Genomic DNA, 111,594 nt, shown 5'->3' with positions numbered 1-111,594 from the left:
AGGGATCGAGCGCGCGATGGCCGACCCGAGCGGCGCCGACCCGCGCTGGCGGGGCAAGGCGATGGGCGAGCTGAGCCGGATGCGCGGCGACGTCCAGGCGGTGCTCGACACGGTCGAGCTGCGCTGGATGGAGGCGAGCGAGACGCTGGAGAGCGCCAACTGAGGGGAGCCTAGATCCTCCCGTGAAAGGGGAGGTGGCGAGGCCGTGTCCCCGGGACACGACCTTGGCCTGCCGGAGGCAGACCGAAGCCCGCGCTGGCAGAGCGCAGCGCTAACGGAGGAGTGCCGCGGCCGGCGCGTGTCGCGCGGCTCGCCAGCGTCGCCACCCCTCCACACGTCCTTCGGGCGCGGTCCCCCTCCACTTGCAAGGGAGGATCTAAGAGGGCCTTGCAGCCGAAGCTTACTCCGACTCGCCCTCGGTCGCTTCCTCCTCGCCCTTTACGCCGCGCTCGAACCACGCCTCGACCGGCCCGGTGAGCTTGATCGTCAGCGGGCGACCGTGGCGATCGACCTTCTTGCCGAGCGCGACACGGATCCAGCCCTCGGAGATGCTGTATTCCTCGACGTCCCGGCGCTCGACGCCCTTGAAGCGGATGCCGACGCCGCGCTGGAGCGCGGCCTGGTCGAAGTGCGGGCTCGACGGGTCGATCGAGAGATGGTCGGGGGGCGTGTCGGTCATGGCGCGGCGCCATGCCGCAGAACGCGCGCGCAGGCCACCAAAAAACGGCGCGGGATCGCTCCCGCGCCGCTCGAAGGGTCAGTAGCCGTAGCCGTAATGACCGGGTGCACGGTAGTAATCGCGATAGTAGCCGCGCGGTTCGTAATAATAGGCCCGCGGCGGCGGCGCATATTCGCGATAATAGACCCGCGGCGGCGGCGCTGGGTAATAGCCGCGGTTATAATAGCCGCGATCGGCATAATAGCCACGATCGTAGCGGTCGTAATAGCGATCGCGATTGTTGCTCGACGCGATCGCCGCGCCCAGCCCCAGCCCGATCACGCCGCCGATCAGCGCTCCCGTCGCGGCGTCACCGCCGCGGTCGCGATGGCGCCAGTAGCGCTGCGCCTCGGCGGGTGCGGCGCTGGTCAGCGCGGTCGCCGCCAAGGCGGTGGCAAGCCCCGCCTTTGTCCACAGTCCCGACATCTCAAGACCTCCTCAACTCGGTTCGCATGGTGGGTCCAACGCAGAATAATGCGAGCCTGTTGCGGGGCTTAGTCGAGTGGGGCTGAACCGGTGCGGAATGTGGCGTTCATCGGCCGTATAAGCGGGCGGGCGCGCGGGCTGCCGGTCGCGCGGAAGAGACGAGGAGCGACACTTAGTCCTCGTGCCGACGCGCCGCCGCAGGCGATGCGCCCGCGTCTCGCCATGCCGAGAAATGGACCGCAACATTTCACGATGCCGACACAATCGCGCCTTAGCGCGAGCCCCGCGGGGGGGGGAAACCGCATGGATCCAGGGGCCGACAGGGAGCCTCGCGCGACGATGGACCGGTGCGCCAACCAGCGCCGCGGCGTCGCCCCATGCCTCTTGCCGCGAACAGACAAGAGGACATCATGCGCTCACCGAAATCGTTCCTGCTCGCCACCGCCGCCACGGGCCTCGTCGCGCTCGCCCAGCCGGCGCTGGCGCAGACCGTGCCCGCCGCCGCGACCGACACCCCCGTCGCGAGCGACACGGGCGAGGGCCTCGGCGAGGTCGTGGTCACCGCGGAGCGCCGCAGCGAGTCGATCCAGCGCGTGCCCGTCTCGGTCGCGGTGGTCAGCGGCGACGACCTGCGCACCTTCCAGTCGGGCGGCGAGGACGCGCTGGCGCTCGCCGGCCGCGTCCCCGGCCTCTACGCCGAGACGACCACCGGGCGCATCTTCCCGCGCTTCTACATTCGGGGTCTCGGCAACATCGACTTTTATCTCGGCGCGTCGCAGCCGGTGTCGATCATCCAGGACGATATCGTGCTCGAGCACGTCGTGCTGAAGTCGAGCCCGGTCTTTGACGTTGCCGATATCGAGGTGCTGCGCGGCCCGCAGGGCTCGCTGTTCGGGCGCAACACCACTGCGGGCATCATCAAGTTCGACACGATCCGCCCGGGCCAGGCATGGAGCAGCCGCTTCAATGCTTCCTACGGCAGCTACAACACGGTTACCTTCGACGGCGGCGTCGGCGGGCCGATCGTGCAGGACAAGATCGCGATTCGCCTCTCCGGCCTGTACCAGCACCGCGACAATTGGGTCGACAACACGTTCACCGGCACCGGAGCGGACGGCACGCGCGGCGGGCGCGATCAGCTCGGCGGCTTCAACGAGCGCGATGCGCGGCTGCAGCTGCTGTTCACGCCCACCGAGGACCTGTCGATCAACGTCTCGGGTCACGCGCGCTCGTACGAAGGCACGTCGACGATCTTCCACCGCGGCGCGCTGCTGCGCGGGCAGAACAACATCAACCGCGAGCCGCGCGACCAGATCGCGCTCGACGAGGCCGACGGCAACCCGCAGGCCTACAAGACCTATGGCGGGTCGGTGAACGCCGCCTGGGATTTCGGCGCGGCGACCCTGACCTCAATCACCGGCTATGAGACCACCTCGGGCTACAGTCGCGGCGACACCGACGGCGGCGCCGCGGCCAATTTCGGTGGCGTCGGCTTCGGCCAGAGCGAGGGCCGCATCCGCGATCTCGATCAGTGGACGCAAGAGCTGCGCCTCGCCAGCAACGGCGACGGCGCGTTCAAGTGGCAGTTCGGCGGCTTCTATTTCGACAGCCGCGACGTCACCGATTTCTACCAGCGCGGCTATTTCCTGCTGCCGACCGCCACCGGCTACAATCCCAACAATTGGGTGCGGCTGCACAACGTCAACACCAGCTGGGCGGTGTTCGGCCAGGCGAGCTACCGCCTCGCCGACCGGCTGACGCTGACCGCCGGCGCACGCTACACCGAGGATGACAAACGCACCGAGCTGGTCCGCTCGGGCCGCAACGCGGCCGGCACCGTTGATACGTTCCCGGCGGGCGCGGCGCGCAGCGTCAAGCTGAGCGGCAAGGAGCCGAGCTGGGACGCGTCCGCGCTATACGAGCTCGACGCCAACAACAGCCTCTACGCACGCGTCGCGCGCGGCTTCCGCGGGCCGACGATCCAGGGGCGCTCGGCGGTGTTCAACACGCCCTTCACCACCGCCGACTCGGAGACGATCATGTCGTACGAGGCGGGGGTCAAGTCGCGGCCGTTCAGCAACCTGCGCTTCAACGCCACCGCCTTCACCTATCGCGTCGACGACATCCAACTCAACGGCAACGACGCCAACGGCAACGGCGTGCTGTTCAACGCCGATCACGCCAATGCTTATGGGGTAGAGGCGGAGCTGGAGTGGCGGCCGATCCGCAACATCACCTTCTCGCTCGGCGGCAGTGCGATCCACACCGAGATCAAGGACAAGCGCGTCTACGCGCAGGTCTGCGCCTTCGGCGGCGTCGTCACCTGCACGGTCGAGGATCCGACGATCACGCGCGCCATCTTCGGCGCGCCCGCGGTGCTCGCGCAGATCGACGGCAACCCGCTGCCCAATGCACCGCGCTGGCAGCTCGACGCCGCGGTCCGTTATGACATCCCGCTGACGAACAACGGCAATCTGTTCGTTTCGAGCGATCTCAACGTGCAGGGCTACACCAATCTGGTGCTCTACAAGACGCGCGAGTTCTACGCCGACGGCAATCTCGAGCTCGGGCTCAAGCTGGGCTACACCACCAGTGACGGGAAGTATGAGATCGCCGCGTTCGCGCGCAATCTTACCGACGAGAAGAACCTCAAGGGCGTGATCGAGAATTACAACGCCGCCGTGTTCAACGAGCCGCGCGTGGTGGGCATCTCACTCGCCGGCCGCTTCAACTGAATATGATGCGGGAGGGGGCGCCGGCTCCCTCCCGGTCTGCACGCTTCGGGTGATCGACGCCCACCCGTGACCGTCACGCCGGCGTAGGCCGGGGTGACAGTATCCCAAGTAACGCCCTCCCCCGCTCCTGTCACAAGGTCGCAACCCAGTCCGGCAGCTCGCCGAGCCGCGCAAGCTGGCGGAAGCGCGGGTGCGCCGCCGGTGCCGCGGCGGCCTCGTGGCTCCACGCCAGCGGCTGGGGAATGTACGCGCCCCAAGCCCCCGCCTCCAGCGCGGGCAGCACGTCCGAGCGCATCGAGTCCCCTGCCATCACCGCGCGTTCGGGCGCGCAGCCGTAGCGGTGGAAGACGCGGACGAATGTGTCGGCGCTCTTGTCGCTGACGATCTCCACGCCGGTGAACAACTGCCCCAATCCAGATGCGGCGAGCTTCACCTCCTGGTGGAGTAGGTCGCCCTTCGTCACCAGCACCAGTCGTGCCGCGGCGGCGAGTCGCTCCAGCGTGTTCGCGACGTCGTCGAGCAACTCGACCGGGTGGTCCAGCAAGGTGCGCCCGATCTCGAGCAGCCGTCGCACGCTCGCGGCCGGCAGCTGATCGCCGGCGAGCTCGAGCGCGGTCTCGATCATCGACAAGGTGAAGCTTTTCGCGCCATAGCCATAGTGCCGCAGGTTGCGCACCTCGATCGCCTCCATCCGCGCGCGCGCCGCCGGCGCCTCGGCATAGGGTGCCACCAGCTCGGCGAAGGCGTGCTCGGCCGCGGCGAAGAAGCGCATGTTGTGCCACAGCGTGTCGTCGGCATCGAGGCACACGAGGTCGATGGTCATGGTCGGTCTCCGCCGCTGCCCTTAAGCGAGCGGGCGTGCCACGTCAGCTGGGATCGTCCGACCGGCCCCGCCCGCGATGGGCGCGGCGCCTGGATCGTGCATCGGGGGTCGCGCGTTAAACCCGCATGACCGAGCACAACGACCGCACCGCCGATCCCGAGCATCGCCGAAAGCCGGCGTTCGACAAAGACGAAGGCCTTTCCGGCCAAGGCTATGCCCGCGATGACGAGGCGCGGCTGGGCGAGCAGATGCCGTCCGGCTCGGTCGCGCCGCGCGCGTCCGCGGTGCACGAGTCCGACCCGGCGGTGCCACCGGACAACGGCCGCCGCGCCTCGTTCGACCCCGTTACGGGTGAGGTACGCGGCAGCGGTGCCGGCGCGGGTGGCGGCAACCCCGGCGAGGATTTCGAGGAGGATCGCACCGGCGGCGACGGTCAGCCGCTCACCGGAAGGGGCGCTGGCCAGCCATAAGGGCATCGGGCGGCCTGATCGCCCCCGCCTCGCCGAGCCGGCAACAGCGTCGCTTCGCAGCGGTGTCAGGCGGCGTCGCGTAGCGCGCCAACCGCGCGCTCCAACGCGTCGTGATCGAGCGTCGCCCACGGACCCGCAAGCGTCTCTTCCAGCGCACCGGCGAGCGCGCCGAGCCGCTCGCGCCCGAACAGACCGGCGGTGCCCGCCATCTTGTGCAGGCCGTCACGGATCGACGCGAGCGCCGCCTCCTCGGGCGGCTCGCCTCGTCCGAGCACGTCGAGCGCGGCGAGCGTCGCGGCGGTGCGCGCGTCGAAGCGGGCGCGCAGTGCGGGACTGATCGCCGCCCGAGGTCGCGCGGCTGACGCGGTCGGCGCAATTGTCCGCGCAAAATGCGCGACGGCAGCGGCGAGTTCGTCCGCGCGGAGCGGCTTGGCGACATGCCCCTGCATTCCCGCGGCGCGGCACGCCGCGACGTCGTCGGCGAAGGCGTTGGCGGTGAGCGCCACCACGGGCAGCGTCGCGGCGTCATGGCCCGCGGCGCGCAGACGCCGCGTCGCTTCGAGGCCGTCCATGACCGGCATCTGCATGTCCATCAGCACCAGCGCGAACGGACGCCCCGCCGCGACGGCCGCCTCCACCGCCGGCAGGACCTCACTGCCGTCCGCGACCAGGGTCGGCTCCAGCCCGATCTGGCGCGCCACCGCCAGCACCAGCGCCTGGTTGATGTCGTGATCCTCCGCGATCAGCACGCGCGCGCGCTGCGCGTCGGGGGCGATCCCGTCGAGCGGCGGTGCGCTCTCCCCATTGTCGGCGATCGCGGCGCGCAACGGCAGATCGAGCGTGAAGGTGGAACCGTCACCGGGCACGCTGGCGACTTTAAGGCCTCCCTCCATCAGCGTCGCCAGTCGGGCGCTGACCGCCAGCCCCAGTCCGGTGCCGCCGTAACGCTGCGCGGTCGTCGCATCCGCCTGCGCGAACTCGGCGAAGATGGCGTCGAGCCGCTCCGGCGCGATGCCGATCCCCGTGTCAGCGACGCTCACGCGCAGCCGGTCGCCCGCTACCTCGGCCGCCAGCGTCACGCCGCCCGTCGCGGTGAACTTGATCGCATTGCCGAGCAGGTTGAGCACGATCTGGCGCAGCCGCAGTGGATCGCCGGTCACGCGTGCGGGCACCGCAGGCGAGAGATGAAGGCGCAGCGTCAGCCCCTTCTGCTCCGCCCCCGCCGTCATCAGCCCGGCGCAGCGGCGGAGCACATGGCGAAGGTCGACCACTTCCTCGCTCAACCGCATTTCGCCGGCCTCCACCTTGGCGAGATCGAGAATGTCGTTGAGCAGGCGCATCATCGCGCGTCCCGAATCCGCCATCAGCTCAAGATAGCGCCGCTGCTCCGCGGTCGGCGCGGTGGCCAGCAGCAGGTCGGTGAAGCCCAGCACGCCGTTCATCGGGGTGCGTATCTCGTGGCTCATGTTGGCCAGGAAACTCGATTTCGCCTGGGTCGCCACCTCCGCGTTCGCGCGCGCCGTGTCGAGCGCGAGTTCCAGCTGCTTGCGCGCCGTGATGTCGCGTACCGCCGCGATCACGCCGCGGGGTGTACCGCCGTCCGCGTCGACGAGCGCGCGCGTGCTCGCCTCCAGCCAGCGCGTCACACCCTCCGCCTCGAAGGTGATCTGGCGGCACGTCACCACCTCGCGGACGCTGTCGCCGGCGAGCAATCGCGCGAAGCTCGCGCGCACCGCGGCGCGATCACGCGTGTCGACGAACCGGTCGAGCGGCTCGCCGATAAGCACTTCCGGCGACACGCCGAAGGTCTCCTGCGCGGAAGGAGACGCATAGAGGCAGATGCCGTCCTGGCCGAAGCGGAGCACCGCGTCGGTCGCGTTGGTGGCGAGCAGTTCCAGTTCCGCCTCGGCGCGCTCGCGCAGCTTGATGTCACGCTCGAGCTGGAGGTTGGCATGTTCCAGCTCGGCCAATTGCCGGCGTCGCTCGCGCAGCACGAAGCCCGCCAGCAGCAGCAGCAACGTGCCGCTCGCGATCGTGCTGGCATAGCCGAGCCGTTCCAGCCGTGCCGCGCGCGCCGCACGCGCCACCAGCAACCGTTGCTCGGAACCGCGCACCTGTTCGAGCGCGGCGACGACGGCGGCGGTGCCGCGCTTGCCCGCGGGAGAGGCGGTGAGCGCGACCGCGCCCGCGACGTCGCCGGCAGCGCGGCGGCGGACCACGTGCGCCATCTCCGCGAAACGCTGCGTCAGTCTCGTCCGCAGCTCGATGACATGTTCATGCTGGACCGGATTGTCGGCCACCATCCGCTCGAGCCGCGCCAAGGCGGGACGCGCACGCGCCACCGCCAGCGCATAGGTGCGGCGCTGCGCCTGATCCCCGGTCATGACATAGCCGCGCCGATTGATCTCGGCGCGCATCGCGTGGATCTGCACCGCGTCGAGCGTCGCGCCCACCTCGAACGTGTGCTGTACCCAGGCGAGCGCGGCGCGACTCTGCGCCCACAGCAGCGCGGCACTGCCGGCGCAGGTCAGCAGCAGGACGAACCCCGCGACGAGCGAGAGACCCGACGTGAGCAGCGTATGGGGTGGACGACGGCGCATCGCATGGCGCTAGCGGAACGTGGTTACCATCCCGCTAGCGACGCCTGAACGAGTTGTTGAGGCCCGCGTGCTAGGCAGGGACGAGGATGAACCGGGTGGAACATCATGCGTCTCTGGTCGACACGACGGATGCCCGAGCGCGCCACCGACTGCGCCGGCCCCGCGGCGCGTGCGCCCCGCGTCAATTGGGAGCTGGTGGCGGAGGAGCTTGACGAGATCGCCGCCGCCGCGGCGGGACTGATCGCCACCCCCGCCGCGCTGGTGACGATCGTCGCCGATCGCCTGTGGGTGGCGGGCCGGTTCAACACCCGATTGCGCAGCCTCGACCAGGACGAATGCATCTGCGCGCACGGGCTTGCCGAGCCGGATCGCGTGCTGTGCATCCCCGATCTGCGCGCCGACGCCCGGTTCGCCCAACTGGCCATCGCGCATGGTCCCGAGGCGATCCGCTTTTACGTCGGGGCGCCGCTCGTCGCCTCGACCGGCTCGGCGTTCGGCATGTTGTGTGCGGTGGACGAGCGCCCGCGCGCGGCGCCATCGCAGGCACATTGCCAGGCGCTCCAGCGGCTGGCACGCGCTGCCACGGCGCGACTGAATGCGGTCGCCGTGCCGTGTAGCGCGACATCGCCAGCCTGAACCCTGCGCCGGTGAGCGCCGCCGGCACCGCCGCGAGCAAGAGCGCTCGCGCGCCCCTCCCCCGCGGTATCGCAGACGCAGGCGGCACGGGCGCTCTGTTTATTTTCGTTGCGCTCACCCGCCGGCGCAGCGCGGCACCGCATCGGCCGTTGTTCCCGGCGATGCAGACTGTTCTTGACCGCGCCGTCCCTGCCGAGGAGCCGCGCGACGTCCCCGCCGCCCCGCCCGTCCTATGGATTGCGCTCAGCCTCGCGGGTCTGATCGGCGTCGTGTTGCTGGCGCTGCTGGTTGGCAGTGGCGCGCCGCTCGCCTGGGACCGCGCAATCATGCTGGTGCTGCGCATGCGCGGTGATCTGGCGCAACCGATCGGTCCGGCATGGCTCCACGCCGCGATGATCGACATCACCGCGCTCGGCAGCGGGACGGTGCTGACGCTCGTGGTGGTTGGCGTCAGCGGGCTGCTGCTGGTGCGCCGCCTGTGGCTTACCGCGGCGCTGGTGGCGACGGCGACGATCAGCGGGTCGGTGATCGCGGCGCAGGCGAAATATTTGGTCGGCCGACCACGCCCGGAGCTGGTCGACCACCTCGTCCAGGTCACCGGGCTGAGCTTCCCGAGCGGGCATGCGACCAACAGCGCGCTGGTGTATCTGACCCTCGCCGGCCTCGTGGCGCAGGTGGCGCATGGGCGCGCGGTACGCAGCTACATCTTCGCCGTGGCGGTCGTGCTGACCGGCCTCATCGGCATCAGCCGCGTCTATCTCGGCGTGCACTGGCCGTCGGACGTGCTGGCGGGCTGGTGCGCCGGCACCGGCTGGGCCGCTCTATGGTGGTGGCTCGGCGCGACGCTGCGGCGCTCGCTGGCGCGATAGCGACCCGCGGCCGGACACCTCCCCGCTCAATCGCCGCCACGATACGACGGGGTTACTCGCCGACGCCCGCGAGCAGCCGTCGCGCCGCGGCGAGGTGCGGCGCGTCGACCATGCGACCGTCGAGCTGGAGCGCGCCAGCGCCAGGATGTGCCGCGAACAGCGCGACGATCCGTCGCGCGGCTGCCAGTTCCGCCTCGCTCGGCGTGAAAGCGGCGTTGATCACCGCCACCTGCGCGGGATGGATCGCCATCATGCCGGTGAAGCCGTCGCGTCGCGCGCGCGCCGCATACGCCGCTAGCCCGTCCAGGTCGCGGAAATCGGGATAGACCGTCTCGATCGCCGCCACGCCGGCAGCGTGCGCGGCGAACAGCGCAAGCGCGCGCACCACCTTGTACGGTTCGGTATAGCTGCCGTCGGGCTCGCGCGATGACAGCGCGCCGATCGCGGCGGGCAGGTCCTCCGCGCCCCAGGTCAGCCCCGCCAGCCCGTCGCCGTCATAGTCGCCGAGCGCGAAGACGGCGCGCGGCGTCTCGGTTGCGATCGGCAGCACGCGATAGGCGCCGGGGAGCGCCGTGCGGAGCGCCGCGACCGAAGCGCGCCCTTCCGCCTTCGGCAGCACGATTCCGGTCAGCGGCGCACCCGACAAGGCGACGACGTCCTCGGCGAAGGCGGCGGTGCCGATCGGGTTGACCCGCACCAGCAGCGCGGGGCCGGCAAGCGCGCGGTCCAGCAGCGCGCGCACCGCGGCCCGCGCCGCCGGCTTGGCGGCAGGCGCGACCGCGTCTTCCAGATCGAGGATCAGCGCGTCGGCACCGAGCGTCAGCGCCTTGTCCATCCGCTCCGGCCGGTCGCCCGGCACGAAGAGGAGCGAGCGTAACGTCACCGCGCGCGTTCGGCGAGCTGGCGCTCCCACGCCAGCGCGTCGCGCACGATGCCCTCGAGATCGTCGCGCCGCGGCGCCCAGTCGATCGTGCGCAGGATCGCGCTGTTGTCGGCGACCAGCTCCGCCGGGTCGCCGGCGCGGCGGCCCTCCATACGGCGCTCGATCGGATGGTTGGTGACGCGGTCGACCGCGTCGAGCACCTCGAGCACCGAGAAGCCACGGCCATAGCCGCAGTTAAGCGTGTGGCTTTCGCCCGGCTGATCGATCAGCAGCTTGAGCGCGGCGACATGCGCTTCGGCGAGATCGCTGACATGGATATAGTCGCGCACGCCGGTGCCGTCGCGCGTGGCAAAATCGGTGCCATAGACCGACACCGCGGCGCGCTTGCCCGTCGCCGCCTCGACCGCGATCTTGATGAGGTGGGTCGCGCCGACGGTGGACTGGCCGCTGCGCCCCTGCGGATCCGCGCCCGCGACGTTGAAATAGCGCAGGCAGCAGTGATTCATCGGATGCGCCGCGGACACGTCCTTGAGCATATATTCGGTCATCAGCTTGGACATGCCGTACGGATTGATCGGCCGCGTCGGATCGCCCTCGCCGATAGGCACCTGATCGGGCGTGCCATAGGTCGCGGCCGTGGACGAGAAGATGAAGTGCGGCACGCCCTCGGCGACCGCGCTCTCGATCAGGCTGCGCGTCGCCGCGGTGTTGTTGCGGTAATATTTGAGCGGGTCGCTGACCGACTCGGGCACCACCACCGAGCCGGCGAAATGCATGATGGCACGCACATTGTGCTCGCGGATCACATCGCGGACGCGCGCTTCCTCGACCGCGACGTTGACGAAGGCGGCGCGCGGATCGACCGCCCAGTCGAACCCGGTGACGAGATTGTCGATGACGACGACGTCATAGCCGGCGTCGAGCAGCGCGAGTACCGCGTGGCTGCCGATATAGCCGGCGCCCCCGGTCACCATCACCTTGCCGTCGAGCGTCGCGTCCTGCGTCAATGCCTGTCTCCCTTGCCGTTGCCGCCGCCTAGCGGCTTCCTACATGACTAGCAAAGGAGACGTTATTCATGACGGACTATGCGACGCTGGCGGGTGGCTGCTTTTGGTGCACCGAGGCGGTGTTCAAGGACGTGATTGGGGTCGAGAGCGTCGAGAGTGGCTATATCGGCGGTCACGTGCCCAACCCCACCTACAGGCAGGTGTGCGGCGGCGATACCGGCCATGCCGAGGCGATCCGCATCGGCTTCGATCCGGCGCAGGTGAGCTATGCCGACCTGCTCGACATCTTCTTCGCGACGCATGATCCGACGCAGCTCAACCGCCAGGGCAACGACGTCGGCACGCAGTATCGCTCGGCGATCTTCCCCGAGACGGTGATGCAGGAGGAGCAGGCCAATCAGGCGATCGCGCGCGCGCAGGAGACGGTGTCAGGCAAGATCGTGACCACGATCGAGGCGTTCGGCGACTGGTATCCGGCGGAGGGCTATCACCAAGATTATTGGGAAACCTCGGGCCGGTCGAACCCCTATTGCATGGCGGTGATCCCGCCCAAGCTGCAAAAGCTGCGCAAGAGCTTCGCCGCCCGCAGCAGGGCGAGCGCGCCGGCGGCGTAAGGGAGCCGCGGACTCTCCGGGATGAGGAGGTCGTGGTGCGCGCGGGCCGCCGATCTGATGGCCGAGCTCCTCTCTCCGTCATCCCGAACTTGTCACGGGATCCACTCTTCCGCGTGAGCAACGCCTTGCGGCTATGCGGAACGCTGGATCCCTGACCATGTGCGGGATGACGAAAAGGGTAGCGGCCGAGCTTCGCGCAGGTGCCGCGGTTGCAGGAACGCGCCGCGTGCGCCTACCGCCGCGCCGCGCGTCGCAGCCGGTCATTGATCGCTACGCCCACGCCAGCCTCGGGCACCGGCGCCACCGCGATCCGCGCGCGCGCGCTCGCGTCGGCGCGGTGGAGCGAGTCGAACAGCCGAGCCGCCGCCTCGACCGGGTCGCCCGCTGCCGACAGCGTGTCGTCGCCCGCCACTGCACCGTAGCCGATGAGCCACTCGTCGACCTCGGCGACCACCGCCTCCAGCCGCAGCGGCTTGCGCGGCGCATAATGCATTGCGAGCTGCCCCGGCGCGCTCACATGCGCGGTGCTGCCCGCCGTCACCGGCAGCACCGCGCTCAGCATCTCCGCGGTGACCGGACCGGGGCGCAGGATTGTCCGACCCACCACGATCGTCGACTCCACCCCGGCTTCGGTCGCGCCGTCGTCGAGGATCAGCGGGATCGCCGCGCCGAGGCTCGCCGCGACATGCTCGGCGCGGGTCGGGCTGATCGCGTTGCTCGCGTTGGCCGAAGGCGCCGCCAGCGGGGCGCCACTCGCCACCAGCAACGCGCGCATCGCGCGATGCGCCGGCACGCGCAGCGCGATCGTATCGAGACCGGCGGTGACGAGCGATGCCACCCCCGCCCCCGCGCGCAGCGGCAGCACCAGCGTCAGCGGCCCCGGCCAGAAGCGCGCCGCCAGCGCCCGCGCGTCGTCGTCGAACACCGCCAGTGCCTCCGCCGCGGCAAGGTCGAGCACATGGACGATCAGCGGGTTGAAACTGGGCCGCCCCTTGGCTGCGTAGATCCGCGCCACCGCGCGCGAATCGCGCGCGTCCGCGGCGAGCCCATAGACCGTCTCGGTCGGCACCGCGACGATCCCGCCGGCACGGATCGCCGCCGCCGCCGCGTCGGTCGCGGCCGTGCCGTAGCGTCGGATCTCGGGGAGTTGAGCGCTCATCGCGGCAGGTATAGCGAGGGCGCACAGGAGAGAGAAATGACCTTCGTGCCCGCTATCGCCGACCAGCGCTTCGTGCTCGACCATGTCGTCAAACTGGACGAGATCACGCGGCACGAGCGCTTTGCCGCCGCCAGCGCGGACACGGTCGAGGCGGTGCTCGAGGGCATCGGCGCCTTCGCCGCAGGCGAGTGGGCGCCGCTCGCCACGCTGGGCGACCGCATCGGCGCACGCTGGACAACGGAGGGCGTGGTGATGCCCGACGGCTTTCGCGACGCCTACCAGGCCTATGTCGACGGCGGCTGGGGCACGATCGGGGTCGACGAGCGCTGGGGCGGCCAGGGCCTGCCCTTTGTCGTCCAGGCAGCGGTGCTGGAGACGCTCGGCACCGCCAACATGGGGTTCGCGCTCGCGCCGATCCTCACGGTCGGCGCGATCGAGGCGCTGGCGCATCACGGCTCGCCCGAGCAGCAGGCGACCTATCTCCCCAAGCTCGCCACCGGCGCGTGGACCGGCACGATGAACCTGACCGAGCCGCAGGCGGGCAGCGACGTCGGCGCGCTGCGCACCACCGCGATGCCGCGCGGCGACGGGACCTATTCGATCACCGGTACCAAGATCTTCATCAGCTTCGGCGACCATGATCTGACCGACAACATCGTCCACCTCGTGCTCGCGCGCACGCCCGATGCGCCGGTCGGCACGCGCGGCATCTCGCTGTTCCTGGTTCCCAAGGTCCGCCTCGATGGCACGCCCAACGACGTGCGTACGGTCTCGATCGAGCATAAGCTCGGGCTGCACGCATCACCCACCTGCGTGCTGTCGTTCGGTGACCAGGGCGACTGTGTCGGCGAGCTGATCGGCCCCGAGTTCGGCGGGATGCGCGCCATGTTCACGATGATGAACAACGCGCGGCTCAACGTCGGCGTGCAGGGCGTGCAGGTCGCCGAGGCAGCGACGCAGAAGGCGGCGGCCTATGCGCGCGACCGGGTCCAGGGCGCGCGCAACGGCGCGCCCACGGCGATCGTCGAGCATGCCGACGTGCGTCGCATGTTGCTGCGGATGAAGGCGCAGACAATGGCGGCGCGCGCGCTCGTCTATCACGCCTGCGGCCAGGTCGATCGCGCGACGCTCGGCGACGCCAAGGCGCGCGAGCGACTCGAGCTTCTGACCCCGCTCGCCAAGGCGCATGCCACCGATATCGGCAACGAAGTCGCCAGCCTGGGCGTGCAGGTCCACGGCGGTATGGGCTATGTCGAGGAGACCGGCGCGGCGCAATTCTTCCGCGACGCGCGGATCACGCCGATCTACGAGGGCACCAACGGCATCCAGGCGGCCGATCTGGTCGGGCGCAAGCTGTCGCTTGCCGATGGCAACGCCTTCGCCGGCCTGATCGCCGACCTGCGTGACGGTTCGTGCCATCGCGCGCTGGTGCGGCTGGTCGATGCCTGCGATATGATCAGGCGGCGTTTGCAGGGCGCGAGCGCGGACGATCGCCAGTCGGCGAGCTATCCCTTCCTGACGATGCTGTCGGTCGCGGTGAGCGGCTGGCTGATGGAGCGTCAGGCCAACGTGCCCGCGGCGGACACGGTGAAGCACGCAGCCTGCGCCTTCTACCTCGATCAGATCGTCCCCGAGGCGCTCGGGCTGGAGGCGGCCGCGAGCGCCAGCGCCGACGTGCTGTACGCCCTTCCTGCGAGCGCGTTCTAGTCTGACCGGGAGCGAACAGGGGGCTTGGCGATGGAAAGCTCCCGTTCCTCGCAATTCACCCTGCCGGGCGCCGGGGTCAGTTGGGAAGGTCCGTGTGAGTCTCCGTATCGTCCCCACCTGGGCCCAGCGTCCGCCGCGGCACGCTCAAGGAAAGGCGCTGCGCTACCGCCGACGTCGCGGACACCTGAGCTCCTGCCAGCCGCTCAATCCCCCGAGGAGCACCCGCCGGCCGGGTTCGGCCCTGCCCCTTCCGGGTACCAGCGCGCCACCTCACGCTCCTCGTCATAATAGCAAACGGCGGCGGCGCGCGCGTCCGGCGACAGCGCCACCGCCCAATTGTGCGGCCCACAATTGTGCGGCTCGCAGCCATAGGACAGCACGCGCCCGTTGACCTCGGCGATCGGCGTCGCGGTGACATCGGTATCGAGCACGCGCGCGCGCACGGTCGCGTCGGGCACCACCGCCGCCACGGCGTCACGAACTGTGGGGTCAGCGAGGAAGCTGCCGCCGCCCTCCACCGCCTCGGTCGGGTAGTGGCCGACGTAGCGCGCCAACGTCTTCGCGGGCGAGGCCACGACACGCGGCGACGGGCTCGGCGACGCGGCGGGATGGGTGTTGGCGGGCTGCTCGGGCTGCTGCTGGCAGGCAGCCAGCGCAACACAGGCGGCAACAGAGATCAGGCGTCGCATCACTGCAACAACGCCTCAGCCGTCGACTCGTTCGAGCAGGTCGGTGGCGTCGAGCCCGAGCAGGTCGATCCGCTCGCGGATGCGCGGCCATTGATGCGCGACGAAATCCTCACGCTCGGCGCGCCGCAGCCGCTCCGCCGCGCCGGCGAGCACGAACATGCCCACGCCGCGCCGCACCTCGACATAGCCGTCGTCCTGGAAGCTCTGATAGGCCTTGGCAACGGTGAGCGGGTTGGCGCCATGCTCCGCCGCAAGCGCGCGCACCGAGGGTAGCTGGTCCCCCGCCGCATAGTCGCCGCGCAGGATCGCCGCTGCGATCGTGCCGCGCAGACGGAGATAGACGGGCGAGTCGTCGCTGCTGAGCGCTGCCATGCTGCTGTAATACACTATAGGACGTGATTGTCGAGCCGTAGCGGCCGCGCTCAATCGTCCTCGGGCTGGAGCAGCGCGACGATCGGCTCCTGCGGATGCGCCGCATCATGGAGCTGGCGCAGACGCTCGAGCTGGTGGCGCGAGGCGGCGATCACCGCCGCGGCGGCGAGCGCGCCGGTCCGGTGGAGCGCGAGGATCGCGGCGTCGTCGAGCGCGTCCAAGGCGCGCTCGTCGATCGTGTAAAGGCCGTCCAGCACATGCTCGCGCGCGTCGGCGTGGCGCAGCACGACGCGGAGCGGACGCAGCAGGCGATGCCGCGCGAGTTCCCCCGCCAGCGCGCGCGCGGCGGCGACATCGTCGACCAAATGGCGCAGCGCGGCGGGTACGTCGGCAAGCAGTGCCGACGGCACGTCACCGTCGAACAACGGCGTGCCGCGCTCGCCGAGCGACGGATCATCACGATCGATCGCGACTCCGCTGCCGTCCTCGACCAGCCGGAACGCGCCGAGCAGCACCGCCTGCGGCATGTAGGTGGCGTGGAAGCCGCCGGATGCTGCAAACAGATTGTCGTCTTCCAGCGCCATCAGCGCGACCAAGCTGAATTGCCCGGTCGCGCCGTCCTTGACGAACGCCAGCGGCATGTCGACGGCGGCGAGCGCAATCTCGCCGCGCCCGAGCTGCGCCAGCTGGCGTCCCCTACCCGCCGCCGCGGGGTCGAAGCGGAGCGTGCCGTGCCGGTGTGGGTCGAGTACGACGATCCGGCTCATACCGCCTGTAGGCCGTGCTCGCGCACCGCGCGCAACAGGTCGCGATGGCGCGGCAGGCGCTGCGTCGCCTCCTGTCGCAGCCGCTCGTTGCGCGCGACGTAGCGGCGCGCCAGCGCGCTCTCGGGCGCGGCGCGGTCCACCGCGGCATAATGCGCGTCGAACTGCATGCCGTGCAGGACATATTGGTAGCTCGGCCAGGAGAAGACCTCACGCGCATGGTCGAAGTCCTGCGGCGCGGGCGGGTGGGTGCGCCACAGCTCCAGCCGCTCCGCCAGCCCGTCGGGCCAGGTGGCGGGGGAGGCATTGTCGCGCCAGAAGTCGGAATCGGTCCGCTTGGTGATCGCGTAGTGGAGCTTGAGGAACTCGATGATGCGCGCCCAATGGTGCGTGAAGGCGGCATTGAACTGGTGCGCGGCGAGCGTCATCGCACCGCGGGTGCGCGGCAGCCGGTCCGCGATCGCGTCCATCGAGGCTTCGATCAGCATCAGCGCGGACGCTTCCAGCGGTTCGATGAAGCCCGCCGATAGTCCGACCGCGACGCAATTGTTCTGCCAGAAGCGCTCGCGATGGCCGCCGTCGATCGTGATGCGGCGGGCGGTGAGCGAGTCCGCAGCGGGGCCGATGTAGCGGCGCAGCGCGGCCTCGGCGGCATCGTCGCTGGTGTGCGCGCTGCTGTAGACATGGCCGACGCCGCGGCGGGTCCACAGCCCGATGTCCCAGATCCACCCCGCCTCCTGCGCGGTGGAGATGGTGTGGCAGGCGATCGGCGCGTCCTCGCTGTCATAGGGCACCTGCATCGCAATGGCGCGATCGGCAAAGAGGACGTCGCCGCAACGGCGGAACGGCACATCGTACACGCCGCCGATCAGCAGCGCGGCGAAGCCGGTGCAATCGACGAACAGGTCGCCTGGGACCGTGGCGCCGTCCGCGAGGACGAGCGCGGAGATGTCGCCATTGTCGGCCTGCTCGACGCGGGCGACGTCGCCGATGACGTGCCGCACGCCGAGCCGCTCGACCGCGTGGCGGTGGAGCAAGGTGGCGAACTTGCCCGCGTCGAGATGGTAAGCGTAATTCGCCTGGCCGACCCACTCGGGCATGGTGATCGCCTTGGGAGCGAGCCCCTCGTCACAGAGCGTGGCCTGAAAATCGACCCAGGTGGCAAAGTTCGCCGCGGCGGGCGCCTCTGCCTGCGCAAGCCAGTGCGGCGCAAGGTCAAGCTCGGTCGCACCCGCGGGCGGATTGAGCGGATGGTAATAGCCCTCGCCGGGTGAATCGTCGGTCCAGCCGGCGAAGCGGGCGCCTTGCTTGAACGCCGCATCGCAGCTCCGCACGAACTCGGTCTCGGAGATGCCGATCTTCGCCAGCGTGTTGCGCATCGTCGGCCAGGTCCCCTCGCCGACCCCGACAGTGGGGATGCGCGCCGACTCGACGAGCGTTACCGCGACCTGGCTGCCGGTGCGCTGCGCCTGCGCGGCGAGCCGGCATGCCGCGATCCACCCGGCCGATCCGCCGCCAACGACCACGACTTGCCGCACCGGCTTTTGATCATGGCTTTGAATGTCAGACATATTTGCCCCGAACCTCTCCGTACGGTGATGTACACCGCCAATGCAATCGATCCCACTTGTATTTGTCGGATATATACGTGACACTTCGCCAACAAGCACTCGCATAACAAGCGTGGCGGTAAAGTGGGGAGGATGACGATGGCGACCAGCTTTCGGCAAGTGGCAGCGCGTACTTTTTTGTTTTCCGGTGGCATGGGATGCGCGATCGGCGCGCTGATCGCCGCAACCCCCGTACTGGCGCAGGACACGGCAGCGACCGCCCCAGCCCCTTCGGCACCGCCCAGCCAAGTCGATAGCAACGGCGGGGCAGACGATATCGTCGTCACCGGCATCCGCGCCAGCATCGCTTCCTCCGCCGCGCAGAAGCGCGATGCGGTCGGCATCCTCGACGCGATCTCGTCGGAAGATCTCGGCAAATTCCCGGACGCCAACGTCGCCGAATCGCTCCAGCGTATCCCCGGCGTCGCGATCGATCGCACCAACGGCGAGGGCGCGCAGGTCAGCGTTCGCGGCCTCGGTCCGGCGTTCAACACCGTGCTGTTCAACGGCCGCAGCTTCGCCAGTGACAATTACAACCGCGCCTTCTCGTTCGACCTGATCCCGGCCGAACTGATCAGCGGCGCGCAGGTCTACAAGACCGCGCAGGCGCCGTTGCAGGGCGGCGGTATCGGGGCGACGATCAACGTGCAGACGCCGCGCCCGCTCGCGCTCAACGGCTTCAAGGCGATCGTCACGGGCAAGGCGCTGTACGAGAAGAATAGCGACAAGTTCACGCCGCAGGGCTTCGGGCTGATCAGCAACACCTTCGCGGACGGCAAGCTCGGCCTGCTCGCTTCGGTCTCGTACCAGCGCCGCATCGCGCAGATCGCCTCGATCAGCAACGACGGCTATCTGCCCAACAGCTCGATCGGGCCGAACAGCGCACCAATCGCGACCGGCGTGTACGCGCCGCGCAACTACAACGTGAACCAGTCACGTGACGATCGTACCCGTCTCGGCGCGACGCTGGTGGCACAATATCAGCCGACCGACGAGCTGACCTTCACGCTCGACGGCCTGTACAACAAATTCAAGAGTGACACGAAGACCCGCGCACTAGGTGCCTGGTTCGAACCGACCAGCTACACCGCCGCCACGATCGACGAGAACCGCACGGTCACCTCGCTCACCACCAATGGCAACGCCGACTTCATCTCCTCGGGCGCGCTGCGGGAGACCACCACTTGGGAGGGCGGCTTCAACGCCGAGTGGAACCCGGCCAACAACTTCAAGATGGTGATCGACGCCGCTTACTCGCGCGCCAAGAACGCGGGCGGCGGCGGCTCCTATTTCACCGTGATCGGCACGGCGACGCCATACTCCTTCACCCAGGCGGAAGGGAACGGCATCCCTACGGTCAACGGCTTCGCGGACGGCGTGCTGACCAATCCGGCGCTGGGCCGCACCCATATCGCCGGGATCAGCGGCAACGACGTCACCGAGAAGGTCCAGGAATATCGCTGGAACAACGAGTGGAAGCCTGCGCTCGGCGTGCTCCAGACGGTGCGGTTCGGCCTGATGAGCACCACCCGCGACAAGAGCAACGTCGCGGTCACCTCCGGCGACGATGTCGGCTGCGTCTATTGCGGCTATCCGACGCTCGCCGATCCTTCGCTGCTGTCGCCGTTCACGGTGAAGGGGCTGGGCGCTCCCAAGGGCTCGGCACCGACCACCTTCCTCACTTATGACGCGTTCCAATATCTCAACTTCCTGACGAGCCCGGCGTCCACCTCGGCGCTCGACGCGAAGTACAATCTGGCGCCGGGCACCACCGCCGCGCGCTATGCCGCCACCAACGGCTATGCAGTGGCGCCGCAGCCCGGCACGCGCGTGAAGGAAACGGTCTGGGCGAGCTACGCCGACGTTGATTTCTCCGGCAATCTCGGCAGCATGCCCTGGCTCGTCAACGTCGGCGCGCGGTATGAATATACCGAGGTGACTTCGTCGGGTAGCCAGCGCCAGCTCGTCGACCTCACGCCGACGCAGGGCAGACCGCCGACTGACCCGACGATCTACGTCGGCGTATTCGCCAGCCCGACTGGTACGCCGGTGTCGAAGAAATCGTCATACAGCAACTTCCTGCCCGCACTGAACGCGCGGCTGAACTTCACGGAGCAGCTCCAGGTCCGCTTCGCCGCCTACCAGACGCTGACTCGCCCGGCGATCGGCGATCTGGCGCCGAGCCTCGACATCGGCACGCTGCGACCCGCGACGCTGACCGCAACCGGTGGCAACCCCGACCTGCGGCCCTACAAGGCGAAGAACCTCGATCTCTCGCTGGAATGGTATCCGACGCGCACCACCACGCTGTCGGCGGCGGTGTTCTACAAAAAGGTGGACGACTTCATCATCCAGCTGTTCGGCGACGAGCTGTTCCCGATCGCCAACGCCGGCAACGCGCAGGGCGTCGGCCTGCCGGTCGGCGGGCTGATTGTCGACGCCAACACCGCGCGCTTCAGCGTGCGCCGGCCGCGCAACGCGCAGTCGCTCGACATCAAGGGGCTGGAGCTCAACCTCGTCCACACGCTCGACTGGCTGCCCGGCGTGTTAAGCGGACTCGGCATCCAGGCCAACGCCACCTTCGTCAGCACCAACCGCGACTTCGACGTCAGCCAGATCGGTCAGTCGTTCGCCGCGGAAGGCATCGGCAATTCGCAGAATGCCACGATCTTCTACGAGAAATATGGCGTCTCGGCGCGGATCGCCTACAACCGCCGCGAGCGCTTCCTGCGCGAACTCGCCGGGGGCGCCGGCAACGAGCCGATCTTCGTGCGCGATTACGGCCAGTTCGACGGCAGCGTCGCGGTGAACGTCACGCCGTTCGCGCAGGTGTTCGTGGAGGGCACCAACCTGTTCAACGCCAAATATTACACGACCGGCCGGTTCGACAACCAGCTGCTGCAATACCAGAACTTCGGCCCGCGCTACGATGCCGGCGTGCGCTTCTCGTTCTGATCGCGGCCACCCGCATCGGTCCTACCCGGGCCGGTGCGGGCGCTGGCCGAGCGCGCGAATGGCGCTTGCCCGGCAACCGCGAATCGGTTAGGCGCGCCTGACCTCTCCGGGCACAGGCCGGAATGCGGGTGTAGCTCAATGGTAGAGCAGAAGCTTCCCAAGCTTACGACGAGGGTTCGATTCCCTTCACCCGCTCCACCGCGACGATCGCGTTTATTCCGCCTTACCAGTCGTTAAGCAGCTGCTGTTAGCATCTCCGCCAACACCAGGGGGGATGTTCACCGTGGCCTCGCAGCCCGCTACCGATCACCGGCGCGATCCGCGCTTCAGCACCGAATGTCGCGCCATGGCGCGCATCGCGGTGTCCATCACGATTCTGGACGTGTCGGCCAATGGGCTGCGCGCGCGCATCTCGCTGCCGCTCGCGATCGGCACGTTGCTCAAGCTGTCGCTGCCGGGGGGCAGCGAGCATCATGCGCGGATCGCCTGGCACGACGACGATGTGTTCGGCTGCGAGTTCATGAAGACGCTCAACTCGCACGAGCTGCGCCATGTTATCGAGGCCAGCGCCAATGCGGCGCCGGTAGCGATCAGCGGCTGAGGTCGCTGCGCGCGACCAGCTGCACCATGCGCGCCGCACGATCGACGATCACGCTACACTCGGGCAGCCGCAGCTCGAACCCTGAAGCCTCGTCCCAGTCCGCGTCGCGCATCGGCGCACCGTCGAGGCGGATCCAGCGCGCGTCGTGGCGCAGCGCTGGGTCGCTCAGCGCCGGCACGGCACGACGTGCGGCCGACAGCGCGGCGACATGATCCTCCAGCGCGATGTCGCGGCCGGTCCAGTCGAGCCACGTCGTCGCATTGTCCTGCGCATAGGCGTTGTTGTTGCCACGCTGGGTGCGGCCGAACTCGTCGCCCGCGGTGAGCATGATCGTGCCGCGCGTGGCGAACAACGTGGCGAGCAGCGCGCGAACGTCGGCGGCGCGACGGGCCAGCACCGCGCCGTCCTGGCTCTCTCCCTCGATACCGTTGTTCCACGCGATCTCTCCACCATGCCCGTCGCGATTTTCCTCGCCGTTGGCGTGGTTGTGGCGCCCGGCGTGCGAGACGAGGTCGGCGAGCGTGAAGCCGTCATGCGCGGCGACGAAGCTGACCCCGCGAGTGTGTTCGGCGCCGAAGACATCACTCGATCCGGACAGGCGCGTCGCCAGCGCGCCCGCGCCGCCGTCGCCACGCCAGAAGCGGCGGACGTCGTCGCGGTAGCGGTCGTTCCACTCCCACCAGCCCGCCGGAAAAGTGCCGAGCTGATAGCCGCCCGGCCCGGTGTCCCACGGCTCGGCGATCATCACGCGGTCGCGCAGCAGCGGGTCGGCGGAGATCTCGGCGAAGATCGGTGCGTCGGCGGCGAAGCCGGGGCCGCGCGCCATCACCGTGGCGAGATCGAAGCGGAAGCCGTCGACTCCCGCCTGCGCGACGAAGTGGCGCAGCGAGTCGCGCACCAGCGCGCGCACCCAGCCTTGCCCGAAGTCGAGCGTGTTGCCGGTGCCGGTGTCATTGATCAGCGTGCCTTCCGGCGCGCGCGCATAAGCGCTGTCGTCGAGCCCGCGCAGCGACAGCGTCGGGCCGAGCCGATCGCTCTCGCCGGTGTGATTGAAGACGAGGTCGAGAATCGTGCCGATCCCCGCCGCGCGCAGCGCCGCAACTGTGTCGCGTAGCTCGCGCACGCCGCCGGGCACCAGCCGCGGATCGAGCGCCATCGGCGCCACCGGGTTATAGCCCCAAGCGTTGCGCAAGCCGAGCGGCGGCAGGTGGCGCTCGTCGATCCAGGCGGTGATCGGCATCAGCTCGACCGCGTCGACCCCGATCTTGCGCAGGTGCGCGATCACCGCTGGGTGCGCCAGCGCCGCGACGGTGCCGCGCTGCGCCGCGGGCACCTCGGGGTGCAGCATGGTGAAGCCGCGGACGTTGACCTCGTAGATCAGCCCGCCCGCGTGCGTGAGCGGCGGCAGCTCGAGCGGCGGCAGCGGCGCGCGCACGATCGCCTTCGGCACCAGCGCGGCGGTGTCGGCCCCCCGCTCGGCCAGTCGCGGGTCATAAGCGAAGTGTCGGTCGAGCTCGGTCGCGTGCGGGTCGACGAGCAGCTTGGCCACGTCGAACGGCGCCTCACCCTCAGCGCGGAAGCCGTAGCGCGCGCCCTGGCCCACGCCTGCGACATGGACGCGCCAGCCCTCCCCGTCGCGCACCATCGCGACACGCTGCTCCCGCTCGCCGTCGAACAGGCACAGCCACAGCGCCGCCGCGGCGGGCGCGCGCACCGCGAAGGTGACGCCGCCCGCCTCGATGACCGCGGTCACGTCACGACGTCGGGGCGCTCGCGGCCGGTGTGCTGGCGGATCGCGGCGAGCTCCTCGGCCGCGGCGACGATGTCGGCGAGCATGTCGCCGGTCTCTGCATCGAGCGAACCGCCCGCGGGCTCGTAGCGCTCGAGGTAGACTCGCAGCGTCGCGCCGCTGGTGCCGGTCCCCGAGAGGCGGAAGACGACGCGGCTGCCGCCCTCGAACAAGACGCGCACGCCCTGGTTGCGGCTGACCGAACCGTCGGTCGGATCCTCATAGGCGAAATCGTCGGCTTCGGCGATCGTCAGCCCGGCGATGCTCGTTCCCGGCAGCGTCGCCAGCTTGCCGCGCAGCTCGCGCATCAGCGTGTCCGCCGCGGCACTGTCGACGCCCTCGTAATCGTGGCGCGCGTAATAGTTGCGGCCGTAGGTGGCCCAATGCTCACGCGCGATCTGGTCGACGCTCTTGCCGGTCGCCGCCAGAATGTTGAGCCACAGCAGCACCGCCCACAGCCCGTCCTTCTCGCGGACATGGTCGCTGCCGGTGCCCGCGCTCTCCTCGCCGCAGATCGTCGCCATGCCGGCGTCGAGCAGGTTGCCGAAGAACTTCCAGCCGGTCGGCGTCTCATAGGCGGGGATGCCGAGCTTCTCGGCGACGCGATCCGCCGCCGCGCTGGTCGGCATCGAGCGCGCGATGCCCTTGAGCCCGCTCTTGTACCCCGGCGCGAGATGCGCGTTGGCGGCGAGCATCGCGAGGCTGTCCGAGGGCGTGACGAAACGGTTGCGTCCGATGATCAGGTTGCGGTCGCCGTCGCCGTCCGAGGCCGCGCCGAAATCGGGCGCGTCGGCCGACATCATCAGCTCGTACAGCTCATGCGCGTGGACGAGGTTGGGGTCGGGATGATGGCCGCCGAAATCCTCCAGCGGAATGCCGTTGCGCACCGTGCCCGGCGCGAAGCCGAGCCGGCGCTCGAGAATCTCGGTGGCGTAGGGCCCGGTCACCGCGCTCATCGCGTCGAACGCCACGGTCAGCCCGGCGGCGCGGATCGCGGCGAAATCGAACAGCTGCTCCATGAGCGCGGCATAGTCCGCGACGGGGTCGATCACCTCGACCGTCATGTCCTCCACCGTGACCTCGCCGAGCGTGTCGAGGTCGACGTCGGCGCTGTCGGCGGCGTGCCACTCGCTGAGTGACAGGGTGCGCGCGTGGATCGCCTCGGTCACCTTCTCGGGCGCGGGGCCGCCGTTCGCGACATTGTACTTGATCCCGAAGTCCTCGTCGGGGCCGCCGGGATTGTGGCTCGCCGACAGCACCAGCCCGCCGAGCGCGCCGCGCTGCCGGATCACGTTCGAGGCGGCGGGGGTCGAGAGGATGCCGCCCTGCCCCACCACCACACGCGCGAAGCCCGCGGCCGCGGCCATGCGGAGCGCCTTCTGGATCACGATCCGGTTGAGGTAGCGGCCGTCGCCGCCGATCACGAGCGTGGCGCCCTGCTTGCCCTCGACCACGTCGAACACCGACTGGATGAAGTTCTCGGCGTAGTTCGGCTGCTCGAACACGCGCACCTTCTTGCGCAGCCCCGAGGTGCCGGGCTTCTGGTCGTCGAACGGGGTGGTGGCGGTGGTGACGATCATGCGGCGAGCAGCTCCCTGTACAATGACGCGTAACGGCGACCGCTCGTCGCCCATGAAAAATCGGCCGCCATGCCGGCGCGCTGGATCTGCTCCCAGCGCTCGGCATCGGCGTAGAGGTCCGTCGCCAATTCGATCGCACCCACCAGTGACTCGTATGTGACGGTATCGAACTGAATACCCGTGGCAACCCCCGCGGCCAGCGCGGCGGCGTTGGCGTGGATCACAGTGTCTGCCAGCCCGCCGGTGCGCGCCACCACGGGGACGCAGCCATAGGCGAGGCCGTAGAGCTGGGTCAGCCCGCACGGCTCGAACCGCGACGGGATCAGGATCGCGTCGCTGCCCGCCTGGAGCAGGTGCGACAACGCCTCGTCATAGCCGAGCCGCACGCCGACCTGGCCAGGGAAGCGCTCGGCGGCGTCGCGAAACGCCTGTTCGAGCCAGGCGTCGCCCGAGCCGAGCAGCGCCAGCCGCGCGCCGCGCTCGATCAGCGCGGGGATCGCGTCGGCGAGCACGTCCATCCCCTTCTGCCACGTCAGCCGGCTGACGACGCAGAAGATCGGGCCGTCGCCGGCGTCGAGCGCGAACGCCTCTTCCACGGCGCGCTTGTTGGTGGCGCGGCGGGCGAGTGTGGCGTCGTCGTAGCGCGCCGGCAGCGACGGGTCGGCGCTCGGTGACCACACGGCGGTGTCGATACCGTTGACGATCCCGCTGACGCGGCGCTGGCGCGTGCGGATCAGCCCCTCCAGCCCCATGCCGAAGTCGGGCGAGAGAATCTCGCGCGCGTAGGTCGGGCTCACCGTGGTGATCGCGTCGGCGGACTCGAGCCCCGCCTTGAGGTAGCCAACCCCGCCGTAATATTCGACGCCGTCCACCGCGAAAGCCTGCGCGGGCAGCGCCAGCGAGGCGAAGATGCCGGCGTCGTAGCGGCCCTGGAAGGCGATGTTATGGATCGTCATCACCGTGCGCGGCGCGTCCGCCGCGGGCGGGGCGAAGCGGAGATAAGCCGGCGCCAGCCCCGACTGCCAGTCATGCGCATGAAGCACATCGAAGCGCTCGCCCGCCACCGCGCCGCCCGCCACGTCCGCCGCGGCGCGCGCGAAGGCAGCGAAGCGACGCCAATTATCGTCCCAGTCGCGCCCGGCGGGGTCACCGTAAGGGCCGCCCTCGCGCGCGAAATAGCCGGGCGCGTCGAGCACCAGCAGGCGATGGCCCGCGATCTCGCCTTCCAGTAGCTGCGCCGGCGCGCCGAGCAGGTCGGGCCAGCGGTGCAGCGGTGGCGCCAGCGCGTGACTCCTCTCACTTGAGCCGTCGCGCTCCTGCGCACGCAGGAGTCCAGCGCCGCGCCCGTCATCCTTATGGCTCTGGGCTCCGGCGTGCGCCGGAACACGGGCACGTTTGGCGGCATCAGCCTCCAGCGCGGCGAGCACGCGCGGATAGCCCGGCAGGAAGGTGGTGACGTCGACGCCGTGCGGTGCCAGCGCCGCCGGCAGCGCGCCGACCACGTCGCCCAGCCCGCCGGTCTTCACCAGCGGATAGGCCTCGGACGCGACCGAGAGGACGGAAAGCGCCATGTCAGCCGAGGCGATCGATCATTGGCTGGGTGATCAGGCAGACGCCCTTTTCGGTGCGGCGGAACCGATGTGCGTCAAGCTCCGGATCCTCGCCGACGATCAGCCCGTCAGGGATGATCACACCGCGATCGAGCACCACCTTGCTCAGCTGGGCGCCGCGGCCGATGTGGCAATGCGGCAGCACCACCGCCTCGTCGAGCGACGAGAAGCTGTGCGCCCGCACCCCGGTCGACACCAGGCTGCGATGCACGTTCGAGCCCGAGATGATCGTGTCGCCCGCGATCAGGCTCGACACCGCCTGGCCGCGCCGCCCCTCGATATCGTGGACGAACTTGGCGGGCGGGGTGAGCTCGGAATAGGTCCACAGCGGCCACTCGCGGTCGTAGAGGTCGAGCTGCGGCACCACGTCGGTGAGGTCGATGCTCGCCTCCCAGTAAGCGTCCACCGTGCCGACGTCGCGCCAATAGGCCGCGGGCTCGTCGGGCGAGCGGACGCAGCTCGCGGAGAAGCGGTGCGCATAGGCGTTGCCGTTCTTGACCAGGTACGGGATGATGTCCTTGCCGAAGTCGCGCGCCGACCCTTCCGTCGCCGCGTCGCGACGCAGCTGGTCGATCAGCAGCCGCGTGTGGAAGACGTAGATACCCAGGCTGGCGAGCGCGCGATCGGGCTGGCCCGGGATTGAGGGCGGATCGGCCGGCTTCTCGACGAAATCGATGATGCGGTCCTGCTCGTCGACGTGCATCACGCCGAACGCGCTCGCCTCATGCCGCGGCACTTCGAGGCACGCCACGGTCACGTCGGCACCGCTGTCGCAGTGCTGCCGCAGCATGATCTCATAGTCCATCTTGTAGATATGGTCGCCCGCCAGGATCACCATGAACTCGGGCGCGATGTCCTGAATGATGTCGATGTTCTGGTAGACCGCGTCGGCGGTGCCCTCATACCATTGAAACTCGCTGATGCGCTGCGAGGCGGGCAGGATGTCGAAGCTCTCGTTGCGCTCGGGGCGGAGGAAGTTCCAGCCGCGCTGAAGATGGCGGATCAGCGAGTGCGCTTTATATTGCGTTGCAACACCGATCCGCCGGATCCCCGAGTTGATCGCGTTGGACAGCGCGAAATCGATGATCCGGCTCTTGCCGCCGAAATAGACGGCTGGTTTCGCCCGCGTATCGGTAAGTTCCTTGAGACGGCTACCGCGGCCGCCGGCCAGAACATAGGCCATCGCATCGCGTGCCAGCGGCTGACCTCTGCGTTCGTCCACGTCAGGCTCCTCTCTGTATCATCTTTACGGGCGTGCCCGGGCTTGTTACGTTCGGAACGCTCGGGCATCTTCCGCGTTGCCCGAGTAGTGACAGCGTATTGAGGAAGAACAATGATAAGAGAGGATCTGCAATGGATCGCGCATTTCCGTATCGCTCGCCCGACGGTCTGATCCGCGGGCTGATGGCGGCCATCATTCCCTCGATCCTGGCCTGGGCCATGATCATCGCGCTGCTCACACGACTATTCTGACCGGAGCTCATTCTTCGAGTTCCAACATCACAGTCGCCAGCGGCGGCAGGGTAACGTCAGCATAGCCCGCCGCCGCGACGACGCCACCGAGATTACCCAGTCCCGATCCCCAATATTCCTGTGCGTCCGAGTTGATCAGCTCGCGCCAGCGCCCGTCGTGCGGCAGCGGTACGCGATACGGCATGCGCGCCACCGGCGTCATGTTGACGATCACTGCCACCGGCGGCGCGCCCGGCGCGCGACGCAGCCAGGCAAACACGGAATTTTCCACATCGTCGCTGATCAGCCACTCGAACCCTTCGGGCTCGCAGTCGCGGGCGTGCAGTGCGCGGCGCTCGCGATAGACTTTGTTGAGATCGCGCACGAGCTTGCGCACGCCGTCATGCGCCGATGAGTTGAGCAGCGCCCAGTCGAGCGCGCGCTCCTCGCTCCACTCCTGCCGCTGCGCGAACTCCTGCCCCATGAACAGCAGCTTCTTGCCCGGATAGCCCCACATCATCGCGTAATAGGCGCGCAGGTTGGCGAATTTCTGCCAGTCGTCGCCCGCCATCTTGGTCAGCATCGAGCCTTTGCCATGGACCACTTCGTCATGGCTGATCGGCAGCACGAAGTTCTCGCTGAACGCGTACACCAGCCCGAAGGTGATGTTGTGGTGATGGTGGCGGCGATGGATCGGATCGCGCGCCATGTACTGGAGCGTGTCGTGCATCCAGCCCATGTTCCACTTGAAGCCGAAGCCCAGCGCGGTGGGCGCGCCCTCGTCATAGGCCGGGGTGGTAACGCCGGGCCAGCTGGTCGATTCCTCGGCGACGGTGAAGACGCCGGGGTGGCGCGCATAGACTGCCTTGTTGGTAGCGCGCAGGAACGCCACCGCTTCCCAATTCTCGCGCCCGCCATCGGGGTTGGGAATCCACTCGCCCGCCTTGCGCGAATAATCGCGGTACAGCATCGAGGCCACCGCGTCGACGCGCAGCCCGTCGATATGGTAGCGCTCCGCCCAGAACAACGCGTTGTTGACGAGATAGGCGGACACCTCGCGTCGCCCGAAATTGTAGATCGCGGTGTTCCAGTCGGGATGATAGCCGAGCCGCGGATCCTGATGCTCGTACAATGCGGTGCCGTCGAAATGCGCAAGCCCGTGCGCGTCGGTCGGGAAATGCGCCGGCACCCAGTCGAGCAGCACGCCGATGCCGGCGCGGTGCGCGCCATCGACGAAGCGTGCGAACCCCTCATGGTCGCCGAAGCGCGCGCTCGGCGCGAACAACCCGGTGGTCTGATAACCCCAGCTCGGATCATAGGGATGTTCGGAGACGGGCATGAACTCGATGTGGGTGAAGCCCATCGCCACTGCATAAGGGATCAGCCGCTCGGCGAGCTGGTCCCAGCTGAGGAACCAGCCGTTCTCGTCACGGTCCCAGCTGCCGGCATGGACCTCGTAGATGCTGACCGGCACGCGCCGCGGATCGACCGAGGCCCAGGCCTCGCGATGCGCCGCGTCGCCCCATTCGTGCGTCGGCGGCGCGGTGGTAAGCGAGGCGGTCTTCGGGCGCAGTTCGGCGGCGAAGGCATAAGGGTCCGCCTTGAGCGGCTGGAGCGTGCCGTCGGGCCCGGTGATCGCATATTTATAGGAACGGCCGGCGCCGAGATCGGGCAGGAAGATCTCCCACACGCCGGTGTCGGCGCGCCGCCGCATGCCGTGGCGCCGCGGGTCCCAGTCGTTGAAATCGCCCACCACCGCGACGCGCTGCGCATTGGGCGCCCAGACTGCGAAATGCACCCCCTCCGCGCCCTCATGCTGGAGCAGGTGCGCGCCCATCTTGTCGTAGAGCCGGAAGTGGGTGCCCTCGTTCATCAGCAGATCGTCGATCGGGCCGAGCACGGGACCGAAGCTAAAGGGATCGGTTACCCACCATTCGGCGCCGCCGCCGCGCGCGCGGTAGCGCAGCGGCTGCGGATCACCCTCGATCACTCCCTCGAACAGCCCGCGATCGTCGACCCGCGTCAGCGTACCGAGCGGTTCCCCCGCCAGCGTGTGCGGCTCGGCGCTCTCCGCGCCCGGGATCCAGGTGCGCGCGAACGTCCCCTCAGGGCCCCGATGCGCGCCGAGCAGCGCGAACGGGTCGGCGCTGGTGCCGGCCAGCAGCGCCTCGATCGCGGCCGCGGGCGGTCTCACAGCACGCCCCAGATCTCGCGCGCATACTCGCCGATCGTACGGTCGGACGAGAACCAGCCCATGTTGGCGGTGTTGAGGATCGCGCTTCGCTGCCAACCGTCACGATCGCCCCAGCGCCGGTCGACGTCGCGTTGCGCGGCCGCGTACGCGTCGAAATCGGCCGCGACCATGAACCAATCGTGGTCGTACAGGCCGTTCATGAGGTCGCGGTAGCGGTTGGGGTCATCAGGCGAGAACACGCCAGACGCGATCGCGTTCACCGCCTGCGCCAGTTCGGCGGAATTTTGGATGACGTCGCGGGGCGCATAACCGTCCGCGCGCTTCGCCGCGACCTCCTCCGCGGTCATGCCGAAAATGACGATATGGTCGGGGCCGACATGGTCGCGGATCTCGATATTGGCGCCGTCGAGCGTACCGATCGTCAGTGCGCCGTTGAGCGCGAACTTCATGTTGCCCGTACCCGACGCTTCCATGCCCGCGGTCGAGATCTGCTCGGAGAGATCCGCCGCCGGGACCATCCGCTCGGCAAGGCTGACGTTGTAATTAGGCAGGAACGCCACCTTGAGCAGCCCGCCGATGCTGGGATCGCCGTTGATCCGCCGCGCCACGTCATTGGCCAGCTTGATGATCAGCTTGGCGTTGACGTAGCTCGATGCCGCCTTGCCCGCGAACAGCTTGACGCGAGGAGTCCAGTCGCGCTCGGGATGGCTGCGGATCTGGTCGTACAACGCCACCGTCTCGACCAGGTTGAGCAGCTGGCGTTTATACTCGTGGATGCGCTTGATCTGGACATCGAAGATCGCGTCGGGATCGAGCCGCAACCCGATCGTGTCGCGAACATGCTCGGCCAGCGCGACCTTGTTGGCGCGCTTCACCGCGGCGAACTTCTCGCGGAACGCGGCGTCCTCGGCGAAAGGGGCGAGCGCGGGCAGCTTTTGCGCGTCGTCGGTGAAGTCCGGCCCGATCGCCCCCGCGATCAGCGACGTCAGCGCGGGATTGCAGCCCTGCAGCCAACGCCGCGGCGTGATGCCGTTGGTCTTGTTGTTGATCCGGTCAGGGTAGAGGCGGTGGAGGTCGGCGAAGACGGTCGACTTCATCAGCTGCGTGTGCAGCGCCGCCACGCCGTTGACGCTGTGCGCGCCGGCGAAGGCGAGATTGGCCATGCGCACGCGACGTTCGCCGCCCTCGTCGATCAGGCTGATCGCGGCGATGGCGCGGTCGTCGATCCCCTCGGCCGCGCGCGCCTCGCGCAGCAGCTTGGCGTTGATCGCGTAGACCAATTGCATGTGCCGCGGCAGCAGCCGCTCGAACAGCGGTAGCGGCCAGCTCTCCAGCGCCTCGGGCAGCAAGGTATGATTGGTATAGCCGAAGGTGGCGCGGGTGATCGCCCAGGCCTCGTCCATGTCGAGCTCGTGGTGATCGACCAGCAGCCGCATCAGCTCGGCCACCGCGACCGCGGGGTGCGTGTCGTTGAGCTGGATCGCGGCGCGATCCGGCAGCGTGCGGATGTCGCCGAAATACTGGATGTGGCGGCGGACGATGTCCTGGATTGACGCCGAGGAGAAGAAATACTCCTGACGCAGCCGCAGCTCCTGCCCCGCTGCGGTCGAATCGTTGGGGTAGAGCACGCGCACCAGCGTCTCGGCGCGCAGCTGGTCCGCGAGCGCGCCTTCGAAGTCGCCGCGGTTGAACGCGTCGAGCTTGAACGGATCGAGGCTACGCGCATTCCACAGCCGCAGCGTATTGACGCGCTTCCCGCGCCAGCCGACCACCGGCGTATCGACCGCTACCGCTTCCACCGCCTCGCCGGGCTGCCAGTGGACGCGCCCCGCCTCGTCGCCGGTCACTTCGCCGCCGAAGCCAATGAAATAAGCGCTTTCGCGCCGTTCGAACTCCCAGGGATTGCCGTGCGCCAGCCAGGTCTCGGGCAGCTCGACCTGCCAGCCATCGTCGATGCGCTGGCGGAACATGCCGTTTACGTAGCGGATGCCATAGCCATAGGCCGGCAGGTCGAGCGTCGCCAGGCTCTCCATGAAGCAGGCGGCGAGCCGGCCGAGCCCGCCGTTGCCGAGCGCGGCGTCGGGCTCGATCTCCTCGATCGTGGCGAGGTCGACGCCCAGTTGGCGCAGCGCCTCGCTGACCTCGTCGCGGTGCTGCAGATTGGCCAGCGTATCGCGCAGCAGCCGGCCGATCAGGAACTCGAGGCTGAGATAATAGACGCGCTTGGCGCCAGCGGCATGCGCAGCCTTGGTCGACGCCATCCAGCGCTCGATGATTTCGTTGCGCAGTGTGAGGATCGTCGCCTCGAGCCAATCGTGCGGGCGCGCGGCGCGCTCGTCCTTGCCGATGCGGTGAACGAGCGTGTCGATGATGGCGAGCGCAAGCGGTCCGCGCTCGCTGACGTCGGTGGTCGCGGTCAAGTCTTTGGCCCCCGGATTGATAGCGTTGCGTACCCTAAACGGCGACGGACGTGGTTGCTACGTCCGAGACGGCGCCGTGGTCCGCCTTGCCGCGATACGCCTGAACGTCGACCGCCGCGCCCAGCAGAAAGGCATAGACACTGATCCACAGCCAGGTGAGCACCACGATGATCGCGCTCAGCGAACCGTAGGTCGCGCCATAATTGCCGAAATTGGCGACGTAGAGGCTGAAGGCGACATTGGCGAGCAGCCACACCGCGGTGGCCAGCACGGTACCCGGGGTTGCCCAGCGCAGCCGCGCGCCCGGGCGGTAAGGCCCGAAGCGGAACAGCAGCGACGCCCCCGTCACCACGATCGCGGCGAGCGCGACATAGGTGACGATGCGGATCACCGCGAGCACCACGCCGGGAAACCACGGGATGAGCGTACCGAGGAACGCGGCCAGCGCGCCCGTCGCGATACCGGTGAGCACCAGCAGCACGCCCGCGATCACGATCGCGAAGGAGGTAAGCGTCCACACCACGAAGCTGCGCTTGTCCTTCACCTCATAGGCGACGTTGAGCGCGGTCATCATCGAGGTCGCGGCCTTGCTGCCGCCGTACAGCGCGATCGCCAGCGCGAGGATGATGCCCAGCCCCTTCTTGCCCTGCGACCCCGATACCACCGTATCGAGCTGCTGGCTGATCAGTACCGCGACGTCGCGCGGGAAGGCGTTGAACAGCGCGCGGATATCCTCCTGCACCGTGTGGCCATTGGCGAACAGGCCATAGCTCAGCACGGTCACCGCCAGGATCGGCGCGATCGAGGAGATGATGTAGAAGGCAGCGCCCGCCGCGATCATCCCGAGATTGTCGTCATCCGAGGCGGCATAGGCCCGCTTGAGCTGGCCCCACCAGTCGGCGCGGAAGGAACGCCACAGGTCGGCGGAGGAGAGGTCGACTCGCATTGCAGGAGCGAACGCGGCAGCGCGGCGGAGGGTCCGTGGAGAAATGTTGCGCGGGGTGAAGGGACCGGCGGCGCGCGGCGCTTGCCATGGGGTTGCGGCCCGCTTGCACCGTCCTCCCGGCCTTGAGCCGGTATCCATCGTGCCGCGCATACCGCCGGCCGATGCGTTCGCGGCGCCATGGATCCTGGCTCAAGCCGGGAGGACGGCGGGGGCAAGAGCGCCCCCGCCGCGCCATCACACCGTGAAGCTCTCCCCGCAGCCGCACGCGCCTTTGGCATTGGGATTGTTGAACACGAAGCCCGCGGTGAAATCATCCTCCACCCAGTCCATCGTCGAGCCGATCAGGTACAGCAGCGACGCGCCGTCGACGAACAGCACCCCACCCGGCGTCTCGATCCGCTCGTCCATCGCGCTCGCCGTTGCGACATAGTCGACCGAATAGGCCAGCCCCGAACAGCCGCGCCGCGGCGTCGACAGCTTCACCCCGATCGCGTCAGCGGGCGCCTTGCCCATCAGCGCGGCGATGCGCGCCTCCGCGCTCGCGGTGAGGTTGAGCGCCGCGGGGCGCGCGCGCAGGGTGGTGGCCATCACAGCATCCCCAGTTCGAGCTTGGCGTCGTCCGACATCTTCTGCGGGTCCCATGGCGGGTCCCACACCAGATTGACGTCGGCGAAGGCGATCCCCGGCACCGCGGCGACGCGCATCTCCACCTCGCCCGGCATCGACTCGGCGACCGGGCAGTGTGGCGTCGTCAACGTCATCGTCACCGTCGCCTGGCCCGCGTCGGTCACCTCGACCGCGTAGATCAACCCCAGTTCGTAGATATTGACCGGAATCTCGGGATCGTAGATCTCCTTGAGCGCGTCGATCACGCCCTCGTACAGCGCGCCGCCGGGCTCGTGCGGCGCCTCGCCACCGGCGGGCTGCTGCGCCAGGAAGCCGGCGAGATAGTCGCGCTCGCGCCCTTCCCCGCCGGCGGGTTCGACCGCGTCGGACACCTTGGCGCGCGGCGGCGCCTGCACCGTCTCGACTTCCTCGACCTTGATCGGGTCGCTCATCGTCCCTCGTCCCTATCCAAAACCATCATCCGAAGATCCGGGCCACGCGCTCGATCCCCGCGGCCAGCGCGGCGACGTCGTCGGGGCCGTTGTACACGCCGAAGCTGGCGCGCGCGGTGGCCTCGACGCCGAGCGTCGCCATCAGCGGCTGCGCGCAGTGATGGCCGGCGCGGATCGCCACCTTCGACTCGTCCAAGATGGTGCCGATGTCGTGCGGATGCACCCCCTCCATCGCGAAGGAGACGATTCCGGCGCTGTCCGCCGGGCCGAGCACGCGCACCGAGTTGATCCGGGCCAGCGCCTCGCGCGCCTGTGTCACCAGCGCGGTCTCGTGCGCGTGGATGCGTTCGAGCCCGATCCCCTGCACATAATCGATCGCGGCGGCGAGCCCGAGCGCGCCGACGATGTGCGGCGTGCCCGCCTCGAACCGCGTCGGCGCGGGGGCGTAGGTGGTGCGCTCGAACGACACGCGGTCGATCATCGAGCCGCCGCCCTGATAAGGCGGCATCGCGTCGAGCAGCGCGCGCCGGCCCCACAGCACGCCGATCCCGGTCGGGCCATACAGCTTGTGCCCGGAGAAGACGTAGAAGTCGCAGCCGAGCGCGCGCACGTCGACCGGCAGCCGCGCCACCGCCTGGCAGCCGTCGATCAGGATCGTCGCGCCGACCGCGTGCGCGAGCTCGGCTGCGCGGCGCACGTCGAGCACCGAACCGAGCACGTTGGAGACATGCGCCAGCGCCACCATCTTATGCTCCGGCCGCAGCATCCGCGCCATCGCATCGAGATCGATGCGCTGGTCGGCGGTGAGCGGGACGACGTCGATCGCGGCGCCGACGCGCTCGGCCACCATCTGCCACGGCACGATGTTGCTGTGATGCTCGAGCGTGGAGAGCAGGATGCGGTCGCCGGCCTTGAGGCGCGTCGCGGCGAAGGACTGGGCGACGAGGTTGATCGCCTCGGTCGCGCCGCGGACGAAGACGATCTCGTCGGCCTGCGCGTTGACGAAGCGCGCGACGCTCTCGCGCGCCGCCTCATAGGCCAGGGTCATGTCGGCGGAGCGCTGGTACACGCCGCGGTGGACGGTGGCATAATCGGTGTCATAGCCGCGCGTGATCGCGTCGATCACCGGGCGCGGCTTCTGCGCCGTGGCGGCGGTGTCGAGATAGGCCCAGCCCGCGGGAATGGCGGGAAAATCGGCGACAACGTCGAGCGGGCGCGCGGCGGAACCGGCGGTCAGGACGGTCATGCGCGCTCCCCAATGTTGAGAAAGTTGAGGGTGGAGGTGGGTATGGAGCGGCCCGGGTCTGCCGCCCGACGTTCCTCTTCCGTCACCCCGGACTTGATCCGGGGACCATCGTTCCGCGCATTCCCAGACCGACGGGGAGGAGACATCGGTTGAGCCCCACCAGAAGAGAAGAACCTGTAACGGGACGATTCCGAGCCGATCACCGTCGAGCCCCTCCCCTTCAGGGGAGGGGTTGGGGTGGGGCCTAACCACCAGAGTGGCGCTCGCGGAAACGCCCCACCCCCGACCCCTCCCCTGAAGGTGAGGGGTGAGCGCGCCCGTGTCAGCCGCCCGCGCCCCACGCGTGCGCCGATGCTCGAGGACAAGGGAGCCGTCACTCCCGCTCCTTCGCACCGACACCGCGCGTAGGACAGCGTCACAGCGCGCGCTCCAGCCACGCCGCGGCGTCGGCCGCGAAGGCCGCGCGCACCGTCTCGTCCGCGATGCGGTCGAGCGCGTCGGCGACGAAGGCGTGCGTCAGCAATGCCTTGGCGCGCGCCGCCGGGATGCCGCGGCTTTCCATGTAGAACAAGGCGCGCGCGTCCAGCTCGCCGACCGTCGCGCCGTGCGCGCATTTCACGTCGTCGGCGAAAATCTCCAGCTCGGGCTTGAGGTTCACCGTCGCGGTGCGGTCGAGCAGCAGCCCGCGCAGCGACTGTTCGCCGTCCGTCTTCTGGGCGTGGCGCGCCACCTCGACCGCGGCGGCGAGGCTCGCCTGCGACTGGTCCGCCGCAACCGCGCGCCACAGCTGGTGCGACTGGCCGTTGGGTTCGGCATGGCGCACGCGCACCGCGCATTCCTGCTGGAGCCGGTCGCGGGTGAGCAAGGCGCCGCCGAACTCGGCATAGCCGCCCTCCCCCGCCAGCGTCAGCGCGGCGTCGACGCGCGCGCCCTGGTCGCCCGCGCCGAGCACGGTGCCGGTGAAGCTCGCCGCTTCGCCCAGCACGATCTCGTCGCGCAACGAGACGAAGCCCGCCGCCTGGGTCAGCCGCACCGCGCGCGACAGCCGCGCGCCGCGCCCCAACCGGACGCTGGTAAAGCGGTTCGACCAGCCCGCGCCGACGAAGGTCTCGACCAGCTGCGCGACCGCGTCGTCGGCGAGCTCGATCGCGGCACCGAGATGGTTTTCTGCGCCGGTGGCGACATGGACGATCTGGACCGGGTCGGCGACCGCCTGCGCGTCGAGCCGGAGCGTCCAGCCGCGCGCGGCGCGACGGCCGAGCGGGTGGTCGCTCGGGGCGATGGCGCCAACGCTGACACGGTGGAGCTCGCTCGCGCCCTGGTCCAGCTCACCGTCGACGAACAGGAGCTTGGCGCCGGGCAGGTCGAGGAACTGAGCGTCGGCGCGAGCGACGGGCGCCAGCGCGGCGGCCGCGGCGATCCCGCCGAGATCGGCCCAGCGCCACGCTTCCTCGCGGTTGGAGGGAAGGTCGAGCACGCTCATGCGGTGACTCCCGCCCGGCCGGTCACCGTGTTGCTGCGTGCACAGGAGCACGTCGCCGCTTCAACGCGGCGTCGCATGAACCCCGTCATCACGCCGCCACCTCGGCATAGCCCTCGCGCTCGAGCTGCTGCGCCAGCTCCGGCCCGCCGGAGCGCGTGATCCGCCCGTCCGCCAGCACGTGGACGCGATCGGGCCGGACATAGTCGAGCAGGCGCTGGTAGTGGGTGATCAGCAGCACCGCCTTGTCCGGCCGGCGCATGATGCGGTTGATGCCGTCGCCGACCACGCGCAGCGCGTCGATGTCCAGCCCGGAGTCGGTCTCGTCGAGGATCGCGAACTTGGGGTCGATGATCCCCATCTGCACCATCTCGTTGCGCTTCTTCTCACCGCCCGAGAAGCCGACATTGACCGGGCGCTTGAGCATGTCCTGCTGGAGCCCGAGCGCGTCCGCCTGCGCGCGCGCCACCTTGAGGAACTCCGCGCCCGACAAAGGCTTCTCGCCGCGCACCGCGCGCTGCGCGTTGAGGCTCTCGCGCAGGAACTGGACGTTCGACACGCCCGGGATCTCGACCGGATATTGGAAGCCGAGGAACACGCCCGCGGCGGCGCGCTCGTGCGGCTCCTTCTCGAGCAGGTCCTCGCCATTGAACGTGACCGAGCCCGCGGTCACCTCATAGCCCGGCCGCCCGCCGAGCACATAGCCGAGCGTCGACTTGCCCGCGCCGTTGGGGCCCATGATCGCGTGGATCTCGCCCGCGTTGACCGCGAGCGTTAGGCCCTTGAGGATCGGCTTGCCGTCGATCTCAGCGTGAAGATTGTCAATCGTGAGCATCGTCATTCCTGAAGCCCCTCCCTTGCAGGGGAGGGGTTGGGGTGGGGCGCCGCCGCGGGGGGACGGCCTGAAGCTGGGCGAGCAGCGTGGCGAGCACGCCGTCGAGGTTCCGCATCACGTCCGCATTGGCGAAGCGGACGAGGCGATATCCGAGCGCGCGCAGGTCGGCGTCGCGCGCCATGTCGCGGGCGGGGTCGGCGTGGGTGTCGCCGTCGACCTCGACGATCAGCCTCGCCGCGGGGCAGAGGAAGTCGGCGACGTAGCGGCCGATCGCGGCCTGGCGGCGGAACTTGTATCCGCCGAGTTGCGCACGCGAGAGCGCGGACCACAGGCGCTTCTCCGGCTCGGTAGGGTTGTTGCGAAGGGCGCGCGCGTTCGCCTGGACACCGGCGATGGCGCTCGCGGAGAGGCCCCACCCCCGACCCCTCCCCTCAAGGGGAGGGGAGTTCAAGCGCTTGTTCTCGTCCGTGGGCGTCACCCCACGCTCCCCTCGAGCGAGATCCCGAGCAGCTTCTGCGCCTCGACCGCGAACTCCATCGGCAGCTGCTGCAGCACCTCGCGCGCGAAACCGTTGACGATCAGCGCCACCGCCGCCTCCGCGTCGAGCCCGCGCGACATCGCGTAGAACAACTGGTCCTCGCTGATCTTCGACGTCGTCGCCTCATGCTCGATCTGCGCCGAGGGGTTGCGCACCTCGATATAGGGCACGGTGTGCGCGCCGCACTGGTCCGACAGCAGCAGCGAGTCGCACTGGGTGAAGTTGCGCACGCCCTCCGCGGTCGGCGCGACGCGTACCAGCCCGCGATAGGTATTGTCCGACCGCCCCGCCGAGATGCCCTTCGACACGATCGTCGAGCGCGAGCCCTTGCCGAGGTGGATCATCTTAGTGCCGGTATCGGCCTGCTGGCGGTTGTTGGTTACCGCCACCGAGTAGAACTCGCCGACGCTGTTCTCGCCCGCCAGCACGCAGCTGGGATATTTCCAGGTGATCGCCGAGCCGGTCTCGACCTGGGTCCAGCTCACCTTGCTGTTGCGGCCCTGGCACAGCGCGCGCTTGGTGACGAAATTGTAGATCCCGCCGACGCCGTTCTCGTCGCCCGGATACCAGTTCTGCACGGTCGAATATTTGATCTCGGCGTCGTCGAGCGCGACCAGCTCGACGACTGCGGCGTGGAGCTGGTTCTCGTCGCGCATCGGCGCGGTGCAGCCCTCGAGGTAGGACACATAGGCGCCCTTGTCGGCGACGATCAGCGTGCGCTCGAACTGGCCGGTGTTCTCCGCGTTGATGCGGAAATAGGTGGAGAGCTCCATCGGGCAGCGCACGCCCTCGGGCACGTAGACGAAGGTGCCGTCCGAAAAGACCGCCGAGTTGAGTGTCGCGAAGTAATTGTCGCGCTGCGGCACCACCTTGCCCAGCCACTTGCGGACCAGATCGGGGTACTCGCGGATCGCCTCGCTGATCGACAGGAAGATCACCCCCGCCGCCTTGAGCTCCTCACGGAAGGTGGTCGCCACCGAGACCGAGTCGAACACCGCGTCGACCGCGACCTTGCGCGCGCCCTCGACCCCCGCGAGCACCTCCTGCTCCTTGATCGGGATGCCGAGCTTCTCGTAGGTGCGACGGATCTCGGGGTCGAGCTCGTCGAGCGACGCGATCGTCTTCTTCTGCTTGGGCTCGGCGTAGTAATACGCGTCCTGATAGTCGATCGGCGGCACGTTGAGCTTGGCCCAGTCGGGCGCCTGCATCGTCTGCCACAGCCGGAACGCCTTGAGCCGCCAGTCGAGCATCCATTCGGGCTCGTTCTTCTTGGCGCTGATGTAGCGGACGGTATCCTCGCTCAGCCCCTTGGGCGCGAAGTCCTGCTCGATGTCGGTGGCGAAGCCCCACTCATACTTCTTGGCGACGGCCGCATGGGCCTCGGCGTTCTTCGTGGCCATGTTATGCCTCAACCTTCATCTGTTCGGGCGCTGGCGCGGGCGCAGCGGCGAGCGACGCCAGCGTCACCCCCGCGAGCGCGCCGCGCACCGCCTGATTGACCGCATTCCAATGCGGCTTGACGCGGCAATTGCCTTCGATCGCGCAGTCATGCTCGGCGGCGTCGACGCAGGCGGTGAGCGCGATCGGCCCTTCCACCGCCTCGACGATGTCCGCCAGCGTGATCGTCGCGGGCGGTCGTGCGAGCCGGAGCCCGCCGCCGGTACCGCGCGTGCTGTCGATCAGCCCCGCCGCCGCCAGCCGGCTCACCAGCTTCTGCGCGGTGGGCAGCGGCACGCCGGTCTCCTCCGCCAGCCGGGTGGCGTTCATCCGCGCCAGCCCGCCGCAATGGCGCGCGGCGGCGGTGAGCAGCACCACGGCATAATCGGTCAGGCTCGAAAGACGCATCGCTTCCCATTTGGCAGTTGCGATCGACTCTCAAATCGGAGTAGATCGTTCCGATTGCCATGTGGCCGCCCCGTCGGGCGAAATCAACCGCGCCGGCCCGCGCCGGGCGCAAAAAAAGGGCCCGGCAGAGGCTGCCGGGCCCTTGAGGAAAGAACTTCCGTTCGGAAGCCCTTCGGGTCGCAGTCGCGTTATGCGCGCGACTCTTCGCGCAAGGATTGGACAGATTCATCTCGCTCAAGTCGATTTTTTACAGTTCTCTCGGCTTGATCTCGCTCCGGGACGCGACGACAGACGCGATATGGCGATCTCCTCCCTTTTCCACCGTGCCGCCTTGGCCCTGCCGCCCGAGCGCGCGCACGATGTGGCGCTCGGCGGGCTGGCGCGGTGGGGCGCGCTCGGCGGCCCGCTCGGTGGCGTGATGCCGCGGCTGGCGACTCGCGTCGCCGGGATCGACTTTCCCAACCCGGTCGGGCTCGCCGCCGGGCTCGACAAGGACGCGCGCGCGGTCGCCGGGCTCATGCGGCTCGGCTTCGGCTCGGTCGAGGTCGGCACGCTCACGCCGCGCGCGCAGCCCGGCAACCCGCGCCCGCGGCTGTTCCGGCTCAGCGAGGATCGCGCGATCATCAACCGCATGGGCTTCAACAACGGCGGACTCGCCGCGGGGGTGGCGCGCGCCGCGGCGGCGCGACGCCACGGCGGCGTGCTCGGCATCAACGTCGGCGCCAACAAGGACGCGGCGGATCGCGTGGCCGACTATGTCGCGGGAGTGAGCGCGGCGGCGCCCGTGGCCGATTACGTCACGATCAACGTCAGCTCGCCCAACACGCCGGGGCTGCGCGACCTTCAGCACGGCGCGGCCCTGGCGGAGCTGCTCGCGGCCTGCGTCGCGGCGCGCGGCACGACACCGTTGTTCCTCAAGGTCGCGCCCGACCTTGACGCGGCGCTGGTCGAATCGATTGCGCGCGCTGCGCTCGACTCAGCCGTGGACGCGCTGATCGTCAGCAACACCACGGTGAGCCGCCCGCCGCTGCGCAGCGTGCACGCGCGCGAGGCCGGCGGCCTGTCGGGCGCGCCGCTGCGCTCGCTCGCGGCCGGGCGGCTCGGCGACTTTCGCCGCGCCACGGGCGGGGCGCTGCCGCTGATCGCGGTCGGCGGGATCGACAGCGGCGCCGAGGCCTATGCCCGCATCCGTGCCGGTGCGAGCCTGGTGCAGGTCTATACCGCGCTGATCTACGACGGGCCGGGACTGCCGCGGCGGATCGTGGCGGAGCTGGCGGCGTGCCTCGCGCGCGACGGGTTCGCGAGCGTGGCGGAGGCGGTGGGGGCGTAACCTACCCCTCCTCCTCGCCGGACCTTCTCGCAAGCCTCCTCCGTCATCCCGGACCTGTTCCGGGATCCACCGTGCCGCGCATGTCTGGGACGTTGCTCCCGCGGAACCGTGGATCCCGGACCAAGTCCGGGATGACAGAAGATGAAAGGCGTTCCGGACGCTCGCGGAGGTGACCCGCAAGGTGCGGACGACGGCTCCTTACGCCTCCTCGTCCTCGTCCTCGTCCTCGTCCTCGTCGGCGCCGAGTTCCTCGTTCAGCGCGGCGATGATCGCCTTGTTGAAGGCGGGAATGTCGTCGGGCTTGCGGCTGGTGATGAGATTGTCGTCGATCACGACCTCCTCGTCGACCACCTCGGCGCCGGCATTCTCCAGATCGGTGCGGATCGACTCGAACCCGGTCAGGCGGCGGCCGTCGATCACATCGGCCTCGGCGAGCAGCCAGGGCGCATGGCAGATCGCCGCGACGATCTTGTCCTCATCCATGAAGTCCTGGACGATCTGCACCGCCTTGGCCTCGACGCGCAGCTTGTCCGGGTTGGCGACGCCGCCCGGCAGCACCAAGGCGTCGTAATCGTCCACCTCGACCTCGTCGAGCGTGAGATCGGGCGTGGCAGTCTCGGCCTGGTTGATGTCCTGCTTCATGCCCTGGATCGGATCGCGCTTGATCGAAGCGAGCGTGACGGTGACGCCGGCGGCTTCCAGCGCCTTGCGCGGCTCGAACAGCTCCACCGTCTCGAAGCCGTCGGCGGCGAGCATCAGCACGCGGGCTTGCGACAGGTCGGCCATGGGAAATCTCCTGATACGTGTCGGTTCGACAGCGCCCCAAACCCCGTCCCCGCGCCGCCGTTCCGGAACGATGCGGCAGCCCGCGCATTTCCCGCGACATGAGCGTAGAAGCGGAGCGCACGACCGAGAACGGCTGCCATATCGTCTATTTCGACGACGGTGAGCCCGGCATCACGCGCAAGAAGACGCGGCACGGCGCTTGGGCCTATTATGATTCCCACGGCGCGCGCATCACCGACCGCGACGAGGTCGACCGGCTTAACGCGATTGGGCTGCCCCCCGCCTATACCGATGCCTGGTTCTGCCCCGACCCGACCGGGCACATCCAGGCGGTCGGCTGGGACGAGAAGGGGCGCAAGCAATATCGCTACCATCTCGATTACCGCGCACAACAGGAAGCCGCCAAATACGACCTTTGCGCGCCGTTCGGCCGCGCGCTGACCAAGCTGCGCGCACGCGTCGAGGCGGATCTCGACAAGCGCACGCACAGCAAGGAGCGCACCGTCGCCGCGATCGTCAAGCTGCTCGACATGGCGGCGCTGCGGATCGGCAACGAGACCTATGCCAAGACCAACAAGAGCTACGGCCTGACCACGTTGCGCGACCGCCACGCGCAGATCAAGGGCAGCACGCTGGCGCTGCAATACAAGGCGAAGTCGGGCAAGGTGCGCAAGCTGCGCATCACCGACGGCAGCCTCGCGCGCTTCGTCAAGAAATGCCAGGACCTGCCGGGGCAGAAGCTGTTCCAATATGTCGGCGACGATGGCGCGCCGCATGCGGTAACCTCGTCCGACGTCAACGCCTATCTCCGCGAGGCGATGGGCAATGGCTTCACCGCCAAGCATTTCCGCACCTGGGGTGCCAGCGTCGTGGCGTTCGAGGCGCTGGTGGAGGCCCCCGCGCCGATCGGGCTCAAGACGATGCTGGAGCCGGTCGTCGAGCGGCTCGGCAACACGCCCGCGATCGCGCGCAAGTCCTATGTCCACCCGGCGCTGATCGAGCTGGGCAAGGACAAGGCCGCGCAGGCGGCGTTCCGCCAGACGCTGCGGCTGCCGCGCGCCAGCCAGTATCTCACCCGCACCGAGCGCGGGCTGATCGCCTTCCTCGAGCAGAACGGCGCGTGCGAGCTGAAGGCGGCCTGAGGTGAGCGGGAACACGGCGGCGGCCAAGCAGGCCGTCTCGATCGACGCGGGCCGCGTCGGCGCGCAGGCGCAGGCGCTGGTCCGCGCCAGCCTGGTGTGGCTGCACGAGCATTGGCTGCAGATTCTGGTGGCGCTCGGCATCGGCGTGGTGATCGCGCTGCTGCTGTTCTGGCTGCGCGGTCTCGGCCCCAGGCTGGTGCGACGCAGCACCTCGGGCAAGGGCTGGGCGGCGGTGCTCGGCCGCGCGGTGGAGCGCACCAACGCCTTCTTCATCGTGATGCTCTCAGCCAAACTGGTCAGCGGCTATGCCGCGACGCCGCCCGAGCTCAACACCACCATCGTCTTCCTGTTCACCGTCGCGGCGACGTTCCAGTGCGCGATCTGGGCGCGCGAGCTGATCCTCGGCGCGATCGAGCATCGCACCCGCGACGAACATTATACTGGCGAGGCGCTGATGAGCGCGATGGGGCTGATCCGCCTCCTCGTCAGCTTCGCGGTGTTCGCGATCGCGCTGGTGGTGGTGCTCGACAATCTCGGGGTGAACGTGACCGGGCTGGTCGCCGGGCTCGGCGTCGGCGGTATTGCGATCGGCCTCGCCGCGCAGGGCATCTTCGCGGATCTTTTCGCCGCGCTGGCCATCATCTTCGATCGCCCGTTCCGCCGCGGCGACAAGATCAGCTACGATTCCACCAATGGCGTGATCGAGTCGATCGGGCTGAAGTCGACGCGGATCCGTGCCTTCACCGGCGAGCTGCGGATCATCTCGAACCGCAACCTGCTCGACAAGGAGATCCAGAACACCTCGCTGCGCGACCATATCCGCGTGTCGTACACGATCGGCGTCACTTACGAAACGCCGCCCGACACGCTGGCGCGCCTTCCCGCGATCCTCACCGAGCTGGTCGAGGCGGAGGGGGCGAAGGTGGCGCGCTGCGGGTTCGAGACGTTCGGCGCGTCGAGTCTCGACTATGCGCTCCAGGTCGACACGCCGGGCGACGACTGGGCCACCGCGCATGCCACGCGCGACCGGCTGATGGTGGCGATCCTGCGCCGTTTCGCCGCGGAGAGGATCAGTATCGCCTATCCCACCCAGACAACCTACACCGCCGCGCCGGACGGCACCTTGGTGATGCCCTACGCCGAGCCGCAGGCGAGCGAGCGCGTAGACGGCGCAGCGGAGCGGAAGGCGTGAAAGAGCTTCTCCCCAAATGAGGAGAGGGCTCCCGCCCCCCTTCCCTCGCGTGGACCCTTTCCGCCCGCTGCCGCGTTCGCGCCCCACCCCCGGCTGATGTGCCGGCGTAACAAACAGGGGAACATGTCCATGAAGCGTACGCTGATCGCCGCCCTTGCCGCCACCACCGCGCTCGCGCTCGCCGCGTGCAGCGAGAAGGCGCAGGACCAGTCCGCCGCCGCGGCCAACACGATGGCGGCCGATACCGCGGCGACCACCTCGAACGCGGTGAGCGACGTCGACGCCGCGACCGACCGCGCGCTCAACTCGGCCGAGAACAGCCTTGACCGCACCGGCGCCGCGCTGAGCAACTCGGGTGACCGCGCCGCCGATGCGACCGGCAACGCAATGGCGAACGCGGGCGAGAAGCTGCGCGACAACTGATCCCGACCGACCCGGCGGCCGCCCTCGCACGGGGCGGCCGCCCTCCACGCCGGATAGCCGCATGAACGATCGTCGCCGCCTCGGCGCCTCCGACCTCAAGATCGCGCCGCTCGTGCTGGGCGGCAACGTATTCGGCTGGACCGCCGATCGCGCCGCCAGCTTCGCGGTGCTCGATGCCTTTGTCGCGGGCGGCGGCACGATGATCGACACCGCGGACGTGTATTCCGCCTGGGTCGATGGCCATGGCGGCGGCGAGTCGGAGGCGATGATCGGCGAGTGGCTGCGCACCAGCGGCAAGCGCGATCAGGTGCTGATCGCCACCAAGGTCGGCATGCTGCCCGGCGAGGGCGGCGAGAAGCTCGCGCCGGCGCGGATCGCGGCGGCGTGCGACGCCTCGCTCCGTCGGCTCGGCACCGATCGGATCGATCTCTATTTCGCGCACCAGGACGACGAGGATCAGCCGCAGGAGGCGGTCGCCGCGGCGTTCGCGCGGCTGGTCGAGGCGGGCAAGGTGCGCGTGCTCGGCGCATCCAACTTCCATGCGGCGCGGCTGAAGTCCGCGGTGGAGCGCGCGCGCGCCGCCGGGCTGCCGCATTATCAGGTGCTTCAGCCCGAATACAATCTCGTCAGCCGCCACAAGTTCGAGGGCGAGCTGCAGGATTATTGCGTCACCGAGAATATCGGGGTGGTGCCCTATTACGGGCTCGCCGCGGGGTTCCTCACCGGCAAATACCGGAGCCAGGACGACCTCTCCAAGAGCGTGCGGGGCGCGCCCATGGGCGAACTGCTCGCGGGCAAGGGCGCTGCGGTGCTCGCCGCGCTCGATGCGGTGTCGGACGAGACCGGCGCGACGCTGGCGCAGGTGGCGCTTGCCTGGCTGATCGCGCAGCCCGGCGTGACCGCGCCAATCGCCAGCGCCACCGCGGCGGCGCAGGTGGAGGAACTGCTCGGCGCGTTGACGCTGACGCTCTCCCCCGACCAGCTCGAGCGGCTGACCGACGCGGGCGCCTGACCGGCGTCTGTCCGCCGCGGCATCCGCGACCGCGATGGCGCGGATAGCCGCGGCGCGTGGGTTCGGGCCGACGCGGCTCTCCCGCCGGTTCGGTTCAGGCCGGGATCGGCGCGGGCAAGGGGGCGGTCAGATCATGACCGTCTTCGGCATCGGACGGAGCCGGCATTGCCGCCACCTCCTGCGTACCGGCTGAGGTCGGGCCGTCGGTGCCGCGCACCAGCGCCAGTACCGCCGCCAGCGCCACACCGCCGAACGGCAGCGCGAGCAGCAGCAGCCAGCTCCACGCGGCACCGAGATCGCGCAGCCGCCGCGCGCTGACCGCGGTGCTGGGCACCAGCAGCAGCAGCGCCGCCAGCAGCGGCAGCAGCATCATCGCGAACAGCAGCAGCGCGGCGGCGTTGCTCTCGCCGAGCGCCAGCGCCGCGATCAGCCACGCCGCGACGTCCTCGATCATGCGGGTGACCATGATCGCCGCCGCGATCACCAGCGCCGCGCCGAGATGGAAGCAGAGATATTCGCGCCGTGATGCGCGCCCGTCGAGGTCAGCGTAGAGCCGCCACGGCCTGATCCAATCGTCCACCGCCACTCTCCGCCCGCCGATGCGGCGAGACATGGACTCATCATAGGCGGCACGCGCGACGAAACGTGCGCCTGGTACGTCGAAACTAGCCACAGGGGCGGGTGGGACGCGCTGCTCAGGCCGCGATCGCGCACAGATCGCGCGGCGCACCGGAGCCGACCAGCGCGGCGATGCTGCGCGCGCTCACCGGCCGGCTGAACAGATAGCCTTGCAGATGCGTGCAGCCCGCCAGGATCAGCGCGTCGCGCTGCGCACAGGTCTCCACTCCCTCGGCGACGATGCTCATCCCCAGCGCCTCGCCGAGCCCCACGATCGCCTTGATGATCGCGCTCGCGGCGCGCGTGGTGTCGAGCCCGCGCACGAACGACTGGTCGATCTTCACCTTGTCGAACGGGAAGCGCTCGAAATAGCTGAGCGACGAATAGCCGGTGCCGAAATCGTCCATCAGGATCTTGATCCCCTGCGCGCGCAACCGCTCGAGCTCGACGAAGGTACGCTCGACGTCGCGGATCAGCACGCTTTCGGTGATCTCCAGCTTGAGCCGGTGCGGCGCCAGCCCGGTCGCGGTGAGCGCGTCCATGACGGTGGCATATACCTCTCCCGCCTGGAACTGCATCGGCGACAGGTTCACCGCCACCGACAGATGCGCGGGCCAGGTCATCGCATCGCGGCAGGCCTGGTGCAGCAGCGCCTTGCCGAGCGGCACGATAAGGTCGCTCTCCTCCGCGATCGCGATGAACACGTCCGGACGGATCGGTCCGCGCGCGGGATGGGTCCAGCGCGCTAGCGCCTCCACGCTGACGATCTCGCCGGTCTTCACCGCGAGCACGGGCTGGTAAGCCAGGGTGATCTCACCGCGCGCGAGCGCCTCACGCAGATCGAGCTCGAGCGCGCGGCGGTCGCGCGACGCTTCCTCCATCGCGGGATGATAGACGCAGATCGACGAATGCGCCTCCGACTTGGCCCGATACAGCGCGAGATCGCCGCAGTGGCGCAGATCCGCGGTGGTGGCGGCATGCGACGGCGCCAGCACGATCCCGACGCTCGCGCCCACGAAGGCGGTGCCCATCGCGGTGGCGAAGGGCTGCGCCAGTGTCGCCACCGCAGCCTCCGCCACGCCGCGCGCGCGGGCCGCGGGGGCGTCGTCGATCACCAGGATGACGAACTCGTCGCCGCCGACGCGCGCGACCAGATCGCTCGGCGCGACGATCGCTTGCAGCCGCGCGCCCACCTCCGCCAGCACGAGATCGCCGACGACATGGCCATATTGGTCGTTGACCGCCTTGAAGCGGTCGAGATCGATCGCGAGCAGCGCGAAGGTCGTCTTGGCGGCGACCAGATCGTTGAGCCGGTCGACATAGCTGTGGCGGTTGACCAGCCCGGTGAGCGAATCGAAATGCGCGAGCTTGAGCACCGCCGCCTCGGCGCGCCGCATCTCGGTCACGTCCTCCGACAGGCCGAGCACATATTGCTGCGGGCGCTCGGGACCGTCGAGCACGATGCGGGTGGTGCGCAGACTGATCCGCTCGCCATCGGGGCGGATGAACTCGTTATCGAAGCGCTGCGCCTCGTGCGGGCGCTCGAGCACGACACGGTCCTGCTGTTCGTAGGTGGCGCCGTTCCGCGGGTAGAGTTCGCTCGCGGTGCGCCCGATCAGCTCCTCGCGCGGACGCCCGACCAGCTCTTCGCCGGCGCGGTTGATCAGCAGGTACCGACCGGTCTCGGCATCCTTGACGAACAGCATCGCGGGCAGCTGCTCGATCACCATGTCGAGCAGCTCTTGCGCGGCGCGGCTCTCGCGCTCCAGCGTGCGGCGCGTGCTGTCGTCGCGAATGATCACGGTCAGCCCGCGCGCCCCGCCCTGGCCGCAGCGCGTCAGCGTGAGATCGGCCGGCAACAGGCTGCCGTCGGCGCCGCGCGCATCCAGCTCCACCCCGGTCACCGCGCCCCTGCGCTGGAGCGGCTCGCGTGTTGCCTCCTCCCAGCCCGGCAGCAGGGCGTCCAGCGGCTGCCCGACGAGTTGCGCCGCGGACCAGCCGAAGGTGCGCTCGCATGTGGCGTTGGCGAACAGGATCTGCCCTGCCGCATCGGTGCAGACGATGCTGTTGGGCGTGTTGTTGATCACCTGCGAGGCGATCTTGCCGATCGTGCGCAGGTGCCGCGCCTCGATCATCCGCATCGTCAGCGTCGCCAGGGCGGACAACAGCTCCCGTTCGGCGGCAGACAGGGGGTCGCGCGGGCGCGTATCGAGGATGCAGAGCGCGCCCAGGTGATGGCCCTCGCGCGTGACCAGCGGCGCGCCGGCATAATAGCGCAACCCGTCTCCGGTCACGAGCGGATGCGTCGCGAACCGCGCATCGGCGGCAAGATCGGTCACCTCCAGCAGCTCGAGCGAGTCCAGCGTCAACCGGCAGAAGGACTCGTCACGCGTCCACTCGGCGGGCGGGATGCCGACGCGCGACTTGAACCAGGCGCGGTCCGAATCGATCAGCGTCACCGCGCTGTACGGCACGCCGAGTGCCAACGCCGCGACCCGCGTGACCTCATCGAAGATCGACTCAGCCGGCGTGTCGAGGATCTGGAGACGCGCCAATGCGTCGAGACGGTCGCGCTCACGGGCGGCAGCGGATGACGGGGCGAGGGTCATCCCACCTTCCTCGCACCAAGAGTTTACGAAACCATAGCAATGCTACGGCTCCGGCGAGTTTTTTGGCCGATCTGAGTATATTACAGATAATCCGTCAATGCCGCTGAAGCAATGCGCGTGGCAGCGGCAACAGCTGGATGTGATGTTCCTCGATCGCCGCCCTCAGCTATCTTGGCGGCATGTGCCGCAGGCCGCCTGGCAACTCGACTGTCCCAAAAATGATTGATCGACATCAATCGGAGAGCTTGGCAGGTGCCGCCGGCGTCACGATTGCACCGCCCCGAAATCCGAGCGGCGCCGCCGCGCGCCGCGCTCGCCGCGGCGGTTGAGCGCCTGGCTGACGCGATCGAGCAGCTCGGCGCGGCGATAGGGCTTGCTCAGCACGTCGGTGGCGCGCGCGCGCGGGCCGTTGATCACCAGCTCCTCGTTATAACCGGTGGTCATCAGCACCGAGACCGAAGCGTCGCGATCAACGATCGCGTCCGCCAGCACCAGCCCGTTCATTCCGCCGGGCATGACCAGATCGGTGAACAGCAGGTCGACGCGATCTTCAGGGTGGATCTCCTCGAACAGGCGCAGCGCCTGCTCACCATTGCCTGCGATCGAGACCTTGTAACCCGCGCCCTCCAGGATCTCGCGCGCGATCGCCAGCACCTCGTCGCTGTCCTCCACCACCAGGATGTGACGCGCCGCGCCGTCGTCGACGATCGCACTGGCGGGGACGTGTTCCTCGTGCGGCGCGGGCTCGCGCGGCTCGGCCCGACTGCCTGGGAACAGCATCCGCACCGTGGTGCCCTGCCCCGGACGGCTCTCGATCTCGAGCCGCCCGCCCGACTGGCGCACGAAGCCGCTCGCCATCGCGAGACCCAGGCCGGTACCACTGCCGACGCCCTTGGTGGTGAAAAACGGCTCGGTGGCGCGCTCGATCACCTCGGGCGCCATGCCGTGCCCCTCGTCCTGCACCTCGAGCACGACATAGTCACCTGGGGCGAGCTCGACCCCATCGCGCAGCGCGGTGCCGCCGGTGCTGTCACCGCCTTCGGCTGGCTGAAGCTTGAGCGGCCGGGTCGCGATCGTCACCAGCCCGCCGTCGGGCATGGCGTCGCGCGCGTTGTTGACGATGTTGAGCAGCGCCATCTCGAGCTGGTCGGGATCCACCGTCACCGGCGCGAGCCCGCGGCGCAGGCTGAGATGGATATCGACCTGCTTGTTGACCGAACTCTCGATCAGGTCGCTGAACTCGGAGACGAGCTGGGTCAGGTCAAGCGGTCGCGGCTCCAGCCGCGTCTTGCGCGCGAAGGCGAGCAGCTGGCGCGTCAGTTTGGCGCCGCGCTCCGCGGCGGATTGCGCCGCGACGATGTAACGCTGTGCGCGCGCCGGGTCCTTGGCAGTGGCGACCAGCTCGAGGTTGCCGTTGACCACCTGGAGCAGGTTGTTGAAGTCGTGCGCTAGCCCCGCGGTGAGCTGGCCGATCGACTCCATCTTCTGCGCCTGACGGTACGATTGCTCGGTGTTGCGGCGGCGCGTGACGTCGAGCTGGCTGGCGAAGAAATAGCGGAGCTCGCCCTTCGTATCATACACCGGGCCGACAAACACCGCGTTCCAGAACGGCGTGCCGTCGCGGCGATAGTTGAGCAGTTCGAGCGCCACCGCGGCCTTGTTTTCGACCGCATGGCGCAGCTCGGCGACCTGATTGCGATCGGTTTGCGAGCCCTGGAGGAAGCGGCAGTTGCGCCCCAGCACCTCGTCCTCCTCGTAACCGGTGAGGTCGAGGAAGGCCTTGTTGGCGAAGACGATGGGATTGTCGTCCTGGTTGGGATCGGTGAGGATCATCGGCATCCGCGTCATCTCGATCGCGGCGAAGAAGACGCCGCCGCGGTCGTTCAGATCGGGATCGGTGATCGTGCTCTCGCGCCAGTGGTGCAGGCCGCTTCGCTCGATCGGCTCGTTGGCGCCGGTGTCCATCGTGCCCTCGGCCGGTTTGCCCGCGGCGAGCCCGGTGGGATCGACGTCGTCGTGGGTGGCCGGATCGGAGGGGACGGAATCGTCTGACATGTAAGCGCGGTAGCCGCATTGGGGGCGGCGCGGCAAGATGTCGGTAACCTAGGTGTGTGAGCGGGGACGCTTTCCCGCAGGAACCTTCGCAACACCGCTAGTGGCTTAGACGTGCTGCGGGATTGACGGACGAGGCGCGACATCCCGTTTGTCGCTGAACCAGTCGCCTCGGATTGTCCGTCATTCCGGATTTGATCCGAGATGACGGTGCAGCCGAGACGACGCGACAATCCTCCGGCGGGGAGGCCGGCGTGACGACCTCCCCGTTTTCCTCAGGCGGCGACCTTCGCGCGGCTGGCGCGCTTGCGCTCGTGCGGATCGAGGTAGCGCTTGCGCAGGCGGATCGACTTGGGCGTCACCTCCACCATCTCGTCGTCGTCGATATAGGCGATCGCCTGCTCCAGCGTCATCTTCTTCGGCGGGGTCAGGCGGATCGCGTCGTCCTTGCCGCCCGAGGCGCGGAAGTTGGTGAGCTGCTTCGCCTTCATCGGATTGACCTCGAGGTCGTCCGTCTTGGCGTTCTCACCGATGATCATGCCCTCGTACAGCGCCTCGCCGTGGCCGACGAAGAGGATGCCGCGGTCCTCGAGCGGGCCGAGCGCATAGCCCTGCGCCTCGCCCGCGCCGTTCGAGATCAGCACGCCGTTCTTGCGGCCCTCGATCGCGCCCTTGTGCGGGCCGTACTTCTCGAACAGCCGGTTCATGATGCCGGTGCCGCGCGTGTCCGACAGGAACTCGCCGTGATAGCCGATCATGCCGCGGCTCGGCGCGGAGAAGGTGATGCGCGTCTTGCCGCCGCCCGACGGGCGCATGTCGGTCAGCTCGGCCTTGCGCAGGTTCATCTTCTCGACGACCGTGCCCGAATATTCCTCGTCCACGTCGATGATCACGGTCTCGTACGGCTCGGTCTTCTTGCCGTTCTCGTCCTCGCCGAACAGCACGCGCGGGCGGCTGATGCCGAGCTCGAAGCCCTCGCGGCGCATCGTCTCAATCAGCACGCCGAGCTGGAGCTCGCCGCGGCCCGCCACCTCGAAGCTGTCGCGGTCGGCCGCCTCGGTCACCTTGATCGCGACGTTCGACTCGGCCTCGCGCAGCAGCCGGTCGCGGATCATGCGGCTGGTCACCTTGCTGCCCTCGCGTCCCGCCATCGGCGAGTCGTTCACCGCGAAGCGCATCGACAGCGTCGGCGGGTCGATCGGCTGGGCGTGGAGCGGCTCGCTTACCGAAGTGTCCGCGATCGTGTTCGCCACGGTGGCGACGGTGAGGCCGGCGAGGCTGATGATCTCGCCCGCGCGCGCCTCTTCCACCGGCACGCGCTCCAGCCCGTGGAACGACATCAGCTTGGAGGCACGCCCCGCCTCGACCACATTGCCGTCATTGTCGAGCGCGTGGATCGGCTGGTTGAGCTTGACCACGCCCGAGTTGACCCGGCCGGTGAGGATGCGGCCGAGGAAGTTGTCGCGGTCGAGCAGCGTCACCAGGAAGGTGAAGGGCGCCTCGAGGTCGACCTTGGGGGCGGGGACGTGCTCGACGATCTTCTCGAACAGCGGGGTCAGCGTGCCCTCGCGCGCCTTGGGATCGGTCGAGGCATAGCCGTTGCGGCCCGAGGCGAACAGCACGGGGAAGTCGAGCTGCTCGTCGTTCGCCTCGAGCGAAACGAACAGGTCGAACACCTCGTCGAGCACTTCCTGCGTGCGCTCGTCGGCGCGGTCGATCTTGTTGACCACCACGATCGGGCGCAGGCCGAGCGCCAGCGCCTTGCCGGTGACGAACTTGGTTTGCGGCATCGCGCCCTCGGACGAATCGACCAGCAGGATCACGCCGTCGACCATCGAGAGGATGCGCTCCACCTCGCCGCCGAAGTCGGCGTGGCCGGGCGTGTCGACGATGTTGATGCGGGTGTCGTTCCACACGATCGAGGTCGGCTTGGCGAGAATGGTGATCCCGCGCTCCTTCTCGAGATCGTTCGAGTCCATCGCGCGCTCTTCGACGCGCTGGTTGTCGCGGAACGTGCCGGACTGGCGGAAGAGCTGGTCGACGAGGGTCGTCTTGCCATGATCGACGTGCGCGATGATGGCGATGTTGCGCAGGTTCATACGGATTCCTGAGGTGGCCCGCGGCGGCCGCAGGCGATGTCGCCGGCGCGCATAGCCGAAAGTGAGCGCGGGCGCCAGTCTTCGCGGCCGCAGCATGGGTCGCGGGAATGGGACGGGTCAGGCGGGGTGGTCGATCGTGGTGAGGTCGATGAAGGCGACGTTGGCGATCTCCGCCTTTTGAGGCTGGACGAGCGACATGGGCCGGGCCTCGATATGATGCCGCGACGTGGCGGTGTCGCCGATCTCGATGAGGAAGCGGCCTGCCTCGGCGAGGACGATCATGGCCACCACCTCATCCTCGTCGAGCGTGAGTTGGTGCACGATGCCTTCATAGCCGGCGAAGCGACCATCGTGTCCCGTCCTCGTGAGCACCGAGGCGATCACCAGCCTGTCCGGGTCGGCCGCTCCGGCGGCGATCACACGGACCCAGCCGTGGAGCTCCGCGCGCATCACTGCTGCCAAGGGCACCGAGCGCGCGACCCGTTGAAACGATGCGGCACTGGGGGACCGAGCAGCGTGAAGAACAGCAGCGCGAGCGCGATCGCTGTGCTGGTGCCGGCGAACACTTGGTCATGCCGTAGCATGGCCTTGTAGACGTTCGGATCAACCGGCAGGCGCAGGCAAGGCGCGCGACGGCAATAAAGCTCCTGTACCGCGAAGAGGCTCGCGCCGACCACGTGCGCGAGTAGCGCGCCGACGAGGATGACGAAAAGGGTAGAGGTCGAGTTCGGCCGGTCGGGCAAGGGGTTGAGATAATCGATCCGGCTGCCGCTGCGCAGTCCCAGCCACGCGCAGAGGCCAGGAAACAAAAGAACGAGCGTGCCGAGGAGCGGATAGCCCCAGTTCACACGAGATCAGTCGCGTCGCTGCGCCGAACCCGCCGATTCGCTCATCTGTGACTCAGCGGCCTGGCTACCGAGCAACGTCCGCTCGCGCTCGGCGATCGCCGCGCGAACCGCCGTCCAGCTGCCGTAGCGCCGGTGCACCAGCATCCCGCGCCGGATCGCCTCGTCCGAATTCACCCGCATGTCGCCGTCCTCGCGCCCTCAAGGTAAGCTAGACACGCGGCGCGAGGAAGGGCGCAACGCCGCTCTGGGCTACCCGCCACGGCGGTGAGATCCACGCCCCACCACCTCGACAACCCCGCCGCACCGTCTTACATACACAACACACTTGAACAGCGCGCGCCACCGCGAGACAAGAGCGCGCGACGCACGAAGGAGACGAGCATGGCGACCTCCCCCGGTACCGACACCGAGCCGGCGCTGACGCTGACCCCGCCCGATCCCGTCCCCGCGGTCTCGAGCGAGCGCGCCGCCGGGCTCGTGCCCGTCGATCCCGGCACGCGCAGCGAGCTGGAGAAGCGCGTCGACGCCTTCGTCGACCAATTGCTCGCCGAGGACGTCAACTCGCCCGAGTTCGGCAAGCGCGTCGACGCGATCACCGCGATGGGACAGAAAGAGATCCGCGACGCCGCGGGCCAGTCCAACCGCTTCCTCGACCGCCCGGTGCGCGCGATGGACAAGGAGGCGGGCGTCGGCAAGGACCTCGCCGAGCTGCGCCGCACCGTCGAGCAGCTCGATCCCGGCCGCCGCGGCAATCTCTCCAAGCCGCAGAAGCTGTTCGGCGTGATCCCGTTCGGCTCGAAGATGCGCGACTATTTCGACGGCTATAAGAGCAGCCAGACGCATATTGCCGCGATCCTGCGCAGCCTGTCCTCGGGCAAGGACGAGCTGCTGATGGACAATGCCGCGATCGACACCGAGCGCGCCAATCTTTGGGCGTCGATGGGGCGGCTCGAGCAGATGATCCATCTCGCCCGCACGATGGACGCGCGGCTGGAGGACAAGGCCAATGAGCTCGACGCCACCGATCCCGCCAAGGCCAAGGCGATCCGCGAGACCGCCTTGTTCTACGCGCGCCAGCGCACGCAGGACCTGCTCACCCAGATGGCGGTGACGGTGCAGGGCTATCTCGCGCTCGATCTGGTCAAGAAGAACAACGTCGAGCTGATCAAGGGCGTCGACCGCGCCAGCACCACCACGGTGGCGGCGCTGCGGACCGCGGTGACGGTGGCGCAGGCGCTGACGAACCAGAAACTGGTGCTGGAGCAGGTCACCCAGCTCAACGCCACCACCGCGGGGCTGATCGACTCGACCGGCAAGCTGCTGCGCCAGAACACCGCGGCGATCCACGAGCAGGCCGCCGCCTCGACCATCCCGCTGGAGACGCTGCAGCGCGCCTTCCAGAACATCTACGATACGATGGACGCGATCGACACGTTCAAGCTCAGGTCGCTCGACACGATGAAGGTCACGGTGGAGACGCTCGGGCGCGAGGTCGACAAGTCGCGCGGCTATATCGCGCGCGCCGAGGGCGCGGCGCGCAACAGCCTCGCCAGCCCGGCCGAGCAGTTCAAGCTGGAGGCGCTGTGACGCTGCCGCCGAGCCACGACACCGACGCCGCGATCGCGGGCGCGCGCGCCGCGGCGGATCGGGTGAGCGGGCGCGGCGTGCTGACGGTGCAGCGCCGGCCGCGGCGCGGGCGCGGCGGGGCGAAGGCGCGGCTGGCGGTGATCGCGGCGGTGGACGGCGCAATCCTGCTGGTGGCGGCGCTGCTCGGGGTCGGTCTGTTCGGCGGCGTGGCGGCGATCACCCTGATGCTGGCGGCGACGCTGGCGATCGCCTTCGCCCCCGCGACCCCGGTCCCGACCCCCGAGCGGCTGGCGCGCTCCGAGCTCAAGGCGCTGCCGGCGCAGACCGCGCGCTGGCTCGACGCGCAGCGCCCCTCGCTGCCCGCGCCCGCGCTGGCGGTGGTCGACCGGATCGAGCAGCGGCTCGATACGCTAGGCGTGCAATTCGCCGCGCTTGACGAGGCGAGCTCCGCCGCGGCCGACCTGCGCCGACTGATCGGCGAGCAGCTCCCCGACTTCGTCCGCGATTATGCGCGTGTCCCCCCGGCGCTGCGCGGCACCGCGCGGGGCGGCCGCACCCCCGACCAGCAGCTGGTGGAGGGGCTCGGCGTGATCGAGCGCGAGCTGGCGACGACCAGCGAGGAGCTCGCCCAGGGCGACCTCGACGCGCTGGCGACGCGGCGGCGGTATTTGGAGATCAAATACGAGGCGGAGTGAGCAAACGGACGGGTGTCAACCGCTGAAGCTGGTATCCCATCGATGCAAGCTCGGCGCGGCGCGCTCGCTGTTCGGAACGGCGTGGCATCGCGCGAGCGCCGTACCGGTGAGGCATGGCGGCACGGGCATCCGCTTGCTGCCGGCATCCGGAGCGCTTCCGATCTTCCACTGCGACCGCTGGAACGTCCCGTCCTTCCGCTGCGACGATCCAGATGCTCGCCTTCTTCCGTCATCCCGGACTTATTCCGGAATCCATCGTGCCGCGTCCTTCCACAGCGTTGCTCTCACGGAGCCGTGGATCCCGGAACAGGCTCGGGATGACGAATAGTGGTGGCGACGGTCTGCCGACAGCTGGACCCGAGGTGGAAAGCGCACCGGCACACCGGGGCGTCGCACGTCGGCCCGCCCCGCCACGGCCTGCGCGCGACACACGAACCGCAAGCTCACCTCCTTCATAACACCCCCCGGCGAGGACAGCCCCTCTGTCCTACCGCGGCCCCGCCTGCTAGCAGCGCCGTAACCCGACCCGCGGCGGATCGACGCTCCCCGCGCGCGTCTCAACTTTCTCAACATTCGCGTCACCGGAGCCGCGCCATGTCCGACTATGACTATGACCTGTTCGTCATCGGCGCGGGCTCGGGCGGCACGCGCGCGGCGCGCGTCGCCGCCGCGCACGGCGCCAAGGTGGCGGTGGCGGAGGAATATCGCGTCGGCGGCACCTGCGTGATCCGCGGCTGCGTGCCCAAGAAGCTGCTCGTCTACGGCGCGCACTTCGCCGAGGACCTGCGTGACGCGCGCCATTTCGGCTGGGACGTGCCGAGCGACTGCGCGTTCGACTGGCAGCGGCTGCGCGACAATGTGCTGCGCGAGGTCGATCGCATCAACGGCGCCTATACCCACACGCTGGAGAATGCCGGCGCCGAGATCATCCACCAGCGCGCCACCGTCTCGGGCCCCAACAAGGTGACGCTCGGCGACGGCACCACGCGCAGCGCCAGGACGATCCTGATCGCGGTCGGCGCGCACCCGGCCGTGCCCTCCTTTCCCGGGCATGAGCACGGCATCACCTCGAACGAAGCCTTCCACCTCGAAGCGGTGCCCAAGCGCGTGCTGATCGCGGGCGCGGGCTATATCGCCAACGAGTTCGCGGGCATCTTCCACCAGCTCGGCGCCCACGTCATTCTGATGAACCGCACCAAGGAGATCTTGCGCGGCTACGACCTGCAGATCCGTGACCGGCTGCTGCAGATCAGCATGATGAAGGGGCTGGAGTTCCGCTTCGACGCCAATTTCGAGAGCATTGAAAGGAAGGACGACGGCTGCCTCAAGGTGAGCATGAGCGGGCACGAGCCCGCGATCGTCGATCTCGTGATGTTCGCCACCGGGCGCCGCCCCAACACCACCGGGCTCGGGCTCGAGAGCGCCGGGGTCGAGCTCGACGAGCTGGGCGCGGTCAAGGTGGACGACGACAATCGCTCGACCTGCGCCTCGATCTTCGCTGTGGGCGACGTGACCAACCGCATCCAGCTCACCCCGATCGCGATCCGCGAGGGGCAGGCCTTCGCCGACCGGATGTTCGGCGGCAAGGACACGCGGGTCGATTATGACTGCGTGCCGTCCGCGGTGTTCAGCCATCCGCCGATCGCGGGCGTGGGGTTGACGGAGAGCCAGGCGCGCCAGCAGCTCGGCTCGGTGAAGGTCTATTCGTCGGACTTCCGGCCGATGAAGAACGTGCTGGCGGGGCGCGACGAGCGCGCGCTCTACAAGATGGTGTGCGACGGCGAGACCGACCGTGTCGTCGGCATCCACATGATCGGCCCGGACGTGCCCGAGATCATCCAGGCCGCCGCGGTGGCGGTGAAGGCGGGGCTGACCAAGGCGCAGTTCGACGCCACCGTCGCGCTCCACCCGACCATGGCGGAGGAGCTGGTGCTGCTGCGGTGAGGGGCCGGGGTCGGGCGAATTTCTTCACCCTACCGTCCTCCTGAACTCGTCTCAGGCTCCACGGTGCGGCTGGCGCGGCGACAGCAGCTCGTGCGGCGCGGTGGAGGCCGGAACGAGCTCAGGAGGACGAAGTGGGCGGCGAAGCACGCGTCGACCCGCGCCACCACCGATGCGCCAGGAACAGCGGCAACGCCGCCAGCCCCACCACCCAATGCGCCAGCGCCACCGCCGCGCGCGCGTCCTCGTCCGCGACATAGTACAGCAGGTAGCCGCTCAGCGAGAGCAGCACTCCCGCGCCGAACAAGGCCCCGCCCGACCGGCGCCGCCGCCGCGCCCGCCAGCCCGGCGCGACATGGACGCCGCCGAGCCACCCGAGCAGCGCCACCGTCGCCATTGCGGCGAGACCGTGGAGGCGCAGCGCCCAAGGCTCCGCCGCGCTCGGCTCGGGACCGAACGCGCCGTTGCGCTGGAAAAAATGATGCAGCAGCCACCACGCCGCGCCGCTCGCCCACACCGCGGCGAGCACCGCCTGGGTCCAGCGGCGCCGGGTGCCGGTCATGCCGCGATCGCCTGCCACGCCGCGCCAGGGCGGTGGAGATACGCGCGCGCGCCGCAGCGCCGGAGCAACCCCGCCGCCCTGTCGCCGCGGGCCAGCACCACCTTGGTCAGCGCGTCCGCCACCGCGCAGCGCGGCGCCGCGACGCTGGCGAACCCCGGTGCGAGCGCCGCGCCGGTGAAAGGATCGCGATGCTGCGGCGCGCCGCGGTCCGCCGCCGCCGCGGCGACGTCGCTGCTGGCGAGCGCGCCATCGCCGAGCAGCAGCGCGGCGGGCGGTGCGGTGTGGCGCGGTGTCAGAGCGACCCACTCCTCCGCGCCGAACAGACGCAGGTCGCCCCCGGCATTCACCGCTCCCGCCGCCGCGCCGCGGCGCTGGAGCACGAGACAGGCGCGATCCACCGCGAAACCCTTGGCGACGCCGCCGAGATCGACGCGCAACGCGCGCGCCACCGTCACCGCACGCGCCGCCACGCGCAGGTCGCGCCACGATGCGGCGCCGCCGGGCACCACCGGGTCGAATGCACCGCAGCTGGCGCGCGCCAGCCCGAGCGCGAGCGCGAGGCAACGCGCGGTCAGCGGGTCCACCGCCACGCGCTCGCCCCCGCCGAGCCGCGCGATGGCGGCGAGGTCGCTGTCGTCGCAATGCGCGCTCATCCGGCGCTCGACCAGCGCAATCGCGGCGAACGCCGCCTCCACCGCGCCCGCCATGTCGCCCTTCCCCTCCGCGCGCACCGCGACGAGCGTGCCGAGCAGCGGCCGCGCGCGCTCAAGGCTGCGCAAAGACGAGGCGATCGGTTGCGAGCAGCCGGCGCACCCCGTCGGTGACGTGGCGCGCCGAGAGCGTGCCGCCCGAGTTGTTGCGGATGTCGCGCCCCAGCGCGAGCGGTGCGCCATCGCGCTTGCCGGTGAATTGCGCGCGCCACGCCGGGTCGCGCACCTGCCCGCCGTAGCTCTCGCGATAGTCGAGGATCTCCAGCGCGCGCACCGCCCCGCCACGATCGAGCGCGAGCGCGAAAGTGATATTCTCGTGCTTTCCCAGCACCTGATCGACGATCAGCCGCGCGCCATCGGGTGCGCGCCAGCTGTGCACCGTGCGCGACGGCACGCTCACCCCGGCGCGGGCGCGGATCGCCGCCACCTGTGCGTCGGTCAGGTCACGATCGTCGCGCACCAGCGCCACGCCGGGGAACAGCGCCGCTTTGGCCTGATCGACCGTCATGTAGGTGGTGGCACAGGCCGGCGCCGCGGCGAGCGGCGCGGCGGCGAGCAGCACGAAATGGCAGCGCATCGGTCCGGGCCTCAGAAGGGGATGCCGTACTTAAGCGTCACCTCGTCGCGCTCGTGGCTGCGCAGGAAGAGGTGGCGGCCGATGTCGCGCCCGTCCTCGTCATAGCCGGGATTGCCCGCGACCTGGTGGAGCCAGCCGAGCGTCGCCCAGCCATGCTGCCCGGCGACATGGAGCGTCGGGCCGACCCAGTAGACCGAATGTTCGTGATGGGTGAAGTTGCCGTATTCGTTGTGGTTGCGCCCCTCCACCCCAAGGAACAGCTTGGGCGCGACGCGCGCGGTGACGCCCAGCTCGTTGTTCCAGTCGAGTTCGCTGTTGGTCTCGTCGCGCCCGGCGAAGCGGATCGATTCGGCCTCGAGCACGAGGTTATACGCGACCACCACGCGGTCCTCGGCAAAGTTCTTCTGGACGATCGCGCGCGTCTCCAGCTCGAACGTGCCCGGCGCGTAGCGCAGTCCGTTATGGAGATCGTGGAAGTCATATTCCGGCTCGAGATAGAGCGCGAGCCCCCAGCCGCCCTTGTTCTTGTACGGGCTGAGCGCGCGGTAGACGAACTCGGCGGAGACGCTCTGCGGTGAGAAGCGATGGCGCGTGAAGCCGGTGTCGCCGTTCGGATCGTCGTCGTCCGGCGCGCCGGTGGCGTGCATCCGGTTCGAATTGACGTAGAGCGAGGCCTGGAGATCGTCGGTGACGCCCACTTCCAGCTCGCTGCGGAAGTCGGTGGCGTCATAGTGGCCGAAGCGACGCCCGACGCGCTCGCGCACCACCTGCTCTACCTCGACATGGCCCTTGGGCGTGAGGTCGGTGGTGTAGAGCCGCGAGAACATACCCTCGCCCGCCTGCGCCGGCGCGGCAGCGAGGCACGCGCCGGCGAGCAGCGCCGCGCCGAGCGCGCGCGCGTGAGAAGTCATGCGGATGGTCCCCCCTTGGTGATTATTGCGATCGGCTCGCATGTACGCGCGGGCCGGGCGCGGTCACAAGCGACGGGTGACCCGGGTTGGGGAGTGGGCGAGGTAGAGGTACAGCGGGGCGGGCGAGCGACGCTCGCTCAACCTCCCTCCGTGTAAGGCCGAGCTGACACGATCGCGGCCGCTGCTCCCCTTACCCCGCCTCGAACGGCAGAATCGTCTCGTAGCGTGCGAGCGCGGGCGCGCCCGCGACGGTGGCGCCGCGGCGCAGCAGGAAGGCGTGGCGGACGATCTCGGCCTGCTGCTCGAGGCCGTAGCGCTCGAGCGGCCAGCCCGGGTGGATGGTGTAATGATAGCGGCACATCGGATGACGCGCCAGCGGCAGGCACACGCCGCGCTGGTGCTGCCAGACGTGGCACAATTCGTGGACGAACAGCCCTTGAAGCCCGAGCGGCGCGGCGGCGAAATCGTCACGCCACAATTCGCCCTTCGGGTGGAAGTGGATCGTGCCGCGCGGCGCCATCACCACGTCGCGCGGCTGGAAGAAGGCCCATTTGCGCCGCGCCAGCCGCACCGGCGCATAGTCGATCGCGTCGCCATAGATCGAACGCGCGAGGGCGATCTCGCCGGGAGTGAGCGGGCGCGTCATGCGCGTGTCAAACAAGCGACGCGGAAGAAGAGATGCGCAACCCACCCCCTTTTCGTGCCCCGGCGAAAGCCGGGGCCCAGTTGGGGAACGTTGGTGACTCGCACTATAGCCTTCCCAGCTGGACCCCGGCCTCCGCCGGGGCACCGCACGAGACGGCGCCGACACCCGTCCTCGCCAAATCCGCCGACCCTCACACCGCTCACTCCGGCGCGGCATCGCCCGCCGCGATCACCCGCGCGTCGGCCCGCACCGCGCTGCCGTCGGCGAAGCGAAGCGTCAGCGGCAGCGTACCGCCTGCCACCACGCTCGCGGGCAAGCCGAACAGCATGACGTGCTGCGCCCCCGGCGCAAAGGCGACGCTGCCGCGCGCGGGCACGCGTACGCTCGGCAGCGAATCCATCGTCGCCATGCCGTTGCCGGTCATGCGGCTGGTGTGGAGCTCGACCCGCGCCGCGCCGGGCGCCTCGATCTGCACCAGCGTCGCATCGGTGGCGCCGCCGTGAAGCAGGAAATAGGCCGCCGCCGGCCGGCCCGGCACCGCCGCGAGCCGGACATAGGCGTCCCCCGCGACCGGCGCCGATGGCTGCGCCGAGCAGGCGGCGAGCGACCCGGCCGCGAGCAACGGTGCGGCGAAGGTCCAGCGGTGTGCGGTCACTCTCGTCTCCTGCCGGAGGGTCGTCGCGAACTCCCTCTCTGTGCTTCTGCGAATGCAGGAGCCCGGGGCTACACGTGCCATGAGGCGTTATCCTGCTTGACCCTGGTTTCCGGCGTTCGCCGGAACACGGTCAGGAAACGCATGGACGTGGCCATCTCGCAAGATCCCTCCGCGGGGAGGTGTAGGTGCCACCGCGGCGCCCGGCAAGACGCGCCGCATGCGCCAGCCTCGCGTGTAGCCGCGGCGACCGCCGCCGCCATTGCCAGCCGCGCCCCCGCCACCTAGGTCCGCGCGATGGCCGCACCCATCCTCTCCTACGAAGACTTCGGGCTGGTGCAGGGCGCCGGCTGGCTGTTCCGCCACCTCGACCTGTTCATCGGCGAGCGCGACCGGCTCGCGCTGATCGGGCGCAACGGCGCTGGCAAGTCCACCCTGCTCAAGCTGATCGCGGGCGCGATCGACAGCGACGAGGGGCGCCGCACAATCGTGCCCGGCACCAATGTGGTGATGCTCGAGCAGGACCCGAACCTCGCCGGCTTCGCCACCCTCGCCGACTATGTCCTCTCCGGCGAACACCCGCCGCAACCCTATGAGGCGGAGGCGATCGCGGGGCAGCTCGGGATCGATCTCACGCGCGAGGCGCCGTCCGCCTCGGGCGGCGAGCGCCGCCGCGCCGCGATCGTGCGCGCGCTCGCGCTCGACCCCGACGTGCTGCTGCTGGACGAGCCGACCAACCACCTCGACGTCGCCGCGATCGAGTGGCTGGAGGACTGGCTCAAGCGCTTCAAGGGCGCCTTCGTCGTCATCAGCCACGACCGTACCTTCCTCACCCGGCTGACGCGCCAGACCTTGTGGCTCGACCGCGGCGAGCTGCGCCGCGCCGAGGTCGGCTTCGGCGGCTTCGAGGCGTGGACCGAGCAGGTCTATGCCGAGGAGGAACGCAACGCCGCGCGGCTCGACGCCAAGCTCAAGATCGAGGAACATTGGCTCCAGCGCGGCGTCACCGGGCGGCGGCGGCGCAACCAGGGCCGGCTCGCCAAGCTCAAGGAGATGCGCGCCGAGCGCGCCGCGATGACCGGGCCGCAAGGCGCCGCCGCGCTGTCGATCGCGAGCGACGACGTGAAGACCAAGGTGGTGATCGACGTCGAGCATGTCTCCAAGAGCTACGGCGAGCGCGCGATCATCCGCGACCTGACGTTGCGCGTCGCGCGCGGCGACCGGATCGGCATCGTCGGGCGCAACGGCGCGGGCAAGACCACGCTGCTGCGGCTCCTCACCGGCGAGATCGAGCCCGATCAGGGCACGATCAAGCGCGCCAAGACGCTCGACGGCATCGTGATCGACCAGCAGCGCAGCCTGATGGCGCCGGAGAAGACCGTGCGCGACGTCGTCGCCGACGGCGGCGAGTGGATCGACGTACTCGGCACGCGCAAGCATCTCCACGGCTATCTCAAGGAGTTCCTGTTCGATCCCTCGCTCGCCGAGGCCAAGGTGGGGACGCTGTCGGGCGGCGAGCGCTCGCGGCTGCTGCTGGCGCGCGAGTTCGCGCGGCGCTCCAACCTGCTGGTGCTCGACGAGCCGACCAACGACCTCGACCTCGAGACGCTCGACCTGCTCCAGGAAGTGATCGCTGATTACGAGGGCACGGTGCTGATCGTCAGCCACGACCGCGACTTCCTCGACCGCACCGTGACGGTGACCCTGGGGCTCGACGGGAGCGGCCATGTCGACGTGGTCGCGGGCGGCTACGAGGATTGGGAGCGGCAGCGGCGCCCGCGTGTCGAGGCGGCGCGCAAGCCTGCGGCGAAGCCGGCCGCCGCGGCACCGGCGTCGCCCCCGCCGGCGCGGACCAAGCTCAGCTACAAGGACCAGCGCGACTATGAGCTGCTGCCCAAGCGGATCGAGGAGATCGACGCTCGAATCGCGCGCGACGAGGCGGCGCTGGCCGATCCCGGCCTTTATGCGCGCGACGCCGCTGCGTTCGACCGGCTGAGCAAGGGCATCGCCGCGCTGCGCGACGAAAAGGAGGCGGCCGAGCTGCGCTGGCTCGAGCTGGCGGAGAAGGTGGAGGGCTGAGGCGGGCGTTGGCGACCGATCGCCACCTCTCAGGGAAACGAGGACTTCCTCTCCTGCAGGCGCGAGTCGGGTGGGATGACCTCTTCGTAACGGGGCGGCTGTCGCAGACCGACCCTTTCCCTCTCAGGAAGGGAGATCGCCTCAAGGCATGATCCACCTGATCCGTACCGCCAGCGTGCTCCGGCGCACGCCCGAGCTTAGGGCCGGCAACGTTACCGTCTGTGGCTCCGGGCGTCCGCATGCGCGGCAGCGCGGTTCAGCTTGGGTGAATCAAGCTGCGGCGCGTGCAAAAAGAGCGTCGCCGCTCAGCACGTTCCCGGCTGCAGCAGGTCGCTCAGCTCGCGCTGGAGCCGCGCCATGGTGAAGGGCTTGCCGATGAAGCGGTCCGCGGCGCGGGTCTCGAGATGGTCATCGCCGACATAGCCCGACATCGCGATCGTCCGTGCGCTCGGCACCAGCGCCAGCACGCGGCGGATCAGCCCGAAGCCGTCGAGCGATCCGGGCATGCGGATGTCGGTCAGCAGCACGTCGAACCGTACCCCGCCGTTGATCATGTCAAAGGCCTCGTCGCCCGAGGCGGCGGTGCGGACATCATAGCCGGTATTCTGGAGCTGCTCGCAGACGGTGCTGCGCACCAACGGCTCATCGTCCACCACCAGGATCACTGGCGCGCGCTGGTCGTCAGACATTCCGTGCAAAGCCCCGTGCGACACCGTTCATCGTATATAATTAACTACTGAACGTGGTCTTGCCGCTGCACGGGCGCGTGTCAAGGAGGGACAGTCGTGCTGCCCCGTTAAACTTGACGTTACGGTAATTTACAATCGCGAGTGTGGCGCGAAGGTCGCAGGGAAGATGGCGGCGCGGAACCCGCAGAAAACCCCTCCCCGGCAGGGGAGGGGTTCGGGATGGGCCGCTCCCCCGGGTGCAGGCCCGCGCGCAAGGCCCCGCTCCCGCCCGCCCCGTCAGGAGAGGGAAAATGTCCTCAGGCCGCCGCGGGCTGCTTCGACTTGATCACCGCGAGCAGGTCGTCGAACGACTTGGAGAAGCTCGCCACGCCCTCCTCGACCAGCTCCTTGGTGACGCCGTCGAGGTCGAGCCCGAGCCGCGCCTGCTCGGCAATCACGTGGCGCGCGTCGTCGACATCCTGCTGGAGCGTCTGCGCCACCGTGCCGCGCTCGCGGAAGGCGTCCATCGTCTTGGGCGGCATGGTGTTGACCGTGTCCGGCCCGATCAGCTGGTCGACGTAGAGCGTGTCGGGGTAATCGGGGTTCTTGGTGCCGGTCGAGGCCCACAGCAGCCGCTGCGGGCGCGCGCCCTTGGCGGCGAGCGTCTGCCAGCGCTCGGAGGCGACGAACTCCTCATACCAGGCATAGGCCAGCTTGGCGTTGGCGATCGCGACCTTGCCCTTGAGCGCCTTGGCCTCCTCGCCGCCGACGCCGGCATCGATCTTGTCGTCGATCTTGCTGTCGATGCGGCTGACGAAGAAGCTGGCGACGCTGGCGATCTTGTCGATCGACAGGCCCTTGCTCACGCGCTCCTCGAGGCCCTCGACATAGGCGTAGGCGACCTGCTTGTAGGCCTCGACGCCGAACAGCAGCGTCACGTTGACGTTGATCCCCTTGGCGATCGTGTCGCGGATCGCGCGGACGCCGTCGTCGGTGCCGGGGATCTTGATCATCAGATTGGGGCGGTCGACCGCCTGCCACAGCCGCTCGGCCTCCTCGGCGGTCTCGGGGCCCTTGAGCGCGAGATAGGGCGAGACCTCGAGGCTGACATAGCCGTCCGCCGCGTCGAGCCGCTGGTAGACCGGCAGCAGCGTGTCGCACGCCGCCTGGATGTCCTTGATCGCCTGCGCCTCGTAGCGCGCCATCGGCTCGGCGCTGGGGTTGGCGCGGTCGAACTCGGCAAAGCCGGCGTCATAGGCGTCGCCTGCGCCCATCGCCTTCTCGAAGATCGTCGGGTTGGAGGTGACGCCGGTCAGGCCGTCCTCGTCGACCAGCTTCTGCAGCCCGCCCTGCTCGAGGAACTTGCGGTCGACGAAATCGAGCCACACCGCGGTGCCCGCCTTGCTGAGGTCCTGTAGCTTGCTCATTCGCCTTCCTCCATCTCGTCGCGCGTCCCGCCGATATAGGAGCGGCGGGGGCGCCAAATAAGCCTGTGCGGGCGGTCGCGGCGCTCGGCTCGTTGCGGACACGGTCCAACCAACCTCGTCATCCCGGCTCAAGGCCGGGATGACGGAAGTGGGCCGCCGCCGTCGCGACAGCCGCCCGCCCCCCGCCCGGATTACCGCCCCATCACCTCCTTGGCGACCTTGACGACATTCTCGACGGTGAAGCCGTACTTGTCCTGCAGCTTCGCCAGCGGGGCCGAGGCGCCGAAGGTCGACATGGTGATCTGCCGCCCCTCGAAGCCGACATAGCGGTCCCAGCCGAGCGAGCCCGCCATCTCGATCGCGACGCGCGCGGTCACCGCCTTGGGCAGCACGCTCTCCTTGTACGCCGCGTCCTGGCGCTCGTAACGGAACCAGCTCGGCATCGAGACGACGCGCGCCTTCACGCCCTCGCCGACGAGCTGCTCATAGGCCGCCACCGCAAGCCCTACTTCCGAGCCGGTCGCGATCAGGATCACCTCGGGCACGCCGCCCTCGGCCGCGTCCGCCAGCACATAGGCGCCCTGCTCCAACCCGTCCGCGCTCGCATATCTGGAGCGGTCGAGCGTCGGCAGCGCCTGGCGCGACAGCACCAGAGCGGTCGGGTGGTCCGCCGACTTCATCACCGCGCGCCACGCCGCGGCGACCTCATTGGCGTCGCCCGGGCGGATCGTGTCGAGCCCCGGGATCGCGCGCATCGTCGCGAGATGCTCGATCGGCTGGTGGGTCGGGCCGTCCTCGCCCACGCCGATCGAATCGTGCGTGAAGACGTAGACCGCGCCGATCTCCATGATCGCCGCCAGCCGCACCGGCGCGCGCATGTAATCGAGGAACACCAGGAAGGTGGAGCCATAGGAGCGCAGGTGCGACAGCGCCATGCCGTTGACCACCGCGCCCATCGCATGCTCGCGCACGCCGAAGTGGAAGTTGGTGCCGGCGTAATTGCCCGGCTCGAACGAGGGCGCGCCCTTGATGTCGGTCTTGGTGGAGGGGGCGAGATCGGCCGAGCCGCCGATCAGCCACGGCACCTTCTTGACGATCGCGTTGAGCACCTTGCCGCCCGCGTCGCGGCTCGCCACGCCCTTGGCGTCGGCGTCGAACACCGGGATCTCGCTGTCCCAGCCGTCGGGCAGCTTGTCCTTGAGCAGCAGGTCGAGCTCGCCCGCCTGCTCGGGAAACTCCGCGCGATAGCGGTCGAACAGCGCCACCCACTCGTCGCGCGCCTTGCTGCCGCGCGACGCCACCGCCTCGCCGAACGCCTCCTTCACGCCCTCCGGCACGTAGAAGTCCTTGTCGACGGGCCAGCCATAGGCCTCCTTGGTCTTGGCAACGTTCTCCGCGCCGAGCGGCTCGCCATGCGCCTTCTCGGTGCCGGCGCGCGGGCTGCCCCAGCCGATCACCGAATGGACGACGATGAAGGTGGGCTTGTCGTCGGTTGCCTTGAACGACTCGATCGCGGCCGACAGCGCGCCGACGTCATTGGCATCGTCGACATGAATCACGTTCCAGCCATAGGCCTGGAAGCGCGCGCCGACGTCCTCGTCGAACGCCAGATCGGTGCCGCCCTCGATCGAGATATGGTTGCTGTCGTAGATCCAGCACAGATTGCTGAGCTTCAGATGCCCGGCGAGGCTCGCCGCCTCGGCCGCGACGCCCTCCATCATGTCGCCGTCGCCGCACAGCGAATAGACGTCATGGTCGAACAAAGCGTAACCCGGGCGGTTGTAACGCGCCGCGAGCCAGCGCTCCGCGATCGCCATGCCGACCGAATTGCCGCAGCCCGCGCCGAGCGGGCCGGTGGTGGTCTCCACGCCGGTGGTGTGGCGATATTCCGGGTGGCCCGGGGTCTTGGAGCTGAGCTGGCGGAACTGCTCGATATCCTCGAGGCTCACCGCGGGCTTGCCGCTCTTCTGGCCGCTGGCGTCGATCTCCTCGACCCCGGCGAGATACAGCAACGAGTAGAGCAGCATCGAGGCGTGGCCGACCGACAGCACGAAGCGGTCGCGGTTGGGCCAGTCGGCATGGCGCGGATCGTAGCGGAGGAACTTGGTCCAGAGCGTCCAGCCCACCGGAGCGAGCGCCATCGGCGTGCCGGGGTGGCCCGAATTGGCCTTCTGGACCGCATCCATCGAGAGCGTGCGGATCGTGTCGATCTGGAGCCGCTCGGGGCTGCCGTCCTCGTGGACGCCCGCGGGCAGGGTGGCGGTGTCGGTCATGCTAGCCCCTTCGTGATACGATAATGCGAAGCCGAGTGCCGGGCGCGTCACCGCGCCGGTCAGTCCACCGTCGAACGCACCGGCACGGGGCGGGTTGCCCCATCCCGGTTGCCCGAGTCAGCGCCTCCTTAACCGTTCGTCGCGGCGCGTTCCAGCCGCGTAACGACGCCACCCGCCGCGACGTACGCCGCATCCACCTCATCGAGGAACAGTCCATGCCCCATCACGCCGGGCGTGGCGTCGAGCGCGCGCGCGAGATCGCGCGGATCGGCGATAGCGGCGAAGCGCGCGTCGAGGATCTGGTTGCCATTGTCCGTGAGGCCGTCGCGCAACGTGGCGGTGGCGCCGAGCGCGACGAGCCGCGCCGCGACGAAGGCGCGCGCGAACGGGATCACCTCGACCGGCAGCTTGGCGGCGCCGATCGCGGCGACCTGCTTGGACCCGTCCGCGATGACCACCATCCGTGTGGACGCGGCGGCGACCACCTTCTCGCGCAGCAGCGCCCCGCCCGCGCCCTTGATGGCGAAGAAGCGCGCGTCGAGCTCGTCGGCGCCGTCGACGGTGAGATCGACGTGGGCGACGTCGGCGAAGTCGTCGACCGGGATGCCCGCGGCGCGCGCGCGCTCTTCGCTGGCGATGCTGGTGGCGACGGCGCGGACGACGAGGCCGTCGCGGACGCGCGCGGCGAGCGCGTCGATGAAATAGGCGACGGTGGAGCCGGTGCCGAGCCCGACGAGCAGGCCGGGGGTGACCTCGGCGACGGCGGCTTCGGCGGCTAGGCGTTTGTCGTTGGGCATGGGATCTCCAGTCACCTCATGGTGACACATTTAACTAGGCGCCGCCGACCGCCACAGAAGCCTCGTCCAGGTCCAACTTATCGGGCGTATACTGGAACGGCCGAGCCGCTGCATAAGCCTTGAACAAGCTGTCTTTGAAACGATAGTGCCTTTCCCGCGTTTTCTCCAATACCGCCCCAAATTTGTCTGACACTAAATGACCAACGTAGACCGATATCGCACTTGCATCCATACCACGAGCACTGGCAATTTTCGGATAAACGACGCTTGTGTTTACCTCCTCCGCCTCTTGCTCCGAAAATGTTTTTAGAACAAACTCTCGCACGTAAGAGTGTCCGATGGCCTTAAGATAAGCAGCCTCCTGCACTTTCGCTGTGCCTTTGTTGGCAATCTCGGCCAGCACGCTTCGGGCCATTACCTCGTCAACCTCGCTCTGGCCTGAAGTCGCAGCACGTATTAAAGAACGCTTACCTAGCAGGTGGACATAGTATGGATGCCCCTTAGCTATTCCGATAATCCAGTCTTTAGCATCTTGAGAAAACTTGATACCTACTTCGGCTAGAACGGGCTCCGCGGTATTAAAAATATCCTTAAGTTCACTATCGCTCATCGGCGGCATCTCAACGCAGCCGTCTGATATCTGCCGAACGATAGATTCGTGGCCGGCGATCAACTCTTGCGGCGTAGTTCCGACGCCAACAAGCGCGAATTTCACTCGTGGATCTGCACCGCGGGCCCTCACTATCGACGGCAGATCCTCCCTGTTCTTAATCCGATCTACCTCGTCAACAATGAACAAAATACCGGACACCACCCCCGTGGAGAGAATCTGAGAAATAGCGTTGCCAAATGTTGCGTAGAGATCTTGCTCTACCGAATCACGCTCCAAGACGTCGGACTTACCCAACTTGCCCGTTACGTTGAGAACTTTCACATTGAGGCCAGCACCCAACTCGCCTGAGGTTGTAGCTTTCTCTATTTTGAACGGAATCCAAGGAGCCAGCGCCTCATCGTCAGTAAGGAGCCGTAAAACGAGGGCTCTCATGTCCGTGATGCTGTCGTCACATTCAATACTGACCACTAGGTAATCAGGGATTATCGATGGTCGTAGCCGAAGCTTATCAATTACGGTCATATCCCCTTGAGCTAAACTACTCAGTTGTCTCGCTAGAGATGTTTTTCCTACCCCCGATTTCCATAGATAACAATCTGAGTTCCATCAGACTGAAGGGCCATCGCGACCGCATCAAGCTGCTCTTGTCTTCCCGCGAAACGAGCCGGATCACCGATGGCTAGAGCCGGGGTGAAGATATTCATTATATCGACGGTCAAGAAGCAATCCTTACGGCACGGGAGCTATACGGAAAGCTAATCATCCGAGCGGCACTTCCGCAAGACGATCGATCAAGAGGACCTCACCCCCGCCCCTTCAACCCACCGAAGAACGCCGTCGCGACCCGCGACACCGCGTCCCCGATCTCCTGCTCGCGCGTGCGCTGGCCACCGCCGCCGGCGCCCGCCGCCGCGTCACCCGCGCCCGCACCCTGCGCCTCCTCCGCGCCGCCCGCCGGCGCCGCGCTCTTCGTGGCCTTCTCCGCCGCCTTGGCCGCGACCGCGCTCGCCGCCATGCCCGCCACCGCGGTCAGCGCGCTTGCGATCGCCTGCTTGCCCGCGGGCGACTGGGCGCGCTCGATCCACGCCTCGCCCTGGCGGCGCAGCTCCTTGGGCAGCTTCATCCCGAACAGCTCCTTGGGCAGCTTGGCCGAGCGGCCTGCGCCGCGCTTGCCCGCGCCCTTCGCCGCACTGTCACTGTTGCCGTCGGCCTGCTTCTTCTTGCCCATGCGCACCTCCTGTGTGCCAGCAAGGTAAGACACGTGCGCGGGTGATCAACCCTCGGTGCGCTCCTCCGCCCGCTGCCGGCGCACGAGTGCGCGATAGGCGGCATCGTCCTGCCAGGCGCCGGCCAGCTCCCATTTGATCACCTGGGTGATGTGGCTCACTATCGGCCGGCCGTCGCGCCCGGTCGCGGGGGTGAAGCGCGCCCGCGCCAGCGCCGCGTCGCAGCCGCTCTTGTCGAGCGTGGGGCTGCCGCTCGCGATCACGGTGCGGCATTCGCTGACGCGCCCGTCGGTGCCGACCGTCCACAGCTGCGCCGAGGTGCCGAGCTCGCCGCGGCGGATCGCGTCACGGTCATAGCCGAGGGCGTCGAGGAAGCGGTGTGGCGGACCGACCGGCGTCGCCGTGGTGGCCACCGCCTCGCGCTCGCCCGGCGCGATGCCCCAGCCGCGCGCGATCTCGTCGTTGCAGCGCGCCAGCGCCGCCAGCGCGCGCGCGGTGCCGACCAGCGTCACTGCCAGCGCGGGCTCGCTCGATGGCGTCAGCGTCAGCACCGCGCGCTCGGGCAATTGCTCGAAGGCGGCCGGGTCGACGAAGGCGCGCAGCAGGCGCAGCTTCTCGCCCTGGCCGGTGAACGCCTCGTAGCGGAACTCGTCGGCGCGCGCGGCCACCGCCACGCGCAGCACGCCGCGGCGCAGGCCGCGGTCGGGCAGGCCGCGCTGGACGCTCAGCTCGACCTTGTCGCTGAACGGCAGCGCGCGCCACGCCACGATCACCGAGGCGCCGGCCTCGCCGAAGGCGCGCGCCATCGCGCAGCCGTTCTCGCCGTAGTTGACGACCCATTTGCCCGAGGGCTCGAGCGGGGTTGGTGCCGGCGCCTGCGCGGGCGCCTGCGCGGGCCGGGGCGGCGCCGCGGCGGCGAGCGCGAGCGCGCTCCCCAGCAGCGCCGCGCCGCCCGCTGCCGTCACCCCGTGCCGCCGTGCGCGCCGGTCCGCTCGCCCGCGCTCACGCTTGCTCCCCCAATCGCCCCGCCCCATCGCTCGCCCCTGCCCCGGCGCGTGCCCCACGCGCCTTGTCGCCCGCAGCCTAGCGTCCCACATCGCGCCGGCAAGCGCCCGGCGCTGGACCTGCCCGAACAAATCTGGAACAAACAACCGCATGGCCCTTACCACCCTCTCCGTCCGCGGCGCGCGCGAGCACAATCTCAAGGACGTGTCGGTCGACATCCCGCGCGACACGCTCACCGTGATCACGGGCCTGTCGGGCTCGGGCAAGTCGAGCCTCGCGTTCGACACGATCTACGCCGAGGGCCAGCGCCGCTACGTCGAGTCGCTGTCGGCCTATGCGCGCCAGTTCCTCGAGCTGATGCAGAAGCCCGACGTCGACCATATCGAGGGCCTCTCCCCCGCGATCTCGATCGAGCAGAAGACGACCAGCCGCAACCCGCGCTCGACCGTCGCCACCGTCACCGAGATCTACGATTACATGCGCCTGCTGTGGGCGCGCGTCGGCGTGCCTTACTCGCCCGTCACCGGGCTGCCGATCGCGGCGCAGACGGTCAGCCAGATGGTCGACCGCGTGATGGCGCTGCCCGAGGGGACGCGGCTGTACCTGCTCGCGCCGGTCGTGCGCGGGCGCAAGGGCGAGTATCGCAAGGAGCTGGCCGAGTGGCAGAAAGCGGGCTTCACCCGCGTCCGCATCGACGGCGAGGTGCATGAGATCGACGAGGCCCCCGCGCTCGACAAGAAGTACAAGCACGACATCGAGGTGGTGGTCGATCGCCTGGTGGTGCGCGAGGACGTCGCCACGCGCCTCGCCGACAGTTTCGAGACCGCGCTCAAGCTCGCCGACGGGCTCGCCTATGTCGACCCGGCCGACCCCGTCGAGCCGCGCACGCCCGAGAGCGTCGTGCTCGGCGACCACGCGCCGCCGGGGCGGATCGTCTTCTCCGAGAAGTTCGCCTGTCCGGTGAGCGGCTTCACCATCGCCGAGATCGAGCCGCGCCTCTTCTCGTTCAACGCGCCGCAGGGCGCCTGCCCGGCGTGCGACGGGCTCGGCGAGAAACTGGTGTTCGACGAGGACCTGATCGTCCCCAACCACGAGCTCAGCATCAAGAAGGGGGCGGTGGTGCCCTGGGCCAAGAGCAACCCGCCCTCGCCTTATTACATGCAGGTGATGGCGAGCCTGGCGCGCGAGTTCGGCTTCTCGCTCGACACGCCCTGGGGCGAGCTCCACCCCGAGGTGGCGGACAAGATCCTCTACGGCACCGAAGGCGTGCCCGTGACCCTCACCTTCATCGACGGCAAGAAGAGCTACGACGTCAAGAAGCCGTTCGAGGGCGTGATCGGCAATCTCAACCGCCGCATGCTCTCCACCGAGAGCGCGTGGATCAAGGAGGAGCTCGCCAAATACCAGTCGTCGCAGGCGTGCGAGACCTGCCACGGCGCGCGGCTCAAGCCCGAGGCGCTCGCGGTCAAGATCGCGAACGAGGACATCAGCCACGCCACGCGGCTGAGCGTGGTCGACGCGCTCGCCTTCTTCACGCAGCTGCCCGAGCATCTCGGCGACCAGCAGCGCGCGATCGCCGAGCGGATCCTCAAGGAGATCATCGAGCGGCTCGGCTTCCTCAACAACGTCGGGCTCGACTATCTGAACCTCGACCGCACCTCGGGCACGCTCTCGGGCGGCGAGAGCCAGCGCATCCGCCTCGCCTCGCAGATCGGCAGCGGGCTGTCGGGGGTGCTGTACGTGCTCGACGAGCCCTCGATCGGGCTGCACCAGCGCGACAACGACATGCTGCTCGCCACGCTGCGCCGGCTGCGCGACCTCGGCAACACCGTGCTGGTGGTCGAGCATGACGAGGACGCGATCCGCACCGCCGATTACGTCATCGACATGGGGCCGGGCGCGGGCGTGCGCGGCGGCCAGGTGGTGGCGCAGGGGACCCTGCCCGAGCTGCTGGCGAGCGAGGGATCGGTCACCGCCGACTATCTCAACGGCGTGCGCGAGGTGCCGGTGCCGGCCAAGCGCCGCAAAGGCTCGGGCAAGAAGCTGACGGTGCACAATGCGCGCGCCAACAACCTCACCGGCGTGACCGCCTCGATCCCGCTCGGCACCTTCACCTGCGTGACCGGCGTGTCGGGCTCGGGCAAGTCGAGCTTCACCATCGACACGCTGTTCGCGGGGGCGGCGCGCCAGCTCAACGGCGCGCGCGTGCTGGCGGGCAAGCACGACAAGATCACCGGGCTGCAGCACCTCGACAAGGTGATCGACATCGACCAGTCGCCGATCGGCCGCACCCCGCGCTCGAACCCGGCGACCTACACGGGCGCCTTCACCCAGATCCGCGACTGGTTCGCCGGGCTCCCTGAGTCCCTCGCGCGCGGCTACAAGCCGGGGCGGTTCAGCTTCAACGTCAAGGGCGGGCGCTGCGAGGCGTGCCAGGGCGACGGCGTGCTCAAGATCGAGATGCACTTCCTCCCCGACGTCTACGTCACCTGCGACGTGTGCCACGGCGCGCGCTACAATCGCGAGACGCTGGAGGTGAAGTTCAAGGGCCACTCGATCGCCGACGTGCTCGACATGACGGTGGAGGACGCCGCGGGCTTCTTCGCCAACGTGCCGCCGATCCGCGACAAGATGGCGATGCTGGTCGAGGTCGGGCTCGGCTACGTCAAGGTCGGCCAGCAGGCGACGACGCTCTCGGGCGGCGAGGCGCAGCGCGTCAAGCTCGCCAAGGAACTGTCGCGCCGCGCGACGGGGAACACGTTGTACATCCTCGACGAGCCGACGACGGGGCTGCACTTCGAGGACGTGCGCAAACTGCTCGAGGTGCTCCACGCGCTGGTGGAGCAGGGCAACACCGTAGTGGTGATCGAGCACAACCTCGACGTGATCAAGACCGCCGACTGGATCATCGACCTGGGGCCGGAGGGCGGCGTCAAGGGCGGCGAGATCGTCGCGGTCGGCACGCCGGAAGAGGTGGTGAAGGAGAAGCGGAGCTATACCGGGCGGTATCTCGCGCCGCTGCTGGGGAAGCGCGCAGCGGGGGTAACGGCGGAGGCTGAGGCGGCGGAGTGAAAGGGATTGGAGCTTCCAAGAGGACGCCTTTCCCTTTAAGTCATATGTCGCCGCCACTCGCGTAAGATCCGTCGGTATTGTAACACGAACTGTTCTTCCTCAGTGCCTGTCAGCGGAAATTTATCGATTGAGTAGGCTTCGCCTCGCAGCACATCGAGTATTCTCATTTCTTCCGGCTTAAGATCAGGAAGCGCTTCGCTCATGAGCCACAAGCCCAACCTAGCTACAACTCCCTCCATCGGCGGCCGTTCGCAAAAGTACGGATAGACATACCGAAAATTTCCCTCTCCTATCTGGAGGGACAGCAGATTTTCTACTTTAACGACTCCTTCGATCTCAGCAAAGCCGACTGAGGACTTAATGGCTCTGGGCAAGGCCGTAATTGGCTCGTTCACCCATCGCCGTTTCTCGTTCCACCACAGGAGAAAACCATTTTGCAGCAGCGGATAGAGCCGTTCACGCGGTTTAGATAGTTTGATTGTTTCAGGGGTTGAATCGCGCAAATCACGTCTCCCAGCAGCATGATCCTTTGCATCCCGCCAAAATGGAACGTGAAAATCGCCGCCCGGCTTTGGCCCTTCATCACGTCGCCTCATTGCCTGAAGGGCGTCGCTGCGGATCGCCGACGCTCTCCGCTTCTCACTCAGAAGAAAGAGCTGGAGCAATTTCCTTAAATGGACCTTGTCTAAAGCCACTAGCCCTCTCCACTTCACACCAGAGCCTGATAGCAGACGAGATCCTTTTAGACTGCAAGCCGCTGCCTGACCTTCCATCCTGATCGGAGAAGAAATATAATCACGTGACCCAGTGGAAGCGAGTCGGATTTCGCCTCCTTGGGAGCTGATACGCCTCGGTTCTGAAAGACCGGCCGGTGTGGGTCATACGCTCGGCTCGCTGCATCCTGAGCGGCGGCACTGCGTCGAGGTGGTGGCCGCCACGCCGTTCGGCGGCGCCAATGACTGAAGCCGATCGCATGGGTCAATATGGCTCCGGCACCGCACCCGAGATGCTAACGCAGGCGCGGACCTTGTTCCGGCTTCATTCCGACCTCGATCAAGCCTACCTGAAAGAGCGTATTCGCCACGAAGCTGGAGACGATCATGGCCTCGCCGACCTCGAAGACTGACACCTTCGCCGACTGGCAGGGTCGCGTGATCGAACACAACGGCCTCGCCTCGGGCCTCGCTGCGCGACGCGAAGAGATCGGCGAGCCGGCGACGATGCCGCGCAACGCTGGCAATCGCCGCACCGCAAGCAAGCGGGCGCTCCTCAAGGCGATAGATCGGGTTGAGGGTTATTGGTAGGATGGAGGCGGAGATCGAGGCGAAGGAGCGGAGCGAGCTACTCTTGCCCTTTCAGTCGAAACTCCGTTAGCATGCGCCGAGGCTCTGGCTAGGCTTACATCCTGATGATCGATAAAAAGACTATTCTCGCGGACTTCTGCAGAAGCATGGAAATTACGCGGGACGCACGCTTCCAAGCTAATATCCGGCTAAGCATGCGGGATCGCTCGTCTAGCTATGTCATCGCCCTATTATCCACCTTAGTTATATTCCTGTCGCTTATACCCAACTTCTTATCCCTCACCACGTTCCAGTCGCAACTTCTTCTTGCATGCTCCATTATTCTAAGTGTTTTTATAATATTTACGAGCCTCCTGGATAGTTCTAGCAAATTCATGCATCGTGGCGAGTTACTTCATGTATGCGCCCGCGGCACCGAGACCGTCCTAAAAGAGGCGCGTGTATTGGACACAGAAAGCAACAGCTTTTTCGATCTTCTTGACTTACTAAAGCAACGCTATCAGAAAATATTAGATGATTGCCCAGTCAATCACGATAATGTCGATTACCTGAAGGCCCGTCTACAGAAGCCACGCCTTTTCCACGGCCGACATTACTCTGGAAAGCGTTGGATCTACTGGACACAAAGGTTGAGCGATCATCTTAGATATCGGATTGAGGCATGGGCATGGATCATACCGCACCTTTGCGCAGTCGTTATTGTGATACTTGTGTTAAATACCTTCGTGTTCGGCCACTCTAAGCCAGCCGGAAGTTAACCTCTAATGTGGTACTTTCTTCTACTCTACCTCACAACCCCGCCGCCTTCCGCAGCGCGTCGTTGATCCGCCCCTGCCACCCCGGCCCGTCGGCGCGGAAGCGCTCGACGACGTCGGGGTCGAGCCGCAGCGTCACCTGCTGCTTGGCGCGCGCGCGTTGTGGCGGTCGGCCGCGCACCACGCCGTTCGGGCCGAGATAGCCCGTCGCCGGGCGGATGACCTTTCCGCCGATCGAGAGTTCGGCGATCTCGAACAGCTCGTCGGTCAGCTCGGGCGCGTCATCCGCCGGGTCGAGCCAGGCGGGGTCCGTAGTGGGCGCGTTCTCGCTCATTGGCCTTCCTCATCGAGATCACGCGGCGTCCATTCGCCGCCTCGGTCCACACCAGCGCCACCATGCGGCCATCGAGCAGACCGTAGGTGGCGAAGCGGCGCTCCGGATAGACGAAGCGGACGTCCTCGAACTCGATCACCGGACCGGCGAACACCATGCCCGCGTCCGCGAAGTCGAGTCCGCGGCGCTCGAGCGTCCTCCGTCGCTTCTCCGGATCGAAGCTGATCTCCATCCCTACATTATGTAGCTACACAATCCGCGACAAGCCCTGAGCTCATCTTTCGCCGACCCAACGCGGCGCCCGCTGTCCTACACCGTCCAACACCGCGCACCCTTGCCGCCTCCCCCAGCCGCAGCGAGCCGCGTCCATGACCGTCATGACCCCGATGGAAGGCATCACCGCCCCCGCCCGCCGGGCCGAGACGCCCCCCGCCCCCGCCCCCGACCCGCTCGCCGCCCCGTTCACCGCCTCGCGCCGCGCCGACGGCTGGTCCGCCGAGCGCCAGCGCGCCTTCCTCGAGGCGATCGCGGAGGGCCATGGCGTCGAGCGCGCCGCCGCGCGCGTCGGGCTCTCCGCCACCTCGGCCTTCGCCTTCCGCCGCTCGGCCAAGGGCAGCGCCTTCGCGCTCGGCTGGCGCGCCGCCACGTTGGTCGCGCGCGAGGCCGTCGCCGAGACGCTGATGGTGCGCGCGCTCGAAGGCCAGACCGACAGCTACGTCCGCGCCGACGGCAGCACCGTCACGCGCCACCGCCACGACAACCGGCTCGCGCTCGGGCTGCTCCACCGGCTCGACCGCCAGGTCGAGTCCGCCCCCGCGGCGGACGCGCAGGCGGCGCGGCTGGTCGCGCAGGAGTTCGACGCCTTCCTCGACTGCGTCGCGGCCGAGGGCGGCGCCGCGCGCGCCGGGCTGTTCCTGGCGCGGCGCAGCGGCGCGCTACAGGCGCTGCTCGGCGGCGCTGCCCCCGCCGACTCCGCCGCGCCGGACACCGCCGCCGCCACCGCTTCACCCGACCCCGCCGTCGCCGACGCGCTCGCGCGCGAGTTCGCCCCGATCCTCGCGCTCGCCGCGGCGGATCGCTTCGCGCGCACCGGCGCCGCGCGCGCGGAGGAGGTCGATGTCGCCGATCTCGACGCGGCCAACCGGCAGGATTGGACCGCGGCGCAATGGGCGCGCGCCGAGGCGGCGGGGCTGGTCACGCTCGCCGCACCGCGCGCGGACGCGGCCGCGCCCGACGATGCCGATGCGCCCGAGTCTCAACTTTCTCAACATTCGCGCGCGCCGGTATGGTGGGACGAGACGGCGCGGGCGTGGCGGACGCACTTTCCGCCGCCTTATGCCTTCCACGGCGCGGAGGAGGGGCTCCCCGGCGAGCGCGCCTATGCGCGCGCGCTCACCCCCGCCGAGGAGCGCGTGATGGGGCCCGGCCCGAACCATTATGACGACGAGGCGTGGGATGCGCTGATCGACTCGCGCGACGCCTGGTTCACCGCCGCGGCCGAGCGCGCGCGGGTGCCCGCGCCGCCCACCGCGCGCAGCACGCGTGCCGAGCAGGAAGCCGGCGCCTGGGACGCGCGGATCGCGCGCACGCCGCTGAGCGCCGCCGCGATCGAGCTGATCCATCGGCTGCGCGTCGGGGCGCGCGCGCCCGAGCTCTTCCCGGCCGACGAGCGCGACGTGAGCGAGTTCACCGTGGAGGACAGTCGCGCGCTGCTGGCGGAATGCGAGGGCGCGCCGTCAACGCCTCGGATCGCCGCGGAGGAGCAGGCGCCGGACGCGTTCGGTCTCTTCGCCGCGATCAGCGCGGCGATCCTCGGCGATCCGCGGTCGCCCGGCGCGGACGATGGGTCCGGCGCGCCCGGCGCGTCCACGGACGAGCAGCCCGGCGGAGACGCGACCGCGCCGGCGCCCCGCGTGCGCGACTGGGCCGCGATCGCGGCGACGCCCGCCGCGGCGGTCGACGTCGAGCAGGCGCTCGGCGCGATCGAGCGACGCAGGGGCGCTCCCCCGCTCGCCTGGCGCACCTCGATCGTCGACCTGCTGACCTTGCTCGATCTCGACGCGAGCCTCGCCGCACGCAAGGCGCTCGCCACCGAGCTGGGCTATACCGGCCCGCTCGACGGCTCGGCCGAGATGAACGTCTGGCTCCACCGCGCGGTGATGCGCGCGCTGGAGCAGAGCGGCGCCATCGTCTCCGCGGCGCTGCGCGCGTGAGCGGCGGGGTGGAGCCTTGTCGGGATGGGAAAAGCGAAACAGGGGCAGTCGGTTCAGCTCTGGCACGCTCCGTCTGTTTCGTCATCCCGGCCTTGAGCCGGGATCCATGGTGCCGCGCGCGCTCACGTCGTTGTTCTTGCGGAAACATGGATCCCCGAGCGGGTCCGGGATGACGGAAGGGCGCAACGCGTCGGTGCGTCACCGCGTCATATGCGATCGCCCCGCCCGCGGGGGATCGGCACGCCGGCGCCCCTTCCAGCTCGAAGCAGCAGGAGGCTCCCATCGTCCAGCTACAGCACCATTGCGCGCCCGGTCACCCGCCGCAAGCGTCTCGCGTTATGCGCCGTCGAGCTCGGGATAATGGCGGAAGATGCCTTCCTCGCTGAAGCGCAGCCGGCGCGGGCTGGCGAGATAGGCGCTCACCCCGGCAAGCGCGGCGACCGAGTCGTGCAGCGCCGCCAGCCCGGGGTAACGCGGCGCCAGCGTCGCCATCCGCCGTGGGTACGCGTAGCGCAGCCCGGCGATCAGCTGGAACAGCGAGGTGTCGATATAGCTCCACTGCCCGCCCGCGACCCATTCCCCGCTGCTGGCGCGCGTGGCCGCCTCGAAATGGTCGAGGAACTTGGGCAGCCGCTCGTCGCGGAAGGAGGCCGCGGCGCGCGCCGCCTCGGGCTTCTGCTCGTCGTAATAGGCCATCGCCGCGACCGGGTGGTGGACGTTGTGCACCTCGGCGACGAGGTCCGCGACGGTGAGCTGGAGCTGGTGGACCCAATAACGGTCGGCGATGTTGGACGGCGCCAGCCCGTGGCGGTCGCCGAGATACAGCAGGATGTCCGCGACCTGCGCCACCGCATGGCCGTCGAGCGCGAGATAGGGCGGTGCGAACGGCGCGCGCGGTTGCCGCGCCGCCATGTCCGCCAGCATCGCCTCGACACCCTGGTCGCGCGCGCTATCCTCATAGGGGATGCCGCGGGCTTCGAGCGCGAGCCGGACGAACTCGCCGCGCCCCTGGATCGTCGGCCAATACCAGAGCTTGTAGCCGCTCACGCCGGCTCGCCGGGCGCCGTGGCGCGGATCGCGAGCGCGTGGATATGTTCGGTCAGCAGCTCGGCGAGCGCGTGGTTGACCAGCCGCTGGCGCTCGACCCGCGACCGGCCCGCGAACGCCGCGCTCTCCACCACGACGCGGAAATGGCTCTCGCCGCTACCGTCGTCGCCGGCATGGCCGCGATGGAGCGCGCTCTCGTTGATCACCTCGAGCCGCGACGGGGCGAGCGCCGCGGTGAGACGGGCCGTGATCTCGGCCGCGATCGGCCCAGTGGAAGCGTCGGTCATCGCTCCCATATACAGTCCTTTGTCCGGGAAGCGACGGCAGTCAAGTGAAGCCCAGTAAGGATCGACCCCATACCCGGTTCCACGGTCGCGTTGAAGGCGCGGCGCAGGCGTGCGTCCACCCCGGTTGTACCGAGGCGGGCGAGTTCCGCGCGCCCCCGCTCGAGGGCGCGGGCAACGGCGAGGGCCCGCCGCGCTTTCGCTGGTTCTGCCTCGATCACATCCGCGCGTTCAACGCCGGCTACAATTACTTCGACGGCATGACCGCGGAGGAGATCCACCACGCCCAGCGCCCGCTGGCGGGATGGGAGCGCGAGACCCGCGCCTTTGCGCGCGCGGGCAGTGGCGACCAGGGACCGCGCTGGGCCGATTTTACCGACCCGCTCGATGCGATCGGCGCACGCTTCCGCCGCACGACCGCGCCCGAGCGGACCGACGGCAAGCCGCTGTCAGGCGAGGACCGGCGCAATCTCGAGACGTTGGGGCTGGCGGCGGACGCGGACCGCGCCGCGCTGCGCCGCCGTTATTCCGAGCTGGTGCGCCGCTACCACCCCGACCGCAACGGCGGCGACCGCAGCCACGAGGCGATGCTGGCCAAGGTGATCAGCGCCTATCACCAGCTCCGCCAGGCGCCGGCGTTCGCGTGACGCTCGGCGCGATGGCTCAGCGCGGAGGCTGACCGCACGACGCCGACGTCATATGACGTCGAGCACGAGGCCGAGCTCGCGCGCCTCATTGGCCTCGATGTACCAATTGTCGGGGGCGCGTTGCTTGAGTTGGTCGAGCGTCACCTGGCTACCGCGGACGAGGTCGGCAAAGCCCTCCTCCTGGATGCGGATCGAGTCGGCGATCTCGTTGAGCTTGGCCTTGAGGACCGGCGGGATCGTGTTGAGCGGGCCGGAGAGCTGGAGCGTACTCGTCATGCTGCGCTCGTGGATCATCAGGCGCGAGTTGCGCGTCAGGAAGCGGTTCTCGACCGGGAAGGCGGACATGAAGGTGGCGCCGGCGGAATAGACCGCGACCTTGCCGAGGAACAGCGCGTCGCGGCCGGTATATTCGCGCAACAACCGGATCGTATCACCCATGGCGCGCGCCATCTCGGGGTCGCCGCCGAGCGTGGTGAGCGACACGACCAGCGGGCCGTCCGCCGGCGCGACGGCAAGTTGCTCCTTGAAGCGGGCGTACATGGAGTCGTCCACGGTGCCGTGAAGCTGGATGTGCGGAGTGGCGAGAAGCGGATAGCGCGCCGCGTTGCTGTCGGTCATGGCGGCGGTAAGCGACAAGGCGGACGAGGGTTCCGCGTCGGCGGCAAGAAAAGACGGTCGCGGCAGAGGCGGCGCGCTCCGCTTATCTACGATCGAGTGTGTTCGTCTTCGACGCCGCGAAGAGTGCCGCGAACCGACTCCAGCACGGCATCGACGTTCCTACGGCGCAGGCGCTGTGGCATGGCCCGCAAGCGTTGCGCATTCCGGTAACCGATCGGCACTGGGCGAGCCGCGCCGGCTCGCCATCGGCCGCGTCATCGAGCGACTTGTACGCCGTGGCAACCGAGCGCGATGAGCGGACCCGGATCATCTCGGTGCCCCGCGCGACACCGGAGCAAGCGAGCGTCTTTGAGCGGGCAGATGAGCAATGAGGAGGTCGACCGGCGCTTCAACGCGGGCGAAGACATTAGCGACCTGATCGAGCGGGTCTCGGCACAGCGGATCAACGACATCGAACGTGTCGCGCTCGACCTGCCCGCGTGGCGTGTCCGCCGGCTCGACCAGCTCGCCGCCGAGAGCGGCACCACGCGTCAGGCGCTGATCGCGCGCTGGCTCGCCGAACGGCTCGGCGGCGCCGCCTGACCCAGCGCCCGCCTGCGGCGCGCGCCCGGCCAAGCGGCCCGGACTCAGTACACGCGCTTCTTCGGCTTGATGTATTCGACGTCGTCGGTGAGCGTATAATCGTGCACCGGGCGATAATCGATTGCGGTGGCGCCGCCCTTGCCGCCCCAGCCCTCGAAGGTCGTGATCGTGTGCTTCATCCAGTTGGCGTCGTCGCGCTCAGGGAAGTCCTCGTGCATGTGCGCGCCGCGGCTCTCCTTGCGGTTGGCCGCGCTCTTCATCGTCACCACCGCCTGGCCGATCAGATTGTCGAGCTCGAGCGTCTCCACCAGATCGGTGTTCCAGATCAGCGAGCGGTCGGTCACGCCGACGTCCTGCACGCCCTGGTAGATCGCCTCGATCTTCTCGACGCCCTCCGCCAGCAGCGCCGAGTCGCGGAACACCGCGCAGTGGCGCTGCATCGTCCGCTGCATCTCGCCGCGTAGCTTGGCGGTCGGCGTGCTTCCCGACGCGTGGCGGAAATGGTCGAGCCGGCTCAGCGCCATCTCTTCCGAGCCCTTGGGCAGCGGATTGTGCGGCGTGTCGGGCTTGAGCGTCTCCTTGAGCCGCAGCCCGGTGGCGCGGCCGAACACGACGAGGTCGATCAGCGAGTTGGAGCCGAGCCGGTTGGCACCGTGGACCGAAACGCACGCCGCCTCGCCCACCGCGAACAGTCCGGGGACGACCGAGTCGGGGTTCCCGTCCTTCAGCCGCACGACCTCGCCGTGATAGTTACACGGCACGCCGCCCATGTTGTAATGGACCGTCGGGGTCACCGGCAGCGGCTGGCGCGTGAGATCGACGCCGGCGAAGATCTTGCCGGTCTCGGTGATGCCGGGCAGCCGCTCGTGCAGCACCTTGGGGTCGATATGGTCGAGGTGGAGGAAGATATGATCCTTCTCCTTGCCGACGCCGCGGCCCTCGCGCATCTCCATCGCCATCGAGCGTGCCACCACGTCGCGGCTGGCGAGGTCCTTGGCGCTGGGGGCGTAGCGCTCCATGAAGCGCTCGCCCTCGGAGTTGGTGAGATAGCCGCCCTCGCCGCGCGCGCCCTCGGTGATCAGCACGCCCGCGCCGTAGATGCCGGTCGGATGGAACTGGACGAACTCCATGTCCTGCAGCGGCAGGCCGGCGCGCAGCGCCATGCCGTTGCCGTCGCCCGTGCAGGTGTGTGCCGAGGTGGCCGACTGGTAGACGCGACCGCCGCCCCCCGTGGCGAGCACCACCGCGTGCGCGCGGAAGCGGTGGATCGAGCCGTCCTCCATGCACAGAGCGATGACGCCGCGGCAGGCGCCGTTTTCCATGATCAGGTCGAGCGCGAAATATTCGACGTAGAAGTCCGCGTCATACTTCAGGCTCTGCTGGTATAGCGCGTGGAGCATGGCATGGCCGGTGCGGTCCGCCGCGGCGCAGGTGCGCTGCACCGGCGGGCCCTCGCCCATGTTCTGCATGTGGCCGCCGAACGGGCGCTGGTAGATCGTGCCATTGTCGTTGCGGCTGAACGGCACGCCGGCGTGCTCCAGCTCGTAGACTGCGGCGGGCGCCTCGCGCACCATATATTCGATCGCGTCCTGGTCGCCGAGCCAGTCGGAGCCCTTGACCGTGTCGAACATGTGCCACGACCAGTGATCGGGCGAGTTGTTGCCAAGCGAGGCGGCAATCCCGCCCTGCGCCGCGACGGTGTGGCTGCGGGTGGGGAACACCTTGGTGATGCAGGCGGTCTTCAACCCGCTCTCGGCGATCCCCATGGTCGCGCGCAGCCCCGAGCCGCCCGCGCCGACGACCACCGCGTCATAGGTGTGGTCGATGATCTTATACGCGTCGGACATCAGGCGGCGGCTCCGAAAGCGACCTTGAGGATCGAGAAGATGGCGGTGCCGGCGGTCACCGCGGTGAACACGTTGAGCAGGATCGTCAGCACGAAGCGGTTCTCTTTGTGCGAATAATCCTCGATCACCGTCTGCAGGCCGAGGCGGAAGTGGTAGAACACCGAGGCGATCAGCAGCGCCATCGGCACCGCCGCCCAGGCCGAGGAGAGCCACAGCCGCACCGTGGTGTGATCATAGGACGGCAGCATGGCGATCGACGCCAGGAACCACACCAGCAGCAGGAAATTGGTGCCGGCGGTGATCTTGTGGTGCCACCAGTGATGCGCGCCGGCATGCGCGCTGCCCAGCCCGCGGACGCGGCCGATCTCGGTCGTCATTTACTTGATCCCCACGAGGAGAAACCAGAAGCCCGCGGTGAGCAGCACCGACATGACGAAGGTGAGCACCGCCAGCGTGCGGTTGACCTTCAGCTCGAATGCCGCGCCGGTGTCGAGGATAAGGTGGCGGATGCCGCTCATCATGTGCTGGAACAGCGACCAGGTCAGCCCGACGCCGACGATCCAGCCAAGCGGGTTGAGCGCGCCGCTCGCGGTGGTGAAGACGTGGAGGAACACGCCATAAGCCTGCGGCCCAGCGGCGATCGCGGCGAGCCACCACACTAGCAGCAGCGTTCCCACCGTCGCCATGCCGTCGCCGGTGATGCGGTGGAAGATCGAGGCGGTCATCGCCGGGGTCCAGCGATAGTGCAGCCGCAGCGGACCGCTGAACAGATGCGGGCTGCGCGGGCGGGCGGGTTTGGAGGCCAAGCGCTGGGTTCCTCAGGTAACAGATACGGCAGATCGATTTGGCGCGGTCTATGCGTCCAGCGGCGCCGCGATGCAAGCTTGGTGCCGGGTTTGCCGCGCCATTCGGCGGGGGTTGCCTAACTCACTGTTAACCCGGGAGCGCTAGCTACAGCCTCGACTCTGACCCTAGCGGGAGCCGCGCCTTGCCCCACGACCTGCCGCCGATCGGATCGGTTGCCGCCGCCTTCGACCTTACCGCCCGCTTCCGCGTGTTCGACGGTGACGGCCGGCTGACGCAGGCCGCGCGTGATGTGTGGAGCGCGCTGGAGCCGCGCCGTCGCGAGGTCGCGCAGGCCTATTGGGAGCAGTGGCAGCGCTGCTTTGCCGATCGGCGCTCGTGGGCACAGCACGAGAGCGAGCGGATGATCGACATCGGCTGCACCTTCCTCGAGAACCGTTTCCTCCGCACGCGCGAGCGGTCGTGGATCGAGTCGATCGAGCAGTCGGTGGCGGGCGCTTATGCCGCCGACGTCACGCCGATGGCGCTGCTGTCGATGATCAGCGCGAGCGACCGCGCCGCGCTGGAGGTGCTGATGACGTCGGTGGCGCGTGACGATCCGCGCCTGCCCGAGATGCTCGATACGCTGATGCGGCTCTCCGCTCTGGAGGGCGAGATCACCGTCGAGATGTACGCCTCCTATCGCGAGCATCGCGCACAGGTGGCGCGCGACCGGCTCGCGCTCGAGTTCCGCGACGGCATCGCGGTAACGGTGGAAGACACGACCCGCGAGGGTCACAACCTGCGCGCGCAGGCCTATCACGCATCGTCCGCGGCGCGCGGCATGCTCGGCAAGACCAGCGAAGTGGCCGCCGCAGCCGAACAGTCCGCCATGGCGATGCGCGACGCCGCCTCGACCGCCGCGGGGCTCATCCGCGCGATCGAGGACGCGCGCGCCGAGGTCGAGGTCGCCGCCGACATCGCGACTCGTGCCGCCGGCCAGGCCGGTGACGCAGTCAACGTCTCGGGCGCGCTGAGCGACCATGCCAAGTCGATCGAGTCGATCCTGGGGCTGATCCGCGACATCGCGGGGCAGACCAACCTGCTCGCGCTCAACGCCACGATCGAGGCGGCGCGCGCGGGCGACGCCGGGCGCGGCTTCGCAGTGGTGGCGCAGGAGGTGAAGAGCCTCGCCAGCCAGACTGCCCGCGCCACCGACGACATCGCCGCCAAGATTGCGGCGATCCAGGCCGCGACGCGCGTGACGGTTGACACCTCGGCCTCGATCCGCACCACCGTCGCCGAGGTGCAGGACTCGGCGACGCGGATCCGCCACGCGATGGAATCGCAGGCGCAGACCGTCACCGCGATCACCGCCGCGGTGGACGAGACCGCGCTCGCCGCCGACTCGATGTCGCACACGATCGCCGCGATCCGTGAGGACACCGAGACGGTCGCGACCGAAATCGATCGGCTCGGCGCCGGCTTCGACTCGCTCGCGGGCCGGCTCGGCGCGCTCGACGGCCATGCCGGTGACTTCGCCAGCAAGGTTGCGGCCTGATCCCTGCCCCTGGCCTCTGACGAGCATCGACGCGGATGATCCACCACGATGAGCGCTGCCTGATCGATCGCGTCGCCGATTTCGACTGGGACCGCAGCATCCTCCCCGCCTGCCGCGAGATCGCTGAGCTGCTCGACGCTGCCGAGGGGTGGCGCGCGGTGGCGACGACCTTCTGGGACCATCTGCTCGCACTGCCAACGCTGCCCGCGGCGATGCGCGACATGGCCGGGGGCCGACTCGACGAACAGGTGGGCCGCGCGACGCATTACATGCGGTTGCGCTACACCGAGCCGTTCAGCGATCGCTGGCATGCGATGGTCATCGGGCAGGTCGACCTGTCGCAGGCCAACGGCGTGCCGCTCACGCTGCTGCTGGCTTCGCTGAGCCGCGCGCACAGCCACACGCTGATGCTTCTGGGCACCGGCTGCGGCGATGACACCTGCCGCTTCCAGCGGCTGAGCGATGTCGTGCTGCGTCTCGCGATGATGGAGTCGGACCTCATGGCGTCGCGGCTCGGCGAACTCTCGCTGGCCGCGCAGAGCGCAGCTCGGGAGGCGCGCTCGGCGGCGTTTCGCACCAGCATCAGCGACGGCATTGGCGCTATCGCGACGCGGGGCGAGGTGGTGCGCGACAAGGCGAGCGCCGCGGCGGGCTCAACCCGCGGCATGCTCGACAAGACCAGCGAGGTCGCGACCGCGGCCGAACAATCCGCACTGGCGATGCGCGATGCCGCCGCAACCGCCGCCGGGCTGATCCGCGCAATCGACGCGGTACAGCGCGATATGAACGCCTGCACCACGACGCTGGCGGACGCCTCCGCCCAGGCCGAGGACGCGGTGAGCGCCAGCACCGCGCTGAGCGACCACACCAAATCGATCGAGTCGATTCTGGGGCTGATCCGCGACATCGCGGGGCAGACCAACCTGCTCGCGCTCAACGCCACGATCGAGGCCGCGAGGGCGGGCGACGCGGGTCGCGGGTTCGCGGTGGTGGCACAGGAGGTGAAAAGCCTCGCCAGCCAGACTGCGCGCGCCACCGACGACATCGCCGCCAAGATCGCCGCGATCCAGGCCGCCACGCGCGTGACGGTCGACACCTCGGCTTCGATCAAGGACACCGTCGGCAAGGTGCGGCGCTCGGCCGGGCAGGTGAATGCGGCGATGCAGGTGCAGGCGCAGACCGTCACCGCGATCACCGCCGCGGTCGACGAGACCGCGCTCGCCGCCGACTCGATGTCGCACACGATCGCGGCGATCCGCGAGGACACCAATGCGGTCACGGGCGAGATCGAGTCGCTCGGCCACGCCTTCGGGCAGATCGGCGACCGTTTCGATGCGCTGCGCGCCGCGGCGGAGACCTTCTCCGCGGCTGAGGGGTGAGCCCGACGGCGGCGAGGTAGCGCGTTGCGCCATCGCTCCCGCGCCTTCCCACACCCGTTCGGCTCGGGCAGCAGCTGAGCCTGTCGAGAGCACGCCACCGCGGCACCTTCTCGACGCGCCGTCCCGCCATGCTCGACGGCTCCCCGAAGTGAACGGAACAGCGCAACGGTCGCCGACCCACACGCGTCGTGCGCTCAACCCCTCTGGTCCCCGACCCCGCTTCCGTCCTATCGCCGCGCGCATGGTCAACATCCTCCTCACCGGCGCGAGCCGTGGCATCGGCGCCGCCATCGCCACCGCGCTCGACGCCACCCCGGGCGTCACGCTCGCGCGCCACGCCACCGCGAGCGGTCTCGCCGCCGACTTCGCCGACCCCGCCGCGCCCGCGCGTTTGTGGGACGCGGCGCTTGCGCAGCTCGGCGGCCGCATCGACGTGCTGATCAACAACGCCGGCGTGTTCGAGGCAAACCCGCTCGACTCGGAGGACTGGGTCGCCAATTGGGAGCGCACGCTGCGGATCAACCTCACCGCGGCGGCCGAGCTCAGCCGGCTCGCGGTGCGCCACTGGCAGGCGGGCGGGCGCGGCGGTCGGCTGGTCAATGTCGCCAGCCGCGCCGCCTATCGCGGCGACAGTCCCGCGCACTGGCATTATGCCGCCGCCAAGGCGGGCATGGTGGCGATGACCAAGACGATCGCGCGCGGCTACGCCCGCGACGAGATCCTCGCCTTCGCGATCTGCCCCGGCTTCACCATGACCGGCATGGCGGACGACTATCTCGCCAGCCGCGGCGGCGACAAACTGCTCGCCGACATTCCGCTCGGCCGCGTCGCGCAGCCCGAGGAAGTGGCCGAAGTGGCGCGCTTCCTCGCGCTCACGGCGCCGCCGTCGATGACCGGGGCGGTGCTCGACGTCAACGGGGCCAGCTATGTCCGCTGAGGCGATCGACAGCTGGCGCGTCACTCTGCCCTGCACCCGCGCCGAGGCCGAGGCGATCGACGCCGCCGACGATCTGGTGATCGATGCGGTGCTGATGACGAGCGAGGAGGTGGAGGACGATCGCGAGCACTGGCGGCTCGACGCGTACATGGAGCACGAGCCCGACGCGGCGATGCTTGCCGCGCTGCGCGCCCTGGTGCCGAGCGCGGCGGCGACGGAGCCAACGGTTACGCCGCTCACCGCGCAGGACTGGGTAACGCTGAGCCAGGCCGGGCTGGAGCCGATCAGCGAGGGGCGGTTCGTCGTCCACACCAGCGCGCACCCGGTCGCCGCGCCGCCTGGCGGGCGCGCCTTCCTGATCGATGCGGGCCAGGCGTTCGGCACCGGGCATCACGCCACCACCTCGGGCTGCCTGGCGATGCTCGACTCGCTGGCCGACCGCGCCGTGACCAATGCGATCGATCTCGGCACCGGCACCGGACTGCTCGCCTTTGCGGTGCGCCACCTGTGGCCGGACGCGCAGGTCACCGCGACCGACATCGATCCCGCGGCGATCGCGGTGACGCGCGAGAACATGGAAGCGAATGCGATCGATCGCGTCGCGCTGGTGGTGGCGGACGGCGCCTTGTCTGACGCGATCGCGGCACAAGCGCCCTATGATCTGGTAATCGCCAACATCCTGGCCGGGCCGCTGATCTCGATGGCGCCCGAGGTGGCGGCGATCGCCGCGCCTGGCGCCGCGATCGTGTTAGCGGGGCTGCTGGAGACGCAGCGCGCCGAAGTGGTCGCCGCCTTCGCCGCCTGCGGCTGCGCGCTCGACGCGATTGATCGGCGCGGAGACTGGACGATCCTGCGGCTCAGCGCGGGCGCCACCCGCTACGTGCCCGAGCGCGCGCCCGATCCGCGCGGGCGCGACGGCTGGGCGCTCGACCTTTAGAGGCGCGGCGCCACCACCCCGATGCGGGAAGCGGCGCGCGCGATCAGCGGTCCTGCGCCGGCCCGCTCGGCTCGGCGTCGGTGGTCTGCGGCGGACGCGGGTGCCGGCCGTGCTCGGGCGCGTCCGGATCGGTCAGCAGCTCCTCGACCGTTTCCTCCACCGCGTCGTCGCGTTCACGCTCGCTCACGCTCACTCTCCCTCACTCCGCCGCGAGATTTTCGCCGCGCACCTGGTAATAACTGGCGACCCGATCGGCATAGGCCTGGTCGAACACCGGCGCGTTGTTCGCCCAGCTCGGGCCACCCTCCAGCAACCGACGGTCGATCGTTACCACGTAGCGGTCGCGCACCGGATCGAACTGGAGCAGCGCGAACGGAAGCGGGTAGAAGCTCTTCCCCATGCCGAGGAAACCGCCCAGGCTGAGCACCGCATGGGTGGCGCGCCCCGACGCCTTGTGCACCATGAAGGCGTGCACCGCGCCGAGATGATCGCCGTCCCGGCTGTCCACCTTCATCGTCTCGGCCAGGTTCGACTGGACGAGGATCTGGGTGGGCGCGTCGTCGGCCATCGGAAACTCCATCAACGTAGGTCGGCAGCGAGAACCGTCCGCGCCGCGCCGCGGTTCCGCACGCGGTTGAGCGCGCCCGCGGCTTCCGGCATAGCCCCGGTCGTGGCTCGAAACTTTACCGATCGCGCGCGTCGCGCGCCGCTCCTCACCGCGCTCGCACTGGTCGCCGGCTGCGTGCCGCAGGTGACGCCGCCCCCGCCTGCTCCCGCGCCGACGCCGGCCCGGTTGCCCGCACCCGCGCCGGCGCCGCTGCCGGTCGACTGGCAGGACTGGCCGCGCACGCCCGGAACGTGGCGCTACGCGCGCGAGGCTGGCGGCAGCACGGCGTCGTTCGGCACCGGCGCCGCCGCGGCGCTTACGGTCCGCTGCGATCGCGCCGCCCGCGCGGTGACGCTGACCCGGATCGGCGGGGTGGCCGCGCCCTTCACCATCCGCACCAGCGCGATGAGCCGCGTCCTGCCCGCGACGCAAGTCGCGACCGGCGCCGCGGCGACGCTCGCGGTCAACGATCGGCTGCTCGACGCGATGGTGTTCAGTCGCGGCCGGTTCACGCTCGAACAGTCCGGCGCGGCGCCGCTGGTGCTGCCGCCCTGGGCCGAGCTGGCGCGCGTGATCGAGGATTGCCGCGGCTGACGAAAAGGGGCGAACCCGCCGCGCGCCCTGCTCCCGACGCGGCCCGCGAGAATCGTACAATCCGGCACGCAACACAAGACTTGTATCGCCGTCACGCTGCGCACACATTGCGGATGCGGTCCGGCAGGGCCGCGTCGTTATCAACCAGCGAAAGGAGGTGATCCGATGTCTCATGGTTCAGCAAGGGGGTCGGTTCAGTTCGTTCGGGGGACGCGCTTCTGAGGGAACGGTCCGCCTCGGGGAGGATCGTCTCCCAGACAACGAGGTAGATCGGGCTTTCGGAGGTCCGCATGGTCTCCCGGGCTGGAGCTCTCCGGCCGCTGACCATGTTGAGGGGTTGTCGGGCGCCGTTTCGGCGGTGTCCGGCAACCTCTTCTCATATCTGCCGGTCCTCGTGGCGACCGGGCGCCGCGGCGTTCCGGTCCGTCCCCGGATCGGCCGCGCTTTACAATTTACCCGCTGCACGAGACGCTTAGCCTCGAGGGAGAGCGCGACATGCGGCGAGTCCAATGGATCATGGCGGCGCTGGCGGCGCTGCTCGGCGTGCCTGCCGAGGCGGCGACCACGATCCAGCTGACGGTCACCGGCACCTATTCGACCCACCATGACGGAGCGACCGGCACGGTCGAGACGTTCGCGCCGCGCGCCTTCACCGCGGTCGCCACCTGCCGTTGATGCTCACCCCGCTCGGGTCGACGTCGCCCGAGGTCTATACCGACTATGATCCGAGCCAGCTCAGCATTGCCACGCCGTTCGCGGCCGAGATGGGTCCCGATCCGTTGGCAACGGCCTTGCCGATCTGCCTGGCTATTCCAGCGCACAGGCGATCGTGCAGACCTTCGGCCACGGCGGCTATTCGTCGCGATCCACGCTAGCGCAGCACCTCGATAGCAGCGACGACGTGATCGGCTGGAGCTATTACACCCGCCTGTCGCTCTGCTGCGACACGCCCGCGTCGCTGATCGACAGCAACCTCTACATGACGCCGGACCGTCTCGCCGATTTCCTCACGCTGCAGGTCGGCAAGCCGGTCGAGTTCGGCACCGGCTGATACACGTATCGCTGGGTCAAGGACGGCGAGAGTTATAGCCAGGACACCATCGCCGGGGGCGCGCCGGGCGGCATCAGCGCAGTGCTGAGCGGGTTCCAGCTGATCTCGAGCGTGCCCGAGCCGGCGACCTGGGCAACGATGATCCTCAGCTTCGCGCTGACCGGCGCCGCGCTGCGCCGCAGCGCACCCCGCGCGCGCGCGGGGTAACGCCGCCGCCCTGGGCTGGCGGGCTCACGCGTCGACGAGCAGCCCCCCGCCGGCTTCCTTCGCGCGCGCGATCTTCTCGCGCCACACCAGCGGCGCGAGCTGGTGGACGTTCTGCCCCTCGGCGTCGACCGCGACGGTGACGGGGAAGTCGCTCACCTCAAACTCGTAGATCGCCTCCATGCCGAGATCGGCGAAGCCCACCACTTTGCTGCCCTTGATCGCGCGCGCGACCAGATAGGCCGCGCCGCCGACCGCCATCAGATAGGCGCTTCGGTGATCGCGGATCGCCTCGGTCGCGGCCGGGCCGCGCTCGGCCTTGCCGACCATCGCGAGCAGGCCCTGCTCCAGCATCATGCGCGTGAACTTGTCCATCCGCGTCGCCGTGGTTGGCCCTGCCGGCCCGACCACTTCCTCGCCGACCGGATCGACCGGCCCGACATAATAGATCACGCGGCCCTTGAACTCGACCGGCAGTTCCTCGCCACGCGCGAGCATGTCGGCGATGCGCTTGTGCGCGGCGTCGCGACCGGTCAGCATCTTGCCGTTGAGCAGCAGCCGGTCGCCGTGCTTCCACGTCCGCACCACCTCGGGCGTGAGCGTGTCGAGATCGACCCGGATCGCGGCGCTGTCGGGCTGCCAGTCGACCTTGGGCCAGTCGGCCAGCTTCGGCGCCTCGAGGTACACCGGCCCCGAACCGTCGAGCGTGAAATGCGCATGGCGCGTGGCGGCGCAGTTCGGGATCATCGCCACCGGCTTGGACGCGGCATGGGTCGGCCAGTCGAGGATCTTGACGTCGAGGATGGTCGAGAGCCCGCCGAGCCCCTGCGCACCGATGCCGAGCGCGTTGACCCTGTCGAACAGCTCGATCCGCAGCGCCTCCAGATCGTTGCGCGGCCCGCGCGCCTTGAGCTGGGCCATGTCGATCTGGCCCATCAGCGATTCCTTCGCGAGCACCATCGCCTTCTCCGCGGTGCCGCCGATGCCGATGCCGAGCATGCCCGGCGGGCACCAGCCCGCGCCCATCTGCGGCAGCATCTCCAGGACCCAGTCAACGATCGAGTCGCTCGGGTTCATCATCTTGAACTTGGTCTTGTTCTCGCTGCCGCCGCCCTTGGCCGCGACATCGACATGGACCTTGTCGCCGGGCACCATCTCGACGTGGAGCACGCTCGGCGTGTTGTCGCGCGTGTTGCGGCGGGTGAAGGCCGGATCGGCCAGGATCGAGGCGCGCAGCTTGTTCTCGGGGTGGAGATAGGCGCGGCGCACGCCTTCGTCGACGACCTCCTGGAGCGAGCGCTGGCTCTCCAGCCGGCAGTCCTGGCCCCATTTGACGAACACGGTGACGATCCCGGTGTCCTGGCAGATCGGACGGTGCCCCTCGGCGCACATCCGGCTGTTGGTCAGGATCTGCGCCATCGCGTCCTTGGCGGCGGGGCTCTGCTCCGCGGCATAAGCCTCGCCCAGCGCCCGGATGTAATCCATCGGGTGATAGTAACTGATGAACTGGAGCGCGTCGGCCACGCTCTCGATCAGGTCGGCTTCACGGATCGTCGTCATGCGCGCGGCTGTACGACGCCGTCGGAAGCGGAGCAACTGCGGGGACCGTCGCGCGGGCGGAGCCCGACGCTGTACCGACCGCCGAGGGTGCCCGGCCGTCGCTTGTCGTCGTTCTGCTCAGCCGTGGTTTCCCGTCTTCGCGCGGCGACAGGTCATGCCAACGGCGGCGGCGCCTGCCACGCTCCCGCGCCGGCGGGACGCAAGGAATACGCAAGGATGTCGCGCTAGGACAGCGGCATGCGCCTGCCCGTCACCGATCAGGATGAACCGCTCAGCGGCACCCGTGCGCTCGGCGAGGCGCTGGGGCTGACCGCCGCGTCGGACGCGCTGGTGGACGAATCGCGTCGCGCCGCGCTCGCCGCGAGTGCGGCGATGTGGCCCGCGAGCGCGGCAGTGCTGCTGCTCGCCGCGGTCACGCTCGCGCTGCTGGCGCTGGGAACAGGCGATCGCGCGCTGGCGTTGTCTCTGGGGTGGCGCACCGGTGCCGGCGCGCTGCTGGCGCTGGGCTGCTGGGCCGTGGCGGCGCACCCGCGCGCCGCGGCGAGCGCGACCCAGCTCCGCGTCGCCACGCTCGCGGCGGGCGGCGCCGCGATCGCGCTCTGCTTCGCGCTCGGGATCGAGGCGGCGGCGGCGCTGCCGGAGGCGCTGCACCCTGCGATCACGATCTTGGCGGGCGCGGCAATGGTGGCGCTGGCGCTGGCGCTGCAACCCCTGCGCGCGGCCGCGCTCGCACTGGTGGCGACGCTGGCGCTCGCCGCGGTGACGGTGACGCGCGCGGCGCCGCTGCCCGCTGTGATAGCGCTGGCCAGCGCCGCGCTGCTCGCCGCGGCGGTGATCCGCGCCGCGCGCACCCGCCAGCACGCCCTGCTCGAGCGACGGCAGCAGCGCGCCGCCGAGCGCCGCGACAGCCAGCTCGTCGCCGAGTTCGAGACGCACGGTCCCGGCTGGTTCTGGCAGAGCGACCGGCGCGGCCGGCTCACCTATCTGTCCGAGAAGGTCGCGCGCGAGCTGCGCGGTCTCGGCATCGAGCCGATCGGCGCGCCGCTCACCGATGTCTTCCGCGTCGACTCGGCATGGGTCGAGACCGAGCGCACGCTGAGCTTCCACCTTTCGTCGCGCACCTCCTTCACCGATTATTCGGTCCGCCCCGCCGCCGGGGGCAGCGGCGCCGAGCGCTGGTGGTCGATCTCGGGGCGCCCCGCGCGCGACGAACTCGACCGCTTCCAGGGCTTCATCGGCGCCGGCTCGGATCTGACCGAGCAGCGACGCGCCGAGGCCGAGATCAAGCGGCTCGCCCTGTTCGACGCGCTGACCGGCATCGCCAATCGCCAGCGCATGCGGCTCGCGCTCGAGCAGACGCTGGCGCAGGCGCAGTCCGGCGGCACGCATCCGACCGGGCTGTTCCTGCTCGACCTCGACCGGTTCAAGGCGGTCAACGATACGCTCGGCCACCAGGTCGGCGACGAGCTGCTTAAGGAAGTGGCGCAGCGGCTGCAGCGCACGATCGGCGAGGCCGGGCTCGTCGGGCGGCTCGGCGGCGACGAGTTCAAGGTGATCGTGCCCAATGAGGGCGATCGCGACCGGCTCGCCGCGCTGGCGCAGCGCGTGATCGCGGCGCTGTCGCTACCCTATCACATCGACCGCTCGACGCTGTCGATCGGCTGCTCGGTCGGCATCGCGGTCGCGCCCGGCGACGGCGCGGTGCAGGAGGAGCTGGTGCGCAACGCCGATCTCGCGCTCTACGCCGCCAAGGCGGACGGGCGCGGCGTCCACCGCTTCTACCGCGAGGAGCTGCTCCACGGCGCGCAGAAGCGCAAGCGGCTGGAGGACGACCTGCGCCAGGCGCTCGCCGCGGGCCAGTTCCACCTCGCCTATCAGCCGGTGGTGTCCACCGCGGACGCGCGCATCATGGGCTATGAGGCGCTGGTGCGCTGGGACCATCCGCAGCGCGGGCTGGTCAGCCCCGCCGAGTTCATCCCCGTGGCCGAGGAGTGCGGACTGATCGAGGCGATCGGCGGCTGGGTGCTCGATACCGCCTGCGCGGAGGCGGTGAGTTGGCCCGACCATGTCCGTGTCGCGGTCAACGTCTCGCCGATCCAGTTCGCCAATCCGCGGTTGCCGGCGCTGGTGACTGCCGCGCTCGCCGCCACGGGGCTGCCGGCGCACCGGCTCGAGCTGGAGATCACCGAGGGCGTTTTCCTCAACGAGGATGCCTCGTCGGAGCAGATGTTTCGCGCGCTCAAGGCGATCGGCGTACGGCTCGCGCTCGACGATTTCGGCACCGGCTATTCCAGCCTCGGCTATCTGCGCAAGGCGCCGTTCGACAAGATCAAGATCGACCAGAGCTTCGTGCGCGGCGCGATCCAGCCGGGCAATCGCAATGCCGCGATCATCCGCGCCATCGTCAGCCTCGCCGAGACGCTCGGCATGGAGACCACCGCCGAGGGGGTGGAGCAGCAGGACGAGATCGTGCTGATCCGCGGGCTGGGGTGCAGCCATATCCAGGGCTATGTCTATGGTCGCCCGGAGCGCGCGGACGAGGTGCGCGCGCAGCTCGCCGCGGCCGCAGGCTATGCCGTGCCGATCGGGCACAAGACCAGCCGCGCCGCGCGTCACCGGGTGTTGCGCTCGGCACGGCTCGAGCTGGCGGGCGAGCGCGGCGAAGTGCGGGTGCGCAACATTTCGGCCTCGGGCGCGATGATCGACGGGGTCGACCTACCCGTCGCCGCGATCGGCCATGCGGTGACGCTGGTGCTCGACGACGAGCTGGCGCTGGCCGCCACGCTCCGCTGGGTCGGCGAGGAGGGCCGCGCCGGCGTGCAGTTCGAGGAGACGTTCGATCTGGAGTGGCTCAACCAGCCGGGGCAGCGCAGGGCTGCGTGAGGTGAGGTACGTCCTGCGGGGAGGCAGACCCGGCGAGAGCTCGTCCTGTGCTTGATGTCCTGTTGCGGGCGGAAATCCGAACCGCAAACTGCCGCTTACCTTCGGTCATCCCGGACCAAGTCCGGGATGACGAGCTTGTCGATCGCTTCGGGAGGAAGCGGATAAGTCCTCACCCCGCGCCCCGCCGCGCATCCGCGTTCTTCGTCCGCAACGTTGCCGCCGCGCCGGCGGGATCGTCGGGCCAGGGGTGGCGCGGGTAGCGGCCGCGCATCTCTTTCGCCACCGCGTGCCAGCTGCCACGCCAGAAGCCGGGCAGGTCGCGCGTCGTCTGGATCGGCCGCCCCGCGGGCGAGGTCAGCGACAGCACCAGCGGCACGCGTGCCGTCCCCAGGGTCGGATGCTGGTCGAGCCCGAACAGCGCCTGCACGCGCAGCTCCACGGTAGGCCCCGCCTCCGCGCCATAGTCGATCGGGTGGGTCGAGCCCGCGGGGCTGGTGAACACCGCCGGCGCGACCCGGTCGATCGCGCGGAGCGCGTCCCAGCCAAGAAGCGTGCGCAGCGCCTCCACCAGCGCGCCCGGCGCCACTGCGTCGAGCCGGCGCTTGCCCGCCACCAGCGCGGGCAGCCAATCGTCAAGCCGCTCGATCAGCGCGGCATCGTCGAGCGGAACGCCGGCATAAGCGGCGCGCGTGCGCAGCGCCTCCGCCGCGTGCGACCACGGCAGCAGCCCAAGGCCGTGCGCGCGCACTCCCTCCACCAGCGCCGCCTCGATCGTCGCCGCCTCCGCGCCGGCGTCGGGACCGCTCGACAGCCGGATCGCGCCGAGCCGGCGCTCGCGCAGCGGCTGCACCGCGCCGGTCGAGGGATCGAAGTCTGCGGTGCGGCGTGTGTCGATCCGGTCCGCGAACAGCGCCTCCACTTCATCCGCGGCGATCGGTGCGGCGGCGAGGATGCGCGCGCCGGCCGCCATGCCCTGCGTTTCCGCCACCGCGAGCCACTCGGCGCTGGCGAGCGGGGAGGTCGGGTCGAGCTTGAAGCCGCGCCCGCCGGCGGACACCCAGCGCTCGCCGCTGGAGTCACGCCGCCGCGCCACGCGATCGGGAAAGCCGAGCGCGACACAGGCGCCGATCGAGTCGGGCATGCCCTCCTTACTTGCGCGCTTCACCAGCCCCGCCCAGCGTTTCGCCAGCCCGCGCGCGCCCTCCGCCTTGGCCGAGCGGTCGCCGCGCCAGCGCCGCCACCGCAGCTCGAGGTCGGCGTCCGGCCCGCCCAGCCCGCGTTCCTGCAGCAGCACCGCCACCTCGGCGGCGCGGCGCGGGTCGGGCGCGGCGAGCAGCATGTGCGCGAGCCGCGGCGGCATGGGCAGCGCTGCGATCGCGCGGCCGTGCGCGGTCGGCCGCGAGTCGGCGTCGAGCGCGCCCAAAGCGGCGAGCCGCGCGCGCGCCTCCGCCACCGCGGCCTCGGGCGGCGCGTCGAGCCAGCGCAGTGCGCGCGGGTCGCTCACTCCCCACAGCGCGCAGGCGAGCACCAGCGCCGACAGGTCCGCCTCAAGGATCTCGGGCGGGTCGAAGCGCGGCATGCCGGCGGTCGCCGCCGCTTCCCACAAACGATAGGCCACCCCCGGCCCCTGCCGCGCGGCGCGGCCGGCCCGCTGCGTCGCCGCGGCCTGGCTGGCGCGCTCGGTGACCAGCCGCGTCATCCCCGCGGCGCGATCGTAGCGCGGGCGCCGCGCCATGCCGCTATCGACCACCACGCGGATGCCGTCGAGCGTCAGGCTGGTCTCGGCGATGCTGGTGGCAAGCACCAGCTTGCGCGCGCCGTCCGGCTCGGCCCGGATCGCGGCGCGCTGGGCGGCGGGGTCGAGGCTGCCGTGGAGCCGGTGGAGCCGCACGCCGGGCAGGTCACCGACGCGCTCGGCGGTGCGCTCGATCTCGGCGACGCCGGGAAGAAAGGCGAGCACGCCGCCTTCCTCCTCGCGGAGCGCCTGGCGCACGGCCGCCGCGATCGAATCCTCCAGCCGCGCCTCGGCGGCGCGGCCGAGGTGGCGCAGCTCGAGCGGGTAGCTGCGCCCCTCGCTCTCGATCACCGGCGCGCCCGCCATCAGCGCAGCAAAGCGCGCGCCGTCGAGCGTCGCGGACATCGCGACGAGGCGGAGGTCGGGACGCAGCGCTTCCTGCGCGTCGAGCGCGAGCGCCAGCCCGAAGTCCCCGTCGAGACTGCGCTCGTGCACCTCGTCGAACAGGATCGCGGACACGCCGGCGAGCTCTGGGTCATGCTGCAGCCGCGCGGTAAGGATGCCCTCCGTAAACACGGTGACGCGGGTGGCGGCGGACCTTTTGGAGTCGAGCCGGGTGGCATAGCCGAACGTCTGGCCGACCGGCTCGCCGGCGAGCTGCGCCATCCGCTCGGCCGCGGCGCGCGCGGCGAGGCGGCGCGGCGAGGTGACGATGATCTCACCGTCGCACCACGGCTCGGCAAGCAGAGCGGGCGCGACCGCGGTGGTCTTGCCTGCGCCCGGCGGCGCAACGAGCACCGCCCCGCTCTGCGCGCAAAGCGCGGCGAGCAACTCGGGGAGGACGGCGTGGATCGGCAGCGTCGGGGTCACGCTGCTCGCCCTAGCGGGCGGCGCGGGCGGGATGAAGGGGGAGCGGCGTCGGGAACGCGGCGTCCGTTATCTCATCCGACACCCGCCCCGCGTAGCCCGACGAAGGCCGGGTCCTAGTTGGGATGTCCATCGGGAGAACGCGCGACCGGCGTCACATGCTTGCTCAGTTCAGCCCTATACAGAGCCGTGGGCGTGACTCCCGCCTCCCCCCCGGCAGCGTCCCCACCCGGTCCCCGGCCTCCGCCGGGGCGATGAGGGGTGAGGCCCGGCTGATCATCGACCCGGCGCGCCGACCCGGCAGACGGAGCCGCCCGTGCGGGGCGGCTCCCCTCACCTCACGCCGTCGCCAGCTCGGCCTTGGCGTTGGCCTTGCTCTCGGCCAGCGTGGTGAGCTTGTCGTCGGTCGCCTTCTCCTCGTCGAGCGTTGCCTGCAGCAGCGTGACCACTTGGTCGTGGCCCATCTGCTTGGCCCAGGCGATCAGCGTGCCGTAGCGCGTGATCTCATAATGTTCGACCGCCTGCGCCGAGGCGATCAGCGCGGCGTCGAGCACCGACTTGTCGGAGATGTCGCCGGCGACCTCATTGGCCTCCTTGATGATGCCGTCGATCGCGGGGCAGGTTACCGCCTTGGCTTTCTCGCCCAGCGCGTCGAACGCCTGCTCCAGCCGCGCGATCTGGCCCTCGGTCTCGCGCAGGTGCGTCTCGAAGCCCTGTTTGAGCTCGGGCGCGGTTGCCTTCTCGATCATCTTGGGCAGCGCCTTGGTGATCTGGTTCTCGGCATAGTAGATGTCCTGGAGCGTGTGCAGGAACAGGTCGTGCAGCGTCGCAATGTCCTTGGTGAACAGGCCCATGGTCGTGCTCCTCTGGTGCGTGAACGGGAATGCTGCCTTAACGACGTGCGCGCCGGGACGTTGCGCCAGATCAGTACGCGAAGCGCCTGATCTCGATCAGACGCGGCACAGGGGTGACGAACCGCGCGCACGCGCGTACTAGGGCGCCGCTTATGTCCCGCACCGCCGCTCGCACCAAGGCCCGCGCCGCCGCTCGCCTCGCCGCCGTCCAGGCGCTGTATCAGCACGAGATGGAAGGCACCGCGATCCCCGCATTGCTTCACGAATTCCACCATCACCGCCTCGGCGCCGAGATCGAGGAGGCGCAATATGCCGAGGCCGACGTCGCCTTCTTCGACGACCTCGTCACCGGGGCCAACGCGCGTCAGGGCGAGATCGACCTGCTGATCGGCAAGAAGCTGAGCAGCGGCTGGACGCTGGAGCGGCTCGACAAGCCGATGAAGGCGATCCTCCGCGCCGGCTGCTACGAGCTGCTCGCCCGCAACGACGTGCCGGTGGGCGCGGCGATCAGCTCCTATGTCGACGTCGCGCACGCCTTCTACCAGAAGCGTGAGGCGGGCTTCGTCAACGGGCTGCTCGACAATATCGCCAAGGACGTGCGCGCCTGAGATGGGCGATCTGGTCTCGCTGAGCCGGGCTCGCAAGGCCAAGCGGCGAGCAAAGGACGCGGCACAGGCGGCGGCCAACCGCACCGCGCACGGTCGTACCAAGGCGGAGAAGCAGGCCGAGCGGCAGGAGCGCGCGCGGCAAGAGGCGGTGCTCGACGGGGCCAAGCGCGACGAATGAGGCATGCGGCAGGCGGGTCGGCTTCTCGGCGCTGATCTGGTCCACTCGCTTCGCGTAGCCGACGCGACATCGCGCCGGCGCGCCGCTATGCGCCAGCGATGAACGAGGCGGATTTTCTCGCGCGGCTGCGCCGCTTGCCGCTCCACCCCGGCGCGCGCGGGCTGGCGGACGACACCGCGGGGCTGGGCGGCTACACGCTCACCACCGACACGCTGGTGGAGGGCGTCCACTTCCTCCCCGACGATCCCGCCGCCGACGTCGCGTGGAAGCTGCTCGCAACCAATTACTCCGACCTCGCCGCCAAGGGCGCGCTGGTCGAGGGCGTGCTGCTCAACTACCCGCTGCGCGACGCCGACTGGGACAGCGCCTTCCTCGACGGGCTCGACGCCGCGCTGCGCGCGCTCGGCGGCGCGCTGCTCGGCGGCGACACGGTGACGCTGCCCGCGGGCGCGCCGCGCGTGCTGACGCTCACCGCGATCGGGCGCGACGCCGCCGCCCCTCCCCGCGACGGCGCGCGCGCGGGCGACTCGCTCTGGGTGACCGGCACCATCGGCGACGCCGGCGCGGGGCTGGCGATCGCGCGCGCCGGCCACGGCGACCTCGCGCTGCTGGCGCGCTACCGCCGCCCGGTGCCGCGACTGGCCGAGGGGCGCGCGCTGGCGCCGCTGGTGGCCGCGATGATGGACGTCTCCGACGGGCTGCTGATCGACGCGGCGCGGATGGCGGCGGCGAGCGGTCTCGCGGCGACGGTCGAGCTCGCCGATGTCCCGCGCGCGCCGGGCGTCACCGATGCGCTCGCCGCCGCGACCGCGGGCGACGATTACGAGCTGCTGTTCGCCGCGCCCACCGGCTTCGTGCCCCCCGTGCCGGCCACGCGCGTCGGTCATTTCGCGCTGGGCGCGGGGCTGCGTCTCACCCGTGACGGCGCGCCCGAGCCGCTGCCTCCCCGGCTCGGGTATGAGCACGGTTTGCGCTGACGCCAGCGCATGTTAGCCTCGCTTCCCGCGCGACACCTCCCGGCATCAGACCGGGCGCGCAACAGGAAGGATGTGAGGCATGACGATCGTCTACCTTGCCATCGTCTGCGGCGTCATCGCCGTACTCTATGGCTTCGTCACCAGCCGCCAGGTGCTCGCCGCGTCGCCGGGCAATGAGCGGATGCAGGATATCGCCAGCGCGATTCAGGAGGGGGCCAAGGCCTATCTCGGGCGGCAGTACACCACCATCGCCATGGTCGGCGCGATCGTCGCGGTCGTGCTCGCGGTCACGCTCGGGCTGCTGTCGACGATCGGCTTCGTCATCGGCGCGCTGCTCTCGGGCGTCGCGGGTTTCGTCGGCATGACGATCTCGGTGCGCGCCAACGTCCGCACCGCCGAGGCGGCGCGCCACACGCTCCAGCGCGGGCTGACGATGGCGTTCCGCTCGGGCGCGGTGACGGGGATGCTCGTCGCCGGGCTGGGGCTGCTCTCCATTGCCCTCTTCTTCTGGTATCTCACCGGCCCGGCCGGGCTGCTGCCCAACGACCGCGCGATCGTCGAGGCGCTCACCGCGCTGGCGTTCGGCGCCTCGCTGATCTCGATCTTCGCGCGGCTGGGCGGGGGCATCTTCACCAAGGCCGCCGACGTCGGCGCCGACCTGGTCGGCAAGGTCGAGGCCGGCATCCCCGAGGACGATCCGCGCAACCCCGCGGTGATCGCGGACAATGTCGGCGACAACGTGGGCGACTGCGCCGGCATGGCGGCCGACCTGTTCGAGACCTATGTCGTCACGCTCGGCGTCACCATGGTGTCGATCGCGCTGCTGATCCAGGCCGATGCGGCCGAGCTGATGCGGCTGATGAGCCTGCCGCTCGCGGTCGGGGGCGTGTGCATCATTACCTCGATCATCGGCACCTATATGGTGCGGCTCGGCGGCGGCTCGATCATGGGGGCGTTGTACAAGGGCTTCTGGGCCTCGGCGTTGCTGTCGATCCCCGCGATCTGGGCGGTGACGCAGTGGACCTTGGGCGACCTGCACCGCGTGATCGGCGGCGCCGGCTTCCTCGACGCCGGCAGCGGCGCGGTGCCCGACGCGGGCGCGACCAGTCATGCCGCCAGTGCGGTAGCGGGGGTGCCCGCGGCGAGCGCCTTCACCGGCTACGACCTGTTTTTCTCGATGCTGATCGGGCTGGCGGTGACCGGGCTGATCGTGTGGATCACCGAATATTACACCGGCACCAACTACCGCCCGGTCAAGTCGATCGCCAAGGCGAGCGAGACCGGCCACGGCACCAACGTGATCCAGGGGCTCGCGGTCAGCCTCGAGGCGACCGCGTTGCCGACGCTGGTGATCGTGGTCGCGGTGGTCGCCGCCTACAAGCTCGCCGGGATCATCGGCATCGCCTTCGCCGCGACCGCGATGCTGGCGCAGGCGGGCATGGTCGTCGCGCTCGACGCCTACGGCCCGGTGACCGACAATGCCGGCGGCATCGCCGAAATGGCGGGGCTGGAAGACGAGGTGCGCGAGCGCACCGACGCGCTTGACGCGGTCGGCAATACCACCAAGGCGGTGACCAAAGGCTATGCGATCGGCTCGGCGGGCCTCGCCGCTTTGGTGCTGTTCGGCGCCTACACCACCGATTTGCAGACCTATTTTCCCGACCTGTCGGTCAACTTCTCGCTCAGCAACCCTTATGTGATCGTCGGGCTGCTGCTCGGCGCGCTGCTGCCCTATCTCTTCGGTGCGTTCGGGATGACCGCGGTGGGCCGCGCGGCGGGCGCGGTGGTCGAGGAGGTGCGCCAGCAGTTCCGCGACAATCCCGGCATCATGCAGGGGACCAGCCGCCCGAACTACGGCCGTACCGTCGACCTCGTCACCCGCGCCGCGATCCGCGAGATGATCGTGCCCTCGCTGCTGCCGGTGCTGTCGCCGATCGCGCTTTATTTCATCGTCACCGCGGTGGACGGGCAGGCGAGCGGCTTCGCTGCGCTGGGCGCGATGCTGCTCGGCGTGATCGTCTCGGGGCTGTTCGTCGCCTTGTCGATGACCTCGGGCGGCGGCGCCTGGGACAATGCCAAGAAGTTCATCGAGGACGGCAACCACGGCGGCAAGGGATCGGAGGCGCACAAGGCCGCGGTGACCGGCGACACGGTCGGGGACCCGTACAAGGACACCGCCGGGCCGGCGGTCAACCCGATGATCAAGATCACCAATATCGTCGCCCTGCTGCTGCTCGCCGCGCTGGCGGGCGGCGGGGGCTGAGGCGGGCGTGTCCTCGATCCTTCCCGCATGGTGGGGAGCGGGACCGCCGGCGTGGCCGGTGGAGGGGGTCTTCCGAAGACGCTGTGCCGCGAGGAGAGCCCCTCCGCCGCCACGCTGCGCGGCGGTCCTTCTCCCAGCCCTCCCGCTCCCCAAATTGATCCATAACGGACCTCCCGCCCCTCGCGCCGCGCCGCGCCGATCCGTTCCGGACCAACCATGTCGTGACGGCAGCGTGACAACCACGCTCCGTTCGCGCGCATGGGCATCAATCGACCGGCGAACCACCTCTTCTATGGCGACAATCTGGACGTGCTGCGGCGCAAGATCGGCGACGCCAGCGTCGACCTGATCTACCTCGACCCGCCGTTCAACTCGAACGCGAGCTACAACATCCTCTTCCGCGCGCCCGACGGCGCCGGCGCCGACGCGCAGATCGAGGCCTTTCACGACAGCTGGCATTGGAACGAGGCCGCCGCTGACGCCTTCGACCAGGTCGCTCGCAGCGGCCACCAGGACGCCTTCGCGCTGCTTGATGCGCTGCGCCGCTTTCTCGGCGAAAATGACATGCTCGCCTATCTTGCGATGATGACGATACGGCTGATCGAGCTGCGCCGCGTACTCAAGCCCAGCGGCAGCCTTTATCTCCACTGCGATCCCACCGCGGGCCATTATCTCAAGCTGCTTCTCGACGGCGTGTTCGCGCCGCGCGCCTTCCGCCGCGAGATCGTGTGGCGCTCGGGCTGGGTCAGCGGCTTCAAGACGCGCACCAGCAATTGGGTGCGCAACCACGACACGATCTTCTACTATGTCCGTGATCCCGCGGGCGACTGGACCTTCAACAAGCAATATGTCGCGCATGCGGAGGATTATGTCCGCCGCGGCGGTGGCGCCAACCCGCTGGGCAAGCCGATCGACGACGTGTGGGACGATCCCGCGCTCTACTCGCCCAACATCAAGTCCTTCTCCGCGGAGAAACTGGGCTATCCAACGCAGAAGCCGGTCGCGCTGCTCGAGCGCATCATCGCCGCCTCGTCCCGGCCCGGCGATGTCGTGCTCGATCCCTTCTGCGGCTGCGGCACCGCGGTGCATGCCGCGCAAAAGCTGGAGCGGCGCTGGATCGGGATCGACGTGACCCAACTCGCCATCGCGCTGATTGAGAAGCGGCTGCGCGCTGCCTTCCCCGATGCGCGCTTCAGCGTCGAAGGCACGCCGCGCGACCTCGCCTCCGCCGAGGATCTCGCCCGACGCGACCGCTACCAGTTCCAATGGTGGGTGGTGTTCCTGATCGGCGCGATGCCGAACGGCGGCCGGCGCAAGGGCGCGGACGGCGGAGTCGACGGGCTGATCTATTTCCGGCCCGACGGGCGCACGGTCGAGCGCGCGCTCGTCTCCGTGAAGAGCGGTGAGCAGGTAGGCGTTGCGATGATCCGCGAGCTACAGGCGGTGATGGAGCGCGAGCGCGCGTGTGCGGGCGTGTTCGTCACCCGGGCCGCCGCGACCGAGCCGATGGTGCGCGAGGCCGCAGCGCTGGGCCGCTTCGCGAGCAGCGCGACCGGGCGCACCTATCCGCGGCTGCAGATCCTTACGCTCGCCGAGCTGATCGCGGGGCGCCGCCCCGAGCTGCCGCACGTCGATGCCGACGCCGCCTTCCGCCGCGCATTGCGGGAGGATCGCGGCGGCCAGGGCTCGCTGCTGTAGACGTGAGAACCGGAGACGCCGGGAGAGCGTCATCGCGCCCGCGACGGCTCGCCCAGCGTGCGCAGTTCGCCGCGCTGGGCCGCGGACAGCCGATGCAGCGGCACGAACAGCGGCGTGCCCCCGTCGCGACGCCGGAACAGCAGCAGCTCGCCGCGTTCGACCACGGAGACCTCGTCCCAGCCCAACCTTACCGTGCCACGCGGCGACGCCAGCACCAGCCCGGCCTCGCGCCACGCCAGCGTGGTCAGCAGCGCGGTCTCCGGCTGGCGCGCGAACTGGCGCCGCACTCGCCGCGGCAGCCGCCACCCCGCCAGCAGCGGCAAGAGCCCGAACACCGCTGCCATCCACCCGACCGCCCCGAGCGACAGCGCCGTCTCCGCCGCGACATCAGGGCGCAGGCCGCTGACCGCGATCACGGTAGCGAGCGCGACACCCGGCAGCGCGGCCCAAGCCAGGCGGCGACGCCAGCGCCCCTCCCCCGCGCCGAGGCGGGTCGCCGCGAGCAGGTCTTCGTAGCGGATGGTGAAGGTGGCGGCGCCCATCTTCCCTTATAGGACAGCGCTGCACCGGGAACGGCGTCACGTTCGTCCATCGGCACGCCACTGCGCCCCCCTTTGGCGGCAACCCAGGAAGACATGCCACGCCTGTGCGACACGCCCGCTTGCCGATTCGCGCGCCTGCGTCCATATAGCAGTCGCGCCGCGCCCTTGGGGTCGCCGCGCGATCCACGCGCTCGCCTTTCCTTTTTCCGCCGTCTCGGCTAAGGGCGCGCGCATTCAGCGCGAAAGAGACACCGTTTGGCGAAAGAAGAACTCCTCGAGATGCGCGGGCAGGTGGTGGAGCTGCTGCCCAACGCGATGTTCCGCGTCCGGCTCGAGAACGATCATGAGATCCTCGGTCATACCGCGGGCAAGATGCGCAAGAACCGCATCCGCGTGCTCGTCGGCGACGAGGTGCTGGTCGAGCTGACCCCGTACGACCTCACCAAGGGGCGCATCACCTATCGCTTCATGCCCGGCCGCGGCGGCCCCGGCCCGTCCTGAGCCAACTGCCGGACGACCGGCCCGATGCCGATGATGGTGACCGCGTGACGCCCGCCGATGGCGCCGCGCCGCTGGTGCTCGCCTCCTCCTCCCCGCGCCGCCGCGACCTGCTCGCGCGCATCGGCGTCGTCCCCGCGCGGGTGGAATCCCCCGACATCGACGAAACGCCGCGGCCGCGCGAGTTGCCGCGCGCCTATGCGCTGCGGCTCGCCGAGGAGAAAGCCCGCGCGGTGGCACGCGCGCCGACGGAGGCGGTGCTCGCGGGCGACACCACGATCGCGCTCGGCCGTCGTATCCTGCCGCCCGCGACCGACCCTGACGTCCAGCGCACGCTATTGCGGCTGCTCTCGGGTCGTCGCCACCATGCGCTGTCCGCGGTGTGCGTGATCGCGCCCGACGGCCGCGCGCGCACCCGCCTCGCGGACACGATCGTCGCGTTCAAGCCATTGTCCGAGGCGGAGATCGACGCCTATGTCGCGGGCGGCGAAGGGCTCGGCAAGGCCGGCGGTTACGCCATCCAGGGTCGTGCCGAGGCGTTCGTCCGCTTTCTCGCGGGCAGCCATTCGGGCGTGATCGGCCTGCCCTTGTTCGAGACCCGCGCACTGCTCGCCGCCGCGGGCGTGGCCGTTGGCTGAGTGGCTGTACGAGGACGGGATCGGCGAGGCACGCGCCGCGCTGGTCGACGGTGACCGGATCCTCGCGGCCCGGATCGAGCTGTCCGATACGCTTCGCGTCGGCACGATCGCGCCCGCGCGGCTGATCGAGCGGCAGATCGCCTCGCTGGATGACGGGCGCGAGCTGCTGCTGGACCGGGCCCCGAGCGGCGTCACTTTGGGGGCGCGGCTGACGGTGGAGGTGACGCGCGAGGCGATCCCCGAGCCCGGCCGCGCCAAGCGCGCGCGCGGCCGCGTCAGCGACGCGCCGCCCGCGGCGGGGCCGACGCTGCGCGAACGGATCGCCGCCACCGGCGTGCCGGTCCTGGAGATGCGCGCGCATGAGCCGGACGCGCTTGAGGCGGCGGGCTGGTCCGAAGCGCTGGAGGAAGCGCGCAACGGCGAGATCGCCTTCGCCTGCGGCGCGCTGCGGATGTCGCCCACGCCCGCAATGACGCTGTTCGACGTCGACGGTGACGATACGCCCGACGCGCTGGCGCTGCGCGCCGCCACCGCCGTGGCGCTGGCGATCCGGCGCCACGGGATCGGCGGCTCGATCGGGGTGGATTTTCCCACGGTGACGGGCAAGGCGACGCGCCAGGCAGTGGCCGCGGCGCTCGACACCGCGCTGCCCCCGCCGTTCGAGCGCACCGCCGTGAACGGCTTCGGCTTCCTCCAGATCGTGCGCCCGCGTCCTCGCGCATCGCTGCCCGAGCGGGTGCGCGAGGATCCGGTCGGCGCCGCCGCCCGCGCCGCGCTGCGCCAGATCGAGCGCGACCCGCCGGGCACGCCCAACCGCCACCGGCTGCCCGAGGCGGTACGCGCGCGGATCGAGGCAACGCCGGCATGGACAGACGCGCTGCTGCGCCGCACCGGACGGCTTCCTATTTTCGATCGATGACTCAGCTCTGCCCGATCTGCGCCGCCCCGGCGCGCCCCGACCATGCTCCGTTCTGCAGCCGCGGCTGCAAGGATCGCGACCTGCTGCGCTGGCTCGGCGAGGGCTATCGTCTTCCCGGCCCATCACTCGACGATGAAATGCGCGAGGGGCTGGACAAGCCCGGCGACACCGCTTAGGGACCGCGCCTCACTGCTCGACGAGCAGTGCGCCCAAGTAGCTCAGTTGGTAGAGCATACGACTGAAAATCGTAGTGTCGGTGGTTCGATCCCGCCCTTGGGCACCATTCTCCTTTTCCCCACGATGTTGCAACGGCTCCCGAGCTGGTGACATCCTCTCGGCTTAGCGTCTTGTCGCGAGTTCCGGCCGGACCCTCCGCTACCCGGGCCAACGCGGGCGTTCGTGGGGGTATTTCGGGGTGTTGAGCGGGCCACTTACGCTATCGGTTGCCAACCGGTCTCGCCTGTCGTCGCGCTGCCGGGCGAGCGTCGCCATATAAGGCTAAGCGCCGCTTAGGCCTCTTCCTCTACGTCACGCCGGGCGGCTATCGCCCGTGGCGGTGAGAGTACCGCGTCGCCGGCAAGGAGAAGCTCCCAAACTTCGGTTCCTACCCAGCGGTCTCGCTGGCGCGGGCGCGCGAAGGCAGAAGCCAAGCCGCGCCGATCAGGCGTTCTCCGCAGAGCGATCGAAGACCCGGATCGAAATGAGAAGGAGCACGATCGCGCCTGCCGCGCCGACACCAACGGCGGTGATCGCTTCGTCCGAGAGCGCGACATCGACCCCCGCCATCTCAGCGAGCGCATAGCCCGCGGTGCCAAAGCTCAGCGCAACGACGAGCCAGCCCACGGCGCGCCGGTAGCGACGGACTAGGTTCGCCGCGCCGCCGCTCGAGCGGAGCAGTCGGCCGACAATCTGGCTGTCCAGCGTGTCGGCGAGGATCATGCCGAGCGCGAAAGCGACGGAGATCATCAGGGCAGCGACCGTGCCGCCAGTGGCCGCGGCGGCCGCACCCCAAGCAGCCGCCTGCGTTGCGGTATCGAACACCAGCCCGAAGATCGCGCCGATCGCCACCGCTGCAAGCGGATGGGTGCTGTCGCGCAACCGACGGGGGACGAGCCGCGCCCGCCATCCGGCCGGCGCGTAATCGCTGCTACGCCGCAGCGCACGCAGGTTAAGCGTGCCGACGAGTAGCAGCAGCGCGATCACGGCGACGTCGACCATCGACAAGGTCCAACCCGGCATTGCAAAGGCGCCTGCGGCCAACGAGACGCCGACTGCGACCGCGGCGACGGCGAAGCTGTGTCCCAGCGCAACCACGTGCCGATCCAGAGCGCGACGCGAGGGCGTACGTCCACCGTTTGGAACACGATGTTGTCGATCACGGCGACGTGATCGGGATCGAGGCCATGCCGCAGTCCGAGCACAAACATGAGCCCTAGGTGTTTGATCCCACGGTTTAATGGTGCGATCCTTTCGTTGGAATGGAAGGATGCCATATGGGACAGGTACG

At 69.3% G+C, this 111,594-nt stretch carries 108 protein-coding genes and 2 tRNA genes (1 of these 110 only partly in view); 46 read left to right on the top strand and 64 right to left on the bottom strand.

Going from position 1 to position 111,594, the window contains the following annotated elements:
• Positions 1–163, top strand: partial view of an ABC-F family ATP-binding cassette domain-containing protein gene (locus tag ACMGDM_RS17830; RefSeq protein ID WP_436805476.1) — the end only. 1,700 nt of this gene lie to the left of the window's left edge; the window shows 163 of its 1,863 coding nt (coding positions 1,701–1,863); its start codon lies beyond the left edge, outside the window; the stop codon is at positions 161–163.
• A 237-nt stretch (positions 164–400) separates the two neighbouring features.
• On the opposite strand, the gene ACMGDM_RS17825 is transcribed toward ACMGDM_RS17830, so the two are convergent.
• Positions 401–679 (bottom strand): DUF3297 family protein, encoded by a 279-nt coding sequence (locus tag ACMGDM_RS17825; protein WP_436805475.1) that lies wholly within the window; start codon positions 677–679, stop codon positions 401–403.
• A gap of 78 nt (positions 680–757) precedes the next feature.
• Positions 758–1,144 (bottom strand): hypothetical protein, encoded by a 387-nt coding sequence (locus ACMGDM_RS17820; RefSeq protein WP_436805474.1) that lies wholly within the window; start codon positions 1,142–1,144, stop codon positions 758–760.
• A 410-nt stretch (positions 1,145–1,554) separates the two neighbouring features.
• Here ACMGDM_RS17820 and ACMGDM_RS17815 point away from each other — a divergent pair, with 410 nt between their 5' ends.
• Positions 1,555–3,879, top strand: coding sequence for a TonB-dependent receptor (locus ACMGDM_RS17815; RefSeq protein ID WP_436805473.1), 2,325 nt, complete (start codon positions 1,555–1,557; stop codon positions 3,877–3,879).
• A gap of 130 nt (positions 3,880–4,009) precedes the next feature.
• Here the strand turns inward: ACMGDM_RS17815 and ACMGDM_RS17810 are convergent, their stop codons facing one another.
• Positions 4,010–4,702, bottom strand: coding sequence for an HAD family hydrolase (locus ACMGDM_RS17810; protein WP_436805472.1), 693 nt, complete (start codon positions 4,700–4,702; stop codon positions 4,010–4,012).
• A 125-nt stretch (positions 4,703–4,827) separates the two neighbouring features.
• Between ACMGDM_RS17810 and ACMGDM_RS17805 the strand changes: the two genes are divergently transcribed.
• Positions 4,828–5,172, top strand: a complete 345-nt coding sequence (locus ACMGDM_RS17805) for a hypothetical protein (RefSeq protein WP_436805471.1) — start codon at positions 4,828–4,830, stop codon at positions 5,170–5,172.
• 65 nt (positions 5,173–5,237) lie between these two features.
• Here the strand turns inward: ACMGDM_RS17805 and ACMGDM_RS17800 are convergent, their stop codons facing one another.
• The gene (locus ACMGDM_RS17800; protein WP_436805470.1) at positions 5,238–7,772 is read right to left on the bottom strand and encodes a hybrid sensor histidine kinase/response regulator; all 2,535 of its coding nucleotides are present in this window, start codon (positions 7,770–7,772) and stop codon (positions 5,238–5,240) included.
• A gap of 105 nt (positions 7,773–7,877) precedes the next feature.
• Here ACMGDM_RS17800 and ACMGDM_RS17795 point away from each other — a divergent pair, with 105 nt between their 5' ends.
• On the top strand, positions 7,878–8,408 hold the full coding sequence (locus tag ACMGDM_RS17795; protein ID WP_436805469.1) for a GAF domain-containing protein: 531 nt from the start codon (positions 7,878–7,880) through the stop codon (positions 8,406–8,408).
• Positions 8,409–8,569: 161 nt separating this feature from the next.
• Positions 8,570–9,277: a phosphatase PAP2 family protein gene (locus tag ACMGDM_RS17790; protein ID WP_436805468.1), complete on the top strand. Its 708-nt coding sequence runs from the start codon at positions 8,570–8,572 to the stop codon at positions 9,275–9,277.
• Positions 9,278–9,329: 52 nt separating this feature from the next.
• On the opposite strand, the gene ACMGDM_RS17785 is transcribed toward ACMGDM_RS17790, so the two are convergent.
• Together ACMGDM_RS17785 and galE are read right to left on the bottom strand one after the other, a co-directional pair.
• On the bottom strand, positions 9,330–10,160 hold the full coding sequence (locus tag ACMGDM_RS17785) for an HpcH/HpaI aldolase/citrate lyase family protein (RefSeq protein WP_436805467.1): 831 nt from the start codon (positions 10,158–10,160) through the stop codon (positions 9,330–9,332).
• Complete coding sequence (galE, locus tag ACMGDM_RS17780; protein WP_436805522.1) at positions 10,157–11,134, bottom strand: UDP-glucose 4-epimerase GalE; 978 nt, start codon at positions 11,132–11,134, stop codon at positions 10,157–10,159. The genes ACMGDM_RS17785 and galE overlap by 4 nt, the downstream gene beginning before the upstream one ends.
• A 101-nt stretch (positions 11,135–11,235) precedes the next feature.
• On the opposite strand from galE, the gene msrA reads away from it, so the two are divergent.
• Positions 11,236–11,781: a peptide-methionine (S)-S-oxide reductase MsrA gene (msrA, locus tag ACMGDM_RS17775; RefSeq protein ID WP_436805466.1), complete on the top strand. Its 546-nt coding sequence runs from the start codon at positions 11,236–11,238 to the stop codon at positions 11,779–11,781.
• A gap of 232 nt (positions 11,782–12,013) precedes the next feature.
• Here msrA and ACMGDM_RS17770 read toward each other — a convergent pair whose 3' ends face one another.
• Complete coding sequence (locus tag ACMGDM_RS17770) at positions 12,014–12,940, bottom strand: L-threonylcarbamoyladenylate synthase (protein ID WP_436805465.1); 927 nt, start codon at positions 12,938–12,940, stop codon at positions 12,014–12,016.
• A 36-nt stretch (positions 12,941–12,976) separates the two neighbouring features.
• Between ACMGDM_RS17770 and ACMGDM_RS17765 the strand changes: the two genes are divergently transcribed.
• Entirely contained in the window at positions 12,977–14,647 is a 1,671-nt protein-coding gene (locus tag ACMGDM_RS17765) for an acyl-CoA dehydrogenase family protein (protein WP_436805464.1), read from the top strand.
• A 203-nt stretch (positions 14,648–14,850) separates the two neighbouring features.
• Here ACMGDM_RS17765 and ACMGDM_RS17760 read toward each other — a convergent pair whose 3' ends face one another.
• Genes ACMGDM_RS17760 through ACMGDM_RS17745 form a run of 4 tightly spaced genes read right to left on the bottom strand, consistent with a single transcriptional unit; the run spans position 14,851 to position 18,043 of the window.
• Entirely contained in the window at positions 14,851–15,336 is a 486-nt protein-coding gene (locus tag ACMGDM_RS17760) for an Ivy family c-type lysozyme inhibitor (protein ID WP_436805463.1), read from the bottom strand.
• 15 nt (positions 15,337–15,351) lie between these two features.
• Entirely contained in the window at positions 15,352–15,708 is a 357-nt protein-coding gene (locus ACMGDM_RS17755; protein ID WP_132909601.1) for a GntR family transcriptional regulator, read from the bottom strand.
• Between the two features lie 50 nt (positions 15,709–15,758).
• Complete coding sequence (locus ACMGDM_RS17750; protein WP_436805462.1) at positions 15,759–16,475, bottom strand: SapC family protein; 717 nt, start codon at positions 16,473–16,475, stop codon at positions 15,759–15,761.
• On the bottom strand, positions 16,472–18,043 hold the full coding sequence (locus tag ACMGDM_RS17745; RefSeq protein WP_436805461.1) for a tryptophan halogenase family protein: 1,572 nt from the start codon (positions 18,041–18,043) through the stop codon (positions 16,472–16,474). The genes ACMGDM_RS17750 and ACMGDM_RS17745 overlap by 4 nt, the downstream gene beginning before the upstream one ends.
• Before the next feature lie 138 nt (positions 18,044–18,181).
• Here ACMGDM_RS17745 and ACMGDM_RS17740 point away from each other — a divergent pair, with 138 nt between their 5' ends.
• From ACMGDM_RS17740 to ACMGDM_RS17730, 3 genes are all read left to right on the top strand, one after another.
• A complete protein-coding gene (locus tag ACMGDM_RS17740; protein ID WP_436805460.1) occupies positions 18,182–21,037 on the top strand; it encodes a TonB-dependent receptor in 2,856 nt (951 codons plus the stop codon).
• Between the two features lie 124 nt (positions 21,038–21,161).
• A tRNA-Gly gene (locus tag ACMGDM_RS17735) sits at positions 21,162–21,235 on the top strand.
• Between the two features lie 76 nt (positions 21,236–21,311).
• On the top strand, positions 21,312–21,638 hold the full coding sequence (locus ACMGDM_RS17730; protein WP_436805459.1) for a PilZ domain-containing protein: 327 nt from the start codon (positions 21,312–21,314) through the stop codon (positions 21,636–21,638).
• Here ACMGDM_RS17730 and ACMGDM_RS17725 read toward each other — a convergent pair.
• From ACMGDM_RS17725 to ACMGDM_RS17655, 15 genes are all read right to left on the bottom strand, one after another.
• Complete coding sequence (locus tag ACMGDM_RS17725) at positions 21,628–23,391, bottom strand: glycogen debranching protein (protein WP_436805458.1); 1,764 nt, start codon at positions 23,389–23,391, stop codon at positions 21,628–21,630. The two genes, ACMGDM_RS17730 and ACMGDM_RS17725, sit on opposite strands and share 11 nt — an antisense overlap.
• A complete protein-coding gene (locus ACMGDM_RS17720; RefSeq protein WP_436805457.1) occupies positions 23,388–25,007 on the bottom strand; it encodes an alpha-D-glucose phosphate-specific phosphoglucomutase in 1,620 nt (539 codons plus the stop codon). The genes ACMGDM_RS17725 and ACMGDM_RS17720 overlap by 4 nt, the downstream gene beginning before the upstream one ends.
• A complete protein-coding gene (gene glgA / locus ACMGDM_RS17715; protein WP_436805456.1) occupies positions 25,004–26,578 on the bottom strand; it encodes a glycogen synthase GlgA in 1,575 nt (524 codons plus the stop codon). Before glgA ends, ACMGDM_RS17720 begins: the two co-directional genes overlap by 4 nt.
• 1 nt (position 26,579) lies before the next feature.
• Positions 26,580–27,839, bottom strand: a complete 1,260-nt coding sequence (gene glgC / locus ACMGDM_RS17710; RefSeq protein WP_183921749.1) for a glucose-1-phosphate adenylyltransferase — start codon at positions 27,837–27,839, stop codon at positions 26,580–26,582.
• A 258-nt stretch (positions 27,840–28,097) separates the two neighbouring features.
• Positions 28,098–30,263 carry a 1,4-alpha-glucan branching protein GlgB gene (gene glgB / locus ACMGDM_RS17705; protein WP_436805455.1) on the bottom strand — a complete coding sequence of 722 codons (2,166 nt, stop codon included), beginning with the start codon at positions 30,261–30,263 and terminating at the stop codon, positions 28,098–28,100.
• Positions 30,260–32,683 carry a glycogen/starch/alpha-glucan phosphorylase gene (locus ACMGDM_RS17700; protein WP_436805454.1) on the bottom strand — a complete coding sequence of 808 codons (2,424 nt, stop codon included), beginning with the start codon at positions 32,681–32,683 and terminating at the stop codon, positions 30,260–30,262. The genes glgB and ACMGDM_RS17700 overlap by 4 nt, the downstream gene beginning before the upstream one ends.
• Positions 32,684–32,717: 34 nt before the next feature.
• A complete protein-coding gene (locus tag ACMGDM_RS17695) occupies positions 32,718–33,629 on the bottom strand; it encodes a YihY/virulence factor BrkB family protein (RefSeq protein ID WP_436805453.1) in 912 nt (303 codons plus the stop codon).
• Positions 33,630–33,863: 234 nt separating this feature from the next.
• Positions 33,864–34,217 (bottom strand): HesB/IscA family protein, encoded by a 354-nt coding sequence (locus ACMGDM_RS17690; RefSeq protein WP_436805452.1) that lies wholly within the window; start codon positions 34,215–34,217, stop codon positions 33,864–33,866.
• On the bottom strand, positions 34,217–34,687 hold the full coding sequence (locus ACMGDM_RS17685; RefSeq protein ID WP_436805451.1) for an SUF system Fe-S cluster assembly protein: 471 nt from the start codon (positions 34,685–34,687) through the stop codon (positions 34,217–34,219). Before ACMGDM_RS17685 ends, ACMGDM_RS17690 begins: the two co-directional genes overlap by 1 nt.
• Positions 34,688–34,712: 25 nt before the next feature.
• Positions 34,713–35,933: an aminotransferase class V-fold PLP-dependent enzyme gene (locus tag ACMGDM_RS17680; RefSeq protein WP_436805450.1), complete on the bottom strand. Its 1,221-nt coding sequence runs from the start codon at positions 35,931–35,933 to the stop codon at positions 34,713–34,715.
• Positions 35,934–36,348: 415 nt separating this feature from the next.
• Positions 36,349–37,416 (bottom strand): SufD family Fe-S cluster assembly protein, encoded by a 1,068-nt coding sequence (locus ACMGDM_RS17675; protein ID WP_436805449.1) that lies wholly within the window; start codon positions 37,414–37,416, stop codon positions 36,349–36,351.
• Positions 37,417–37,504: 88 nt separating this feature from the next.
• Positions 37,505–38,248, bottom strand: a complete 744-nt coding sequence (gene sufC, locus ACMGDM_RS17670; RefSeq protein WP_436805521.1) for a Fe-S cluster assembly ATPase SufC — start codon at positions 38,246–38,248, stop codon at positions 37,505–37,507.
• Positions 38,235–38,726, bottom strand: a complete 492-nt coding sequence (locus ACMGDM_RS17665; protein ID WP_436805448.1) for an endonuclease domain-containing protein — start codon at positions 38,724–38,726, stop codon at positions 38,235–38,237. The genes sufC and ACMGDM_RS17665 overlap by 14 nt, the downstream gene beginning before the upstream one ends.
• On the bottom strand, positions 38,723–40,186 hold the full coding sequence (gene sufB, locus ACMGDM_RS17660; RefSeq protein ID WP_183928620.1) for a Fe-S cluster assembly protein SufB: 1,464 nt from the start codon (positions 40,184–40,186) through the stop codon (positions 38,723–38,725). The genes ACMGDM_RS17665 and sufB overlap by 4 nt, the downstream gene beginning before the upstream one ends.
• Before the next feature lies 1 nt (position 40,187).
• Positions 40,188–40,631, bottom strand: a complete 444-nt coding sequence (locus ACMGDM_RS17655; RefSeq protein WP_436805447.1) for an SUF system Fe-S cluster assembly regulator — start codon at positions 40,629–40,631, stop codon at positions 40,188–40,190.
• Between the two features lie 298 nt (positions 40,632–40,929).
• Between ACMGDM_RS17655 and ACMGDM_RS17650 the strand changes: the two genes are divergently transcribed.
• Positions 40,930–41,961, top strand: a complete 1,032-nt coding sequence (locus tag ACMGDM_RS17650) for a quinone-dependent dihydroorotate dehydrogenase (RefSeq protein ID WP_436805446.1) — start codon at positions 40,930–40,932, stop codon at positions 41,959–41,961.
• A gap of 198 nt (positions 41,962–42,159) precedes the next feature.
• Here ACMGDM_RS17650 and ACMGDM_RS17645 read toward each other — a convergent pair whose 3' ends face one another.
• Entirely contained in the window at positions 42,160–42,747 is a 588-nt protein-coding gene (locus tag ACMGDM_RS17645; protein ID WP_436805445.1) for a type 1 glutamine amidotransferase domain-containing protein, read from the bottom strand.
• Positions 42,748–42,845: 98 nt separating this feature from the next.
• Between ACMGDM_RS17645 and ACMGDM_RS17640 the strand changes: the two genes are divergently transcribed.
• The 4 genes from ACMGDM_RS17640 (at position 42,846) to ACMGDM_RS17625 (ending at position 46,516) form a co-directional block, all read left to right on the top strand.
• Entirely contained in the window at positions 42,846–43,889 is a 1,044-nt protein-coding gene (locus ACMGDM_RS17640) for a DNA topoisomerase IB (protein ID WP_436805444.1), read from the top strand.
• A gap of 1 nt (position 43,890) precedes the next feature.
• Entirely contained in the window at positions 43,891–45,081 is a 1,191-nt protein-coding gene (locus ACMGDM_RS17635; RefSeq protein WP_436805443.1) for a mechanosensitive ion channel family protein, read from the top strand.
• A 129-nt stretch (positions 45,082–45,210) separates the two neighbouring features.
• Positions 45,211–45,504, top strand: a complete 294-nt coding sequence (locus ACMGDM_RS17630; protein WP_436805442.1) for a hypothetical protein — start codon at positions 45,211–45,213, stop codon at positions 45,502–45,504.
• Positions 45,505–45,565: 61 nt separating this feature from the next.
• Positions 45,566–46,516: an aldo/keto reductase gene (locus ACMGDM_RS17625; RefSeq protein WP_436805441.1), complete on the top strand. Its 951-nt coding sequence runs from the start codon at positions 45,566–45,568 to the stop codon at positions 46,514–46,516.
• A 94-nt stretch (positions 46,517–46,610) separates the two neighbouring features.
• Here the strand turns inward: ACMGDM_RS17625 and ACMGDM_RS17620 are convergent, their stop codons facing one another.
• The 7 genes from ACMGDM_RS17620 to ACMGDM_RS17590 all read right to left on the bottom strand — a co-directional run bounded on the left by ACMGDM_RS17620 (position 46,611) and on the right by ACMGDM_RS17590 (position 54,922).
• Positions 46,611–47,129 carry a DUF805 domain-containing protein gene (locus ACMGDM_RS17620; protein ID WP_436805440.1) on the bottom strand — a complete coding sequence of 173 codons (519 nt, stop codon included), beginning with the start codon at positions 47,127–47,129 and terminating at the stop codon, positions 46,611–46,613.
• Between the two features lie 82 nt (positions 47,130–47,211).
• The gene (locus ACMGDM_RS17615) at positions 47,212–49,743 is read right to left on the bottom strand and encodes a sensor domain-containing phosphodiesterase (RefSeq protein WP_436805439.1); all 2,532 of its coding nucleotides are present in this window, start codon (positions 49,741–49,743) and stop codon (positions 47,212–47,214) included.
• 264 nt (positions 49,744–50,007) lie between these two features.
• On the bottom strand, positions 50,008–51,798 hold the full coding sequence (locus tag ACMGDM_RS17610; RefSeq protein WP_436805438.1) for a histidine kinase famiy protein: 1,791 nt from the start codon (positions 51,796–51,798) through the stop codon (positions 50,008–50,010).
• Positions 51,799–52,070: 272 nt separating this feature from the next.
• Positions 52,071–53,894: a translational GTPase TypA gene (gene typA / locus ACMGDM_RS17605; protein WP_436805437.1), complete on the bottom strand. Its 1,824-nt coding sequence runs from the start codon at positions 53,892–53,894 to the stop codon at positions 52,071–52,073.
• 117 nt (positions 53,895–54,011) lie between these two features.
• Entirely contained in the window at positions 54,012–54,344 is a 333-nt protein-coding gene (locus ACMGDM_RS17600) for a hypothetical protein (protein WP_436805436.1), read from the bottom strand.
• Positions 54,344–54,742 (bottom strand): hypothetical protein, encoded by a 399-nt coding sequence (locus ACMGDM_RS17595; RefSeq protein ID WP_436805435.1) that lies wholly within the window; start codon positions 54,740–54,742, stop codon positions 54,344–54,346. The genes ACMGDM_RS17600 and ACMGDM_RS17595 overlap by 1 nt, the downstream gene beginning before the upstream one ends.
• Before the next feature lie 6 nt (positions 54,743–54,748).
• Positions 54,749–54,922 (bottom strand): hypothetical protein, encoded by a 174-nt coding sequence (locus ACMGDM_RS17590; RefSeq protein WP_436805434.1) that lies wholly within the window; start codon positions 54,920–54,922, stop codon positions 54,749–54,751.
• A gap of 201 nt (positions 54,923–55,123) precedes the next feature.
• Between ACMGDM_RS17590 and ACMGDM_RS17585 the strand changes: the two genes are divergently transcribed.
• The 3 genes from ACMGDM_RS17585 to gorA all read left to right on the top strand — a co-directional run bounded on the left by ACMGDM_RS17585 (position 55,124) and on the right by gorA (position 58,968).
• Positions 55,124–56,329 (top strand): toxic anion resistance protein, encoded by a 1,206-nt coding sequence (locus ACMGDM_RS17585; protein WP_436805433.1) that lies wholly within the window; start codon positions 55,124–55,126, stop codon positions 56,327–56,329.
• Positions 56,326–57,024 (top strand): hypothetical protein, encoded by a 699-nt coding sequence (locus ACMGDM_RS17580; RefSeq protein ID WP_436805432.1) that lies wholly within the window; start codon positions 56,326–56,328, stop codon positions 57,022–57,024. Before ACMGDM_RS17585 ends, ACMGDM_RS17580 begins: the two co-directional genes overlap by 4 nt.
• 594 nt (positions 57,025–57,618) lie before the next feature.
• Positions 57,619–58,968 (top strand): glutathione-disulfide reductase, encoded by a 1,350-nt coding sequence (gene gorA / locus ACMGDM_RS17575; RefSeq protein ID WP_436805431.1) that lies wholly within the window; start codon positions 57,619–57,621, stop codon positions 58,966–58,968.
• Positions 58,969–59,086: 118 nt separating this feature from the next.
• On the opposite strand, the gene ACMGDM_RS17570 is transcribed toward gorA, so the two are convergent.
• From ACMGDM_RS17570 to ACMGDM_RS17545, 6 genes are all read right to left on the bottom strand, one after another.
• A complete protein-coding gene (locus tag ACMGDM_RS17570) occupies positions 59,087–59,527 on the bottom strand; it encodes a hypothetical protein (protein ID WP_436805430.1) in 441 nt (146 codons plus the stop codon).
• Positions 59,524–60,306 carry an FAD:protein FMN transferase gene (locus tag ACMGDM_RS17565; protein WP_436805429.1) on the bottom strand — a complete coding sequence of 261 codons (783 nt, stop codon included), beginning with the start codon at positions 60,304–60,306 and terminating at the stop codon, positions 59,524–59,526. The genes ACMGDM_RS17570 and ACMGDM_RS17565 overlap by 4 nt, the downstream gene beginning before the upstream one ends.
• Positions 60,293–60,814 (bottom strand): FMN-binding protein, encoded by a 522-nt coding sequence (locus tag ACMGDM_RS17560; RefSeq protein ID WP_436805428.1) that lies wholly within the window; start codon positions 60,812–60,814, stop codon positions 60,293–60,295. The genes ACMGDM_RS17565 and ACMGDM_RS17560 overlap by 14 nt, the downstream gene beginning before the upstream one ends.
• An 11-nt stretch (positions 60,815–60,825) precedes the next feature.
• Positions 60,826–61,725, bottom strand: a complete 900-nt coding sequence (locus tag ACMGDM_RS17555; protein ID WP_436805427.1) for a DUF6662 family protein — start codon at positions 61,723–61,725, stop codon at positions 60,826–60,828.
• 190 nt (positions 61,726–61,915) lie between these two features.
• Positions 61,916–62,371: a vgr related protein gene (locus tag ACMGDM_RS17550; protein ID WP_436805426.1), complete on the bottom strand. Its 456-nt coding sequence runs from the start codon at positions 62,369–62,371 to the stop codon at positions 61,916–61,918.
• 199 nt (positions 62,372–62,570) lie between these two features.
• Positions 62,571–63,026 carry a copper chaperone PCu(A)C gene (locus ACMGDM_RS17545; protein WP_436805425.1) on the bottom strand — a complete coding sequence of 152 codons (456 nt, stop codon included), beginning with the start codon at positions 63,024–63,026 and terminating at the stop codon, positions 62,571–62,573.
• A 294-nt stretch (positions 63,027–63,320) separates the two neighbouring features.
• Here ACMGDM_RS17545 and ACMGDM_RS17540 point away from each other — a divergent pair, with 294 nt between their 5' ends.
• Positions 63,321–65,102 (top strand): ABC-F family ATP-binding cassette domain-containing protein, encoded by a 1,782-nt coding sequence (locus ACMGDM_RS17540; RefSeq protein ID WP_436805424.1) that lies wholly within the window; start codon positions 63,321–63,323, stop codon positions 65,100–65,102.
• Between the two features lie 305 nt (positions 65,103–65,407).
• On the opposite strand, the gene ACMGDM_RS17535 is transcribed toward ACMGDM_RS17540, so the two are convergent.
• The 8 genes from ACMGDM_RS17535 to ACMGDM_RS17500 form a co-directional block, all read right to left on the bottom strand.
• Positions 65,408–65,791, bottom strand: a complete 384-nt coding sequence (locus ACMGDM_RS17535) for a response regulator (RefSeq protein ID WP_436805423.1) — start codon at positions 65,789–65,791, stop codon at positions 65,408–65,410.
• A 296-nt stretch (positions 65,792–66,087) separates the two neighbouring features.
• Entirely contained in the window at positions 66,088–67,197 is a 1,110-nt protein-coding gene (gene tal / locus ACMGDM_RS17530) for a transaldolase (RefSeq protein ID WP_436805422.1), read from the bottom strand.
• A 191-nt stretch (positions 67,198–67,388) separates the two neighbouring features.
• Positions 67,389–69,470, bottom strand: a complete 2,082-nt coding sequence (tkt, locus tag ACMGDM_RS17525) for a transketolase (protein ID WP_436805421.1) — start codon at positions 69,468–69,470, stop codon at positions 67,389–67,391.
• A gap of 128 nt (positions 69,471–69,598) precedes the next feature.
• The gene (gene rpiA / locus ACMGDM_RS17520) at positions 69,599–70,267 is read right to left on the bottom strand and encodes a ribose-5-phosphate isomerase RpiA (RefSeq protein WP_436805420.1); all 669 of its coding nucleotides are present in this window, start codon (positions 70,265–70,267) and stop codon (positions 69,599–69,601) included.
• Between the two features lie 34 nt (positions 70,268–70,301).
• Complete coding sequence (locus tag ACMGDM_RS17515; RefSeq protein ID WP_436805419.1) at positions 70,302–71,402, bottom strand: ATP-binding protein; 1,101 nt, start codon at positions 71,400–71,402, stop codon at positions 70,302–70,304.
• A gap of 47 nt (positions 71,403–71,449) precedes the next feature.
• Positions 71,450–71,584, bottom strand: a complete 135-nt coding sequence (locus ACMGDM_RS17510) for a hypothetical protein (RefSeq protein ID WP_436805418.1) — start codon at positions 71,582–71,584, stop codon at positions 71,450–71,452.
• 98 nt (positions 71,585–71,682) lie between these two features.
• On the bottom strand, positions 71,683–72,108 hold the full coding sequence (locus tag ACMGDM_RS17505) for a hypothetical protein (RefSeq protein ID WP_436805417.1): 426 nt from the start codon (positions 72,106–72,108) through the stop codon (positions 71,683–71,685).
• 45 nt (positions 72,109–72,153) lie between these two features.
• Complete coding sequence (locus ACMGDM_RS17500; RefSeq protein WP_436805416.1) at positions 72,154–73,071, bottom strand: energy transducer TonB; 918 nt, start codon at positions 73,069–73,071, stop codon at positions 72,154–72,156.
• A 190-nt stretch (positions 73,072–73,261) separates the two neighbouring features.
• Here ACMGDM_RS17500 and uvrA point away from each other — a divergent pair, with 190 nt between their 5' ends.
• Complete coding sequence (uvrA, locus tag ACMGDM_RS17495; RefSeq protein ID WP_436805415.1) at positions 73,262–76,183, top strand: excinuclease ABC subunit UvrA; 2,922 nt, start codon at positions 73,262–73,264, stop codon at positions 76,181–76,183.
• Between the two features lie 35 nt (positions 76,184–76,218).
• Here the strand turns inward: uvrA and ACMGDM_RS17490 are convergent, their stop codons facing one another.
• Entirely contained in the window at positions 76,219–76,878 is a 660-nt protein-coding gene (locus ACMGDM_RS17490) for a hypothetical protein (RefSeq protein ID WP_436805414.1), read from the bottom strand.
• A 260-nt stretch (positions 76,879–77,138) separates the two neighbouring features.
• On the opposite strand from ACMGDM_RS17490, the gene ACMGDM_RS17485 reads away from it, so the two are divergent.
• The 3 genes from ACMGDM_RS17485 (at position 77,139) to ACMGDM_RS17475 (ending at position 78,245) form a co-directional block, all read left to right on the top strand.
• Complete coding sequence (locus ACMGDM_RS17485) at positions 77,139–77,309, top strand: hypothetical protein (RefSeq protein WP_436805413.1); 171 nt, start codon at positions 77,139–77,141, stop codon at positions 77,307–77,309.
• Positions 77,284–77,487 carry a hypothetical protein gene (locus ACMGDM_RS17480; RefSeq protein ID WP_436805412.1) on the top strand — a complete coding sequence of 68 codons (204 nt, stop codon included), beginning with the start codon at positions 77,284–77,286 and terminating at the stop codon, positions 77,485–77,487. Before ACMGDM_RS17485 ends, ACMGDM_RS17480 begins: the two co-directional genes overlap by 26 nt.
• Before the next feature lie 104 nt (positions 77,488–77,591).
• Positions 77,592–78,245: an SLATT domain-containing protein gene (locus ACMGDM_RS17475; RefSeq protein ID WP_436805411.1), complete on the top strand. Its 654-nt coding sequence runs from the start codon at positions 77,592–77,594 to the stop codon at positions 78,243–78,245.
• 31 nt (positions 78,246–78,276) lie between these two features.
• Here ACMGDM_RS17475 and ACMGDM_RS17470 read toward each other — a convergent pair whose 3' ends face one another.
• Both ACMGDM_RS17470 and ACMGDM_RS17465 read right to left on the bottom strand, forming a co-directional pair.
• Positions 78,277–78,576 carry a BrnA antitoxin family protein gene (locus ACMGDM_RS17470; protein ID WP_436805410.1) on the bottom strand — a complete coding sequence of 100 codons (300 nt, stop codon included), beginning with the start codon at positions 78,574–78,576 and terminating at the stop codon, positions 78,277–78,279.
• The gene (locus tag ACMGDM_RS17465) at positions 78,524–78,808 is read right to left on the bottom strand and encodes a BrnT family toxin (protein ID WP_436805409.1); all 285 of its coding nucleotides are present in this window, start codon (positions 78,806–78,808) and stop codon (positions 78,524–78,526) included. The genes ACMGDM_RS17470 and ACMGDM_RS17465 overlap by 53 nt, the downstream gene beginning before the upstream one ends.
• A 136-nt stretch (positions 78,809–78,944) precedes the next feature.
• On the opposite strand from ACMGDM_RS17465, the gene ACMGDM_RS17460 reads away from it, so the two are divergent.
• Positions 78,945–80,789, top strand: a complete 1,845-nt coding sequence (locus ACMGDM_RS17460; RefSeq protein WP_436805408.1) for a DUF3597 family protein — start codon at positions 78,945–78,947, stop codon at positions 80,787–80,789.
• 336 nt (positions 80,790–81,125) lie between these two features.
• On the opposite strand, the gene ACMGDM_RS17455 is transcribed toward ACMGDM_RS17460, so the two are convergent.
• A complete protein-coding gene (locus ACMGDM_RS17455) occupies positions 81,126–81,836 on the bottom strand; it encodes a glutathione S-transferase (RefSeq protein ID WP_436805407.1) in 711 nt (236 codons plus the stop codon).
• On the bottom strand, positions 81,833–82,123 hold the full coding sequence (locus tag ACMGDM_RS17450; protein ID WP_436805406.1) for a BolA family protein: 291 nt from the start codon (positions 82,121–82,123) through the stop codon (positions 81,833–81,835). The genes ACMGDM_RS17455 and ACMGDM_RS17450 overlap by 4 nt, the downstream gene beginning before the upstream one ends.
• 44 nt (positions 82,124–82,167) lie before the next feature.
• Here ACMGDM_RS17450 and ACMGDM_RS17445 point away from each other — a divergent pair, with 44 nt between their 5' ends.
• The gene (locus ACMGDM_RS17445) at positions 82,168–82,767 is read left to right on the top strand and encodes a DnaJ domain-containing protein (protein ID WP_436805405.1); all 600 of its coding nucleotides are present in this window, start codon (positions 82,168–82,170) and stop codon (positions 82,765–82,767) included.
• Positions 82,768–82,815: 48 nt separating this feature from the next.
• On the opposite strand, the gene ACMGDM_RS17440 is transcribed toward ACMGDM_RS17445, so the two are convergent.
• On the bottom strand, positions 82,816–83,385 hold the full coding sequence (locus tag ACMGDM_RS17440; protein WP_436805404.1) for an ATP-dependent Clp protease proteolytic subunit: 570 nt from the start codon (positions 83,383–83,385) through the stop codon (positions 82,816–82,818).
• Between the two features lie 98 nt (positions 83,386–83,483).
• Here ACMGDM_RS17440 and ACMGDM_RS17435 point away from each other — a divergent pair, with 98 nt between their 5' ends.
• Together ACMGDM_RS17435 and brnA are read left to right on the top strand one after the other, a co-directional pair.
• Positions 83,484–83,756, top strand: a complete 273-nt coding sequence (locus ACMGDM_RS17435) for a BrnT family toxin (protein ID WP_436805403.1) — start codon at positions 83,484–83,486, stop codon at positions 83,754–83,756.
• On the top strand, positions 83,746–83,967 hold the full coding sequence (brnA, locus tag ACMGDM_RS17430; protein WP_436805402.1) for a type II toxin-antitoxin system BrnA family antitoxin: 222 nt from the start codon (positions 83,746–83,748) through the stop codon (positions 83,965–83,967). The genes ACMGDM_RS17435 and brnA overlap by 11 nt, the downstream gene beginning before the upstream one ends.
• A 44-nt stretch (positions 83,968–84,011) precedes the next feature.
• Here brnA and sdhA read toward each other — a convergent pair whose 3' ends face one another.
• From sdhA to sdhC, 3 genes are read right to left on the bottom strand one after another with little or no spacing between them, the layout of a single operon-like run.
• Positions 84,012–85,814 (bottom strand): succinate dehydrogenase flavoprotein subunit, encoded by a 1,803-nt coding sequence (sdhA, locus tag ACMGDM_RS17425; RefSeq protein WP_436805401.1) that lies wholly within the window; start codon positions 85,812–85,814, stop codon positions 84,012–84,014.
• The gene (sdhD, locus tag ACMGDM_RS17420) at positions 85,814–86,191 is read right to left on the bottom strand and encodes a succinate dehydrogenase, hydrophobic membrane anchor protein (protein WP_436805400.1); all 378 of its coding nucleotides are present in this window, start codon (positions 86,189–86,191) and stop codon (positions 85,814–85,816) included. Before sdhD ends, sdhA begins: the two co-directional genes overlap by 1 nt.
• The gene (gene sdhC, locus ACMGDM_RS17415; RefSeq protein ID WP_436805399.1) at positions 86,192–86,620 is read right to left on the bottom strand and encodes a succinate dehydrogenase, cytochrome b556 subunit; all 429 of its coding nucleotides are present in this window, start codon (positions 86,618–86,620) and stop codon (positions 86,192–86,194) included. It abuts the gene before it with no gap.
• Between the two features lie 182 nt (positions 86,621–86,802).
• Here sdhC and ACMGDM_RS17410 point away from each other — a divergent pair, with 182 nt between their 5' ends.
• The 4 genes from ACMGDM_RS17410 (at position 86,803) to ACMGDM_RS17395 (ending at position 91,411) form a co-directional block, all read left to right on the top strand.
• Positions 86,803–88,158: a methyl-accepting chemotaxis protein gene (locus ACMGDM_RS17410; RefSeq protein ID WP_436805398.1), complete on the top strand. Its 1,356-nt coding sequence runs from the start codon at positions 86,803–86,805 to the stop codon at positions 88,156–88,158.
• 35 nt (positions 88,159–88,193) lie between these two features.
• Positions 88,194–89,537, top strand: coding sequence for a methyl-accepting chemotaxis protein (locus ACMGDM_RS17405; RefSeq protein WP_436805397.1), 1,344 nt, complete (start codon positions 88,194–88,196; stop codon positions 89,535–89,537).
• 241 nt (positions 89,538–89,778) lie between these two features.
• The gene (locus tag ACMGDM_RS17400; RefSeq protein WP_436805396.1) at positions 89,779–90,474 is read left to right on the top strand and encodes an SDR family NAD(P)-dependent oxidoreductase; all 696 of its coding nucleotides are present in this window, start codon (positions 89,779–89,781) and stop codon (positions 90,472–90,474) included.
• The gene (locus tag ACMGDM_RS17395) at positions 90,464–91,411 is read left to right on the top strand and encodes a 50S ribosomal protein L11 methyltransferase (protein WP_436805395.1); all 948 of its coding nucleotides are present in this window, start codon (positions 90,464–90,466) and stop codon (positions 91,409–91,411) included. The genes ACMGDM_RS17400 and ACMGDM_RS17395 overlap by 11 nt, the downstream gene beginning before the upstream one ends.
• A 43-nt stretch (positions 91,412–91,454) precedes the next feature.
• On the opposite strand, the gene ACMGDM_RS17390 is transcribed toward ACMGDM_RS17395, so the two are convergent.
• Positions 91,455–91,598: a hypothetical protein gene (locus tag ACMGDM_RS17390; RefSeq protein ID WP_436805394.1), complete on the bottom strand. Its 144-nt coding sequence runs from the start codon at positions 91,596–91,598 to the stop codon at positions 91,455–91,457.
• 12 nt (positions 91,599–91,610) lie between these two features.
• Positions 91,611–91,979 (bottom strand): PRC-barrel domain-containing protein, encoded by a 369-nt coding sequence (locus tag ACMGDM_RS17385; RefSeq protein WP_183945535.1) that lies wholly within the window; start codon positions 91,977–91,979, stop codon positions 91,611–91,613.
• A 102-nt stretch (positions 91,980–92,081) separates the two neighbouring features.
• On the opposite strand from ACMGDM_RS17385, the gene ACMGDM_RS17380 reads away from it, so the two are divergent.
• The 4 genes from ACMGDM_RS17380 to ACMGDM_RS17365 all read left to right on the top strand — a co-directional run bounded on the left by ACMGDM_RS17380 (position 92,082) and on the right by ACMGDM_RS17365 (position 93,870).
• A complete protein-coding gene (locus ACMGDM_RS17380) occupies positions 92,082–92,612 on the top strand; it encodes a hypothetical protein (RefSeq protein WP_436805393.1) in 531 nt (176 codons plus the stop codon).
• A gap of 495 nt (positions 92,613–93,107) precedes the next feature.
• Positions 93,108–93,287: a hypothetical protein gene (locus ACMGDM_RS17375; RefSeq protein WP_436805392.1), complete on the top strand. Its 180-nt coding sequence runs from the start codon at positions 93,108–93,110 to the stop codon at positions 93,285–93,287.
• A 154-nt stretch (positions 93,288–93,441) separates the two neighbouring features.
• Positions 93,442–93,663 (top strand): hypothetical protein, encoded by a 222-nt coding sequence (locus ACMGDM_RS17370; protein WP_436805391.1) that lies wholly within the window; start codon positions 93,442–93,444, stop codon positions 93,661–93,663.
• Between the two features lie 81 nt (positions 93,664–93,744).
• Positions 93,745–93,870, top strand: coding sequence for a PEPxxWA-CTERM sorting domain-containing protein (locus tag ACMGDM_RS17365; RefSeq protein ID WP_436805390.1), 126 nt, complete (start codon positions 93,745–93,747; stop codon positions 93,868–93,870).
• Positions 93,871–93,894: 24 nt separating this feature from the next.
• Here ACMGDM_RS17365 and ACMGDM_RS17360 read toward each other — a convergent pair whose 3' ends face one another.
• Complete coding sequence (locus ACMGDM_RS17360) at positions 93,895–95,427, bottom strand: fumarate hydratase (RefSeq protein ID WP_436805389.1); 1,533 nt, start codon at positions 95,425–95,427, stop codon at positions 93,895–93,897.
• Positions 95,428–95,664: 237 nt separating this feature from the next.
• Between ACMGDM_RS17360 and ACMGDM_RS17355 the strand changes: the two genes are divergently transcribed.
• Positions 95,665–98,310, top strand: coding sequence for an EAL domain-containing protein (locus ACMGDM_RS17355; protein WP_436805388.1), 2,646 nt, complete (start codon positions 95,665–95,667; stop codon positions 98,308–98,310).
• A 169-nt stretch (positions 98,311–98,479) separates the two neighbouring features.
• On the opposite strand, the gene hrpB is transcribed toward ACMGDM_RS17355, so the two are convergent.
• Together hrpB and ACMGDM_RS17345 are read right to left on the bottom strand one after the other, a co-directional pair.
• Positions 98,480–100,915 carry an ATP-dependent helicase HrpB gene (gene hrpB, locus ACMGDM_RS17350; protein WP_436805387.1) on the bottom strand — a complete coding sequence of 812 codons (2,436 nt, stop codon included), beginning with the start codon at positions 100,913–100,915 and terminating at the stop codon, positions 98,480–98,482.
• A 335-nt stretch (positions 100,916–101,250) separates the two neighbouring features.
• Entirely contained in the window at positions 101,251–101,766 is a 516-nt protein-coding gene (locus ACMGDM_RS17345; protein ID WP_436805386.1) for a YciE/YciF ferroxidase family protein, read from the bottom strand.
• Between the two features lie 152 nt (positions 101,767–101,918).
• On the opposite strand from ACMGDM_RS17345, the gene nusB reads away from it, so the two are divergent.
• The 5 genes from nusB to ACMGDM_RS17320 all read left to right on the top strand — a co-directional run bounded on the left by nusB (position 101,919) and on the right by ACMGDM_RS17320 (position 107,490).
• A complete protein-coding gene (gene nusB, locus ACMGDM_RS17340) occupies positions 101,919–102,374 on the top strand; it encodes a transcription antitermination factor NusB (protein ID WP_436805385.1) in 456 nt (151 codons plus the stop codon).
• Position 102,375: 1 nt separating this feature from the next.
• Positions 102,376–102,552, top strand: a complete 177-nt coding sequence (locus ACMGDM_RS17335; protein WP_436805384.1) for a DUF4169 family protein — start codon at positions 102,376–102,378, stop codon at positions 102,550–102,552.
• A gap of 98 nt (positions 102,553–102,650) precedes the next feature.
• Complete coding sequence (gene thiL / locus ACMGDM_RS17330; RefSeq protein WP_436805383.1) at positions 102,651–103,529, top strand: thiamine-phosphate kinase; 879 nt, start codon at positions 102,651–102,653, stop codon at positions 103,527–103,529.
• Positions 103,530–103,608: 79 nt separating this feature from the next.
• The gene (locus ACMGDM_RS17325) at positions 103,609–105,792 is read left to right on the top strand and encodes a sodium-translocating pyrophosphatase (RefSeq protein WP_436805382.1); all 2,184 of its coding nucleotides are present in this window, start codon (positions 103,609–103,611) and stop codon (positions 105,790–105,792) included.
• 258 nt (positions 105,793–106,050) lie between these two features.
• Positions 106,051–107,490: a DNA methyltransferase gene (locus ACMGDM_RS17320; protein WP_436805381.1), complete on the top strand. Its 1,440-nt coding sequence runs from the start codon at positions 106,051–106,053 to the stop codon at positions 107,488–107,490.
• A gap of 29 nt (positions 107,491–107,519) precedes the next feature.
• Here ACMGDM_RS17320 and ACMGDM_RS17315 read toward each other — a convergent pair whose 3' ends face one another.
• Entirely contained in the window at positions 107,520–108,032 is a 513-nt protein-coding gene (locus ACMGDM_RS17315) for a hypothetical protein (protein WP_436805380.1), read from the bottom strand.
• Between the two features lie 255 nt (positions 108,033–108,287).
• On the opposite strand from ACMGDM_RS17315, the gene infA reads away from it, so the two are divergent.
• From infA to ACMGDM_RS17290, 5 genes are all read left to right on the top strand, one after another.
• Positions 108,288–108,533, top strand: coding sequence for a translation initiation factor IF-1 (gene infA, locus ACMGDM_RS17310; protein WP_022685627.1), 246 nt, complete (start codon positions 108,288–108,290; stop codon positions 108,531–108,533).
• 44 nt (positions 108,534–108,577) lie between these two features.
• On the top strand, positions 108,578–109,168 hold the full coding sequence (locus ACMGDM_RS17305; RefSeq protein ID WP_436805379.1) for a Maf family protein: 591 nt from the start codon (positions 108,578–108,580) through the stop codon (positions 109,166–109,168).
• Positions 109,161–110,087 carry an Rne/Rng family ribonuclease gene (locus ACMGDM_RS17300; RefSeq protein WP_436805378.1) on the top strand — a complete coding sequence of 309 codons (927 nt, stop codon included), beginning with the start codon at positions 109,161–109,163 and terminating at the stop codon, positions 110,085–110,087. The genes ACMGDM_RS17305 and ACMGDM_RS17300 overlap by 8 nt, the downstream gene beginning before the upstream one ends.
• Positions 110,084–110,263 carry a DNA gyrase inhibitor YacG gene (locus ACMGDM_RS17295; protein ID WP_436805377.1) on the top strand — a complete coding sequence of 60 codons (180 nt, stop codon included), beginning with the start codon at positions 110,084–110,086 and terminating at the stop codon, positions 110,261–110,263. The genes ACMGDM_RS17300 and ACMGDM_RS17295 overlap by 4 nt, the downstream gene beginning before the upstream one ends.
• Before the next feature lie 31 nt (positions 110,264–110,294).
• Positions 110,295–110,370: transfer RNA gene (locus ACMGDM_RS17290), tRNA-Phe, on the top strand.
• 377 nt (positions 110,371–110,747) lie between these two features.
• On the opposite strand, the gene ACMGDM_RS17285 is transcribed toward ACMGDM_RS17290, so the two are convergent.
• The gene (locus tag ACMGDM_RS17285) at positions 110,748–111,401 is read right to left on the bottom strand and encodes a nickel permease (protein WP_436805376.1); all 654 of its coding nucleotides are present in this window, start codon (positions 111,399–111,401) and stop codon (positions 110,748–110,750) included.
• Positions 111,402–111,594: the final 193 nt, after the last annotated feature.

Source organism: Sphingomonas larreae (assembly GCF_051400595.1).
Classification (GTDB): Bacteria; Pseudomonadota; Alphaproteobacteria; order Sphingomonadales; family Sphingomonadaceae; genus Sphingomonas.
Note: the sequence above shows the minus strand (reverse complement) of the source record. Positions and strands in the feature narration are given on the sequence as shown.

What these genes read in the sequence shown, in the direction of transcription:
- ACMGDM_RS17720 (WP_436805457.1), bottom strand. Translation starts at nt 25,007, where the DNA reads ATGATCGTCACCACCGCCACCACCCCGTTCGACGACCAGAAGCCCGGC.
- ACMGDM_RS17620 (WP_436805440.1), bottom strand. Translation starts at nt 47,129, where the DNA reads ATGTCTCGCCGCATCGGCGGGCGGAGAGTGGCGGTGGACGATTGGATC.
- ACMGDM_RS17375 (WP_436805392.1), top strand. Translation starts at nt 93,108, where the DNA reads ATGCGGCGAGTCCAATGGATCATGGCGGCGCTGGCGGCGCTGCTCGGC.
- ACMGDM_RS17345 (WP_436805386.1), bottom strand. Translation starts at nt 101,766, where the DNA reads ATGGGCCTGTTCACCAAGGACATTGCGACGCTGCACGACCTGTTCCTG.
- ACMGDM_RS17315 (WP_436805380.1), bottom strand. Translation starts at nt 108,032, where the DNA reads ATGGGCGCCGCCACCTTCACCATCCGCTACGAAGACCTGCTCGCGGCG.
- ACMGDM_RS17385 (WP_183945535.1), bottom strand. Translation starts at nt 91,979, where the DNA reads ATGGCCGACGACGCGCCCACCCAGATCCTCGTCCAGTCGAACCTGGCC.
- ACMGDM_RS17335 (WP_436805384.1), top strand. Translation starts at nt 102,376, where the DNA reads ATGGGCGATCTGGTCTCGCTGAGCCGGGCTCGCAAGGCCAAGCGGCGA.
- ACMGDM_RS17745 (WP_436805461.1), bottom strand. Translation starts at nt 18,043, where the DNA reads ATGTCTGACATTCAAAGCCATGATCAAAAGCCGGTGCGGCAAGTCGTG.
- ACMGDM_RS17470 (WP_436805410.1), bottom strand. Translation starts at nt 78,576, where the DNA reads ATGAGCGAGAACGCGCCCACTACGGACCCCGCCTGGCTCGACCCGGCG.
- gorA (WP_436805431.1), top strand. Translation starts at nt 57,619, where the DNA reads ATGTCCGACTATGACTATGACCTGTTCGTCATCGGCGCGGGCTCGGGC.
- tal (WP_436805422.1), bottom strand. Translation starts at nt 67,197, where the DNA reads ATGAGCAAGCTACAGGACCTCAGCAAGGCGGGCACCGCGGTGTGGCTC.
- ACMGDM_RS17510 (WP_436805418.1), bottom strand. Translation starts at nt 71,584, where the DNA reads ATGAATATCTTCACCCCGGCTCTAGCCATCGGTGATCCGGCTCGTTTC.
- ACMGDM_RS17295 (WP_436805377.1), top strand. Translation starts at nt 110,084, where the DNA reads ATGACTCAGCTCTGCCCGATCTGCGCCGCCCCGGCGCGCCCCGACCAT.
- ACMGDM_RS17805 (WP_436805471.1), top strand. Translation starts at nt 4,828, where the DNA reads ATGACCGAGCACAACGACCGCACCGCCGATCCCGAGCATCGCCGAAAG.
- uvrA (WP_436805415.1), top strand. Translation starts at nt 73,262, where the DNA reads ATGGCCCTTACCACCCTCTCCGTCCGCGGCGCGCGCGAGCACAATCTC.
- ACMGDM_RS17820 (WP_436805474.1), bottom strand. Translation starts at nt 1,144, where the DNA reads ATGTCGGGACTGTGGACAAAGGCGGGGCTTGCCACCGCCTTGGCGGCG.
- sufB (WP_183928620.1), bottom strand. Translation starts at nt 40,186, where the DNA reads ATGGCCACGAAGAACGCCGAGGCCCATGCGGCCGTCGCCAAGAAGTAT.
- tkt (WP_436805421.1), bottom strand. Translation starts at nt 69,470, where the DNA reads ATGACCGACACCGCCACCCTGCCCGCGGGCGTCCACGAGGACGGCAGC.
- ACMGDM_RS17535 (WP_436805423.1), bottom strand. Translation starts at nt 65,791, where the DNA reads ATGTCTGACGACCAGCGCGCGCCAGTGATCCTGGTGGTGGACGATGAG.
- brnA (WP_436805402.1), top strand. Translation starts at nt 83,746, where the DNA reads ATGAGCAATGAGGAGGTCGACCGGCGCTTCAACGCGGGCGAAGACATT.
- ACMGDM_RS17790 (WP_436805468.1), top strand. Translation starts at nt 8,570, where the DNA reads ATGCAGACTGTTCTTGACCGCGCCGTCCCTGCCGAGGAGCCGCGCGAC.
- ACMGDM_RS17400 (WP_436805396.1), top strand. Translation starts at nt 89,779, where the DNA reads ATGGTCAACATCCTCCTCACCGGCGCGAGCCGTGGCATCGGCGCCGCC.
- ACMGDM_RS17615 (WP_436805439.1), bottom strand. Translation starts at nt 49,743, where the DNA reads ATGACCCTCGCCCCGTCATCCGCTGCCGCCCGTGAGCGCGACCGTCTC.
- ACMGDM_RS17480 (WP_436805412.1), top strand. Translation starts at nt 77,284, where the DNA reads ATGGCCTCGCCGACCTCGAAGACTGACACCTTCGCCGACTGGCAGGGT.
- sdhA (WP_436805401.1), bottom strand. Translation starts at nt 85,814, where the DNA reads ATGTCCGACGCGTATAAGATCATCGACCACACCTATGACGCGGTGGTC.
- ACMGDM_RS17590 (WP_436805434.1), bottom strand. Translation starts at nt 54,922, where the DNA reads ATGCGGGTGAATTCGGACGAGGCGATCCGGCGCGGGATGCTGGTGCAC.
- ACMGDM_RS17440 (WP_436805404.1), bottom strand. Translation starts at nt 83,385, where the DNA reads ATGACCGACAGCAACGCGGCGCGCTATCCGCTTCTCGCCACTCCGCAC.
- ACMGDM_RS17645 (WP_436805445.1), bottom strand. Translation starts at nt 42,747, where the DNA reads ATGGCCGACCTGTCGCAAGCCCGCGTGCTGATGCTCGCCGCCGACGGC.
- ACMGDM_RS17740 (WP_436805460.1), top strand. Translation starts at nt 18,182, where the DNA reads ATGGCGACCAGCTTTCGGCAAGTGGCAGCGCGTACTTTTTTGTTTTCC.
- ACMGDM_RS17320 (WP_436805381.1), top strand. Translation starts at nt 106,051, where the DNA reads ATGGGCATCAATCGACCGGCGAACCACCTCTTCTATGGCGACAATCTG.
- ACMGDM_RS17750 (WP_436805462.1), bottom strand. Translation starts at nt 16,475, where the DNA reads ATGAGCCGGATCGTCGTACTCGACCCACACCGGCACGGCACGCTCCGC.
- ACMGDM_RS17450 (WP_436805406.1), bottom strand. Translation starts at nt 82,123, where the DNA reads ATGACCGACGCTTCCACTGGGCCGATCGCGGCCGAGATCACGGCCCGT.
- thiL (WP_436805383.1), top strand. Translation starts at nt 102,651, where the DNA reads ATGAACGAGGCGGATTTTCTCGCGCGGCTGCGCCGCTTGCCGCTCCAC.
- ACMGDM_RS17570 (WP_436805430.1), bottom strand. Translation starts at nt 59,527, where the DNA reads ATGACCGGCACCCGGCGCCGCTGGACCCAGGCGGTGCTCGCCGCGGTG.
- galE (WP_436805522.1), bottom strand. Translation starts at nt 11,134, where the DNA reads ATGGTGACCGGGGGCGCCGGCTATATCGGCAGCCACGCGGTACTCGCG.
- ACMGDM_RS17555 (WP_436805427.1), bottom strand. Translation starts at nt 61,725, where the DNA reads ATGACTTCTCACGCGCGCGCGCTCGGCGCGGCGCTGCTCGCCGGCGCG.
- glgA (WP_436805456.1), bottom strand. Translation starts at nt 26,578, where the DNA reads ATGGCGCTTTCCGTCCTCTCGGTCGCGTCCGAGGCCTATCCGCTGGTG.
- ACMGDM_RS17325 (WP_436805382.1), top strand. Translation starts at nt 103,609, where the DNA reads ATGACGATCGTCTACCTTGCCATCGTCTGCGGCGTCATCGCCGTACTC.
- ACMGDM_RS17405 (WP_436805397.1), top strand. Translation starts at nt 88,194, where the DNA reads ATGATCCACCACGATGAGCGCTGCCTGATCGATCGCGTCGCCGATTTC.
- ACMGDM_RS17610 (WP_436805438.1), bottom strand. Translation starts at nt 51,798, where the DNA reads ATGTCAGACGATTCCGTCCCCTCCGATCCGGCCACCCACGACGACGTC.
- ACMGDM_RS17630 (WP_436805442.1), top strand. Translation starts at nt 45,211, where the DNA reads ATGAAGCGTACGCTGATCGCCGCCCTTGCCGCCACCACCGCGCTCGCG.
- ACMGDM_RS17585 (WP_436805433.1), top strand. Translation starts at nt 55,124, where the DNA reads ATGGCGACCTCCCCCGGTACCGACACCGAGCCGGCGCTGACGCTGACC.
- ACMGDM_RS17770 (WP_436805465.1), bottom strand. Translation starts at nt 12,940, where the DNA reads ATGAGCGCTCAACTCCCCGAGATCCGACGCTACGGCACGGCCGCGACC.
- ACMGDM_RS17655 (WP_436805447.1), bottom strand. Translation starts at nt 40,631, where the DNA reads ATGCGTCTTTCGAGCCTGACCGATTATGCCGTGGTGCTGCTCACCGCC.
- ACMGDM_RS17515 (WP_436805419.1), bottom strand. Translation starts at nt 71,402, where the DNA reads ATGACCGTAATTGATAAGCTTCGGCTACGACCATCGATAATCCCTGAT.
- ACMGDM_RS17360 (WP_436805389.1), bottom strand. Translation starts at nt 95,427, where the DNA reads ATGACGACGATCCGTGAAGCCGACCTGATCGAGAGCGTGGCCGACGCG.
- ACMGDM_RS17825 (WP_436805475.1), bottom strand. Translation starts at nt 679, where the DNA reads ATGACCGACACGCCCCCCGACCATCTCTCGATCGACCCGTCGAGCCCG.
- ACMGDM_RS17395 (WP_436805395.1), top strand. Translation starts at nt 90,464, where the DNA reads ATGTCCGCTGAGGCGATCGACAGCTGGCGCGTCACTCTGCCCTGCACC.
- msrA (WP_436805466.1), top strand. Translation starts at nt 11,236, where the DNA reads ATGACGGACTATGCGACGCTGGCGGGTGGCTGCTTTTGGTGCACCGAG.
- ACMGDM_RS17755 (WP_132909601.1), bottom strand. Translation starts at nt 15,708, where the DNA reads ATGGCAGCGCTCAGCAGCGACGACTCGCCCGTCTATCTCCGTCTGCGC.
- ACMGDM_RS17505 (WP_436805417.1), bottom strand. Translation starts at nt 72,108, where the DNA reads ATGGGCAAGAAGAAGCAGGCCGACGGCAACAGTGACAGTGCGGCGAAG.
- ACMGDM_RS17600 (WP_436805436.1), bottom strand. Translation starts at nt 54,344, where the DNA reads ATGCGCGCGGAGCTCCACGGCTGGGTCCGTGTGATCGCCGCCGGAGCG.
- ACMGDM_RS17730 (WP_436805459.1), top strand. Translation starts at nt 21,312, where the DNA reads ATGTTCACCGTGGCCTCGCAGCCCGCTACCGATCACCGGCGCGATCCG.
- ACMGDM_RS17695 (WP_436805453.1), bottom strand. Translation starts at nt 33,629, where the DNA reads ATGCGAGTCGACCTCTCCTCCGCCGACCTGTGGCGTTCCTTCCGCGCC.
- ACMGDM_RS17475 (WP_436805411.1), top strand. Translation starts at nt 77,592, where the DNA reads ATGATCGATAAAAAGACTATTCTCGCGGACTTCTGCAGAAGCATGGAA.
- ACMGDM_RS17640 (WP_436805444.1), top strand. Translation starts at nt 42,846, where the DNA reads ATGAGCGTAGAAGCGGAGCGCACGACCGAGAACGGCTGCCATATCGTC.
- ACMGDM_RS17540 (WP_436805424.1), top strand. Translation starts at nt 63,321, where the DNA reads ATGGCCGCACCCATCCTCTCCTACGAAGACTTCGGGCTGGTGCAGGGC.
- ACMGDM_RS17650 (WP_436805446.1), top strand. Translation starts at nt 40,930, where the DNA reads ATGGCGATCTCCTCCCTTTTCCACCGTGCCGCCTTGGCCCTGCCGCCC.
- ACMGDM_RS17550 (WP_436805426.1), bottom strand. Translation starts at nt 62,371, where the DNA reads ATGACGCGCCCGCTCACTCCCGGCGAGATCGCCCTCGCGCGTTCGATC.
- sdhD (WP_436805400.1), bottom strand. Translation starts at nt 86,191, where the DNA reads ATGACGACCGAGATCGGCCGCGTCCGCGGGCTGGGCAGCGCGCATGCC.
- ACMGDM_RS17760 (WP_436805463.1), bottom strand. Translation starts at nt 15,336, where the DNA reads ATGCGACGCCTGATCTCTGTTGCCGCCTGTGTTGCGCTGGCTGCCTGC.
- ACMGDM_RS17560 (WP_436805428.1), bottom strand. Translation starts at nt 60,814, where the DNA reads ATGCGCTGCCATTTCGTGCTGCTCGCCGCCGCGCCGCTCGCCGCGGCG.
- ACMGDM_RS17485 (WP_436805413.1), top strand. Translation starts at nt 77,139, where the DNA reads ATGACTGAAGCCGATCGCATGGGTCAATATGGCTCCGGCACCGCACCC.
- ACMGDM_RS17355 (WP_436805388.1), top strand. Translation starts at nt 95,665, where the DNA reads ATGCGCCTGCCCGTCACCGATCAGGATGAACCGCTCAGCGGCACCCGT.
- ACMGDM_RS17675 (WP_436805449.1), bottom strand. Translation starts at nt 37,416, where the DNA reads ATGAGCGTGCTCGACCTTCCCTCCAACCGCGAGGAAGCGTGGCGCTGG.
- typA (WP_436805437.1), bottom strand. Translation starts at nt 53,894, where the DNA reads ATGAACCTGCGCAACATCGCCATCATCGCGCACGTCGATCATGGCAAG.
- ACMGDM_RS17815 (WP_436805473.1), top strand. Translation starts at nt 1,555, where the DNA reads ATGCGCTCACCGAAATCGTTCCTGCTCGCCACCGCCGCCACGGGCCTC.
- rpiA (WP_436805420.1), bottom strand. Translation starts at nt 70,267, where the DNA reads ATGCCCAACGACAAACGCCTAGCCGCCGAAGCCGCCGTCGCCGAGGTC.
- ACMGDM_RS17690 (WP_436805452.1), bottom strand. Translation starts at nt 34,217, where the DNA reads ATGGCCACCACCCTGCGCGCGCGCCCCGCGGCGCTCAACCTCACCGCG.
- ACMGDM_RS17460 (WP_436805408.1), top strand. Translation starts at nt 78,945, where the DNA reads ATGACCGTCATGACCCCGATGGAAGGCATCACCGCCCCCGCCCGCCGG.
- ACMGDM_RS17765 (WP_436805464.1), top strand. Translation starts at nt 12,977, where the DNA reads ATGACCTTCGTGCCCGCTATCGCCGACCAGCGCTTCGTGCTCGACCAT.
- sufC (WP_436805521.1), bottom strand. Translation starts at nt 38,248, where the DNA reads ATGCTCACGATTGACAATCTTCACGCTGAGATCGACGGCAAGCCGATC.
- ACMGDM_RS17685 (WP_436805451.1), bottom strand. Translation starts at nt 34,687, where the DNA reads ATGAGCGACCCGATCAAGGTCGAGGAAGTCGAGACGGTGCAGGCGCCG.
- ACMGDM_RS17680 (WP_436805450.1), bottom strand. Translation starts at nt 35,933, where the DNA reads ATGACCGTCCTGACCGCCGGTTCCGCCGCGCGCCCGCTCGACGTTGTC.
- ACMGDM_RS17800 (WP_436805470.1), bottom strand. Translation starts at nt 7,772, where the DNA reads ATGCGCCGTCGTCCACCCCATACGCTGCTCACGTCGGGTCTCTCGCTC.
- ACMGDM_RS17465 (WP_436805409.1), bottom strand. Translation starts at nt 78,808, where the DNA reads ATGGAGATCAGCTTCGATCCGGAGAAGCGACGGAGGACGCTCGAGCGC.
- ACMGDM_RS17625 (WP_436805441.1), top strand. Translation starts at nt 45,566, where the DNA reads ATGAACGATCGTCGCCGCCTCGGCGCCTCCGACCTCAAGATCGCGCCG.
- nusB (WP_436805385.1), top strand. Translation starts at nt 101,919, where the DNA reads ATGTCCCGCACCGCCGCTCGCACCAAGGCCCGCGCCGCCGCTCGCCTC.
- ACMGDM_RS17810 (WP_436805472.1), bottom strand. Translation starts at nt 4,702, where the DNA reads ATGACCATCGACCTCGTGTGCCTCGATGCCGACGACACGCTGTGGCAC.
- ACMGDM_RS17795 (WP_436805469.1), top strand. Translation starts at nt 7,878, where the DNA reads ATGCGTCTCTGGTCGACACGACGGATGCCCGAGCGCGCCACCGACTGC.